This is a genomic window from Streptomyces sp. NPDC003248 (genome assembly GCF_055563235.1).
The window spans coordinates 170,414-281,818 of sequence record NZ_JBVHDT010000003.1; the positions used below are offsets into that span (position 1 = coordinate 170,414).

The window sequence follows — 111,405 nt, forward strand, 5'->3', positions numbered from 1 at the left end:
CTCGCCACCGACGCGTCCTGGGCCGCCGACGAGGCCGTACGGCGCTACGGGGACGTCCCCGTGTGCCTCGCCGGTGTCGGCATGGGCGGGCGGGCAGCGCTGCGCGCGGGCGGCCACGAGGCCGTCAACTCGGTGCTCGCGATCGCCCCTTGGCTGCCGGAGGAGGACGTCGCGGCGCCACCCGAACCGGTGAAGCACCTGGTGGGGCGGCAGGTGCTGATCGTGCACGGCACGAACGACCAGCGGACCGATCCCGAGCTGTCCTTCCGGCTCGCGGCGCGGATGAAGAAGGTGAACCGGGAGGTGTGCCGGTTCGAGGTGCACTCCGACGGGCACGGGCTGCACCAGTACCGGCAGGAAGTCCTGGCCCTGGCGGAGGACTTCGTTCGGGGCGTGCTGTTCGGGCACGGCTTCTCGCGTCCGGTGCGGGACGCCCTGGCGGCGCCTCCGCCGCTGGGGTTGAGGATGCCGTTGGCCGCGGGCTTCGGCAGTTCGCTGCGACGGTAGCCACGGGAGCGAGGGGAGCGACGGGAGAGCACGGCCGGGGGCCGGGACGGGCGGGGGCCCGCGGGGCCTACGGGAGCAGGCTCCCCCGCCGCGACAGCAGGAACCTCTTGAAGGCCGCCACGGGGGGTGTGTCCGGGTGGCCGTCCAGCCAGGCCACGCCGATCTCCCGTACCGCCCTCGGTGCCGTGACCGTCAGTTCCACCACGCCGGGCCGGGGTACGGCGGGCGGGGGCAGGAGGGCGACACCGAGGCCGGCCGCCACCAGGCCGCGGAGGGTCTCCGCCTCCTCCCCCTCGAAGGCGACCCGGGGGCGGAACCCGGCCTCCTGGCAGAGGTCGTCGGTGATGCGGCGCAGGCCGTAGCCGGGTTCCAGGGTCACGAAGGTCTCGTCGGCGGCCTCGGCGAGCCGGACGCGCTTGCGGGCGGCGAGACGGTGGTCGGCGGGGACGACCAGGCGCAGTTTCTGCTCGTCGAGGCGGCGGGCGACGAGGTCGGGGGCGTCCGGGACCGGTGAGGTCAGGCACAGGTCGAGCTCGCCGGCCCGCAGCCGCTCCAGCATGGCCTCGCCGTAGTTCTGGACGAGGCTGAAGCGGACGCGGGGGTGGTCGGCGCGGAAGGCGTGGATCAGGCCGGGTACCGTCTCGGCGCCCATGGTGTGCAGGAAGCCGAAGGCGACCTTGCCGGTGGCGGCGTCGGCGTCGGCGCGCACCGCGTCGGCGGCGCGCTCGATCTCGGCGAGGGCGCGCTCGACGGAGGTGAGGAAGGTGCGTCCGGCGGGGGTGAGGGAGACGGTCCGGCCGTGGCGGGCGAACAGGTCGACGCCCAGGTCCTGTTCGAGGCGGACCATGGCCCGGGAGAGCGTCGACTGCGGGACCTGCATCTCCTGAGCGGCCCGCGTGACGTGCTCGGTGCGGGCGACGCCCGCGAAGTACGCGAGCCGTGGCGCGAGCAGCGTGACGATGTCTTCTGTGTCACTGGACGGTGACAGGCGCGCCTGTGACCTCTGCTGATGCTCCATGGGAACGATTATGGCGATTCCATGCATTGGACGGATCAGTGGGGTCGTCCTAGGTTCGAGGTATGTCTCCCGCCAGTACCGGGGCGTCCACCGTCGTGGGCGCCGTTCCGTCCGTCCCCTCCGCCGTCTCCCCCGCCGTCCCCTCCTCCGACTCCCGTATGGCCCCCGGCGGCCCCGGCTACCGCCGGATGAGCTTCGCCCTCTTCCTGGCCGGCGTGGCGACCTTCGCCCTCCTGTACTCCACGCAGGCGCTGCTGCCGCTGATCTCCGGCGAGTTCGGCGTCGCGGCGAGCGAGGCGAGCTGGACGGTGGCGGCGGCCACCGGCGGGCTGGCCCTGTTCGTGCTGCCGATGAGCGCCCTGTCGGAGCGCTACGGCCGCCGTACGGTGATGACGGCCTCGCTGGCGGTCGCGGTGACCGTCGGGCTGCTGGTCCCCTTCGCCCCGTCGCTGGGCGCGCTGGTCGTCCTGCGCGGTCTTCAGGGCGCCGCCCTGGCCGGTCTGCCGGCCTCGGCGACCGCCTACCTGGCGGAGGAGGTGCGGCCCAAGGCGCTGATCACGGCGATCGGCCTGTTCGTGGCGGGCAACAGCGTCGGCGGAATGAGCGGCCGGGTCATCACCGGCTGGGTCGCGCAGGAGTGGGGCTGGCGGGTGGCCGTCGGCGTGATCGGCGCGGTCGCGGTGGGCTGCGCGGTGGCGTTCCGGCTGCTGCTGCCGGCGCCGCGGCACTTCGTGGCGGGCTCGCTGCGCCCCCGCGTCCTGGCCCGCACGGTCCGCGACCACCTCACCGACCCGCTGCTGCGCCGCCTGTACGCGATCGGCGCGCTGTTCATGACGGTGTTCGGCGGGGTGTACACGGTGATCGGCTACCGCCTGACGGAGGCGCCGTTCTCGCTCCCGCAGGGCATCGTCGGCTCCATCTTCCTGGTGTACCTGGTGGGCACGGTGTCGGCGTCGGCGGCGGGCCGGCTGGTCGGCCGGCTGGGCCGGCGCGGGGCGCTGTACCTGGCCGGCGGCACGACGGCGGCGGGCCTCCTGCTCTCCCTGGCGGACTCGCTGGCCCTGGTCCTGCTGGGCCTGGTCCTGATCACGTCGGGCTTCTTCGCGGGCCACGCGGTGGCGTCCTCGGCGGTCAGCAAGACGGCGACCACCGGCCGGGCGCAGGCCTCCGCCCTCTACCAGTCCGCGTACTACATCGGCTCCAGCGCGGGCAGCACCGTCGGCGCGACGGCCTTCCACGCGGGCGGCTGGTCCGGCACGGTCGGCGTGGGCGTCCTGGCGGTGCTCGGCGTCGTGACGATCACGGCGTTCGGCACGCGGGCGGCGCGGGTCGCGGCCCGTCGGGAGCCGGTGGCCGCGCACTGACCTTCCCCTCCCCCTCCCCGCCTCCTCTCCGCCCCCTCCCCGCCTCTCGCCTCCCCCTCCCCTTCCCCCTCCGTCCCCCCGCTCCGGACCGTCCGTCCGTGGTCGCCGCCGGCTCCGGCGGACCACGACCGGTCCGGGCGGGGGGCCCGTCGGGTACCGGGCCGGATGCGGCCGGTCCGGCACCCGGCGAACCCCCTTCACCTGGGCTTTCGTCGACTCGGGGGGCCGTTGTCAGTGGTCTCCGGTAGCTTCCGGAGTACTGGGCGCACAGGCGCGTGACAGACGGCCACAGGGGCGGGTGGACGACGATGACGGACGGTACGGCGACGGTGGACGACCTCGACGCCAGGCTGGAGGCGCACCGGGTCGAGCTGACGGGCTACTGCTACCGGATGCTGGGCTCGTCCTTCGAGGCCGAGGACGCGGTGCAGGACACCCTGGTGCGGGCCTGGCGCAGCTACGGCACCTTCGAGGGCCGTTCCAGCCTGCGCTCGTGGCTCTACCGCATCGCGACCAACGTGTGCCTGGACATGCTGACGGCGGGCAACAAGCGGGCCCGGCCGATGGACCTCACGGAGTCCACCCCGCTCTCCCGGGCGGCCCTCTCCCCCCGCCCGGACACCACCTGGCTGGAGCCGATGCCGGACGCGCGCGTGCTGCCCGCGGTCGAGGACCCGGCGGAGGCGGCCGTGGCCAAGGAGTCGGTGCGGCTCGCGTTCATGGCCGCGTTGCAGCGGCTGCCGCCCAAGCAGCGGGCGGTGCTGATCCTGCGCGAGGTCCTGGCGTGGCGGGCGAGCGAGGTCGCCGAGCTGCTCGGCACGACGGTCGCCTCGGTCAACAGCGCGTTGCAGCGGGCCCGCGCGACCCTCGCCGAACAGCGGGACAGGGCGGCGGACGCGGCCGTTTCGGACCCGCTGGACGAGGAGCAGCGGAAGCTGCTGGAGCGCTATGTGGCCGCCTTCGAGGGGTACGACATGACGGCGCTGACGCAGCTGCTCCACGAGGACGCGGTGATGACGATGCCGCCGTTCGACCTGTGGCTGACGGGCCACGCGGACATCACCGGCTTCATGACGACGATCGGCTCCGCCTGCACGGGCTCCCGGCTGCTGCCGGTCCAGGTCAACGGCCTGCCGGGCTTCGCCCAGTACAAGCCGGACCCCGAGGCCGGCGGGTACACCCCGTGGGCGATCCAGGTGCTGGAGATCTCAGACGGCGGCCTCACCGGTTTCCACTTCTTCCTCGACACCCGGCGCTGGTTCCCCCTCTTCGGCCTGCCCCTCCACCTCGAAGGGGAGTCCGACGAGGTCGAGCAGGGCGCGTAGCGCCGGGTCGGGGGCGCGCAGCCGGAGGTGCCCCCCGGCCCGCCGGGCCGTGAGCCGGAGCCGGGCCAGCGCGTCGACGGCCGGGAGGCCCGGTGGCCCGAGCCCGGCGACGTCGCACACCACGACCGCCGCCCCGGTCCCGTCCAGCAGCGCCCTCAGGTCGTCGCAGAGGCCCGCCACCCGGGTCCGGGTGAAGGGTCCGCACAGGCCGATCACCGGCGGTCTCGTCGCGTCCACGAGCGGTAGACCGGGCGGAACGGCGCGACTCATCGCCTTCCCTCTCCTAATATGTGCAGGACACTGGCTAAGGCCTTTAGGTAAATCCTTGGTCTGTGTCAGTGACGGCCGCGACGACACCGGAGATCTCATGGCACGCGCAGGGCTGACTGTCGAACGTCTGGCCCGGGCGGGGGCGGAACTCGCCGACGAGGTCGGCTTCGAGCAGGTCACCGTCTCTGCGCTCGCCCGGCGGTTCGACGTCAAGGTCGCGAGCCTGTACGCGCACGTGAGGAACTCGCACGACCTGAAGACGAAGATCGCCCTGCTCGCCCTGGAGGAACTGGCCGACCGCGGATCCGCCGCCCTCGCCGGCCGCGCCGGGCAGGACGCCCTCGCCGCCCTGGCGAACGTCTACCGCGACTACGCCCTCGAGCACCCCGGCCGCTACGCCGCCGCCCGGTTCCCCCTGGACCCCGAGGCCGCCGCGGCCGGCGCGGGCCCCCGGCACTCCCGGATGACCCGGGCGATCCTGCGCGGCTACGACCTCACCGAGCCGGACCAGACGCACGCGGTCCGGCTGCTGGGCAGCGTCTTCCACGGCTACGTCAGCCTCGAACTGGCCGGCGGCTTCAGCCACAGCGCCCCCGACTCCCAGGAATCGTGGGACCGCATCCTGGACGCCCTCGACGCCCTGCTGCGCACCTGGCCCCGAACGGGTGCGGCGGGCGCCGCCCACGACCTGCCCTGAGGGATGTCCCGCCGCCGCGTTTCCCCGGCCGGCGAGCGGACAACCGCCTGGGAGAGGCCCGTACACCGCCGACCGAAACCGAGGCCATGCCCGCCGCCCCGAAACTCTGGATCACCACGCCCGTCACGGCCGACCTCCTGCGGGGAGCCCTGGAGGTGGAGCGCACCGACCACGGCGTCCTGCCCCACCGCCTGCCCGCCGCCGCCCGCGCCCAGTGCGGCGACGCCCAGCTCGCCATGGTGGAGTCACAGCCCTCGGGCGTACGGCTGGCCTTCCGGACCCGGGCGACCGCCGTCGAACTCGACTCGCTGCGCACCCGGCGCGTCTACGTCGGCGCCCCGCCCGTCCCGGACGGCGTCTACGACCTGCTCGTCGACGGCCGCCTGACCGGGCAGGCGAGCGTCACCGGCGGCCGCACGGTGACCATCGACATGAGGGACGGGACCGTCGAGCACCGGACCGGCGAACCGGGCACCGTCCGCTTCACGGACCTGCCCCCGGGCCGCAAGGACATCGAGATCTGGCTGCCCCACAACGAGACGACCGAACTCCTGGCGCTGCGCACCGACGCCCCCCTCGAACCTGCGCCGGCCGACCCGAGCCGCAAGGTCTGGCTGCACCACGGCAGCTCGATCAGCCACGGCTCCGACGCCGCGAGCCCCACCGCCATCTGGCCCGCCCTGGCCGCCTCCCTCGGCGGCGTGGAACTGGTCAACCTGGGGCTGGGCGGCAGCGCCCTGCTCGACCCGTTCACCGCGCGGGCCATCCGGGACCACCCCGCCGACCTGATCAGCGTCAAGGTGGGCATCAACCTGGTCAACCTCGACGTGATGCGGCTGCGCGCGTTCGGCCCCGCCGTCCACGGCTTCCTCGACACGATCCGGGAGGGCCACCCCACCACACCGCTGCTGGTCGTCTCCCCGATCCTGTGCCCCCTGCACGAGGAGACACCCGGCCCCAGCGCGCCGGACCTCGACGGGCTCGCCGAAGGGCGGCTGGGCTTCGTCCCGCTGGGCGACCCGGCGGAGGTGGCGGCCGGCAAGCTGACGCTGCGGGTCGTCCGGGCGGAACTGGAACGGATCGTCGCGCAGCGGGCCGCCGATGATCCACACCTGCACTATCTGGACGGGCGGGAGCTGTACGGCGAGGCCGACGACGTCGAGCTGCCGCTGCCCGACGGGCTGCACCCCGGTGCCGACGCTCACCGGCTCATGGGGGAGCGGTTCGCCGCGCTGGTCTTCGGGGAGGGCGGGGCGTTCGGGTGAGGGGTTCCGCCTTTGCCGCCTTTGCCCAGCCTCCGCGGGCGGCGCCGTCTGGCCACTTGCGGCGCAGACCGCCGCCGTACTTGTGGTCCCAGGCGCGGAAGGCGCAAGCCGTGGACTCCAGTTGCTCGGTCTCCCGAGCGCCGAGCCGCCCGCAGCGGCATGGTCGTGCGGCGGAGCTGCGGGCTGGAGCCATCCCTCCAGGGGGTCAAGCAGGGCGGCCCCGCCAGACTGTGACTGTCGCCTGTCAGGCCATGAGCCGATCGGCCTTGTGCCGCAATTCTTCGGCTGCCGCCATGCCAGGGAATCGGTTCAGCCTCAGCCGCATGTCTTTGACGGCGTGGTGGACCTTCACAGAGCGGATGCCGTCGGTGCAGTCGATGAACTCGTTCCACGTGGACAGGGCACCATCCAGGTCACCTTGCCGAAGGCGCACGCCACCGAGGTCGGCGAGGACGATGGCGCGGGTACGCCGCCGGTCCAGGCCATGGATCTCGAGGGCGAGGCGCAGGTGCTCTTCAGCCGCGTCGAGGTCTCCGAGGCGGGAGAGGATCATGCCGGATTCATGGGCCCATCGGCCGGGCGAGTAGTGGGCAGCCCAGGATTCGCCGGATTCGTCGGGAGAGCGGCTGATGGCGGTCTCGGAGAACGCTAGATGGCGGATGGCGGTACGTCGGTCGTCGTCCTGGGCTGCGGCGTTGGCGAGGGTGGCCTCGTAGTAGGCGACGGCCCGCGGGTTCTCCAAGTGCCGGCCATAGTGGACGCACGCTTCGCCGAGTTGTACGGCCTCGGCCCGGTATCCCAGGTCGATGGCCTGGACAGCGAGGCCTCGCAGGGCGGTCGCGGACAGTTCGGGATCTCCTGCTTCGGCCGCGAGCCGGTAAGCATGCGCGTAGTACTGCTGGGCCCGTCCCTGGTGTTCCGTGTCGCGGCCCTCGTCCTGGGCCATCCATCCGGCCAGGTGGACAAGCTGAGACGTGGCCGCGAACAGTTCGCGGCCGGTGGATTCGGTGAATCTGCCGTTCAGCCAGGGGGCTACGTCCTGCGTCAGGTAGCGGACCGCGAGGTGCCGGGCATGGCCGCCACCGAGTTCGGCAGCGGAGTCGCCGAGCGCTTTGACCATCTGCCGGATGGCGGTCACTTCACCCTTGCCTACGCGTACGGCCCCGGCCGGAACCATACGGGTGCGGCGCACGATGCTTTCCAGATCGGGCAGTGCAAGCGCGCTGAGGGCGTAACCGCTGGATGCGGCCAGGAAGTTCCGGCGATCCACGTCATTCCTTCCAAGGACAAGGACTGACTCCACATGACCTACTACCGCGACGCGCAGAGCTGGGAGTTGGTCCATACGCCCCGGCGTAAGAACCGCACCGCCTACCGGATAGCTCGCCGGGCAGAAGCCCTGCCCGAGCAGAAGCGCCCGCCATGACTACGCCCGGCACGGCACCCCGAACCTGTTGCCAGCACCATCGCGAATTTCGTTGGCGGCGTCAGCTGATCCGACACAGGAGGCCCCGTATCTCCCGCATCTTCGGGTTGCCTCCTGGTCCTTTTTGCACTACTAGACCTGAGACACTGTCGGCACTCCCCTTGACCACAGCTCTTCGGCATGTTCGGCGAACCGGGCGAACATTCCGGTGTCACCGATCTTCCGCAGGTGCAGCAAAGGCGAGTCATGCCCGACCAGTCGGGCCAGATGAGGGGTGACCAGCGCCTCATCATCGAAACGGAAGACCGACAGCGAAACGTGATTGATCGCGTCACCCGCCGCGGAGAAGCGCGCTTCCAAGCCCTGGTGTGCACCGAGTTTTCCCAGATGCTCAAGCGTGATGCGAATGCGCGTGGAAACAGTGAGGGCCACCTCTTCGATCTGCTCGCGGTTGCGCGTCACCTCACCGTCGGGGTCACCCAGCAGGAAGCGCACACGGCACCCGGTGTCAAGTTTCTTCCGCAGGGTTGCCACGAATGCAGGCTGGTCGATCCAGAGGAAATAGTTCGTGTACCCCGCGAAGAGGATGTCCGTTGCCGATCTCTCGACAAGTTCGGCCCAAACCGTCGATGGGCAGGAGGACCGATAGGGGTAGGAGTGGATGATTTCGCGGTCCCCACCGGTCTTGATTCGGTCCTTTACCGCTTTCGGCCACAGCATTTCTTCGTCAACTCCCAACGCCTTGCAGGCGTCTTCCCGGTTTCTGGCGTGTGGAATCAGTCCGGCGTCCGCCACCCACCGTTCCACCGTCTTGCCAGAAACGCCTACCCGTACCGCTAACTGCCTGGGCGACAGCTTGGCCGACTGCATAGCCGATCTCAGTGCACTGTTCAAGACTCCCCCCGAGGACGTTTGGGCGTTCTTCCACGTTACCGCCGGAACGTCTCAAGTGTCGCGAAACGTACTCAGAAAGCTCCTTGAGGGGGCGTCAGCATGGCATGACGCAAGGACCCCGGCGACCGCGCGAACGGCCCCGGGGCGTGGCCAACGCCTGCAAGGAGCGTCGACAGTCCATGCTTATCACGCAGCTACTCGAATGGGTGAGAGTGGTCCTGTTCGGATCGCATACCCCCGGCAGGCACAGGCGCCCTGCCACGCACCCCGTGACACTCCCTGCCCCCTCGTGCCGTCTGTCGCCGGACGTCTGGGGCGCCCGGTTGGTCACCGTGCGCGGGCTCCGCGCGAGGAAGTGCCCAACGCCCCCGCAGTCGTTCTGCCATTCGGAGGCAGAGGAAGCCTGGGAGCCCACGGGCGCCCTTGTCCGGCCCTATGTCTCTCACCTGGGCGCCTCGCTCAGCACCAACCGCGCGGATGCCCAGGCAACGCCCTGGGCAGGCCCCTGGGCGCACCCTTGGGGGGATGCCCGGTGACGATGACGATCGCGGTCTATCGGGTCGATCCGCGGACCGGCGTCCGCACCCAGGTGCGGCCGTTGCGGATCGTCGAGCCTCCGGACGTACCCGAACTCTTCGGCAGGTTCCCGCCCTGCGCCTGCCCGCTGTGCCGGGCGGGGACGGACGCGAGGCTGCGCGCCCAGGTGGCGGAGGTCAATAGGCGGAGTCGGGGGGCGCTGTGACGCGCGACGAGGGCAGCAGCGGGTGAACCCCGTCCCGGTGCCCCCGTCCGGGACGGGCAGCGCCCCCGGCTGCGGAGGCAAGGGCCGCAGTCGGGGGCGCGTCGCTGCCGGCGTCAGGCGATCCGCTCCAGTACCACCGGGGACGCCTCGTGCGCCGTGCCCGTCGGGGCGATGTCGTAGGCGCCCGTGATCGCCTCCAGGGCGTACGCGAAGCGTTCGGGGGTGTCGGTGTGCAGGGTCAGCAGGGGGCTGCCCTCGGTGACCGGGTCGCCGGGCTTGGCGTGGAGTTCGATGCCGGCGGCTGCCTGGACCGGGTCCTCCTTGCGGGCGCGGCCGGCGCCCAGGCGCCAGGCGGCGATGCCGATGTCGTAGGCGTCGAGGCGGGTCAGTACGCCCGAGGCGGGGGCCGTGACGACGTGCTGTTCCCGCGAGGTGGGGAGGGGGGCGTCCGGGTCGCCGCCCTGGGCGGTGATCATGCGGCGCCAGACGTCCATCGCGGAGCCGTCGGCGAGGGCCTTCGCCGGGTCGGCGCCCGTCACACCGGCCGCGTCGAGCATCTCGCGGGCCAGGGCGATCGTCAGCTCGACGACGTCGGCGGGGCCGCCGCCCGCCAGGACCTCCACCGACTCGCGGACCTCCAGGGCGTTGCCCGCGGTCAGGCCGAGCGGGGTCGACATGTCGGTCAGCAGGGCGACCGTCCGCACACCGTGGTCGGTGCCCAGGCCCACCATCGTGGACGCCAGCTCACGGGCGTCCTCGATCGTCTTCATGAAGGCGCCGGTGCCGACCTTCACGTCCAGGACGAGCGAACCGGTGCCCTCGGCGATCTTCTTCGACATGATCGAGGAGGCGATCAGCGGGATCGCCTCGACGGTGCCGGTGACGTCCCGCAGGGCGTACAGCTTCTTGTCGGCGGGGGCCAGGCCGTCGCCCGCCGCGCAGATCACCGCGCCGGTGGTGTCGAGGACGTGCAGCATCTCCTCGTTGGAGAGCAGGGCGCGCCAGCCGGGGATCGACTCCAGCTTGTCCAGGGTGCCGCCGGTGTGGCCGAGGCCGCGGCCGGAGAGCTGCGGGACGGCCGCGCCGCAGGCGGCGACCAGCGGGGCCAGCGGCAGGGTGATCTTGTCGCCGACGCCGCCCGTGGAGTGCTTGTCGGCGGTGGGGCGGGACAGGGCGGAGAAGTCCATGCGTTCGCCGGAGGCGATCATCGCGGCCGTCCAGCGGGCGATCTCCCGGCGGTTCATCCCGTTGAGCAGGATCGCCATGGCGAGCGACGACATCTGCTCGTCGGCGACCTCGCCGCGGGTGTACGCGTCGATGACCCAGTCGATCTGCTCGTCGCTGAGTTCACCGCGGTCCCGCTTGGTGCGGATGACGGAGATGGCGTCCATGGCCATAAGTTTCCTTCCGGTGGTGCGCAAGACGTCCGGTGGGCAGGACGTCCGGTGGGGACGACGTCGCGGGAAGTGCGCGGCCCCTCCGTCCGGGTCGGGCGGTCGGAGGGGCCTCGGGGCGTTGCTTCGCGGGCGCGGTCGTTACTTGAGGTGGTCGGGGCCGAAGGCCTGCGGGAGCATCTCCGCCAGCGGCAGGATCCCGGCCGGTGTCTCCAGCAGCAGCTCCGGGCCGCCGAACTCGTACAGCAGCTGCCGGCAGCGGCCGCACGGGACGAGGATCTCGCCCCGGCCGTCCACGCAGGTGAAGTGCGTGAGCCGGCCGCCGCCGGTGCGCTGGAGCTCGGAGACCAGCCCGCACTCGGCGCACAGGCCGATGCCGTAGGAGGCGTTCTCGACGTTGCAGCCGGAGACCGTGCGGCCGTCGTCGACCAGGGCCGCGACCCCGACCGGGTAGCCCGAGTAGGGGGCGTAGGCGTGGCGCATGGCCTCCCGGGCCAGCTCCCGCAGGGCGTCCCAGTCGACCGGGGCGGCCGGGGTCATTTGCCCTGTCCCTTCCGGTACGGCAGGCCGTCCGCCTTGGGCATGCGCAGGCGTTGGGCGGAGAGCGACAGCACCAGCAGGGTGACGAGGTACGGGGCGGCGGAGACGACCTGGCGCGGGACCTCGTCCACACTGGCGTACCAGAGGAACATCACCGCCGAGACCACCACGGTGACGACGGCGGAGACGTACTTCTTCTGCCAGGCCAGGTAGGCCGCGCCGAACACCAGCAGGATCGCCAGCAGCAGGATCAGCGCGTGGACGTTGGTGGTGCCGCCGCGCAGGTTGAGGCTGTCGGTGTAGCCGAACAGGCCGGCGCCGAGGGCGAGGCCGCCCGGCATCCAGTTGCCGAAGATCATCGCGGCGAGGCCGATGTAGCCGCGGCCCGCGGTCTGGCCGTCGAGGTACACGTTGGACGCGACGATCGACAGGAAGGCGCCGCCGAGGCCGGCGAAGCCGCCGGAGACGATCACGGCGATGTACTTGTACTTGTAGACGTTGACGCCGAGGGACTCGGCCGCGACCGGGTTCTCGCCGCAGGAGCGCAGGCGCAGGCCGAAGGCGGTGCGCCACAGCACGTACCAGGTGGCCGGGACGAGGGCGACGGCGACGACGGTGAGCGGCGAGAGGTTGGTGACCAGGCCGCCGACCAGGCCCGCGAGGTCGGAGACGAGGAACCAGTGCTTCTCGTTCAGGGTCTCCAGCCAGGACGACAGGCCGGGGATGTCGAAGGTGCCGAGGGACTCGATCGGCGGGGACTGCTTGGAGGAGCCCTGCGGGACGTCCTCGAAGGTGAACTTCGACAGGTAGCGGGTGGTGCCCAGGGCCAGGATGTTCAGGGCCACACCGGAGACGATGTGGTTGACGTTGAAGGTGACGGTGGCGACGGCGTGCAGGACGGCGCCGAGCGCGCCGCCGATGATGCCGAAGGCGACACCGGTCCACGGGCCCCACTGGTAGCCGGCCCAGGCGCCGAACCAGGTGCCGAGGATCATCATGCCCTCGAGGCCGATGTTGACGACGCCCGCGCGCTCGGCCCACAGGCCGCCGAGGCCGGCCAGGCCGATCGGGACGGCCAGGCGCAGGGCGGTGGACATCTGGCCGGTCGAGGTGATGCCGTCCGCGCCGCTGATCAGGCGGACGATCGAGGTGAGGACCAGCACGCCCGCGATGACCAGCAGGAGTACCGGGAGAGACATGCGGCGGCCGCCCTTGCCGGGCTGCTTCGCCTGCGGCTTGGCGATGGTCGCGGTGGACATCAGGCCGCCACCTCCTTCTTGGCGTTGTTGTCGGCGGCCTGGGCGGCGAGTTCGGCGCCGACCCGCTTCTGCTGGCGGCGCAGCCCCCACTGGCGTACGGCCTCGTAGGAGATGACGACCGCGAAGACGATCAGGCCCTGCATGATCGTGGCGATCTCCTTCTCGTACGCGACCGGGGTGGCGTAGTCGAGGGCGGGGGACGTCTTCTCCAGGAAGGCCCACAGCAGGGCGGCCAGGGCGATGCCGCCCGGGTTGTTGCGGCCGAGCAGGGCGATGCCGATGGCGGTGAAGCCGAGGCCGGCCGGGAAGCTGAGGCTGTAGGTGTGGGCGTCGCCCAGCAGCAGCGGCAGGCCGGACAGGCCGGCGACCGCGCCGGAGATCAGCATCGCGGTGAGGACCATGCGCTTGGCGTTGACGCCGGAGGCGGCGGCCGCCGTCTCGGAGGTGCCGGTGGCGCGCAGGTCGAAGCCGAAGCGGGTGCGGTTGAGGACGATCCAGTAGCCGACGCCGAGGGCGGCGGCGAGGAAGACCAGGCCGTAGATCTCGCCGACGTCCGGGCCCAAGTCGATGCCGGGCACCCAGCCGGACTCCTTCATCTCGCCGGTGGTGACGTTGTCGCCGACCAGGACGCCGAAGTTGTCGCGGAGGGTCAGGTAGCCGATGAGGCTGGTGGCGATGGCGTTGAGCATGATCGTCGCGACGACCTCGCTGACGCCCCGGGTGACCTTCAGGACGCCCGCGATGCCCGCCCAGAACGCGCCGGTGAGCGCGCCGACCAGCAGCAGCAGCGGGATCTGGAGGAAGGACGGGAGCGCCACGTGCGCGCCGACCACCGCGGTCATCATGGCGGCGAGGCGGTACTGGCCGTCGACGCCGATGTTGAACAGGTTCATCCGGAAGCCGAGGGCGACCGCGAGGGCGGCGATGTAGTACAGCGACGCCTGGTTGACGATCAGGACCTGGATGTCGGAGTAGGGGATCTGCTCCAGCATCAGCCGGTACGGCTCGAAGGGGTTCTTGCCGGAGGCGATCAGCACGACCGAGGTCAGCAGGATCGCCGAGACCAGCGCGATGGCCGGGCCGGCCACCGCGAGGAGCAGCCGCTCCTTGTCGAACTTCTTCATCGGGCCTCGTCCTCCGGGGCGGCTTCTTCTTCGACGTGCTCGAGGTGCCCGGACGCGGCGCCGGTCATGGCCGAACCCAGTTCCTCCGGGGTGATGGTCGCGGGGTCCGCGTCGGCGACCAGCCTGCCGTCGTAGATCACGCGCAGGGTGTCCGACAGGCCGATGAGCTCGTCGAGGTCGGCGGAGATCAGCAGGACGGCCAGGCCCTCGCGGCGGGCCTCGCGGATGCGGTCCCAGATCTGCGCCTGCGCGCCGACGTCGACACCGCGGGTGGGGTGGGCGGCGATCAGGAACTTGGGGTCGTGGCTCATCTCGCGGCCGACGATCAGCTTCTGCTGGTTGCCGCCGGAGAGGGAGGCGGCGGTGACGTCGATGCCGGGGGTGCGGACGTCGTACTCCTCGACGATCCGGCGGGTGTCGGCCTGGGCGCCCTTGGGGCTCAGCCAGAAGCCCTTGGCGTTGGGGGTCTCGGTGACGTGGCCGAGGATGCGGTTCTCCCAGAGGGGGGCCTCCAGGAGCAGGCCCTGGCGGTGGCGGTCCTCGGGGACGTAGCCGACGCCGGACTCGCGGCGCTTGCGGGTGGGCCAGCCGGTGATGTCCTCGCCGAGGAAGGCGATGGTGCCGGAGTCGGCGTGCCGGGTGCCGATCAGCGCGTCGATCAGCTCGGTCTGGCCGTTGCCCTCGACGCCGGCGATGCCCATGACCTCGCCGGCGTGGATGGTGAAGCTGACGCCGTCGAGGACGCGCTTGACGTCGCCGCCGCCCGCGAACTCGGTGAGACCCTCGCCCGCGGGCTCCTCCTCCCAGCCGACGGAGGCGCCGCCGGCGGCGTGGACGGTCAGGTTCTCCACCGTGATGACGGGCCGGTCGGTGACCGTGGACTCGGCGGTCTCCGGGGTGGGCAGCTCGCTGCCCACCATCATCTCGGCGAGCTGGCGCGGGCTGGTCGCGGAGGGGACCGCGGTGCCGACGGTGGTGCCGCGGCGGATGACGGTGATGTCGTCGGCGACGGACAGCACCTCGCCCAGCTTGTGGGAGATGAAGATGACGGAGAGGCCCTCGGACTTCAGCTCGCGCAGGTTGGCGAAGAGGGCGTCGACCTCCTGCGGGACGAGGACGGCGGTCGGCTCGTCGAGGATGAGGGTGCGGGCGCCGCGGTAGAGGACCTTGAGGATCTCCACGCGCTGGCGGTCGGCGACGCCGAGGTCCTCGACCAGGGCGTCGGGGCGGACGCCCAGGCCGTAGCGGTCGGAGATCTCCTTGATCTTCCTGCGGGCGCCGCCGCCGATGCCGTACAGCTTCTCGCTGCCGAGCACCACGTTCTCCAGGACGGTCAGGTTGTCCGCGAGCATGAAGTGCTGGTGGACCATGCCGATGCCGCGCGAGATCGCGTCGGCGGGGCTGCCGAAGCTCACCTGCTCGCCGTCGACCGCGATGGTGCCCTCGTCCGGCTTCTGCATGCCGTAGAGGATCTTCATCAGGGTCGACTTGCCCGCGCCGTTCTCACCGACCAGGGCGTGCACGGTCCCCTTGCGGACGGTCAGGTGGATGTCGTGGTTGGCGACGACACCGGGGAATCGCTTGGTGATGCCCGCGAGCTGCACCGCGACGGTCGACGGGGCGGTGGGCGGAGGGCTGCTGGACGCGTCGATGGCGCACTCTCCTCGGGAAAGGGGCCTCTCTACGCGCGTAGCGCCCCTGCATTTAATAGTGCCCGGACCTGATCGGCTCGTTTCGGAGCCGATCTGTTCCGAGCATTCTGCCGCGCGAACGGGGCACCGGGAGGTCATGTTCCCAGGGCCCCGTTCCGTGGCCGTAACGCTGTCATCACAGCGCCCTTTTGGCCATGCCTTCGACAGGCCCTCGACAGGCCCGCGACACGGTCGTCAGGAGGTCTTCACCGTGATGGTGCCGGCCTTGATGGCCTCCGCGGCCTTGGTGACGGCGTCCTGGATCGTCTTGTCCGAGGCGAACGTCGGGTTGGAGGAGGCCAGGCTGACACCGCCGTTGGAGAGGCTGCCGCGGACCACGCCGGACTGCGGCTTGCCGTCCTCGACGGACTTCGCCAGGTCGTAGACCGCGCCCTCGACGTTCTTCATGGCGGAGGTCAGGATCGAGGACTTGTACGCCTTCAGCGCGTCCTGCTGGTACTGGTCGGAGTCGACGCCGATCGCCCAGATCTTGGCGGCGCTGGCGGCCTTGATGACGCCCTGGCCGGACAGGCCGGCGGCCGCGTAGACGACGTCCGCGCCGGCGTCGATCTGGCCCTCGGCGGCACTCTGGCCCTTGTCGGGGCTGGAGAAGCCGCCCTCGGCGGCGGTCTCGGTCAGGTACTGCTCCTTGACCGTGACGCCCTTCTTGGTGTCCTGGACGCCCTGCTTGAAGCCGGCCCCGAACTTGTGGATCAGCGGGACGTCGACACCGCCGACGAAGCCGACCACGTTCGACTTGGTGGCCTTGGCGGCGGCGACGCCGGCCAGGTAGGAGGCCTGCTCCTCGCTGAAGACGAGGTCGGCGACGTTGTCGGCCTTGACCTGCTCGTCGTCGACGATGCCGAAGGTGGTGTCCGGGAACTTCGCGGCGGCTTCCTTGACGGCGGGCGCGTAGGCGTAACCGACGCCGATCACCGGGTTGTAGCCCTGCTTGGCCAGGGTCTCCAGGCGCTGCACCTTGTCCGCGTCCGACTCGCCGTCCTGCGGCTCCACGGCGGTGGACGTGTAGCCGAACTCCTTGTCGGCCTTCTCCATGCCCGAAGTGGCGGCGTCGTTGAAGGACTGGTCGCCCTTGCCGCCGACGTCGTACGCGAGGGCGAGGCCCAGGTTCTTGTCGTCGCCGGAGGAGGCGGCGGACGACGTGGACGAGCTTCCGCAAGCGGAAACGGTGACGGCGAGGGCTGCGGTGGCAACACCCGCAACCGCGATACGGGACACCCGGCGCATGGAACGAGACTCCTTCGTGCAAGCGCCCAAACCAGGCGCTGGTTCCGGCGCAGCGTAACGCGCGTAGACCGGACGGAAAAACCCTTCTGTCCGGTCCGTTATCGAGATGTGGCCACAGTTACTGTCCGGACTACGGACAGCTGAGCGCCCCTTGCGGTGGGCAAGGGGCGCTCAGCTGCGAGGACACCCGTGGGGGCGTATCAGGGGTCGGACGGAGGTCCGGACCGGCGGCAGCGCTACCGGATGTCATGCGCAGTGCATCGGCCTTCAGGCCGGTGGTGAAGTGAATCCGACAGTGGCGACGCGGAGCGTCGCGGATTCAGGTCCGGCGGAGCCGGACGGCGCGGTCACCGAGGGTGAGGTGGGGAACGGAGGTTCCCGGCGACATCCGGTATGGCTCGTTCGTACGCTCTTCGCATGCAGCTTCGGTACGGCCGGGGAGCTGTCCCGGAAGCTGATCACCGAGGCGAAGCGGACGGCCGGGCGTGCCTGACTGCGTGAGGTGTCCGCGGTGGTGCTCCAGCAGTCCCTGCGGGACGCCGACACCGCGTACCGCAACTTCTTCGCCTCCCTCAAGGGCACCCGCAGGGGCCCGCGGCTGGTCCGCCGCGTTTCAAGTCCCGAAAGGATCACCGGCAGTCGGTCCGGTTCACCGCGAACGCCCGCTGGAAGATCACCGTCGCGGGCCGTTTGGACCTGCCGAAGATCGGGGCGGTGAAAGTGAAGTGGTCCCGCACGCTGCCCGCCATCCCGACCTCCGTCACCGTCGTCAGGGACGCGGCGGGCAGGTTCTTCGCGTCCTTCGTCATCGACACCGACCCCGCCGCCGACCAGGCCCGGATGGCCCAAACCCGTCAACATCCGGGAATGGACCTGCAGCGCCTGCGGCACGGTCCACGACCGGGACCACAACGCCGCGATCAACATCGAAACGGCCGCCGGACTGGCGGTATCGGCCTGCGGAGCGCCGGTAAGACCGGGAGCGATCCCGGCACAGCGCGAAGAAACAGGAAGCCACGGATTCCCGACCGGAAACCGTGCCGCGATGGGGGCACCCCCTGCTCGAACGTAGTTGAGAGCTTGGGGGAGGCACGGCAACCAGTCAGGAAGGCCGGAATCCTCGCCCTTCAGGGCGAGGAGCATGTCAATTGGTGTTGACGGTGACCTTGCCGTCGACGATGTCCTGCTTGGCCGCGTTCACGGCGGCGACGACCTCGGTCATGGCCTGGTACTTGGGGTTGGAGTCGGCGAAGCCGACGCCGTCGTTGGAGAGGCTGCCGCGGACCACGCCGGACAGGGGCTTGCCGTCGTGGACGGACTTGGCGAGGTCGTAGACCGCGCCGCCGACGTTCTTCAGGGCGGAGCCGAGGATGTAGTCCTTGTAGGCGGCGAGCGAGCTCTGGCTGTACTGGTCGGAGTCGACGCCGATGGCCCACACCTTCTTCGCGGCGGCCTCGGAGATCACGCCCTGGCCGGAGAGGCCGGCCGCGTGGTAGATGACGTCGGCGCCGGCCTCGATCTGGCCGCTCGCGCCCGCCTTGCCCTTGTCGGGGCTGGAGAAGCCGCCCTCCTGGGCGGTCTCCGTCAGGTACTGCGACTCGATCTTGATCGCCGGGTTGACGGACTTGGCGCCCTGGACGTAGCCGGCCTCGAACTTGTGGATCAGCGGGATGTCCACACCGCCGATGAAGCCGATGTGGCCCGTCTTGGAGGCCTTGGCGGCGGCGACGCCGGCCAGGTAGGAGGCCTGCTCCTCGTGGAAGACCAGGTCGGCGACGTTCTTCGCCTGGACGGTCTCGTCGTCGATGATCCCGAAGGTGGTGTCGGGGAACTTGGCGGCGACCTCCTTGACGGCCGGCGCGTAGATGTAGCCGACGCCGATCACCGGGTTGTAGCCGGCCTGGGCGAGCTGGGTGAGGCGCTGCACCTTGTCCGCGTCCGACTCGCCGTCCTGCGGCTCGACGTCGCGGCCGCCCATCTTGAATTCCTTGTCGGCCTTCTGGAAGCCGGCGTAGGCGGCGTCGTTGAACGACTGGTCGCCCTTGCCGCCGATGTCGTAGGCGAGGCCGATGCCCTTGCCGGAGTAGGTGCCGGACTCCTTGGCGTCGGCGGCCTTGGAGCCGGTGCTGGACTCGCCGCAGCCGGCGGCCGCGAGCGCGACGACCGCGACGGTCACCGCGGCCCGGGAGAACCCGGTCCTCCGAGATATGAGACGCACAGCAGCCACCCCTTCATCCCCACGGCGCCGTCACCGGCCCGCTCGTCCCCAATGTGACGCCTGCCGCGCGGCCCCCCGACGGGCCGTTCCGGCTGGCGATTCCGGCGCACAGTAACGCGCGTAGAAGGGGAGGGGAACGGGGTTCCTCGCGGCCGTTATCGATTCGTGCCGACCGTGCGTTACGGGCGGCGTCCGCCGGTTACGGCCGGGTGACACGAGCGGACGAAGGGGCGCCTTTCCGGCGCCCCTCCGGTCGGTACGACGGTCGGTACGGCGGTCGGCGCGCGCTCAGTTCACGCGGGTCGCCGCGTCGAGCAGCGCGGCGGCGGTGAACAGCTCCACGCCGACCTTGATCGAGAGCTCGTCGGCGTCGAAGTCGCCCTGGTGCAGGTCGCGGACGGTGCGCTCGCCGGGGCTGCGGACGCCGAGGCGGGCCATGGCGCCGGGCACGCGCTCCAGGTACCAGGAGAAGTCCTCGCCGCCGAGGCTCTGCTCGGTGCTCTCGACGGACGCCTCGCCGTGCCGGGCGAGCATGGCGTCGCGCAGGAGGGCGGTGACGCCGGGCTCGTTGACGACCGGGGGGACCCCGCGGACGTAGTTGATCTCGGACTTGGCGCGGTGCAGGTTGGCGACCTCGTCGATCGCGGCGACCACGAGGTCGGGGGCCTGGCGCCAGGCCTCGATGTCCAGGCAGCGCACGGTGCCGGACAGCTCGGCGTGCTGCGGGATGACGTTCGGGGCGTGGCCGCAGTCGATCCGGCCCCAGGTCACCGCGAGGCCGGCCCGGGTGTCGACCCGGCGGCCGACGAGCGCGGGGACGTCGGTGACGACCCGGGCGGCGGCGGTGACGAGGTCGGTGGTCAGGTGGGGGCGGGCGGTGTGGCCGCCGGGCCCGTCGAGGGCGATCTCCAGCCGGTCGCAGGCGGAGGTGATGGCCCCCTCGCGCAGTCCGATCAGACCGGCGTCGACACGGGGGTCGCAGTGCACGGCGATGATCCGGCCCACGCCGTCCAGCGCGCCGTCCTCGATGGCCTCGGCGGCGCCGCCGGGCAGCACCTCCTCGGCGGGCTGGAAGATCAGCCGGACCGGGCGCGGGAGCCGGCCCTGGCGGTGCAGGCCGGCGAGGACGAGGCCGGCGCCGAGGACGACGGTGGTGTGCACGTCGTGGCCGCAGGCGTGCGCGCGGTCGGGCACGGTGGAGCGGTAGGAGCACTCCGTCTTGGTGTCCGGGATGGGCAGCGCGTCGATGTCGGCGCGCATCGCCAGGACGGGGACGCCGTCCGTCCAGTCGCCGATGTCACAGATGAGCCCGGTTCCGCTGGACAGGACGCGCGGCTTCAAGCCCGCCTTCTCCAGGCGCTCCTTGATCGCTGCGGTCGTGCGGAACTCCTGGTTGCCGAGCTCCGGGTGCATGTGCATGTCGCGGCGGAAGGCGACGAGCTCGGCGCGCAGGGCTTCCGGAAGGGTGCCGGGGAGCGCGTCTTCCCCGGTGGAATCGGCCTCGGACTCTCGGGACATCAGTTGCTTCACCCTCTGAAGGGTAGGACGCCGAGGCGGTCAACTGACCCGATCAACAAAACTTCAACCCATTCGGTGAAGAAAAGTTGGCCGCGCGGCGCATGGCTGTCATTCGAGATGGGTAAACTCGGCCGACTTCGCCCGAGTGGATCACGACATCGCCACCCATCTCACTCTTTCCTCCCTCCACGGATACCACGGCACAGGGAAACCACGCCGCGACCGTCCATCTGCCGGAACCCGCGTCGCGGCCCGCGGACCGGGGCCGGTACGCGCAGGTACCGGCCCCCGGCGTCTCCGTGACCCCGGGCGGCGGCTCCTGCGGGGGGTTCGGCCGTTGGGAGGACGGCCGTTCCGCCCCCGGTGTTCACCGGCCCCCGCTACAGTCCGCCCCGTGACGGAACCGAACGGGCCGGCGGACCCCGCTCATGTGCGGGACGCCCGGGTGTCCTACGACGCGATCGCCGAGGAGTACGCGCGCCGCGTCCCGGACGGACTCGGGCACCGGCCCCTGGACCGGGCCCTGCTCACCGGGTTCGCCGAGCTGGTCAGGGAGCGGGGGACCGAGCCGGTGGCGGACGTCGGCAGCGGGCCCGGCCATGTGACGGCCCGCCTCCACGGCCTCGGCGTACCCGTCTTCGGCGTCGACGTCTCGCCCCGCATGGTGGCCCTCGCCCGCCGCACCCACCCCCGGCTGCGCTTCCACGTGGGCTCGATGGAGTCCCTCGCCCTGCCGGACGCGACCCTGGGCGGCCTGCTCTGCCTGCACTCGGTCGTCCACGTGCCGGACGAGCGGCTGCCCGTGCTGTTCGGGGAATTCCGGCGGGTCCTCGTGCCCGGCGGCCACCTGCTGCTCGGGTTCCGGACGGGCGACGGTGAGGAGGAACGGCTCACGGAGCGGTTCGGTCACCCGGTCTCGCTGCCCTGCTTCTGGCGCGACCCGGACGTCGTGACCGCTCGGCTCGCGGGGGCCGGGCTGGAAGTGCGAGCGCGGGTGACGCGGGAGCCGGAGGAGGAGGAGACGCGGGGCCGGGCCTTTCTGCTGGCGCGGAGGCCGGAGGGGGCGGAAGGCGGGGCCGCCGGGGGGTGACGGCGGGCGCGCCGGGAAGTGACGGTGGGCGCGCCGGGAAGTGACGGCGGGCGCGCCGGGAAGTGACGGCGGGCGCGCCGGGAAGTGACGGCGGGCGCGCCGGGAGGTGACGGAGGCTCTGCCTTTCGGGTACGCCGGACGCGTGACCCGCGTCACCTGCGCACCCCCTCAGGGGCGGCGGGGGCCGCCGTGCGTCGCTCGTCACGAACGCCGTGCGCTACCCCGTGCTCACCACCGTCGCCAGCCGGTCCACCCCCCGGGCCGTTCCCGTCACGCCGGAGAGGAAGCCGTGGGCGCGGGGGGAGGCGTGGGCGGTGAGCCAGGTGGGGTCGATATCGCAGACGGCGACGCGGACGCCGGTGCCGGCCAGGGCGAGGGGGAGGGTGTGGACGACAGTGGAGGGGAAGCTGAGGACGGTGCTGCCGATGGGTCCCCGGCGGGCGATCAGTTCGAGGGGGAGCTCGGGGCGGACGATCTCCAGACCGGTCTCCCCGGCCAGCCGGTGGAGCTTGTCGGCGCTCTCGCGGCGGTGGGCGAAGTAGCGGGTGGCGCCGTGCGCCCGGGCGAGGGCGCCGACGGCGTGCAGGTAGCGGTCGCCGTCCACGACGCCCGTCTCGACGAGGGAGGTGCCGACCAGGTCCGCGCCCCTCGTGACGCGGGGCGGGCCGAAGCGGGCGCGGGTCCACTCGAAGGTGTGGGGGGTGACCGTGACGTCGGCGGGGGCCTCGGTCACCGGCATGGAGGAGAAGACCTCCACCCGCCGGTCCGCGCGGGGTGTCAGGCGGCGGCGGGCGGAGGCGGAGACCGGGGCGAAGAGCAGGTCGCGGGGTCCGGGGGTGCCGCCCTTGCGGTGCCAGCGCACCAGGCGCTCGCCGCGGGCGAGCTGTCCGACGAACTCCATGGTGGCCGTGCCGTCGTCGACGACGACCAGGTCGGCGGCGCGGGTGATGGTCAGCAGGAGCTGGACGTAGCGGGAGAAGGGGTCTCCCATGACGACCCGGCGTGCCCCGCGCAGCAGGGGGGCGAGGCCGCCGATGGTGCGGAAGGGCGCCGTGGTGCCGCCGCGGGCCTCCTCCCAGCGGACCTCGTGGCCCTCCTCGCGGGCCAGCTCGGCCATGCGGCGCAACTGGCCGCGGGTCATCGGGTCGGTCGGGGACAGGACGACGAGGGTGAGCCCCGCGCCGGGTTCCTCCTGGGGGTGGAGTTCCTGGGCGTGCGCCCACTCCAGGACGTTCAGGAGCTGCACCGGGCTCTCGACGAACGCGAGGGTGTGGGGAGTGGTGCCGGTGGACCCGGCGCGAGGGCTCATCGTCTTACGACCGTCCCGTAGGGCACTGGTGGCGTTGGTCGGAGGGGGTCCGGGGTCGGGGTCCGGGTCAGACCGCGACGGGCTCGCCGGCCGCCGCGGCGATCTCCGCCTCGGCGACGACGCCGGTGACGCGGCGCAGCTTCTTCATCGGGCCGAGCTCGGAGTCGTAGACCTTCTTGACGCCGTCGCCGAGGGAGGCCTCGATGGTGCGGATGTCGCGGACGAGGCGGGTGAGGCCCTGCGGTTCGACGGAGGCGGCCTGGTCGGAGCCCCACATGGCGCGGTCGAGGGTGATGTGGCGCTCGACGAAGGTGGCGCCGAGGGCGACGGCGGCCAGGGTGGTCTGGAGGCCGGTCTCGTGGCCGGAGTAGCCGATCGGGACGTTCGGGTACTCGGCCTGGAGGGTGTTGATGACGCGGAGGTTGAGCTCCTCGGCCTTCGCCGGGTAGGTCGAGGTGGCGTGGCAGAGCAGGATGTTGTCGCTGCCGAGGACCTCGACGGCGTGGCGGATCTGCCTCGGGGTGGACATGCCGGTGGAGAGGATCACCGTGCGGCCGGTGGCGCGCAGGGCGCGCAGCAGTTCGTCGTCGGTGAGGGAGGCGGAGGCCACCTTGTGGGCGGGGACGTCGAACTTCTCCAGGAAGGCGACGGCCTCGGTGTCCCACGGGGAGGCGAACCAGTCGATCCCCTTCTCCTTGCAGTACGCGTCGATCTGCCGGTACTCGTCCTCGCCGAACTCCACGCGGTGGCGGTAGTCGATGTACGTCATCCGGCCCCAGGGGGTGTCGCGCTCGATGTCCCACTGGTCGCGCGGGGTGCAGATCTCGGGGGTGCGCTTCTGGAACTTGACGGCGTCGCAGCCGGCCTCGGCGGCCACGTCGATGAGCTTGAAGGCGTTGTCCAGCTCGCCGTTGTGGTTGATGCCGATCTCGCCGCAGATGTACACGGGCTGCCCCGGGCCGGCGGTGCGCGAGCCGAACTGGCGGAGGCGGGTGTTGGTGCTCATGTCAGGAGGTTCCTTACTGGGTGACGGGGTCGAGAGAGTCGAGAGACGGTCCGAGGATCCAGCCGGCGATCTCCCGGATCGCGCCGTCGCCACCGGGGAGGGTGGTGACCGCGCGTGCGGCGCCGCGTACGACGTCGTGGGCGCTCGCGACCGCCACGGGCCAGCCCACGAGGGCGAAGCACGGGAGGTCGTTGACGTCGTTGCCGACGTAGAGCACGCGCTCCGGCGCGATGCCCTGCTCCTCGCACCACTGCTTGAGGGCGAGGTCCTTGCGGTCGATGCCGTGCAGCACCGGCAGCTTCAGCTTCCGGGCCCGGGCGGCGACGACCGGGTTCTGTTCCGTGGACAGGATGAGCAGCTTCAGTCCGCTGCGGCGCAGCGCGGCGATGCCGAGGCCGTCCCCGCGGTGCACGGAGACGAACTCCCGTCCGTCGGAGTCGATCAGCACCCGGTCGTCGGTCTGGGTGCCGTCGAAGTCGAGGACGACCGCGTCGATGTCGTCGGCGGTCGGAAGGGCGCCGGGCAGGTCCGCGTCGAAGAGGGGGGCGAGGGCGCGGGCCCGGGCCAGGTCGTGCGGGTCGTCGATCTCCAGCACGCGGGCGGGGTCGGTGCGGACGAGGTCGGTGCGGCCGAAGAAGCGGTGGCCGTGTTCGCGGAAGCCGGCCGCGTCCATCGCGTAGGCGGCGCCGGTCTCCAGGAAGTCCTGGGGGCGGTCCTGGCGGCGGGGGCGGTAGGACTTGTCGTGGTTGACGCCGTGGCCACCGGTGCCGTGCTGCGCGGCCCCCGCGTCCCTCGACGCGCGCTCCCCGCCCCCCGACCCGCCGGCGTCGCTCGGCGTGTCCTCCGCGTCCCGCCACACGAACCCGTGGAAGGGGGCGACGGTCACCGCCGTGTCCGCTCCGTCCTCGACGACGGCCGCGGCGACCCCGTCGACGTCCTCACGGACCAGGAACGGGCTGGTGCACTGGACGAGCAGCACCACGTCGACGGCCGCGCCGTGCAGGGCCTCGTGGGCGTCCAGGGCGTGCCGGACGGCGGCCTCGGAAGTGGCGGTGTCGCCGGCGATGGCGGCGGGCCGCAGCACGACCTCGGCGCCGGCCTCGCGCGCCGCCGCCGCGATGGCCCGGTCGTCCGTGGAGACCACGACGTCCGTGACCAGGCGGGCGGCCCGGCACTCGCGCACGGCCCGCACCACCAGCGGCACACCGCCGACGGCGGCGAGGTTCTTCGCGGGGACCCCCTTGGAGCCGCCGCGCGCCGGGATCACGGCGAGCACCCGGCGTACCGCGGCCTGGGAGTGGGACATGGGCTGGTCTCCTTGACGTGGAAGCGGGACTCCCCGGCGGGAGGGGCGGTGGTTCACGACGCCGCCCGCGCTCCCCGCCCGGCGGCCCGGCGGTGCGGCGGTACGGCGGCCTCCGGGCGGCGGGCGTTCACAGCTCCCCCATGCGCCGGATGACGGGTGCCACGCGCTGGACGCCGTGCCGGTAGGCGCCGCGGGCCGCGCGGCGGACGATCTGGCGGACCGGGCCGGGGGCCCGGTCGCCGGCCGGGGCGTTGGGCAGGGGGCTGCCGTCGGCGGCGAGGTGGTGGCGGGCGAGGATGCCGGGCAGGTAGCCGGGGGCGGTGGCGGGGGTGTAGTAGGGGGTGAGCGGCGGGAGGCCGCCGGGCCGGGCGAGGAGGTCGGTGATGCGGGCGCGGGCGGTGTCGTAGGCCCGGTCGTACGATCCGTCGGCGGCGACGCCCTGCCGGGCCACCCAGTCCTCGTCGGGGGTGGGGCGGTGGCCGGCGTCGAGCTGGTCCCAGGAGGCGAGGCAGCCGGAGCCGACGAAGTGGTGGTTGCCGAGCGCCTCGCGGATCCCGAGGTCGGTGAGGATCGCGGTGGGGACGCGGCGGTGCAGGGATTCCAGGGCCGCGGTGGAGCTGACCGTCACCAGCAGGTCGGTGCGGTCGAGGACCTCGCCCATGTTGCCGTACACGAGGCGGAAGTTGGACGGTGCGTCGAGCTTCTGCGCCAGCTTCTGGTAGGGCAGTTCCTCGATGTGGGTGGTGTGTTCGCCGGGCCGGGAGCGCAGCTTGAGGAGCACGTCGCGGTCGGGGTGCAGCCGGGCGTGCCGGATGAGCCGTTCCAGCAGGTAGGTGCGGTCCCTGCGGTTCTCCGGCACGGAGGGCTGGGCGGCGAAGACCACCGTGCGGGTGTCGGGTCCGCCCGGGTGGGCGGCGCCCCCGAGGAACGGCAGGGCCACCTCGGTCACCGAGGAGGCGTCGGCGCCCACGCCCTCGTAGACCGCGCGGAAACGTTCCGCGTCCTGGCGTGAGTTGGCGAGGACGAGGTCGGCGCCGTGCCGCAGCAGCAGTCCGTCGGCGAGCTTCTCGTAGACGACACCGACGTAGCCGGTGACGACGACGGGCCGCTCACCCGTGCCCTCCGTGATCCGCTTCAGCCCGTGCAGGACCGCCTGGACGCCGCCGCCGACGAGGGCGAGGACGAGGACGTCGTACCGCTCCCGCGCCATGGCGCGCAGGAACTCGACGGCGGTGACCTCGCGCAGGGAGTCGGCGCGCACGCCCACCTCGGCCAGCTGCCGGGGGGTGGGGGTGGCGCGGCCGCGCAGGAGGAACCCGTCGAGAACGGGGGCGGCTTGCGCCGCGTCCGGGGATCCGGCTTCGATGGCCGGGCCGCCGGGCGCGATCCGGGCCGCGGTCGCCGCACCCCACTTCCAGCGGGTGTCGGAGTCCGCGAGCACGGCGATCCGCAGGGGGTTCGAAGTACGTGGTGGCACGTCGAAGACGCTAGGAAGCGAAATCCAGGTCCGGCCCAACCTCGACTCAACAGGAAGTTAACAACGCCCCACCGGTCACCGAACTGGCCCGTCGGTTCATGGGAATTACACGGGGTGCACCGTTCCGTCACACCGATTTCATCGCCCGTACCCGCGGCGGAAATACTCGCTGTCCGGCGCGCTCCTAGGCTTTCGCGGGTGCCAAAGCTCTCCGTGATCGTGCCGTTCTACAACGTGCAGCAATACGCCCCGGACACCCTCAGAAGCCTTCGGACGAACGCCCGTCCGGACTTCGAGTTCGTCCTGGTGGACGACCATTCGAAGGACGGGACCCCGGCCATTCTCGAACGGGCGGCCGAGGAGTTGTCGGCGGTCGCCCGGGTGCGCCTGATCCGCCACGAGGAGAACGGGGGACTCGCCACCGCCCGCAACACCGGCCTGGACGCCGCGCAGGGCGAGTACGTGACGTTCCTGGACGGCGACGACTGGCTCGCGCGCGGCTATCTGGGCGAGCTGGTCACCGCGATCGAGGAACTGGGCTGCGACTTCGTGCGCGTCGACCACGTGCAGGCCACCGGGCGCGCCCGCACGCTCGTCCGGCACCCGCTCGGGCGGCGCGGGGAGGTGCTGCGCCCGCGCGAGGCGATCCTGCCCGCCGACCGCACCACGTCCGTGGACTACGCCTACGCCTGGGCCGGCGCCTACCACCGCCGGCTGCTCGACAAGGGCCTGCTGCACTTCACCGACGGGCTGCGCACCGCCGAGGACCGGCCGTGGATCTGGAAGCTGCACCGGGAGGCGGAGTCGTTCGCGGTGCTGAACCTGCACGGCGTCTTCTACCGCCGCGGGGTCGCCTCCTCCCTCACCCAGATCGGTGACGTCCGGCAGCTCGACTTCATCCGCGCCTTCGACCAGGTCGTCGACGAGACCGCGCGGGACCCCGAGGCGGACCGGCTGCTGCCCAAGGCGGTGCGCACCTACTGCGCGATCATCGCCCACCACCTCGCCGAGACCGAGAAGTTCGAGCCGGCCGTGGCCCGGCAGCTGCGCACGATGAGCGCGGCGGCCATACAGCGCATGCCCCAGGAGCTGCTCACCGACGTCCTGGACCGCATGGACCTGCGCCGCTCCGCGAAGCTGCGCCGGCTGCGCCGCAAGATCACCTCCCAGAAGACCGACCCACCGAAGACCGGCACATCCAGCACCGACCCATCGAAGACCGGCACATCGAAGACCGACCCATCGAAGACCGGCACATCCGAGGCGGCCGCCTGATGACCCGTACGACCCAGATCCTGTGCGCCTCCACCCTCTACGGCGCCGCCACCCTGGCCGCCGCCCTGGACTCCGGGAGCCTGTCGCCCGCGGACCGGCGGATGCTGCTGGTGTGCAACAACGCGACGAACCCGGAGACCACCCCGGCCGTCGACGAGATGCCCGGCTTCGAGCCGCTGCGGGACCGCTTCGACGCGGTGCTGTCCTGGAACGCGGCGATCAGCCCCTTCCACCCCGGCGCCTGGTCGCCCCGCCCCGACGACGTGCCCCTCTTCGAGCGGTACCTGCGCCTGCTGTGGGGGCTGGGCGAGGACCGGGTGGAGATCGTCCTGGAGTCGATCCAGGTCGACCCGGCGCAGGCCATCGCCCAGATCTTCACGGGCGCGCCCGTCGACGTCTACGCCGACGGGCTGATGAGCTACGGCCCCACCCGCAACAAGATCGACCCGCTGATCGGCACCCGCGTGCGGCGGCTGCTCCACTTGGACCTGGTGCCGGGTCTGACGCCGCTGCTGCTCACCGAGTTCGCGGTGCCCGCGCGGACCGTGCCGGTGAGCGCGTTCCTGAAGGTCCTCGGCCAGGTCGGCGAGGCGGTGCCGACGCTGCCCGCGCTGCCCGACGGCAGCGCGCTGCTGCTGGGCCAGTACCTGTCCGCGCTGGGCATCCTCTCCCCGGACGAGGAGGAGGACCTGCACGTGCGGATGATGCGCGGGGCGGTCGCCCGCGGCCACCGCGCGATCGTGTTCAAGCCGCACCCCACCGCGCCGGCCCGCTACAGCCGCGTCCTGGAGGCGGAGGCCGCCACGCTGGGCGTGGAGCTGACCGTGCTGGAGACGCCGGTCCTCGCCGAGGTGCTGTTCGAGCGGGCGCGGCCCGCGCTCGTCGTGGGCTGCTTCTCCACGGCCCTGTTCACCGCGCGGGAGTTCTACGGCCTGCCGGTCGCCCGGATCGGCACCGGGCCGCTGCTGGAGCGGCTGTCGCCGTTCCAGAACAGCAACCGGGTCCCGGCCGTGCTGGCGGACGCCCTGCTGCCGGACCTGGAGGACCGGGAGGGCGAGCAGCCGCTCGACGCCGACTCGGTGGGCGACCTGGTCACCGCGGTCGGCTTCGTGATGCAGCCTCAGCTGCACCCCGCCCTGCGCCCGGCCGCCGAGGAGTACCTGCGCACCCGTCTCGGCCCGCGCACCCAGCGGTACTTCCGCCGCAAGCGGCTCACCGCCCTGGGACTCCCGGGCGGCATCCCGGAACGGCTGTCGTTCCTGCCCCGCAATTCCACCGCCCGCCGGGTGGTACGCCGGGCACGGGCGCTGCGGAAGGCGGTGCGGCGGGCTTGAGCCACTCCGTTGGGAGCCGCCCCGTTCCTTGATACGGTCTGCGGTCGGATGATCACCGACGGTCCGGCGGTCCGTCACGGGGGTAGAGGAGGCGTGCACGGCATGCGCGTTCGGTCAGTGGCGGGAGCGGTGGTACTGGCGGCCCTATTACTGGCCAGCTGCAGCGACCCGGGAGACGACGGCCACAAGAGCAGCAACGGCAGCATCCCAAGCCCCTCTCACCAGACGGAGTCTCTCGCCACGCTGAGTGTGCCCGCTGCCTACGACACGGGCGAGGGCTGGGACACGACGCTCGGCAGCGTTCCGAAACGGACGACGAACGTGCCCGTGGCGGCGGTTCCGGGCGCGGGTGACGTCGCCACCGTTCAGGGGGCTTCCAACGGCTACACCACCATCGTGCGGGCCGCTGACACCGGGCAGATCCGGTGGTCTTCAGCGCCGTGGGACACACCGACGCCCGAGGACAGCGACGGCGAGTCGTCGCAGACGCCAGGCGTGACGGTTGTTGATCAGGACGGCGACGAGTACATCGTCACCTATGCCCACGGCGTGCGTGGGAAGGACGCTCTGCATGACGGCACAGTGGTGGTCAGCCTGGCGGTGTACGCCGCTGACGGGCAGGGCACGTCGGTGAGGCCGCTGCGGCAGATCGATCTGCCGGTGGAGGGGGAGCCCTCGGTGAGGGTCTCCACGTACGGCGGGCGGGTGCTGGTCGGCCTGGGCGGCGTGATCGACTCGGGCATGTACCCGGCACGGTCGATTGCGGTGGATGTGGTGACGGGTCAGAGCACCCACTACGACGATCCAGATGACCTGCTGTCCTCGTGCGGGCAGGCCGACTGTGCGGGTGGCCGTGTCATCGCAGCCACCTCGGACGGCCCCTTGGTCGGTGTGGACAACGGAGGGTTCGGCCTGGCGGGCCACTGGTTCAGCGACTCCGTACGTCCGAACGGTACCGAGCAGACCGGCAACTACGCTCCCTTCAACGGACTGGCCTACGGCGTCATCGACGGCCACGTGCTCGCCGGCTGGCAGACCCCGGACGATGAGGACGGCACTGCCGCCGATCCGGTGTGGTCCGTGCACGATCTGCGCACCGGTCGTCTTCTGGCCTCCATGACCTGCGGCTACGACCTGCACAACCGCATTAATGCAGGCAACTACGGATCGAGCCGCGAGTACGGTGTGGTGGCATCACCCGACGGCCGCTACCTCGCCGCCGGGCCCGTCGCCTTCGACGTGCAGCGCAAGAAGGGCATCTGCCTGGCCAAGAGCGGTGATCGCAAAGCCATCGTGATCGCCTCGATCCGCGACGACGGGACCGCGTACGGAGCGGTCCAGCAGGACTCGACTTCCGGAGGCACTGAATCCGTCGCCGTGCAGGTCGATCTCAACGAGGGTCCGGACACCGCGAAGATCCTCGGCACCGACACCACCGTGCCGTTCGTGACTGCCGTGAAGGGCGCAGGACTCTTTCTGAGCCGAGACGACAACGCAGCCCTGCGCGTGTCCCTACGTCGCGAGCGCTGACATCACCGTCCCGGCGCACCGCACCGGGCCCGTTCCGCCAGACCCAGTCGCCCAGATCGCCGCGGAGCGCGGGCGCCGCGCAAGGCGATGCGGCAGGCGTAGGCGTGGTCCGGCATTGGAAACGGGCGTGAACGGGGCGTCGGGCACAGCCGTGGCCGGGGCGTCGCTCAGGGATCACCCCGGAACGGCCGGGCATGGACGTCCAGCGCTCGCGGAATGTTCACCGGGCGTTCCCCCTGGATTCCCCGGTTCGGGAAACCTGATCGTATTTCATGCACGAAAGAAGGTATGCCTGGTCCTCCGTCACCGAGGCCGGTACTCAAGGTGGCTACCGCGTTCTGAGCGCCTTCCCCGCCGCCCAAGATTTCGGAGTGGACTGGTACATCGATGCGCATCGCTGTGTTTGTCGAGAACCGCAACGGCGTCAACCTCGCGTCTGAGATCATGCGCGCCGAGGGTGCCGACGCCCATTCGTTCCACCTGGTCACCGCGGACCGGGACGGAAACGTCGCCGGATGGATCGCGGAGGAGGCGGCGGCCCGTTTCGACGGCCTCACGGCACGCAATCTCTTCACCGTCGACGAGGCGCTGAGCGACGCCGAGTTCCTGGAGGAACTGGGCCACCGCATAAGCGCCTTCGCCGACGAGGAGGACATCGACCGGTTGGTGTTCTTCAACGACCAGTCGCAGCGCGGACGCCGGGTGGCCGGGACGCTGGGCCGCTCCCTCCCGCTGGTCCTGGTCCAGGACGGCCACCTCGACTTTCACTTCAAGCGGACCGACGCCGGGCTGCACGACCAGAACTGGTACTACGGCTCCTCCGGCCCGGCCGCCGTCTGCGTCTGGGGCCCGGCCACCGCCCACCACCTGCTGTTCCGCTCCGCGGACGCCGACGCGCCGGTCCACATCACCGGCGCCCTCGGGCACAGCGACGACCCCGCCCTGCTGCGGGCGGCCCGCTCCACCACCCACCGGCACGCCAAGGACCCCGGTGAGCCGCTGCGCATCGTGGTCCTCGACCAGCCGCTGGGCGACCAGCGCAAGCTCTCCCGGAACCAGCACCGCGAGCAGCTCACCGACCTGTGCGCCGCGCTCACCGAGTTCGGCCAGGTGGAGATCAAGCCGCACCCGTCCACGCTCGACGGCCACCTCACCTGGCTGCGCACCCTGCCGGACGTGACGGTCCTCGACGAGAAGGCCCTGCTGGACGCCGAGGCCCTCGACGGGTACGACCTGGCCGTCACCTTCTTCTCGACGACGTACCTCCAGACGCTGCGGGCGGGCACCCCGCTGATCCTGTTCAGCCCGCCCCCGCTGAACATCGTCTTCCCCACGGTCAACCACCCGCTGCTGCGCAACGTGGGCACCGTCGGCGAGCTCGTCGACGTGGTCGCCGACCTCCAGCGCTCGGGCAAGTTCGCCGCCAACGTGCACGGCGAGCCCGTCGAGCACTTCATCGCCTTCCAGGACGACGTGGCCGAACGCGTCCTGCGCCTGGTCGAGCGGGCCGTCGTGCCCGCCGAGCGGCCCGCCCCGCGCTGGACGGCGGGCGAGGACGACGGGCACGCCGGCCTGTCGCGGGCCGAACGGGCGCTGCGCGCCGTCCAGGGGCGGATGGACCGGCCGCGTTCGCTCGCGGTGCTGGGCCTCGGCTTCTCGTACGTCACGGGCGTGGCGATCCCCGTCCTCACCTACACCCAGGCGCTGCTCGCGCAGAGCCCGGTGGACGTCCGCTACTTCGACCTCGGCGCCTACAGCCGCGCCGAGGACGTCATGGCGGACCTGGAGGGCGCCGAGGTGGTCCTGGTCAACAGCCTGGCCCCGTTCTGGCGTTCGCCGCTGGCCAACGAGCTGGTCCAGGCGCTGCGGGACGCCGGGAAGTCCGTGGTGCTGTACGCCCACGAGACCGAGTACGTCATGAACTTCGAGGGCGGGCAGCACACCCTGCGGCACCAGGAGATGCTGACCCTGCTGCCCAAGCTGAAGGTGCTGTGCGTCTCCACCGCGCAGGCCGACATGTTCCGCCAGCTGGGCGTGAGCGACCCGGTCGTGGTCTACAACACGGTCCCCCGCGACACCCACCGCGCCCGCGCGCGGCGCACGCCCGGGGAGCGGCCGCGGATCGTGATGGTCGGTTCCATGCAGGACCGCAAGGGCCTCGACCTGTTCTCGCGGGTCGCCGAACTGGCCTACGCCCAGGGCCTGCCGTGGCGCTTCGCGTGGATCGGGCACAAGACGTGGCGGATCAACGCCTCCACGCTGCTGTCGGACCGCGTCGAGTGGATGGGGTCGCTCTCCCGGGACCGGGTGCGGGAGGAACTCGCCGCCTCGGACGTCTTCTTCCTGTCCAGCGTCGACGACCCCATGCCGCTGTCGGTGGTGGAGGCGGTCCAGCAGCGGCTGCGGACCGTCACCTACCACCGGGTGGGCTCCCGGGAGGTCCTGGAGGGCGTTCCCGGCTACCGCTCCTTCGCCGAGTACACGCCCGAGGCGGCGCTCGACGCGCTGCGCCGGGTGCTGGACGAGACCGTGTCGGAGACGGAGTACCAGGACGTCGAGGAGCTGTTCGACATCCCCGCGTTCACCGCCCGGATGACGACGGCGCTGGGGCTGCCCGGACCGGGCGAGTCCCGGCGGCGCCCCGGCGCCGACGGCGGGTCCCCCGTCACCGACGGCGGGTCCCACGTCGCCGACGGCGGTTCCCCGGGGGCGTCCGGGACCGGCGCGGCGTCGACGCCGGACGGCGTGTCGGAGGGCACGGGCGGGACGGCCCACGGCTTGTCGGAGGGCGGCGACGGGACCGGCGACGGCCTGCCGGACCGCGCGGAGTCCCCGAACGCGCGGTTCGCCGCGGTGCTCGCCCGGCACGGCAAGTACCTCACCGAGGACTTCACCCGTCACTTCGAGGCGGGCAAGCACGACGACGCCCTGCGGGTGGGCACCGAGATCCTGCGCCGCCGGCAGCCGGTGGACGTCCTGATCGGCATGGCCGAGATCCGGGCCCGGCGCGGCGAGGTCAAGGAGGCCTGCCGGCTGCTCTCCGCGGCCGCGATCGCGGGCGGCGAGCGGGCCCGGGTGTGGACGGAGGTCGCGCGGGTCGCGAACCTGCTCGGCACGCGGGGCCGGTCCATCCGGCAGCTCGCGCGCCGGGAGGCGGTGCGCGTCCAGCTCGGCAACCGCTCGGCCCGGCTGCTGAAATCGGACTGAGGCACGCGCGCGGTCCGGCTGCCGGAGTCGGACCGAGGCACGCTCTCGGCCCGGCTGCCGAAACCGGACCGAGACACGCGCACGGCCCGGCCGCCGAAGCCGGGCCAAGACACGCGCACGGCCCCGGCTGCTGAAGCCCGACCGAGACACACTCTCGACCCGGCCGCCGAAGCCGGGCCGAGGCCACCGCACGGCCCGGCCCCGGGCGTCCGGGGCCGGGAGAGACGAACCCACGGCGCACTGCGAGGGATACCAGCGTGACGGAAACGGTCGTGAGCACCTCCGCATCACGGTCCGGCGCGGCACCGGCGGCCCGGGAGCCGGACGTTCCGGACCCGTCCGCGCCGGACCGGCCCGCGCCGGACCCGTCCGCGCCGGCTCCGGGGCGCCGGGAGGGCAGGCTCCGGGCCCTGGACGGGCTGCGGCTGGTCGCCGCGCTGATGGTGGCGGTGTACCACTACGCCGGGCGCGGCGGTGACGTCACCCGGGCCTGGGGCACCTCGCCGAAGCTCCAGTTCCCGTCCCTGAGCGCGTTCGCCGCCTACGGCTGTCTCGGCGTCCAGGTCTTCTTCGTGATCAGCGGGTTCGTGATCTGCATGAGCGGCTGGGGCCGTTCGCCGCGGTCGTTCTTCGCCTCCCGCGCGTCCCGGCTGCTGCCGGCCTACTGGGTGGCGGTCGTCCTGGTGACGGCGGTGTTCGCGCTGCCGGCGGTCGTGTACGAGGCCGTGTCGCCGAGCGACGCGCTGGTGAACCTGACCCTGCTCCAGCAGCCGCTGGGGGCGGACCGGGTGCTGGGCGTGTGCTGGACGCTGTGGGTGGAGATCCGCTTCTACGCGCTGTTCGCGCTGTGCGTCGTGCTGCCGGGCGCGAACCGGCGGCGGGTCGTGCTGTTCTGCGCGGTGTGGACCCTGGCGGCGGTCGTCGCGGAGGCGGCGCAGGAGCCGCTGCTCGACCTGGTGCTGATGCCGGAGTACGCGCCGTACTTCATCGGCGGCATCGGCCTCTACCTGGTCCACCGCGACCGGCGGGACGCCGTCGCCTGGGGCATCGTCGCCGTCGGCTTCCTGATCGGGCAGCACTACGCGGTGGACTCGCTGTGGAACGCCTCCGACCCGGACGCCTTCGCCCACCGCACCACGTTCGGCATCGTCCTCGTGGTCGCCTTCGGCTTCGCGGCGGTCGCGGCGATCGGGCTCGGCCTGCTGAACCGGGTGAACTGGCGCTGGCTGACGGTGGCGGGGGCGCTGACGTACCCGTTCTACCTGGTCCACGAGCACCTGGGGTGGGTGGTGATCCGCATGCTGCACCGCGGCCTGCACCTGCCGTCGGCGGCCACCTTCGCCCTGACGCTCGCCTCGATGCTGCTGCTGGCCTGGCTGCTGAACCGGTTCGTGGAGAAGCCGCTGACGCCCCGGCTGCGGGCGGCGCTGTCGCGGGTGCGGTGAGGAGGCCCCCTACGGCATCCCGTACCGCGCCGCGATCCCGTCGAGGACGATCGCCAGCCCTTCCTCGAAGTGCCGGTCGTAGTCGGTGAAGATCTCCGTGCCCGCCCGGGCCGCCAGGGGGAAGTCGGCCATCATCCGGGCGCGCTCGTCGAGGTCGATGCCCTCGCTCCGTTCGCCGGGCCGGGGGAGGACGCCCTGTTCCTCGGTGACGAAACCGAGGGTGTACAGGTAGGTCGTGGTGGTCGCGCGGACGGCCCGGTCGAAGGGGAAGCCGGCGGCGGTGAGGAGGCGCAGGCTGTCCTCCATCTGCTCGGCGTGCTCGACGCCGGTGAAGCGTGAGCCGCTGAAGACCTTCGCGCCGTCGCGGTAGCCGAGCAGCGCCGCCCGCAGTCCGCGGTTGGCCTTCAGCAGCCGCTCCCGCCAGGTGTCGCCCGGGTCGAGGGGCGTTCCGGCGACCATGCGGCGGTACATCTCCGTCGCCATCTCGTCGAGCAGCGCCTGCTTGTCCTTGAAGTGCCAGTACAGGGCGGGCGCCTTGACGTCCAGCTCACGGGCGATGGCCCGCAGGGTGAGTCCCTCCAGGCCGACCTCGTCGAGCAGCCGCAGCGCGGTGTCGGCCACCTGCTTCCGGTCCAGTGGGGCGCGTCGTTCGGGAGTCACGCTTGACAGTTTAACGCCGTTAAGGACACCCTTGCGACCGACGGCACTTAACAGCGTTAAGGAGAGTGGTCGTATGACGGCGTACGCGCACGAGACGGACGTGCTGGTCGTGGGCGCGGGCCCGAGCGGGCTGGCCCTGGGCATCGAACTGGCCCGGCGCGGGGTGGACGCGGTCCTCGTCGAGCGGGCCGACGGGCTGTTCCCCGGCTCGCGGGGCAAGGGGCTCCAGCCGCGCACGATGGAGGTCTTCGACGACCTCGGCGTCCTCGGCGCGATCCGGGCGGCCGGCGGCGGCTATCCGGTCGGGATGATCTGGCAGGACGGACGGCGGGCGGGCGAGCACCACATGTTCGACCCGGTGGAGCCGACCGAGGAATCCCCCTACGACGAGGCGTGGATGGTGCCGCAGTGGCGCACGCAGGAGATCCTGCGGGCGCGTCTGGAGGAACTCGGCGGGAAGGTCGCCTTCGGGCGCGAGGTGACGGGGATCGCGCAGGACGCGACGGGGGTGACGGCGCACTGCGCCTCCGGCGGCGACGTCCGCGCCCGGTACGTGGTCGCCGCCGACGGGGGCCGTTCGGCCGTGCGCCGGGCGCTCGGCATCGGCATGACCGGCGAGACGGTCGACCCGAGCCCGACGCTGGTGGCGGACGTGCGGGTGGCCGGCCTGGACCGCGACAACTGGCACATCTTCCCGCCGAGCGGGGAGGACGGCGGCTTCCTCGCCCTCTGCCCGCTGGCGGGCACGGACGACTTCCAGCTGGTGGCCCGGTTCGCGGAGGGGACGCCGGTGGACCTCTCCCCCGACGGCATCCGCGCGGTCGTCGCCGCCCGCACGCACCTCGCCCCGCAGGATGTGACCGAGGTCCGCTGGGCGTCGGACTTCCGTCCCCGGGCGGCGCTGGCGGACCGTTTCCGCGACGGGCGGGTCTTCCTCGTGGGGGACGCCGCGCACGTCCACTCCCCCGCGGGCGGGCAGGGCCTCAACACCAGCGTGCAGGACGCGTACAACCTGGGCTGGAAGCTGGCGGCGGTCCTGCGGGGGCAGGCCCCGGCCGCCCTGCTGGACACCTACGAGGAGGAGCGGCGCCCGGTCGCCGCCGAGGTGCTCGGCCTGTCGACGAGCATCCACCGGGGGGAGACCCGGCGCGGGGAGGCGACGCGTCAGCTCGGCCTCGGCTACCGGGAGTCGTCGCTGTCGCGGGAGACCCGTACGGCCCCGGGCCCGGTGCGGGCCGGTGACCGCGCACCCGACGGGAGGGTGGGCGGCGTACGGCTCTTCGACGCGTTCCGCGGACCGCACTGGACGCTGCTCGCGCTGGACACCACCGGTGAGGTCCCGGACCTGGGGGACGGCCTCGGGGACGGTCTGGGGGACGGCCCGGGGGACGAGGTGCGTGTCGTCCGCGGTGCCGCCCCGGAGTGGTACGGGGCCGGGTGGTTCCTGGTCCGGCCCGACGGGTACGTCGGCTGGGCCGGTGACGAGCCGGCGGACCTCGCGGCGTACGTCGCGTACGTCACGGAGCCGGGTCCGCGCCGGTAGCCGGCCCGGTCAGGAGCTCGCGAGGGACAGCTTCGCCGCGAACCCGAGGAACAGGGCCCCGGCCGCCGAGGTGGCCCCCGCCGAGAGGCGCCTGCGCCGCCGGAAGGCGTCCGCCAGCCTGGTCCCGCTGAAGATCAGCGCGCTGAGGTACAGGAAGCTGGCGAGCTGCGCGAACGCCCCCAGGACCACGAACGACAGGGCCGGGTAGGCGTATCCGGGGTCGACGAACTGCACGAAGAAGGCGACGAAGAACAGGATCGCCTTGGGGTTGAAGAGGCTGACGACGAGGGCCCGCCGGAAGGGCCGCTCGTCGGGAGCGGCGGCCTCGGGCCGCTCGGCGGCCGGCTCGCGCCGCTCCCGCCACATCCCCCACGCGGCCCGCAGCATGCCGACCGCCAGCCAGGTCAGGTATCCGGCACCCGCGTACTTCACGATCCCGAACAGCACGGCGTTGGCCTGGAGGAGGGAGGCGACACCGGCGGCGGACAGCGTCATCAGGACGGTGTCGCCGCACCACACCCCGGCCGCGGCGGTGTACCCGGCCCGCACACCGCGCCGGGCGGCGACGGAGAGCACGTACAGGGAGTTGGGCCCGGGAAGGAGGACGATCAGGACGAGGCCTGCCAGGTAGGTGGGGAGATCAATGACGCCGAACATGCGAACGAGTGTCGCACGGGCGTACGACCGTCAGTTCTCGCCGTCCAGGAGGAGGTCGACGGAGAGCTCCAGGGTGATCCCGACCGACTCGGGGAGGGGGACCGACTGGCCTCGCTCGTAGCGGAGGGGGGCGGGGTACTTGCCGTCGGCCGGGTCGGTGAACACGAGGACCTCGGCGTGCTTGCGGTCGGCCACCACATAGACGGGGACCCCGGCCTCGGCGTAGACCTCGGGCTTGCTGAGTGTGTCGTCGGCCCAGTGGGAGGAGGTGACCTCCAGCACCAGGCGGAATACGTGCGGTGCGTAGCAGTTCTTCTGGACGAGAGCGTCACCGATGCCGGCCTCGACGATCGACAGGTCCGGAATCGCGTAGTCCGCCGGCCCTGTCGGCAACCACAGGCCGATCCCGGGGCGCACCTTGAGACCGGCCTCCTTCGCTCCGGCCCGCCGGATCTGGTAGCCGACCTCGAACACCGTTCCCTGATGCGACTCGTCCAGCGGTGGTGACACGATGAGGCTCCCTCGAATGATCTCCGCCCGATGTCCGGGCAGCCAGCCGGAAACACGGTCGGCGGCCTCGGCGATCGTCATCTGGCGCTCTGTCACAGTCACGACGACCTCCTTTCGGGAGCACTCTTCAGGAGGGCGTCCGGGGACGTGCCGCCTTCCTCCGGTGATCACCCACACGGGGTAATCACCCGGTTCAGAACGCATCCGCCGGTACATGCGTCCCCCACACCCCCCGCAACGCGTGGCACACCTCCCCCACCGTCGCCCAGGCCCGCAGCGCCTCCTTCATCGGGTACAGGACGTTGTCGTCGCCCTCCGCCGCCTTCCGCAGGGCGTCCAGGGCGGAGTCGACCGCCGCCCGGTCGCGTTCCGCCCGCAGCCTCGCCAGCCGCTCCGTCTGCCGGGCCTCGATGGCCGGGTCGACGCGGAGGGGCTCGTAGGGCTCCTCCGCGTCGAGCCGGAAGCGGTTGACGCCGACCACGGTCCGTTCGCCGCTGTCGGTCTCCTGGGCGATGCGGTAGGCGGAGCGCTCGATCTCGGACTTCTGGAAGCCGCGTTCGATCGCCGCGACCGCCCCGCCGAAATCCTCGACCTTCCGCATCAGCTCCAGCGCGGCCGCCTCGACGTCGTCGGTCATGCTCTCGACGACGTACGACCCGGCGAAGGGGTCGACCGTCGCGGTCACGTCCGTCTCGTACGCCAGCACCTGCTGCGTCCGCAGCGCCAGCCGCGCGCTCTTGTCGGTCGGCAGCGCGATCGCCTCGTCGAAGGAGTTGGTGTGCAGGGACTGGGTGCCGCCGAGCACGGCCGCCAGGCCCTGCACCGCCACCCGCACCAGGTTCACCTCCGGCTGCTGCGCCGTCAGCTGGACGCCCGCCGTCTGCGTGTGGAAGCGCAGCATCATCGACTTCGGGTTCTCCGCCCCGAACTCCTCCTTCATCACCCGCGCCCAGATCCGGCGCGCGGCACGGAACTTGGCGACCTCCTCCAGGAGGGTGGTGCGCGCCACGAAGAAGAAGGACAGCCGGGGGGCGAAGTCGTCGACGTCCATGCCGGCCGAGACCGCCGTACGGACGTACTCGATGCCGTCGGCGAGGGTGAACGCGATCTCCTGCGCGGGGGAGGCGCCCGCCTCGGCCATGTGGTAGCCGGAGATCGAGATGGTGTTCCACCTCGGCATCTCGGTCCGGCAGTAGCGGAAGATGTCCGCGGTCAGGCGCAGGGAGGGCTGGGGCGGGAAGATGTACGTGCCGCGCGCGATGTACTCCTTCAGCACGTCGTTCTGGATCGTGCCGGTCAGCCGGTCGGCGGCGACGCCCTGTTCCTCGGCGACCAGTTGGTACAGGAGCAGCAGCAGGGCCGCGGGGGCGTTGATCGTCATCGACGTGGAGACCCGGTCCAGCGGGATGCCGTCGAACAGCACCCGCATGTCGTCGAGCGAGTCGATCGCCACGCCGACCTTGCCGACCTCGCCGTGCGCGATCGGCGCGTCGGAGTCGTGGCCCATCTGGGTGGGCAGGTCGAAGGCGACCGACAGGCCGGTGGTGCCGTGGGCGATGAGCTGCCGGTAGCGGGCGTTGGACTCGGTCGCCGTGCCGAACCCCGCGTACTGCCGCATCGTCCAGGGGCGGCCCGTGTACATCGACGGGTAGACGCCCCGGGTGAAGGGGTACGCCCCCGGCTCCCCCAGTTTCCGCTCCGGGTCCCAGCCGTCCAGGGCGGCCGGCCCGTAGACCGGCTCGATCGGCAGTCCGGACTCCGACTCGCGCGCCATGGTGTGATGCCTCCCGCTGAGCGATCGTGCGGATCGGTCAGTCACCACCATGCCGGGCCGGACGCGTGCCGTCATCCCGGCGCGCGCCCGGGGCCGTCGTCTCGGGGACGGGTTCTCGGGGAGGGCTTCTCGAGGAGGGGTTCTCGGCGCGGGCGGGACCGGGGGAACGTGTCCCGCCCGCGCCGGGTGCACAAGCCGCGGGTACGGGGGGAACCCCGGCTCGTGCGAGGGGCCGATGACCAGTCGGCTCACTCTGTACTGCGTCACGGCCGCGGAAAACGTCACACCCTGGGCCGAAGTTTTTTCGGCAACGGAGAAACAGCAGGTCAGAAGGGTTTGCAGAGGGTCGGGGAACGGCGGGAGAGGCGGGGTGGGATCACCGGAAGGCGCCGGACGGACCGGAGCCGGCAGACCCACCGGCACCACGGAACACACCCGACTCACCGGAGGTACGGGACGTACCCGACGCACTGGTGCCGTGGAACGCGGTGGACTCACCGTTCGCGTTGTCCGCACCGGTGTCCTTGCCGCTCTTCCCGCCGCCGCTGTCCTCGCCGTCCCCGGTGTCCTGGCCGGCTCCGCCGCCGTCGTCGTTCTGCTCGCCCGTGATGCCCTGGTCGCCGTCGTCGCCCTGCTCGTCGCCGTCGCCCGTGCGGTCCTGGCCGCTGCTCGTGCCGCTCCCGGCCGGGCTGTCCCACGTGTCGCGGTCGTCGCCGGTGCCGGAGTCCTGGCCGCCGGTCGTGTCGAGGACCTGCGCGCAGTACGAGGACACGCGGGAGGAACCGCCCGCCGCCTCCTCCAGGGCGCTGCGGCGGTCGGCGTCCAGCCGGCGGCCGTCCTGGACGTCGCGGCAGGCCGAGGTCACGCCGCTGGGCCAGCTCCGGCCGTCCCCGGTGCCGCGGGCGGCTGAGTCGTCGCCGGTGCCCTGCGCGGTCCCCTCGGCGTCCGGTGCCGGGGTGCCGCTCGCGGTGCCGTCGGAGGCGGTCGCGCCGCCCTCGCCGTCGTCCGGCGGGGGCGAGACGAGCGGGCGGTCCGGGCCGGGGGTCGCGGCGCCCGAGACGGAGGACGCGGGTCCCGGGCCGGTGCCGTCGAAGGGGGTCGGCAGGATGCCCGTACCGGCCGCGACGGCGACCCCGCCGGCCATGCCGACGGCCAGCGCGGCGGCCAGCCCGAGGCGTACGGGGTGACGGCGGCGGCGAGGGCCGTCCGGCGCGCGCCGTCCGCCGATGCGGATCAGCCCGCCGTCGTCGGCGTGGTCGCCGTGCCCGGCCGCCGAAAGTGCGGCTGGTGCCGCCGCCGCCCGGCCGGGGCGTCCGTCGCCGCCGAGGTCCGCGGCGGCCGTCGCGGGGAGGGCCGGGGAGGCCGTCGCGGGGAGGGCCGGGGAGGCCGTCGGGGAGACCGCCGGCTGGGGCACGCGCTCGGCGCGGGCCTTGCGGAAGGCGGCCAGGGCGGCGGCCTCGCCGGGGAGTTCGCCGTCGGCCGGGGCGGGGCCGGCGGCGAGCGCGGCGAGGGCGCCGACGGTACGGGCGAGCCGTTCGGCCTCGTCGCGGTGGGCGGGACCGACAGCGTTGTCGGGGGCGTCCCCGTTCAGCAGACGCTCCACCGCGGCCCGGTCCAGCCGGCGGCCGGAGCCGCGTTCCGGGCCGGGACCGCGGGCCGGGGCGGAACCGCCGGGGGGTTGCCCGTCCCCCGGGAAGACACAGCGCTCGTCGGCCATCACATGTCCTTCTGCGTCCGCGCGAGCGCAGGCGTCACACCGGCGGACGTCGCCGCGCGCGTGCGCGGTCCTCGCTGGGGCGGCGGGGTGTGGAGCACACCGGCCGTTTCCGGGTCGTCGCCGAGCAGCTCGGCGAGCTTCTTCAGTCCGCGGTGCGCGGCCGTCCGGACGGCGCCGGGCCGCTTGCCGAGCGTCTCGGCGGCGGTCTTGGCGTCCAGGCCCATCACGACCCGCAGGACGACGGCCTCGGCCTGGTCCTGCGGCAGCCGGGCGATGAGGTCGAGGGTGCGACCGGTGGCGAGCGCCTCCAGGGCCTCCCCCGCGGTGTCGGAGTCGGCGGCCCGGCCGGTCAGCTCCGTCTCGTCGCCGCCGATCGCCGGGCGGCGGCCCCGCATCCGGACGTGGTCCAGGGCGCGGTTGCGGGCGATACGGGCGGCCCAGCCGCGGAAGCGGTCGGCGTCGCCGCTGAACCGCTCCAGGTCCCGGGCTATCTGGAGCCAGGCCTCGGAGGCGACGTCCTCGGCGTCGTGGTCGCCGACGAGCGTGCGGACGTACCCGAGGAGCCGCGGGTGCACCGCGCGGTACACGGCCCGGAACGCGGTCTCGTCTCCGTGCTGTGCCGCGAGCACCGCGGCTGTCAGCTCCGCGTCGTCCCCCACGTCGTGGTCCTCGGTCGATGGTTGCGGGTGTGACCGGCCCGTAGGCGGTCGCGGCCCGCGGGTGGTCGCGGCCCGTAGTGGTCACGGTGGTCACGGTGGTCACACCGCTCCGCCGTCCGGCGCGAAAGGCACGTTACGACCTGAAACCGTCGGCCGTCCATGTCCGGACAAGGTGCGAGGGACGTGTGACGCGGTGGGCGGGCGCGGGGTGTGACAGAAAACGCACGCACGGCGCTGTAGGGAGTACGGGCCGCCGCGCGGCCCGTGCCGCGCGACGGCCGGGGCCTCTCCTGTGGGGGGTGGCGGCCCCGGCCGTTGCCTCGGTTCACCGCCGAACGCCCAGGCAGGGAAGCCGAGCCGACCTTGAGAAGACGTCACGCCGACAGCTCACACGGCGACGAGACGGACCCGTTCCCCACAGAGCTTGGTCATGTCTTCGACATCCGAGGTCAGCATGACGACAGGCCGCTGCTGCCGTAGCGCCGCCTCGGCCACGGCCGCGTCGATGGCGTACTCGTGACCGTGCAGGCCGGCTCCCATCAACAGGGTCGAGGCCGCCTTCGCCTCCTCGTCACCCACCGGGATCACGCGAAGGCCGGACAGCAGCCAGCCCAGCCGCGCCTTGTCGGTGCGGGCGTGCACGGCCTCGATGATGGTGAGCGCACAGATGACCACTTCCATGCCGCGCGAGCGCGCCTCCGCGACCAGGGCCACCACGGTCTCGTCATCAGCGAGCAGCTTGGAGAGCCCCTCACTGTCCAGGACCAGCGTCCCCTCGTGACTCAGCTTGCGGCGGGCCACTGGTCTTCCTCGGCGAACACCTCGTCGAAGACCTGCCGCGCCCGCTGTTGCGCCTGCCCGGACACCGGCCCCTTGCGGCTCTCGTAATCGGCCAGGTACTCGTCCAGCACCTGCCCCCTCAGTTCCCGCTCGACGGCCGCAGCGATGAACGCGGAGAACTCCCGCTTACCGACCCGGGCCCGGATCGCCTCCGCGGTTCCCTCGGGCAGAGACAGGCTGACCCGGGTCGCCGGCCCCTCTCCGATGCCGTACGTCGTCTCAGACATGGAAGCGATTGTGTCAAACAAGTAGGAATCCAGAAAGTCCTGCCCGACCCGACAGCGGTCAGGGGCACTCCCGAGCCCCTCCGTCGTCGGTCACAGCATCGTCGACCGTCACCTCGTCGACGCCCAATTGGCGGGCGAGCCGTTTCAGCCCCCGGTGGGCGGCCGTCCGCACCGCGCCCGGCCGCTTGCCGAGGACGCGCGCGGCGGTGGGCCCGTCCAGTCCGACCACGACCCGCAGCAGCACCGCCTCGGCCTGGTCGCGCGGCAGCCCTCGCACCAGCTCCAGGGCCCGTTCGGTGGAGAGCCTCTCCAGTGCCTGGTCGTGGGTGTCGTGCGGGCCGGGCAGTTCGAGCAGGTCCTGTTCGAGCGCGGTCGCCCGGGGCCGCGCCCGCTGTCGCCGCAGGTGGTCCAGCGCACGGTGCCGGGCGATGGTGGCGGTCCAGCCCCGGAACCCCGCGCCGTCCCCCTGGAACCGTCCCAGGTCCCGGGCGATCTCCAGCCAGGCGTCGGAGGCGACGTCCTCGGCGTCGTCGCCGACCAGGCCGCGTAAATAGCCCACCAGCCCCGGGTGCACGATCCGGTAGGCGACCGCGAACGCGGCCTCGTCCCCCTCCTGGGCCCGTGCCACGGCCGCGCCCAGTTCCCCGTCGTACGCCTGCGCACGCCGGGGTTCCCCTCCCTGGCCCAAGAACCGTCCTCGTCCGTGCGGAGTGTCCGGTGGGTGCGCGGCGCCCACCGTGTCCACGGTCGAGCCGCGTCCACACCCCCGTCGTGATCAGCGTCCCGCCGCACGGATCTGTCACAGTCCGGCCAGCTCGCACCACACGTACTTGCCGCGGTGCCCGAGCCGTGACAGCGGCTGCCAGCCCCACAGGTCCGAGCACGCCCGCACGATGGCCAGCCCCCGCCCCTCCTCCGCGTCCCCCAACTCCTCGAACCTCCCCGGCGCCCCCGGCGGCTCCGGATCCGCGTCCCACGCCCCGATCCGCAACACCCCCTCCCGCCAGCGGACCCGGAGGGCGGCCGGTCCCTTCTGGTGTCCTACGGCGTTGGCGACCAGCTCGGTGGCGAGCAACTCGGCGGTGTCGATCGGACCGGCGAGCCCGTGGAGGGTCAGCACGGCACGGAGGGTGTGGCGGCTGACGGTGACGGCGCGGGGGTCGTTGGGGACGTGGAGGGAGTACTCCCAGGAGTCGGTGTCCTTCTCGTGCATGAGTGAACTCCGTTTCGGTGATACGAGGTTGGGGGGTGGCGGTCGGCGGGCGGTGTCCTTGCCGCGGCCGTCATGGCAGGACGGGGCGGTGCGCTTCCGGGGGTCCCGGCGTTCCGCTGTGTGTGCGTCGCGTCACTGACGGTAGGGCCATAATTTGGGACCGTGCAAGTCGTTGCCATAATCTCCCCCTCGAAAGAGGTGCTGCCGTGGGGCAGTTGCGGCGCGAGGAGGCCCGTATGGCGCGCAGGAAGCAGCCCACCGCACGCCAGGAGCGTCTGGGCTCCGAGCTGCGGAAACTACGAGAGGCCGCAGGCCTCAAGGGGCGCGAGGCCGCCGCGCTGCTCGGCACGGATTCGGCTCAGATCAGCCAGATCGAGTTCGGCACGGCGGGCGTGAGCAGCGAGCGCGTACGACGGCTCGCCGCTCAATACTCCTGCACCGACGAGAAGTTGATCGAAGCGCTCGCGGCCATGGCCAGCGACCGGACTCAGGGCTGGTGGGAGAAGTACCGAGGCCTCCTGCCCACGTCGTTCCTCGACCTCTCCGAGCTGGAGCACCACTCCGCATACCGCTGGGACATGGACTTCCTGCACATCCCCGGCCTCCTCCAGACGGAGGACTACGCACGGACGCTCTTCTCCTGCCGGGTTCCGGAACTGCCGCAGGAGGACCTTGAGTTGCGCGTCCGGCATCGCATGCAGCGACGCGTCATCATCGAAGATCCGGCACCTGTCCCGTACAAAGCGGTGATCCATGAGGCGGCGCTACGCATCCGAGTCGGCGGCCGCACCACCTTGCGGGCTCAGCTCACGCGCATTCTGGAACTGTCCGAAGCCGACCACATCACCGTACGAATCGTCCCCTTCGACCTGGAGAGCTTCGCCCCTCTCGGAAGCGTCATCGTGTACGCGGGCGCCGACGTCCCGGAGTTGGACACCGTGGTGCAGGACACCCCTCATGGAACGGTGTTCGCCGACTCCGCAGCGCAGCTCAACGTCTTTAGAACGCTCTTCCGTAGAGTGGAGGCGGCATCGCTCGAACCCGTGCGTTCCCGTGACTTCATCCACAGGTTGGCGAAGGAGCTGTGAGGCCATGATGACCCCCGGCAACTGGCGGAAGTCGTCGTACTCTGGCGGCGGCGACGGCAACGCCTGCGTGGAAGTGGCCCACCACCACCCCCACATATCCATCCGCGACTCCAAAGCCCCCACCCGCGCCACCCTCACCTTCCCCACCACGGCCTTCACCCCCTTCCTCCAAGCACTGAAGCAGAACCCTCGCTAGCCGCCCGTCGCGAAGGAGCCGAGAAGCCGATGACCGTCACGCCCGACACCTGGAAGAAGTCGTCCTACTCCGGCGGCGGCGACGGCAACAACTGCGTGGAGATATCCGACCACCGCTGCACCGTCGCCGTCCGCGACTCCAAAGCCCCGACCCGTGCCCCCCTCACCTTCACCGCCATCGGCTTCACCCTCTTCATCGAGGCCCTGAAGCGGAACCCCCACTAGCCACCCGTCGCGAAGGAGCCGAGAAGCCGATGATCGCCGCCCCCGACACCTGGAAGAAGTCGTCCTACTCCGGCGGCGGTCAGGGCGACGCCTGCGTGGAAGTGGCCCACCACCACCCCCACATATCCATCCGCGACTCCAAAACCCCCACCCGCGCCACCCTCACCTTCCCCACCACCGCCTTCACTCCCTTCCTCCAGGCACTGAAGCAGAACCCCCGGTATGGCCTGTAGCGGAAGTCTCTATCGCGCGGCGGCAAAGGCGAGCGACGCCACGGCCAGGGCCAGGTAGCCGCCCGGAAACGCGATGTTGTGGAAGACGCGCGCACGGACGTGTACGCCGACCGCGCCGACGAAGAACAGGACGAGGCCCGTCGCGGCGGTGACGCCGATGGCCGTGGCGCCCGCGAGCCCGAGGAGGAGGCCGGCGGCTCCGGCGAGCTTGAGCGCGGCGAGCCATGGGATCCAGGTCCGCGGGACACCCACTTCGCTCGAGTTGGCGACGACGAACTCGGCCCGCGAGAAGTCCGCGACGGCCATTCCGGCGTTGGCCAGGACGGTGGCGACGGTGATGACGACGTAAGCGGTGAACATGTGCCTCGCCTTTCGGTCGAGCCCAGCGGGGGGCGGCGAGCCCTGCGTGCGTACTTGCCGCGACAAGCCTTTCCGAGGCTCCGGGTGACGTCCAATACCTGCGTCTATAACCTGGCGGCATGGATGTGGACACGCGTCTGCTGCGCTCCTTCGTCGCCGTGGCGGAGGAGGGGACCCTCACCCGCGCCGCCGAGCGGCTGTTCGTGTCCCAGCCGGCGCTGACCAAGCAGATCAGGCAGTTGGAGGCCCAGTTGGGAGCGCGACTGTTCACGCGGTCCCGCACCGGGATGGCGCTCACGGAACCGGGCCGGGTCCTGAGTGAGCGGGCGCCCGCCCTGCTGGCCGAGTGGGACCGGGTGCTGCGGGAGACCAGGAGCGCGGCCGGCCGCGCGGCCCGCGTGCTGCGGGTCGGCTTCCTGGCGAGCGCCGCCAACGAGGCGACTCCGCGCATCATCGCGGACTTCACCCGACACCGGCCGGGCTGGCGGGTGGACATGCGGCAGGCGGCCTGGTCGCGTCCCAACGCCGGACTGGTCGACGGGGACGTCGACGTGGCCCTGCTGCGGCTGCCCTTCCCCGGCCAGGACGCCCTGCGGACGGAGGTGCTGTTCACCGAAGCCCGCTGGGTCGCCCTCCCCGCCGGACACCCCCTCGCCGCCCGCGACGTGATCCCCTTCCGGGATCTGTGGGACGAGCCGTTCGTGGCCGCCCCGCCCGAAACGGGCTGGTGGCGCGAGCACTGGCTGGCCACCGGCGAACGCGAGGGCCACCCGGTCCGCGTCGGCGCCGTCACCGACCGGCCGGACGACTGGCTCAGCGCGATCGCCAACGGCTACGGCATGGCCCTGGCCCCCGCGTCCGCCGCCCGCTTCTACGCCCGCCCGGGCATCACCTACCGCCCCGTCGGCGGCGTCAGCCCCAGTCGGGTCGGCGTCGCGTGGTCCCGCGCCGACGACACCGACCCCGTCGTCCAGGACTTCGTCCGCTGCTGCCGGGACAACAGACCGCGGCCGGAGGAGACCACCGTCTGACCAACAGGGCCGGAACTGCCTAACCGCCCGTCGCGTCCCGGCACAGCAGCCGCAGCGAGCCGTGTCCGGCGAAGCAGCGGCGGGCCTCGTCGATCGGGTCCCACAGGCGGCCGTCGGGTGTGCGGACCCAGTGGTCGCCGCCCGTCGCCCACCACTCGCCGCCGGCCCGCCGGACGATCACCTCACCGGCGTACGCGCCGAGCCCGCGCAGCACGGACTCCACGGCGCCGTACGGCCTGTCCTCGCGGCGCAGGTCGCCGATGAGGCGGTCCACGCGCCACAGGCTCTGCGCCGAGAAGTCCAGGCGCGCCCGCGCGCCCTCGGGCAGGGTGGCCACGGCGTCCGCCGCCCACCGGGCGGGTTTCGTCGCGGCGTTCGGCCGGCCGGCCTGCTGGGGCTGGAGGAAAGGTTTCTGCTGCGTCGTCGCCTGCGTCATCGCACTGGTCATATCATGCGTCCCCGCGCTGGTCATAGAGGGCGGAGTGTCGTCCGTCCTCTCTCCATCACTCCTGGTCAGAGGCGTTCCCAGGACGCGCGCAGGTCCACCTCAGCTCCCCCGCAGCACGGACACAGGAGGGGCACCGCCGCCGCCTCAGCCCAGCCGGTCCGCCAGTGCCGTGAACTCGGTCCAGGACAGCGACGGCGTGCCCGGGTCCCACAGCTTCTGCACGGTGGCGCGCAGCGGCATGCGGATGCCCGCCGCGACCTGGTCCTGGGTCTGGGAGTTCGACAGGTCGCACCAGACCGCGAAGGAGCCGCCGAGGATCTGGGCGTCGTAGCCCGCCGGGACGGCCGTGGTGCCGCGCAGGACCCGGGGCGTCCACTGCTCGTAGATGCGCTCGCCGGTCGGGTAGACGAAGGTCTGCGGCTCGCCGAGGACGTAGTACAGGTACTCGTCGTTGTAGTTGAGGACCTTGCGGCCGGCGCTCAGGTACTCCACCGGCTTGCGCGCCCCGATCTCCTTGCCCGTCCAGTAGGCGACGACCAGGTCGTCGGCGGGCTTCACCGAGGTCCCCGCGTAGAAGCCGTCGTTCCAGGCGCGCATGGTGCGGTCGTGGGCGCGGACGGTGTCGGCGCGGTCGTTGAGCCAGCCGGTGGCGAGGTCGGCGACGCCGGCGCCGGAGCCGTAGGTGTCCCGCGCGGCGGTGGCGAGCTGCGGGTAGGAGGCGGCCGGGTCGGACACCGTCAGCGCCTGGTACTCGTCGCCGCCGAGGTGCCACTGACCGCCGGTGAACAGCCCGGCGAACTCGTCCAGCAGGTCGTCCAGGAGGGCGCCGGAGGCGTCCTTGGAGATGTCGATCGCGCCGCGGGTCGCCGTTCCCTGGGCGTTCTTGAGCTGGAGCTCGGGGTGGGCGGCGAGGACGGCGCCGAGGTGTCCGGGCGAGTCGATCTCCGGCACGACGGTGATGTGCCGGCTCGCCGCGAGGTCGACGATCTTCTTCACCTGCGCCTTGGTCAGGTGCGGCGTCGAGACGATCTCCGGGTGGGTGTCGGACTGGATCCGGAACGCCTGGTCGTCGGAGAAGTGCAGGCCGATCTCGTTGAACTTGAGGTCGCCGAGCTCGCGCACCCGGTCCTCGATCCAGTCGGCGGTGAAGTGCTTGCGCGCGATGTCCAGCATGAACCCGCGCCGCGGCTTGGCCGGCTCGTCCCGCACGACGCCCTCCGGCGCCGTGCCGCCGCCGTGCACCTCCTGCTTCAGCGTGCGCGTGCCGTAGAACACCCCCTCGTCGGACGGCCCGCTGACCGTCACCCGCCCGCCGCGCACGGTCATGGTGTACGACTCCGGGTTCGCGCCCTCGTCGTCGTTGAGCGCCAGCCGCAGGTCGCCGGCCTTCACGTCGTCCTTCTGGCCCGCGTACGACATTCCCAGCTCACCGGCGATCAGCCGGCCCTCGTCGGCGAGGTCGGCGTCGCTCACCACCACCCGCTGCCCGTCGGCCGGCCGCCACCCTGGGCCGCGGGCCGGGGTGTGGGCGCGGACGGCGGGGATGGTCCGCGGGGTCTGGGAGAGGGCGTACGTCCGGGTCGGGGTGGGAGCGGCCGCCGCCCCGGTGCCGGTCCGGTCACCGGCCGTCCGCGCCTGTGCCGATCCGGCCCGTGTCCCGCCGTCCCCGGAGGCCCACACTCCGGCGCCCGCGCCGATCACGACGACGAGGGCGCCGGCCAGCAGGGCCCGCCGGACGACCTGGGGCTGCGGGGTCCTCTCCGGCGCCCGGCGCCGATGCCTGTGCCTGTGCCTGCTCACTCCGCCAACCTACGACTCCCGGCCGATCGAAGCGCGCGGAAGGGGTCCACCGCATCCTCCGAAACTCTCTCGTTCGAGTGAAATTCGGGCAAGCGTCGGACACGTCATGAGCACTCTCGATAACGTAGCGCCACACCTTTCACCGCATCCCCTGCCACACCACTCGTGACGCGAGGATCCACGCTGCCTGCGCACCGCCTCTCCCGCTCCTCCGGCCGGATCGCCATACCGACCCTGCCGGAGCAGACCAGGACCTCTCCCCCGGCACGCCCGACGGAGGCGTTCACCACGCATCCGGCGGAGGCGTTCGACGCTCACCCGACGGAGGCGTTCGACACCCGTCCGTCCGAGCCTTTCGCCACCCATCCGCCGGAAGCGTTCGACACCCGCCCACCGGAGCCGTTCGCCGCGCATCCGCTGGAGGCGTTCAACACCGCGTCCGCCGAGGAGGCCCACCACACGCTCCTCTCCTGCCTCCACAGCCCCAGCTGGGCCCGGCGCGTCACCGCGCACCGCCCCTACCCCACCCCGGACGCCCTCCTCGCCGCGTCCGACGAGGCCGCCTACGACCTGGCCCCGGGGGACCTGGCCCGGGCCCTCGCGGCGGAGACGCTGCCGCCCCTCCCGGAGAACACCTACGAGGCGGCGCACATGGCCCTGGACGCGGCCCACGCCGCGTACGAGGCCCGCTTCGGACACGTGTTCGTCCTCTATCTCGGTGACACCCCGCCCGAGGAAACCCTCGACCACGTCCTCGAGGCCATCCGGTCACGATTGACGAACGATCCCGAGAAGGAGCGCGAGGTCGCGGCGGAGGAGCTCCGGCGCACCGCGCGAGGACGGCTGACGGCCCGCCTCGGGGGCGCGAGGCCGTAACCGGCCCACGGCCGCCGCCACATGGGCGCGACCGGCCACCAGGACACCGCATCGGCGGATACCCGGACACCCCGCCCCAGAAGCGCCGGCCGCTCGCCCATCCGCGTGCCACTTTGATCACACCGGTAGGCCCGCTGTAAGCGCCACAGGCACACGTCGCTACGATGCTGGGGGCCGGTGGACCGTACCCGGCCGGGCCCGTCCGACACCGAAGCCGGCAGGCCCCAGTCCCCGCTCCCGGAGGGTTCTTCCGTGCCGGCTGGAACGCTGTACCGCGGCCGGGAAGGAATGTGGTCCTGGGTGGCTCACCGAGTCACCGGCGTCCTCATCTTCTTCTTCCTGTTCGTTCACGTGCTGGACACCGCACTCGTGCGTGTCTCCCCCGAGGACTACGACAAGGTCGTAGCCACGTACAAGACCCCGCTCGTCGCGTGCCTGGAGTACGGCCTCGTCGCCGCCATCCTCTTCCACGCTCTCAACGGCCTGCGCGTCATCGCCGTCGACTTCTGGTCCCAGGGTCCGCGCTACCAGAAGCAGATGTTCTGGGGCGTGGCCGGCATCTGGATCGTGCTGATGCTCGGGGCGATCTACCCCGTCCTCGGCCACGCCGCTCGTGAACTGTTCGGGAGCTGAGACCGATGGCCACCACTGAAACCCCCGCCTCCGGAGTCGGCCCCGTCGAGGGCGGTTCCGTCTACAACGTCGACAACCCGGCGCCCGTGATCGAGGCCCCGCGCAAGCGCACGAAGAAGACCCCGCGGTCCACCCGGGGCAACTTCGAGATGGCCGCCTGGCTGTTCATGCGCCTCTCCGGCGTCGTGCTGGTCGTCCTGGTCATCGGCCACCTGCTGATCCAGCTCGTCCTCGACGGCGGCGTCTCCAAGATCGGCTTCGCCTTCGTGGCCGGCCGCTGGGCGTCCCCGTTCTGGCAGGTCTGGGACCTGCTGATGCTGTGGCTCGCCATGCTGCACGGCGCCAACGGCCTGCGCACGGTCATCAACGACTACGCGGAGCGCGCGAACACCCGGCTGTGGCTGAAGGGCCTGCTCTACACCGCCACGGTGTTCACCATCCTGCTGGGCACGCTGGTGATCTTCACCTTCGACCCGAACATCCGCTAGGCACGGGGCTGCGAGAATCATGAAGATCCACAAGTACGACACCGTCATCGTCGGCGCCGGTGGCGCCGGTATGCGCGCGGCCATCGAGTCGACGAAGCGCAGCCGCACCGCGGTCCTGACCAAGCTCTACCCCACCCGCTCCCACACGGGCGCCGCGCAGGGCGGCATGGCCGCCGCGCTGGCCAACGTGGAGGAGGACAACTGGGAGTGGCACACCTTCGACACGGTCAAGGGCGGTGACTACCTGGTCGACCAGGACGCCGCCGAGATCCTCGCGAAGGAGGCCATCGACTCCGTCCTCGACCTGGAGAAGATGGGCCTGCCGTTCAACCGCACCCCGAACGGCACGATCGACCAGCGCCGCTTCGGCGGTCACAGCCGCAACCACGGCGAGGCCCCGGTCCGCCGCTCGTGCTACGCGGCCGACCGCACCGGCCACATGATCCTCCAGACGCTGTACCAGAACTGCGTCAAGGAGGGCGTGGAGTTCTTCAACGAGTTCTACGTCCTCGACCAGCTGATCACCGAGGTCGACGGCGTCAAGCGCTCGGCCGGTGTGGTGGCGTACGAGCTGGCCACCGGCGAGATCCACGTCTTCCAGGCGAAGGCCGTCATCTACGCCTCCGGCGGCTGCGGCAAGTTCTTCAAGGTCACCTCCAACGCGCACACGCTGACCGGTGACGGCCAGGCCGCCGTCTACCGTCGCGGGCTGCCGCTGGAGGACATGGAGTTCTTCCAGTTCCACCCGACCGGCATCTGGCGCATGGGCATCCTGCTGACGGAGGGCGCCCGCGGTGAGGGCGGCATCCTCCGCAACAAGGACGGCGAGCGCTTCATGGAGAAGTACGCGCCGGTCATGAAGGACCTCGCCTCCCGCGACGTCGTATCCCGCTCCATCTACACGGAGATCCGCGAGGGCCGCGGCTGCGGTCCCGAGGGCGACCACGTCTACCTGGACCTCACCCACCTGCCGCCGGAGCAGCTGGACGCCAAGCTCCCGGACATCACCGAGTTCGCGCGCACCTACCTGGGCATCGAGCCGTACACCGACCCGATCCCGATCCAGCCCACCGCGCACTACGCGATGGGCGGCATCCCGACGAACGTCGAGGGTGAGGTGCTCGCCGACAACACCACGGTCGTCCCGGGCCTGTACGCGGCCGGCGAGGTCGCCTGCGTCTCCGTGCACGGCGCCAACCGCCTGGGCACCAACTCGCTGCTGGACATCAACGTGTTCGGCCGGCGCGCGGGCATCGCCGCCGCCGAGTACTCCCAGAAGGCCGACTTCGTCGAGCTGCCGGAGAACCCCGAGTCCCTCGTGGTGGAGCAGATCGAGCGGCTGCGCGGCTCGACCGGGAACGAGCGGGTGGCGGAGCTGCGCCGCGAGCTCCAGGAGACCATGGACGCCAACGTCATGGTGTTCCGCACCGAGCAGACGATCAAGACGGCCGTCGAGAAGATCGCCGAGCTGCGCGAGCGCTACCGGAACGTGTCGATCCAGGACAAGGGCAAGCGGTTCAACACCGACCTGCTGGAGGCCATCGAGCTGGGCAACCTGCTCGACCTGGCCGAGGTCATGGCCGTGTCCGCCCTCGCCCGCAAGGAGTCCCGCGGCGGTCACTACCGCGAGGACTACCCCAACCGGGACGACGTCAACTTCATGCGCCACACCATGGCGTACCGCGAGGTCGGCGACGACGGCACCGAGACCGTCCGCCTCGACTACAAGCCGGTCGTCCAGACCCGCTACCAGCCGATGGAGCGTAAGTACTGATGGCAACCCCCGTTCTGGACAAGGTCGAGGCGGAGTCCGCCGCCTCTCCCTACATCACCGTCACCTTCCGGGTCCGCCGGTTCAACCCGGAGGTCTCGGCGGAGGCGACCTGGGAAGACTTCCAGCTGGAGATCGACCCCAAGGAGCGCGTCCTCGACGGCCTCCACAAGATCAAGTGGGACGTCGACGGCACGCTGACCTTCCGCCGCTCCTGCGCGCACGGCATCTGCGGCTCCGACGCGATGCGGATCAACGGCAAGAACCGCCTCGCGTGCAAGACGCTGATCAAGGACATCAACCCCGAGAAGCCGATCACGGTCGAGCCCATCAAGGGCCTCACGGTCCTGAAGGACCTGGTCGTGGACATGGAGCCGTTCTTCCAGGCGTACCGGGACGTGATGCCCTTCCTGATCACGAAGGACACCAACGAGCCGACGCGTGAGCGGCTCCAGTCGGCCGAGGACCGCGAGCGGTTCGACGACACCACGAAGTGCATCCTGTGCGCCGCGTGCACGTCGTCGTGCCCGGTCTTCTGGAACGACGGCCAGTACTTCGGCCCGGCGGCCATCGTCAACGCGCACCGCTTCATCTTCGACTCGCGTGACGAGGCCGGCGAGCAGCGCCTGGAGATCCTCAACGACAAGGACGGCGTGTGGCGCTGCCGCACCACGTTCAACTGCACGGACGCCTGCCCGCGCGGTATCGAGGTCACGAAGGCGATCCAGGAGGTGAAGCGGGCGCTGATCACGCGCCGCTTCTGAGGTCCGGACGCCTCCGACACGCCGAGGGCCCCGCTCCAGCACGGAGCGGGGCCCTCGGCGTGTGTGCGCCGGACCGGCTCAGCCGCGCAGGACGCGGCCCTGCTTGTCGGTGCGGTCGTTGCTGGTGAGGAACAGGATGCCGTCGATCAGCGCCCAGAGGCCGAGGCCACCGCAGGTGAGGAGCTGGGCGACGCCCACGCCGACGGAGCCGACGTAGAAACGGCCGATGCCGAGGCTGCCCAGGAAGATCTGGAGGATACCGGCGACGATCTTCGACTTGTCGGAGTACGGACGACCCTTGGGGTCGACGCCGTAGGGGGCCTCAGGGGTGACGCTCATGTGAACTGCTCCTGGATGACTGCGAAACGGGGACTCCAGGAGGGATGCGACGAGATGCTGCCCGAAAACCGCTCACGTACCCCTGCCGTGCATGGACATGCAGGAACGTCCCCCCTGTGAGCCGTGAGCTTAGGGAGAGCTGTGGGGCGAAGGGGAGTGGGGGAGAACTTTCGTTCTAATTCCGTGATCTAGAGTCCAGCGATCCGGAGGGCCGTGGACCGGAGGGCCGTGGACCGGAGGGCCGTGACCCGGAAGGCCGTGACCCGGAAGGCCGTGACCCGGAAGGCCGTGACCCGGAAGGCCGTGACCCGGAAGGCCGTGACCCGGAAGGCCGTGACCGGGAAGGCCGTGACCCGGAAGGCCGTGACCCGGAGGGTCATGCCCCGGAGGCCGTGAGCTAGACGAGATTGCGGGCGACGGTCCACAGGACGGCCAGGCCGAGGATGACGGCCTGGGCGGGCCGGCCGAGCTGCGGCCGCCAGCGCCTCCCGCGCAGCCCCTCCGCCATCCACCGCCCCAGCAGCGCGAGCGCGAACGGTGCGGCGAGCAGCAGGGCGCGGTTGTCGAGCCAGGCCTGGGCGAGGTCACCGTGCATCAGGTCGTAGACCATGCGGGTGCCGCCGCAGGCGGGGCAGAGCAGGCCGGTGACGAACCGGAAGGGGCACTGCGGCAGCAGGTGCCCGGGCTCGTGGGGGTCGGTGACGTAGAGGTGGGCGGAGCCGGCCGCGCCGGCGGCGAGCACCGCGAGGGGTGCCGCCGCCGGGTGCCGCAGCACGGACGTACGGTCCCCGCCCACCGCGTCAGCCACGCAGGACCCGCCCCTGGGCGTCGGTCTTGTCGCTGCTGGTCAGCAGGATGATGCCGTCGATGAGCGCCCAGAACCCGAGCCCGCCGCAGGTGAACAGCTGGGCGAGGCCCAGGCCGACGTGGCCGATGTAGAACCGTCCGACGCCGAAGGAGCCCAGGAAGAGCTGGAGGATGCCCGCGACGATCTTCGACTTGTCGGAGTACGGGCGGCCGTACGGGTCGTAGCCGTAGGGCGCGTTGGGGTCCACGCCGTAGCCGGGGGGCGGGTAGCCGGGCTGCTGGTAACCGGGGGGCGGGTAGCCCGCCTGCTGATAGCCCTGCTGGTAGGCCTGCTGCTGGGCGTCCTGGGGGTAGCCGTAGGGACCGGCCTGGCCGCCCGCGTACGGCCCTTGACCGGCGTTCGGATACCCGTACCCCGGCTGCGGGGGCTGCTGCGGCTGCTGCGGCTGTTCGGACACGGTGGCTTCTCCCCGAGACCTGATGATCGGATGGAACACACAAGTGAGTTCAGGTCATCTTGCCCGAAGGATCGGGCCCCGGAGAAGTCAGGGGCTCCGGGCACGTCCTCGGCGGGGAAGGGGACCCGCGCACGTACCCTGACGGTATGTCAGATGACCAGTTGTCCTACGACCTGCTCGGCTTCGACAACGTCCTGCTGCCCGTGGGGGACCTCGGCGAGGCCGTGGGCTTCTACGAACGGGCCGGGTTCGCGGTCGCGTTCCGCTTCGACGAGGCCGGGATCGCGCTGCTGGACGTCGGCGGCGAGACCCCCGGGATCCTGCTGCGGGAGGAGGAGGCGCTGACGCACCGGCCGCCGCCGTGGGCCGCGCCGCGCGTCTGGCTGGAGGTGCCGGACGCGCGGGCGGCGGCCCGCCGGCTGGCGTCCGCCGGCGTTCCGCCGCTCGACGAGCCGTTCTCCGTGGCCACCGGCTGGACCGTCGAGGTCGCCGACCCGTGGGGGAACGTCCTCGGCTTCACCGACTACTCCAAGCGCCCGGAGCTGGGACGCGGTCGGGCCGCGGCGGGCGGGGTGAGGGCGTAGCCGGCGGGCCCGCCAGGTCGGCCCGCGCGGGCGGCCCGCGCGGGCGGTGACAGGCGGAGTCGTTAGGCTCACGTCGTGTCCGCGAACCACGACGGCCCCGGTGAGGCCGCTCCCCCGACCGAGAGCCACGGGGCCGCCGCACGGTCCAAGTCCGAGCAGACCCGGGCGCTGATCCTGGAGACCGCGATGCGGCTGTTCCAGGAGCGCGGGTACGACAGGACGACGATGCGGGCCATCGCCCAGGAGGCCGGGGTCTCGGTCGGGAACGCCTACTACTACTTCGCCGGCAAGGAGCACCTGATCCAGGGCTTCTACGACCGGCTCGCCGCCGAGCACCGGGAGGCGGTCCGGGAGGTGCTGGCCCGGGAGACGGGACTGGAGGCACGGCTGGCGGGCGTGCTGCGGACCTGGCTGGACCTGGCCACGCCGTACCACGAGTTCGCCGTGCAGTTCTTCAAGAACGCCGCCGACCCGGACAGCCCGCTCAGCCCCTTCTCCCCGGAGTCGGAGCACGCGCGCGTGGAGGCGATCGGCGTCCACAAGGAGGTGCTGGCGGGGGCGACACGGACCAAGGTGCCGGAGGAGCTGCGGGAGGTGCTGCCCGAGCTGATGTGGCTCTCCCACATGGGGCTCGTCCTGTACTGGATCTTCGACCGTACGGAGGGCCGTGAGCGCAGCTACCGGCTCGCGGAGCGGGGCGCCCGGCTGACCGCGCGGGGCGTGGCCCTGTCCCGCTTCCGGGTGCTGCGGCCCCTCGTCCACGAGGTGCACGAGCTGTTCACGGACTTCCTGCCCGGCATGACGAGGGCCCTGCCGGACCCGGCGCGGAAGACCGCACCGGGCCCGGCGGACGACACGGACGACGTGGAGGGCACGGAGGGCACGGAGGGCACGGACGGCGCCTAGTTCAGGCCCGGTTCACCGTGTCCACCTCGTCCGCCTCGCCCACCTCGTCCCCCGACGGCTCCGTGAGGTCCACGTCGTGGACCAGCGGCTCGTCGGTGATCACCACGTGCCGTGCGAGGGAGGCGTACGAGGGCGCCGTCGTCGCCACCAGGTACGCCCCCGGCGCCGGGACGGCGAGGATGTAGGAGCCGTCGGCGAGGGAGGTGACGCGGTCCAGCCGGCGTCCGCCCTGGGACATCAGGGTGACCGCCGCGCCCTCGACCGGCTCGCCGGCCGCGTCCCGTACGAAGCCGTGGACCACCGAGGCCGGACCGCCGGCCGGCGCGGGCCGCGGCGCCTGCTCGCCGGGCTCCACCGCCAGGTGCGGCAGCCGCTTGTCCAGCCACGCCGGCAGCCACCAGTTGGACGCGCCGAGCAGGTGCATCGCGGCCGGGACCAGGGCCGTGCGCAGGACGAAGGCGTCCAGGGCGACCGCGGCCGCCAGGCCCACGCCCGCCATCGCCGCGCCCGAGTCGCCGCTCAGCACGAACGCGAGGAACACGCAGACCATGATGAGCGCCGCCGAGTTGATCACGCGGCTGGTCTCGGCGAGGCCGACGCGCACCGCGCGCGCGTTGTCCCGCGTGTGCACCCACTCCTCGTGCATCCGGCTGACCAGGAACACCTGGTAGTCCATGGACAGCCCGAACAGCAGGGACAGCATGATGACCGGCAGGAACGCGTTGACCGGGCCCTCCTTGCCGAGCCCGAGCAGGTCCAGGCCCCAGCCCCACTGGAAGACCGCGACGAGGACGCCGAAGGAGGCCGCCGCCGCGACCAGGTTCATCACGGCGGCCGTCAGCGGCACCACCAGGGACCGGAAGGCGACCAGCAGGAGCAGGAAGCCCAGGCCGATGATGGTCGCGACGAACAGGGGCAGGCGGTCGCCGGTGACGGTCGCGAAGTCCTTGGAGACGGCCGTGACCCCGCCGACGTGCGCCTCGGCCCCCGCCCGCGGGATCACGTCGTCGCGCAGGCGGTCGATGAGGGCGTCGGTCTCCTCGGACTGGGGCGAGGTCGTGGGCACCACCTGGATGACGGTGACGCCCCGGGCGGGCGGCAGCGCGGCGACCCGGGCGACGCCCGGCGCGTCCTCGATGCCCTGGACCAGGGCCGTGCTGTCGCCGTCCGACACGACCACCTGGAGGGGGCCGTTGAAGCCCGGTCCGAAGCCCTCGGCGAGCAGGTCGTAGGCCTGCCGGGTGGTCGTGGTCGTGTCGTCGTTGCCCTGGTCGGTGGCGCCGAGGCGCAGCGAGAGCACCGGCAGGGCCAGCACGGCCATCACGGCGAGGGCGAGCACGGCGACCGTACGGGGCCGGCGCTGCACGCCCGCGGACCAGCGGGCCGCCGGACCGCTCGCCCTCTCCTCCTCGGGGCCCCGCGCGGCGAGCCGGCGCCGCTGCCGGCGGCTGAGCACGCGCGGCCCGAGGAAACCGAGCAGCGCCGGCAGCAGGGTGGTGGCCGCCAGCACGCTCAGGACGACCGTCAGGGAGGTGCCGATGACCACCCCGTCCAGGAAGCGCAGGTTCGTCACCAGCATCCCGGCGAGCGCGATGCACACCGTGCCGCCCGCGAACAGCACCGCCCGGCCCGAGGTGTCGAGGGCGGTGACCGCCGACTCCTCGGGGTCCAGGCCGCGCAGGACGCCCTTGCGGTGCCGGGTGACGATGAACAGGGCGTAGTCGATGCCGACGCCGAGGCCGATGAGGGAGGCGAGCAGCGGGGCCAGGTCGGGGACGTCGGTGACGTGGCTGAGGAGCTGGGTGCCGAACAGGCCCATGCCCACGCCGAAGACCGCCACCGCGATCGGCAGCAGCATCGAGAACAGCGAGCCGAACGCGAGGAACAGCACGATCGCGGCGGCGGCGAGGCCGACCATCTCGGCCAGTCCGGTCGGCGGCTCCTGCACCCGCTGGATCGCCTGGCCGCCCAGCTCCACCCGCAGACCGTCGCGGCCGGCGTCCCGCGCGGTGTCGACGACGTCCTCGACGAGCTCCTTCGGGACGGCGTTCGCCTGGTCGGTGAAGGTGACCTGGGCGTACGCGGTCCGCCCGTCACGGCTGATCTGCGCCGCGCCCTCGGGCCCCGCGTAGGGGCCGGTGACACCGCCGACGCCCGCCATGTCCGCTATCTCGTCGAGCGCGGGCTGGATCCGGGACCGTACGTCCTCGTCGCGCACCGAGCCCTCGTCGACCTTCCACACGACCGTGTCGGTGTCGCCCGCGCGCGCGGGGAACGCCTTCTCCATCAGGTCGTACGCCTTCTTGGAGTCCGTGTCGGGGAGGGAGAAGACGTTCGCGTAGTCCGTGCCGGCCGTCGAGGCCGAGAACCCCAGGCCGAACAGCGCCCCCACCCACAACAACAGGACCACCAGCCGGTGCCGATAGCACCAGCGTGCCAATGCCGCCACGCCCAGTCTCCTTCTTCGCCGATCGGATTCGGTCGGTCCCCCAGGTCCTGGCCGCCAGCATGGGCGGCTCCGCGCGCTCGTGGCGGCCAACGGGCGTGACTCTCAAGGAACTCCAAAGCGGGAACCGGTCCGGCCGACGGCGGACCCGCCGATACTGGGGGCATGACGACGGCCCCCGGCACCGTGCTGGTCGTGGAGGACGAGCCGAGCATCTCGGACGTCCTCGCCATCGCCCTGCGCTTCCACCGCTTCGAGGTCCTCACCGCGGGCACGGTCCGCGAGGCCCTCGCGCTGACCGAGCGCACCCCGCCCCACGCCCGGACGGGCGCGCGGGGGCGGCCCCCGATCGACGTGGCGCTGCTGGACGTGATGCTGCCGGACGGGGACGGGCGGGCGCTGGGGCGTGAGCTGCGCGCCCGACGGCCGGAGACGGCCCTGGTCTTCCTGACCGCGCGGGACGCGCCCGCCGAGATCGTCGGCGCCCTCGGCTTCGGCGACGACTACATCACCAAGCCGTTCGACATCGACGTGGTCGTCGCCCGCGTCACGGCGGTCCTGCGCCGCACCCGGCCGGCGGACGTCCTCCCGCGCAGGCCGCCGCTGCGCTACGGCGACCTGGAGCTCGACGAGACGACGTACAGCGCGCACCGGGCGGGCCGCACGGTCGAACTCACCCCCACCGAGTACGCGCTGCTGCGCTTCCTGGTGCGCAACGGCGGCCGGATCGTGCCCAAGGAGCAACTGCTGCGCCACGTCTGGCAGTACGAGCACACCCCGCCCGAGTCGACGGTCGTCGAGACCTACATCAGCTATCTGCGGCGCAAGCTGGACGCGCTGGGACCGCCGTTGATCACCACGCGGCGGGGCGTGGGGTACGGGCTGGCATGAGGCGGGCGCACCGGCACGGCGTCCACTCCCTGCGCGCCAAGCTGACCGCGGCGAACGTGGCGCTGCTCGCGCTCGGCGTCGTCGCCGCGACCGCCGTCAGCCTGGTGGGCATGCGGCACTACCTGCTGGACCAGATCGACTCCGAACTGACCAAGACCCGTTCCTCACTGGCCGGTTCGGGGCTCACCCTGCGGCAGATCGACTCGGTACGGATCCTGGGCTTCGTCCGGGACCGGCTGGTGCCCGAGCACGCCGACGAACAGCCGACACCGGACTCGGTCTTCGCCGCGGTGGACGCCCGGGGCCGGGCGGTGACCGTGTTCGGCATCGAGCCGACCGAGGCGCAGCGGGGACTGGCGGACGCCGTCGACGACCCCGGCGCCCTCGCCCGGTCCCCGGACCCGTACGACGTCACCGTGCACGGCGCCCCCTACCGGGCGACCGCGACCCGCCTCGCCGACGGCACGTACGTCCTGCTGGCCACCTCCACCGACGCCCTGCACAAGGGCCTGGTCAAGGCCCTCAAGCTCGACCTGGCCGTCGGCACGCTGCTGCTGGCGCTGCTCGCCTGTCTGACCCTGTTCAGCGTACGGCGGCGGATGCGGCCGCTGGAGGACATGGTGGAGACCTCCTCGGCCATAGCGGAGGGCGACCTCACCCGGCGCGTGCCCTCCAGCCACCACCCCACCCAGGAGGTCGAACAGCTGCGGCTCGCCCTGAACTCCATGCTGCACCAGGTGGAGACGGCGTACCGCACCCGCGAGCGCAGCGCGGCCCAGCTGCGCCGGTTCGTCGCCGACGCCTCGCACGAGCTGCGCACCCCGCTCTCCGCGATCCGCGGCTACCTCCAGCTGTACGACCAGGGCATGCTGCGCGATCCGGCGGAGCGGCGGCGGGCCTGGGACCGGATGAACGGCGAGGTGGACCGCATGGGCCGGCTCGTCGACGAGCTGCTCACGCTGGCCCGTCTCGACCAGCGGCCCGAGCTGCGGCTGCGCGACGCCGACGTGAGCCGGCTGGTGCGGGACGCGGCCGAGGACCTGCGCGCCCAGCAGCCCGGACGGCCCGTCACCGTCGACGCCGCGGGGGCGGTCCTGGTGCGGGCCGACGAGTCGGGCCTGCGGCAGGTCCTCGCCAACCTCGTCGCCAACGTCCGCACGCACACGCCCGCCGACGTGCCGGTGCGGCTCGCCGTGGAGCGCGCCGACGGCGTCGTACGGCTGCTCGTGGCGGACAAGGGCCCGGGGCTGGCCCCGGACGACGCGGGGCGCGTCTTCGACCGCTTCTTCCGGGCCGGCGGCGGCGCCGGCAGCGGCCTGGGCCTGGCGATCGTGCAGGGCGTGGTCCACGCCCACGGCGGCGAGGTGACCGTCCGGACGTCCCCGGGGGAGGGCCTGACGGTCACGGTGGAGCTGCCCGGGCGCGGGCCGGCGTGCGGGTGACGGCGGGACGGGCGGCGGGCGCGGGCGGCGGTACGGGCTCGGGCGGACGGCGGGGCGGACCGGACGGCGGGCGCGGGCGGTGGGGCGGGCTCGGGTCGTCGAGGGTGCCGGGGGCTGCGGACGGGGGCCGGGGGTCAGGGGGTGTCGGGCGGGGTCACCAGGGCCCATACCGTCTTGCCGTGCCGGCCCCGGTTCCAGACGCCCCAAGTGGCGGCGAGGGTCTCCACGAGGTGGAGGCCGCGGCCCTGTTCCTCCCACTCCGTGACGACGCGCGGGCGGGGTTCGAGCCGGCCCTCGTCGGAGACCTCGACGAGGCAGGAGCCGTCGGCCAGGGCGGTGACCGCCACCTCGACCTCGCGCTCGTGCGGGGCCCCGTGCCGTACGGCGTTGGTGGCCAGCTCGGACACGATCAGGACCACGTCCTGGAGGGCCGGGTCGTCCGGGCCGTGGCCCCAGTCGGCCAGGTGGTCACGGACCCGGCGCCGGGCGAGGCCCACGGACGCCGGATGCCGGGGCAGCCGGAAGGAGTTGCGTCTCGACACGTCTGCTCCTCACCCCGCGCACACCTCCACCCCATGGTGCCCCGTCGGGTGACTGCCCGGTGTCACGCGGGCGCATGCCCGGGCAGCCCGCGGAGCCGGCCCGGGTCCGATCGGATCCGGCTCAGATCCAGTTCAGCCGCCACAGCCGGAACACGCCGTTGCCGTCCACCAGGTACTGGCCGCCGCCGACGTCGGTGCTGGTGAGGACGTACTCCTTGCGCTGCCACAGCGGGACGACCGGCACGTCCTGGGCGATGACCTCCTGGAGTGCGCGGAAGTCGGCGGCGGCGGCGCCGCGGTCGGCGAACTGCCGGCTCTCCCGGATGTACGCGTCGACGGCCTTGCTGCTGTAGCCGGTGTTCATGCTGGAGTCCGTGCCGACGAGCGAGGCCCCGAAGGTGTCCGGGTCGGGGTAGTCGGCGACCCAGCCGACGGCGTACGCGTCGAGCCCGCCGGACGCCCAGCGCTTCTGGAAGTCGGTCCACTCGTAGCCCTTGACCGACACCTCGAACAGGCCGCTGGCCTCCAGTTGCCGCTTGAGCTCCTGGGCCTCCTGGGCGGCGGCGGCACTGCCCAGGCCGTAGCCGTAGGTGAAGCGGACCGGGATGTCGACGCCGGCCTTCTCCAGCAGCCGGCGCGCCTTGTCGGGGTTCTGGTCCGGGTAGTCGTCGAAGAACGACGTGGTGTGGCCGGTGATGCCGGCCGGGATGAGCGAGTACAGGGGCTCGACCGTGCCCTTGTACACGGAGGCCGCCAGTTGCTCGCGGTCGATCAGCCAGGCCGTCGCCTTGCGCACGTCGGCGTCGTGCATCGGGGAGCCGGAGCGGGTGTTGAAGTACAGGTTGCGGGTGTCGGAGCTCTCGGCCTCGACGATCCGCTGATCGGTGTCGCCGGAGTCGAGCGCGGCGAGCACGCCCGGCGGGAGCTGGCGCGTGGCGACGTCGACCTGCTCGGCCTTCCAGGCCTTGTCGAGCGCCTCCGGGTCGGCGTAGTAGCGCAGTTCGACGGACCCGCCGGTCTTCACCGCGCCCTCGTAGCGCTCGCTGGGCGCGAGGTCGACCCGCTTGCCCTTGCTGTACCGGGTGAGTTCGTACGGTCCGGTGCCGTCGACCTGGTCGTCGGTGCGCAGGGCGTCGGCGGGGTAGCGCTCGCGGTCCACGATCGAGCCGGCCCCCGTGGCCACCTTGAACGGGAAGGTGGCGTCCGGCGAGGCCAGGTGGAAGGTGACGGTGCGGCCGTCGGCCTCCACCGACTTCAGGGTGGAGAACAGGGACGCGGGACCGACATCGGCGTTGATCTTCTTGACCCGGTCGAAGGAGAACTTCACGTCCTGGGCGTCCGCCGTGCGGCCGCTGGGGAACGTGAGGTCGTCGCGCAGCTCGCAGACGTACGTGGTCAGCCCGCTGCCGTCGAAGGAGCAGCTCTCGGCCGCGTCCGGCACGGGTTCGGCGCCGCCCGGCTCGTAGGTGAGCAGTGACTGGTAGACGTTGCTGAACAGCGCCCAGGAGCCCGCGTCGTAGGCGCCGGCCGGGTCGAGCGAGGTGATGGTGTCCGTCGTGCCGACCTTGACGGCCTTGCCCGAGGCGCCCTGCGACGGCAGCAGTTGCCAGCCGCCCACTCCGACGGCGGCGAGAACCAGCAGCGTCGCGAGGATGCGCATGCGAACCGATCGCATGGTGGTGCCCTGCCCTCCCCAGGCCACAGGCCCGGCCTCCCAGTGCCACCCCCCTATGGCGGCGGGGCTCACCTAACCACACGTGTTTCATCCGGGGGAAGGGGAATCTGGCGAGATGGGAAAGAACTTGCCGCCCGGTTGTTTCAGCCGGGTTTCACGAGTCCTCCCCACCTTCTCCTCGTCGCGTACTCGCCGCGGGCGGACGGGTGGTGACGGGACGTCAGGCGCGGGTCGAGGCGAGTTCGACGACCGTGATGTCCGACGGCGCGCCCACCCGCGTGGGCGGGCCCCAGGCGCCGGCGCCGCGGGAGACGTACAGCTGGGTGTCGCCGTAGCGCTCCAGGCCCGCCACCGTCGGGTTCGCGGCCGCGGCGAGGAGGTTGCCGGGCCAGAGCTGGCCGCCGTGGGTGTGGCCGGAGAGCTGGAGGTCGACGCCGTGGTCGACGGCGTCGTGGATCTGGACGGGCTGGTGGGCGAGGAGCACGCACGCGCGCGTGGTGTCGCGGTCGCCGAGCGCCGCGGCGTAGTCGGGGCCCTGGCCCTCGCTCTCGCCCGCCACGTCGTTGACGCCCGCCAGGTCGAACCAGGGCAGTTCGGTGCGGGCGTTCTCCAGGGGGCGCAGACCGAGCCGGCGCACCTCCTCGACCCACTGCTCGGCGCCGGAGAAGTACTCGTGGTTGCCGGTGACGAAGAAGCTGCCGTGGCGCGCCTTCAGCCGCGCGAGCGGGGCCGCCGCCGGGCCCAGGTCCTTGACGCTGCCGTCGACCAGGTCGCCCACGACGGCGATCAGGTCGGGCTGGGTGCCGTTGATCGTGTCGACGACCCGCTGGGCGAAGCCCCGGCCGAGGACCGGGCCCAGGTGGATGTCGCTGACGACGGCGATCCGGTAGCCGTGCGCCGCCCGCGGCAGCTTGGCCAGCGGGACCGTGACCCGCTTGACCGTCGGCCCGTCGAGGACGCCGTACGTGCCGTACCCGACCGTCCCGACGGCGGCCGCCGCCGCGGCGCCGCCGATCACGCGCGAGACGAACAGACGGCGGGAGGGCGCGGCGGCGAGCAGGGGGGACGGGGTGGCGGGGGGACCGTCGGGGGTGACGGCGGGGGGACCGTCGGGGCCGTCAGGGGTGCCGGGGGACGCATCGGCCGGGGCGTCGGCCGGGCTACCGGCGGAGGCGGGGGCCGAGACGTCGGCCGGGCTGCCCGCGGAGGCACGGGCCGAGACGTCGGCCGGGCTGCCCGCAGAGGCACGGGCCGAGACGTCGGCCGGGCTGCCCGCAGAGGCACGGGCCGAGACGTCGGCCGGGCTGCCCGCAGAGGCACGGGCCGGGGCGTCGGCGGAGGCGTGGGCCGGGGCGTCGGCGGAGGGGACCGCCCGGGCCGGTGCGGGCCGGGGCTCGCGCGGCGCGCCGCCCGCCGGTGCCGGCCGCGGGTGGGACTCGGCCGCCGTGGCGGGACCGCGCCGCTCCAGGTACCGCCGCAGCAGCGGGCGGACGGCCTCTCCCACGACCACCGCCAGCAGCAGGTAGATCGACAGCGCCAGCCAGAGGAAGCCGGGCCAGGCGAGGACGCGCTGGAGCAGGAAGGGAGCACCCGTGCGCTCGGCGACCAGGGCGCCGACGGCCAGCGCCCACCCGCCCGCGATCAGCACCGCGCCGCCGCGCCGCACCCACCCGGGAGCGCGCGTGGTGTCGCGGAACAGGCGGCGCCACAGGTACCAGTTGGCCGTCACCAGGACGGCCAGGGCGAGCAGCACGAAAAGGATGGCCACGGTGTCGTAATCCCCGCTGTCGGCTTGGGCGTCCGCGAACGGCGCCCGGCGGTCCGGCCGGTGCGCCGGGCGCCGGAGCGCCGGGACGATCGGTTATCGCGTGCGGCGCAGGGCGCGCAGTCCGCGCAACCCGATGACCCCGATGACCGTCCCCAGTACGAAGGAGACGACGGCGAGTGTCAGGTGGACCCAGAAGTACGCCGTGGGATCGCCGTCGTCGAAGGCGAGCCCGCTGCTGTCCTTGATCAGGTTTTTGACGAAAGTGACCCAGATGACCCAGCTCCACACCCCGAAGGCGAGCAGGAACCAGGACACCGGGCGGCTGAGCTTCATACCTCCAGTATCGCCAACCGGTGTCCGGTTCCGTGCCGGGGGTGGGGAGGGGGATGGGACTTCCCGTCGCCCGCCAGGTACGTTCTCCGTCGTGCCCGCTCCTCTGAAGCAGACCGTCAGGCGTTCCCTGCTGGTCACCTCCGCGACCCTCGCGTCCCTCGCGCTGACCGCGCCCGTGTCCCTGGCGGCCCCGAGCCCCTCACCGTCGGCCTCCGCCTCGGCCACTCCCCCGGCGGACATGTCCACCGTCGGCGGTGAACGCCTCGGGCAGGCCGGGACGCAGGTGGACCTCGCGGGCGGCGCCCCGGTGCTGCCCAAGGACCTGACGGCCCGGTCGTGGATCGTCGCGGACGCCGAGTCCGGCGAGGTGCTCGCCGCCCACAACGCGCACTGGCGCCTGCCCCCGGCGAGCACCCTGAAGATGCTCTTCGCCGACACCGTGCTGCCGAACTTCCCGAGCAGCACGCAGCACACGGTGCAGGCGGAGGACCTGGAGGGCATCGGCTCCGGCTCCAGCCTGGTCGGCATAAAGGAGAACGAGACCTACACCGTGCACGACCTGTGGCTCGGCGTCTTCCTGCGCTCCGGCAACGACGCCGTGCACGTGCTGTCGGCGATGAACGGCGGTGTCGAGAAGACGGTCGCGGAGATGAACGCGCACGCCGAGGAGCTCCAGGCCCTCGACACCCACGCGGTCTCCCCCGACGGCTACGACGCCGCCGGCCAGGTCTCCTCGGCGTACGACCTGACGCTGATCGCCCGCTCCGGGCTCCAGAAGGAGGACTTCCGGGAGTACTGCTCGACGGTGACGGCGAAGTTCCCGGGGGCGACGACGAAGAACAAGAAGGGCAAGACGGTCCGCGAGACCTTCGAGATCCAGAACACCAACCGGCTCCTGTCCGGCGACTACGACATAAGCCAGTACGAGGGCATCGCCGGCGTCAAGAACGGCAACACCACCAACGCGGGCGCCACCTTCACCGGCGTCGCCGAGCGCGACGGCCGGGTGCTGCTGGTCACGGTGATGAACCCGGAGAAGACGGACCACAACGAGGTCTACAAGGAGACCGCCGCCCTGTTCGACTGGGGTTTCCAGGCCGCCGGCAAGGTGCAGCCGGTGGGCGAGCTGGTGGCGCCGAAGGGCGCCGCCCAGGCCGGCGCGGAGCCCGGCGCGGGCGCCTCGGGCAGCGTCTCCGGCGAGGACGGCGGCACCGGGAACGTGTCGGGCAAGCCCGTGGCGAGCGCGGTGCCCGAGGGCGGCTCGGGCGGCATGGGCGTCGCGCTGGCCGTGACCGGCGGTCTGCTGGTGCTGCTGGCGGGCGCCGCGTTCCTGGTCAACCGCCGCTGGCCGCTGCCGGATCTGGTGCGCCGTCGCCGCTGACACCGGGGTCCGGCGTGTCCGCCGCACTGCCCGTCGCCGTCCAGGCGGCGCAGAACAGGACCAGCTTCGCGGTGAAGTTGATCCACAGCATCAGGGCGATGGGCACCCCGAACGCGCCGTACATACTCTTCGCGGCCACGCCTTGGAGGTAGCCGCTGAGCAGCAGTTTCAGCAGTTCGAAGCCGACCGCGCCGGTCAGCGCCGCCACCACCAGGCGGCGCCGCCGGGGCTCGACGCCGGGCAGCAGGGTCAGGACGTAGAGGAGCAGCAGGAAGTCGGCGAGGACGGCGACGGAGAAGGCGGCGAGGCGCAGCAGCACCCCGCCCCAGCCGCCCTCGTCGATGCCGAGCTGCCGGGTGATCCAGCCGACCATCGCGGAGGCGACGGTGGAGGCGGCGAGGGTGACGAGGACGGCGCCGCCGAGGCCGACGAGGACGCCGAGGTCCTTGGCCTTGCGCAGGACCGGGTTGTCCTCGTCGTCGGGCAGTTCCCACACCGCGCGCAGGCACTCGCGCGTCGCGCCCGCCCAGCCGACGCCGGTGAACAGCAGCGCGGCACCGGCGATGAGGCCGACGGTGCCGGCGTTCTGCACCAGGGCGTCGATGTCGAGCTGGTCGGAGATGCCGGGCACCTGCTCGGCGAGCCGGTCCTCCAGGGTGTGCTGCTGGTCGCGGCCGAACGCGGCGGCGGCGATCGCGGCGGCCACGGTGAGCAGCGGGAAGAGCGCGATGAAACTGGTGAACGTCATCGCCGCGGCCAGCCGCGTCCACTTCACGCGGTCCAGCCGCTCGAACGACCGCCACGCGTGCGTGGCCGTCAGGCGCGCGACGAGCGGCCCGATCCCGGGGAGTCTTTTCAGCCAGTCCATGATCCGACCCCGCCCTCGTCAGTTCCGCCCCGTGCTCCGGCCCGCGCCGAACACCCATGTCCGTGTACCCCAGAACCGCAGGACGGTCGCCAGCGCCATGCCGACGCCGGCCCCGGAGACGGTGTCCGCGCGGTGCGAGGTGAAGCCGAGACCATAGTGGCTGACGGCGAGACAGAGGAGCTGGACGAGGGCGCCGGCGAGGTTCACCGCGAGGAACACGGCGTAGGGGCGCGGGCCCTTCACGCGCGCGTGCCGGTAGGGGCCGAGGGCGTTGCCCGCGTAGGCGACCGTGCAGCCGGCCAGGAACGAGAGGGCCTTGGCGGTGAGCGGGTCGAGGCCGGCCGGGCCGCGCAGGTGGGTGAAGAGGGCGAGGTCGGCGGCGTAGGCGAGGAGGCCGACGGCGGCGAAGCCGAGCAGCTCTCTCCGCCGCGGTGCCGCGTTCACCAATGGGCCACCGCCAGCCCGTACATGGCGGCCCAGGCGGCTCCGATCAGGGTGAGGGCGCGGTCGCCGAGGACGACCTCCTCGGGTTCGCCGGCGGTGCCGCGGTCGGCGAAGACGGCGTAGCGCAGGACGGCGAGGATGAAGGCGACCACCGACAGCTGGCGCCAGGGCAGCACGCCCGGGTACGGGACGCCGCCTTCCTCCAGGGCCCACAGGCAGTAGCCGAGGACGGCGACCCCGGCGGCCAGTTGCCAGACGAAGCGCAGGTAGCCGGTGGTGTACTCGGTGAGCAGCGCGCGGGTGGCGCCCTCCTTCCCGGCCATCTGCACGGCCTCGGAGTAGCGCTTGGCCGACACCATGAACAGCGCCCCGAACCCGGTGGTGATCAGGAACCAGCGCGACAGCGGGATGCCGAGCGCGAGCCCGCCGACCACGGCCCGCATCAGGAACCCGGTCGTGACGACGACGAGGTCGACGACCAGGACGTGCTTGAGGCTGACGCAGTACGCCAGTTGCATGGCGAGGTACGCCGCCAGGAGGGCCGCGACGGCGGGCGAGGTCAGCCAGGCCGCGGCGGCCGGCGCGAGGACCGCGAGGGCGCCTCCCACGGCGTGGGCGAGGGGCACCGGGACCTGGCCGGCGGCGACCGGGCGGTGCCGTTTGACGGGGTGGGCGCGGTCGGCGTCGGCGTCCCGGGCGTCGTTGATCAGGTAGACGGCGGCGGCGCAGGCGGTGAACAGGGCGAAGACCAGGGCCAGTTCGGTGAGGGCGGTCCAGGAGAAGAGCCGGCCGGCGGCCGCGGGGGCGGCCACGACGAGGGTGTTCTTGACCCACTGCTTGGGGCGGGCGGTGCGCAGGAGGCCGACGAGGAGGGAGCCGGTGCGGGCGGGGAGGGGGGCGGCGGGGAGGGCGGGGTCGGGGCGGGAGGGGTCGGGGAAGGCGCGGGAGGGGCCGGCGAGGGGCGTCTTGGTGAGGGGGGTCTTGGTGAGGGGCGCGGTCTCTGTCATGCCCCGCCTCCTCGCACGCCGTGGGCGCCCGCGTGCATCCAGCGTGCTCCCGCGCGCGCCGTGAGGGCCCCGAGGGCCGCGCCCGCCGCCACGTCGGAGGGGTAGTGGACGCCGACGACCAGGCGGGAGAGGCACACCGCGGCGGCGAGCGGGGCGACGGCGTACGCGCCGAGCGCGCCGTAGGCGACGGCGGCGGCCGCCGCCGAGGTGGCGTGCGAGCTGGGGAAGGAGTGCCGGCCGGCGGTGCGCACCAGGGGCTGGACGTGGGCGGGACGCGGGCGGCGGACGATCCGCTTCACGCCCGTGCTGGCGAGGTGCGCGCCCGCGGTGAGCGCGGTGGCGCGCAGCCAGGCGCCGCGCCGGGTGCCGTCCACGGCGGCGCCCACGAGTCCCCCCGCGAGCCACAGGGCGCCGTGTTCGCCCGCCCAGGACAGGGCGCGCGCGGCCCCCGCCACGCGCGGATCCGCACCCCGCGCGCGGAGCGCCGCGAGGATGCGGTGGTCGAAGTCCTCCGGGGTGTCATCCGTGTGGTGGTCCATGGGGACCCACTGTTCACGCCGACCCCGCCGGAACTCCGCCAATATTGAGCGACATACCATTAATCACCCATTTTGGGGAGGGAGTGAATGTTTCACAACTAACCGCCCACAAAGGGGCGATACGGTCGCCGACATGCCTGCCGAGACCGTTTCCGACGCCCCTGCCCGGACCGTCCCCGTCATGGGGTGGGGCCGCACCGCCCCCACCGCCGCCCGTCTGGTCCGCCCCCGGACGTACGAGGAGGCCGTGGCCGCCGTCCGGGACTGCGGGGCGCGCGGCGGCATCCCCCGGGGCCTGGGGCGGGCGTACGGGGACGCGGCGCAGAACGCGGGCGGGGCCGTGCTCGACATGACGGGCCTGGACCGGATCCACACCGTCGACGTCGCCGGGGGGACCGTCCGGTGCGACGCGGGCGTCTCCCTGCACCGCCTCATGGAGGTGCTGCTGCCGCTCGGCTGGTTCGTGCCGGTGACCCCCGGCACCCGCTACGTGACCGTGGGCGGCGCGATCGGCGCCGACATCCACGGCAAGAACCACCACGTGTCCGGCTCCTTCTGCCGTCACGTCCTGTCGCTGGAGCTGCTCACCGCCGACGGCTCGGTGCGCACGGTCGGCCACGGCACCCCCCTGTTCGACGCGACCGCCGGCGGCATGGGGCTGACCGGGGTCGTCCTCACGGCCACCCTCCGCCTCCAGCCGGTCGAGACGACGTTCATGAGGGTCGACACCGAGCGGGCGAGCGACCTCGACGACCTGATGGCCCGGCTGACGGCCACCGACCACGGCTACCGCTACTCCGTCGCCTGGATCGACCTCCTCGCGCGCGGAGCGGCCACCGGACGCGCCGTCCTGACCCGCGGCGACCACGCCCCCCTCGCGGCGCTGCCCGCCCGCGCGCGCCGGGCCCCGCTGTCCTTCCGCCCCTCCCGCCTCCCGCCCGTCCCCGCCTTCCCGGAGGGGCTGCCGGAGGGGCTGCTCACCCGCCGCACCGTGGGACTGTTCAACGAGTTCTGGTACCGCAGGGCGCCCCACGCGCGGACCGGCGAACTCCAGCGGCTCTCCGCCTTCTTCCACCCCCTCGACGGCGTCCCCCACTGGAACCGCGTCTACGGCCGCGGCGGCTTCGTGCAGTACCAGTTCGTCGTCGGGCACGGCGAGGAGGACACCCTGCGCAAGATCGTGCGCCGCCTCTCGCGCCGCGGCTGCCCGTCGTTCCTGGCCGTCCTCAAGCGCTTCGGCGAGGCCGACCCCGGCTGGCTGTCCTTCCCCCGGCCCGGCTGGACCCTCGCCCTGGACATCCCGGCCGGGCTGCCCCGCCTCGCCGCCCTCCTCGACCAGCTGGACGAGCAGGTCGCCGCGGCCGGCGGACGGGTCTACCTCGCCAAGGACTCCCGGCTGCGGCCGGACGTCCTCGACGCCATGTACCCGCGGCTGGACGACTTCCGCGCGCTGCGCGCGGAGCTGGACCCGCGCGGGGTGTTCGTCTCCGACCTCGCCCGCCGTCTCTCCCTCTGAAACCTCCAGGAGCTGTCGTGAAGGACGCCTTCGGCCTCCCCCAGTCCCTCCTCGTCCTCGGCGGCTCGTCCGAGATCGCGCTGGCCACCGCGCGCCGTCTGATCGCCCGCCGCACCACCACGGTCTGGCTGGCCGGACGCCCCTCGACCGCCCTGGAGCAGTCGGCGGCCGAACTGCGCGACCTCTGCGCCGAGGTGCGCACCGTCCCCTTCGACGCGCTCGATCCCGAGTCCCACGAGACCGTGCTCGGCAAGGTGTTCGCCGAGGGCGACGTCGACATGGTCCTGCTCGCCTTCGGCGTCCTCGGAGAGCAGGCCCGCGACGAGCGCGACCCGGTGGCCGCCGCGCGCGTCGCGCAGACCAACTACACGGGCGCCGTCTCGTCCTGCCTGGTCGCCGCCCGCGCCCTCCAGGCCCAGGGCCACGGCTCCCTGGTCGTGCTCTCCTCCGTCGCCGGCGAACGCGCCCGCCGCAGCAACTTCATCTACGGCTCCAGCAAGGCCGGCCTGGACGCCTTCGCCCAGGGCCTCGGCGACGCGCTGCACGGCACGGGCGTCCACGTCATGGTCGTCCGCCCCGGGTTCGTCCGGTCCCGGATGACCGCGGGACTGGACGAGACCCCGCTGGCGACCACCCCCGAGGCGGTCGCCACGGCCGTCGAACTGGGTCTGCGGCGCCGCTCGGAGACGGTGTGGGTGCCGGGGGTGCTCCGGGTGGTGATGTCGGTGCTGCGGCACGTGCCGCGCGGGGTGTTCCGCCGGCTGCCCCTGTAGGCCCCGTCAGCTCCGGCCGGGCCCGGCCGGGGTCTGCCGGCGGTCTACCGGGCGGGCAGGGAGTCGCGGTCCGCGCAGGCCGCCTGCGGGGGCACCACCGGCCCGCCGAAGGCGTACTCGCGCAGCTTGCGCCACACCCCGTCGGCGCCCTGCTCGTACAGGGCGAAGCCGGTGCAGGACCAGTCCGCCTCGTAGGCGGCGAGCTCCTCGAACGCGCGGTCCATCGCCGCCTCGTCGATGCCGTGCGCCACCGTGACGTGCGGGTGGTAGGGGAACTGGAGCTCGCGGGGGACGGGCCCCTCGGGGTCCCGGACCTGCTGCTGGAGCCGGGCGCAGGCCTCGGCGCCCTCGACGACCCGGACGTACACCACCGGCGACAGCGGCCGGAAGGTGCCCGTGCCGGACAGCCGCATCGGGAACGGGCGGCCCGCCCCGGCGACCGAGGTGAGGTGCGCCTCCACGGCCGGCAGCGCGGTGGCCTCGACCTCCGTCGGCGGCAGCAGCGTGACGTGCGTGGGGATGCCGTGAGCCGCGGCGTCGCCGAAGCCCGCGCGCCGCTCCTGGAGCAGGCGGCCGTGGGGCTCCGGGACCGCGATCGACACACCGATCGTTACGGTCCCCACGTCGTCTCCTGTCGTCGTGCCGGATGTGCTGCCGGGTTCATGGCCCGCCGTCGACGGCCGTGGCCGGTCGTACGGCTATCGACTGTACGGCCACGGCTGTGCTGTGGGCAGGCGCAGCGGAAGTGATGTGCAGCGCTCTGCCCGGCGCGCCCTGCGTGCGGTGGTGCGCCCTCAGTGCTTGGCGGGCAGGAAGCCGATCCGCCCGTACGCCTGGGAGAGGGTCTCCGCGGCCACGGCCCGCGCCTTCTCGGCCCCTTTGGCCAGGATCGAGTCCAGCGTCTCGGGGTCGTCGAGGTACTGCTGGGTGCGGTCCCGGAACGGGGTCACGAAGTCGACGACGACGTCGGCGAGGTCCGTCTTGAGCGCGCCGTAGAGCTTGCCCTCGTACCGCTGCTCCAGCTCGGGGATGCTCACGCCGGTCAGCGTGGAGTAGATGGTGAGCAGGTTGCTCACGCCCGGCTTGTTCTCGGTGTCGTAGCGGACGACCGTGTCGGTGTCGGTGACCGCGCTCCTGACCTTCTTCGCGGTGGCCTTCGGCTCGTCGAGGAGGTTGATGAGGCCCTTCGGCGTGGACGCCGACTTGCTCATCTTGACCGACGGCTCCTGGAGGTCGTAGATCTTCGCCGTCTCCTTGAGGATGTACGGCTTCGGGATCGTGAAGGTCTCGCCGAAGCGGCCGTTGAAGCGCTCGGCGAGGTCGCGGGTCAGCTCGATGTGCTGGCGCTGGTCCTCGCCGACCGGGACCTCGTTCGCCTGGTAGAGCAGGATGTCCGCGACCTGGAGGACCGGGTAGGTGAACAGGCCGACGCTCGCGCGGTCGGCGCCCTGCTTGGCGGACTTGTCCTTGAACTGGGTCATGCGGGACGCCTCGCCGAAGCCGGTCAGGCAGTTCATGACCCAGGCGAGCTGCGCGTGCTCGGGGACGTGGCTCTGGACGAAGAGCGTGCAGCGCTCCGGGTCGAGGCCGGCCGCGAGGAGCTGCGCGGCCGCCAGCCGGGTGTTGGCCGTCAGCTCCTTCGGGTCCTGCGGGACCGTGATCGCGTGCAGGTCGACGACCATGTAGAAGGCGTCGTGCGACTCCTGGAGGGCCACCCACTGGCGGACGGCGCCGAGGTAGTTGCCGAGGTGGAACGAGCCCGCGGTGGGCTGGATTCCGGAGAGCACACGAGGTCGGTCATTCGCCATGCTCACCATTCTCTCAGAGAGACGGGGGCTTCCGTGCGGGGGGAACCGCGGATCGCGGTGAGGCGACCGCGCGGTTCCCCGCGCCCCCTGCGGGGGCATCAGCCCAGGTCGATCTCCGGGTACAGCGGGAAGCCCGCGACCAGGTCCGTCGCCCGCTGGGAGATCTCCTCCGCCACCTTGGCGTCCAGGACGTGGGCGGCCTTGCTCGGGGCGCCCGACTTGGTGGTGCCCGGCTCGGTGGTGGTGAGGACGCGGTCGATCAGGCCCGCCACCTCGTCCATCTCCGCCGTGCCCAGGCCACGGGTGGTGAGCGCCGGGGTGCCGACGCGGATGCCGGAGGTGTACCAGGCGCCGTTGGGGTCGGCGGGGATGGCGTTGCGGTTGGTGACGATGCCGGAGTCCAGCAGCGCCGCCTCGGCCTGGCGGCCGGTGAGGCCGTAGGAGGTGGCGACGTCGATCAGGTTGAGGTGGTTGTCCGTGCCGCCGGTCACCAGCGTGGCGCCGCGGCGCGTCAGGCCCTCCGCGAGGGCGCGGGAGTTGTCGACGATGCGCTGGGCGTAGTCCTGGAAGGCGGGCTGCCGGGCCTCGGCCAGGGCGACGGCCTTGGCGGCCATGACGTGCGGGAGCGGGCCGCCGAGGACCATCGGGCAGCCGCGGTCCACCTGGTCCTTGAGGGAGTCGTCGCACAGGACCATGCCGCCGCGCGGGCCGCGCAGGGACTTGTGGGTGGTGGTCGTCACGATCTGGGCGTGCGGGACCGGGTCGAAGTCGCCGGTGAGGACCTTGCCCGCGACCAGGCCGGCGAAGTGGGCCATGTCGACCATGAGGGTGGCGCCGACCTCGTCGGCGATCTCCCGCATGACGCGGAAGTTCACCAGGCGGGGGTAGGCGGAGTAGCCGGCGACGATGATCAGCGGCTTGAACTCGCGGGCGGACGCGCGCAGGGCCTCGTAGTCGATCAGGCCGGTCGCCGGGTCGGTGCCGTAGGAGCGCTGGTCGAACATCTTGCCGGAGATGTTCGGGCGGAAGCCGTGGGTGAGGTGGCCGCCGGCGTCCAGGGACATGCCCAGCATGCGCTGGTTGCCGAAGGCCTGCCGCAGCTCGGCCCAGTCGGCCTCGGTGAGGTCGTTGACCTGGCGGGCGCCGGTCTTCTCCAGGAAGGGGGCCTCGACGCGGTCGGCGAGGACGGCCCAGAAGGCGACGAGGTTGGCGTCGATGCCGGAGTGCGGCTGGACGTAGGCGTGGCGGGCGCCGAACAGCTCCTTGGCGTGCTCGGCGGCGAGGGACTCGACGGTGTCGACGTTGCGGCAGCCGGCGTAGAAGCGGCGGCCGACGGTGCCCTCGGCGTACTTGTCGCTGAACCAGTTGCCCATCGCCAGCAGGGTGGCCGGGGAGGCGTAGTTCTCGGAGGCGATCAGCTTGAGCATCTCGCGCTGGTCGGCGACCTCCTGGCCGATGGCGTCGGCGACCCGCGGCTCGACCGCCCGGATCACGTCCAGGGCGGCGCGGAAGGCGGTGGACTGGGTGGAGAGGGGCTGCTGCTCGGGCATGTCGTCGGCCTCCGGTGGCGTGGCGTGCGAGCGGTCACGGTTCTCGGTCTGGCCCAGGCGCACGGCACTGTCACGTCAGGCCGCTCCCCGATGGTCCGTCCCATCCCAGCGCGCCAGTCACGGCCTGCTCGAAAGCCTACCGGGCGGGCCGCCGGGAACCGGCGTCACGTCCGCCAGACGAGACCTCCCGGGTCTGGTCTAGAGGATCACGTGGGGCAGGAAGCGGGCGTACTCGTCCGTGATCAGACCGGAGGACTCGCGGATGCCGAGGCCGGCGGACTCGTCCCCGACGACCCAGGCGCCGAGGACGACGTGGTTGCCGTCGAAGGCGGGCAGCGGGGCCAGCTCCTGGTAGCAGCAGGGCTCCGCGCGGACGACGGGGTCGGCGCCGGGCGGGTGGACGGTGATGCCCGCGCCCTCGCGGCCGAGGAGGGGCTTGGCGACGTAGCCGGTGGTGGCGGCGAGGTCGCGGGGGCCGTCCAGGTGGGCGGGGAGCAGGTTGGGGTGGCCGGGGTACAGCTCCCACAGGATCGCCAGCAGGGCCTTGTTGCTGAGCAGCATCTTCCACGCGGGCTCGATCCACAGGGTGGTGCCCGTGCCGCCGCCGTTGTCGACGGTGTCGAGGACGTGGCCGGCGAAGCGGTCGGTGGTGAGCCACTCCCAGGGGTAGAGCTTGAAGCAGCTGCGGATGAACCGGAGCCGGTGGTCGACGAAGCGGCCGGAGAGGCGGTCGAAGCCGATGTCCTCCACCGGGATCCAGGCGGTGTCCAGGCCGGCCTGTTCCGCGGTCTCCTTCAGGTAGGCGACCGTCATCAGGTCCTCGCCGAGTTCGTCGGCCGCGGAGTGCGCGAAGTACAGGGGGGAGCCGGGCGGGAGGAGGCGGGCCTGCTCGCGCCAGGCGTCGACGAGGCGTTCGTGGAGGGAGTTCCACTGGTCGGCGCCCGGGAACCGTTCCTCCATCCAGAACCACTGGGGGCTCGCGGCCTCGACCAGGGAGGTGGGGGTGTCGGCGTTGTACTCCAGCAGCCTGGCCGGGCCGGTGCCGTCGTAGCGGAGGTCGAAGCGGCCGTACACGGAGGGCAGTTCGGCGCGGCGGTGCCAGGCCTCGGTGACCATGGCGGCGACCCGCGGGTCGGTGATGCCGAGGTCGGCGAGCCGGTCGGTGTCCACCAGGTGGGCGGCCGCGGCGAGGCACATGCGGTGCAGTTCCTCGACGGTCTCCTCCAGTGCCTCGACCTCGTCGAGGGTGAGGACGTAGTAGGCGCTCTCGTCCCAGTAGGGGCGCAGGGTGCCGTCGGGGTGGCGGGTGAGGGGGTAGACGAGGCCCTGTTCCTCGACGGTCCGCTGCCAGCCGGGGCGGGGTTCGATGGTGCGGCGTTCCATGGCGTGCGTGCGCGTGCCTTCCGGGGCCCGCTCAGCCGCCGCTGCTGCTGCCGGAGCCCGAGCAGCCGAAGCCGCCCCGGTCGACGGCCTCGCTGCGGCTGAAGGTGCCGTAGTCGGCGTAGCCGGAGCTGACGTCGGCGTCGTAGTACCAGGCGGCGTCCATCTGCTTGCCGGTGCCGGTGGTGGTCTTCTTGCGGGCGCTGCCGGACGAGCCGGACGAACCCGAGGCGGACGACGAGCAGTTCTTGTCGGCGACGACCTTGTAGCCGTAGACGTAGTCGTAGCTGTCGCGGTCCACGCACCGGCGGTCGGGGTCGGAGCCGCAGGAGGTGAGGGCCGCCGCGACGACGCCCATCCCGCCGAGCACGACCGTGCTGGAACGCAGCCGCCTGCGTGTGTCCGCCATGTCCTGTCTCCCCCTCGCGGCGGCCCGGAGATCCTTCCGGGCCTGTCTCCCCGTGGCAGCGGCCCGGCGATCCCTCCGGGCCTCTCCGGGCCTCTTTCCGCCGTTCAGCCTAGAGATCGTCGGGAGGGCGCGTGAAGGGGCCCCGGGCCCGGCCGCCCGCCCGCGGGCCGTTCGCGCGGTGTGCGGGGATGTGCGCTCTTGATGTGCGCCGCCGTGCCCCGCTACGGCAGCACCCGGCACAGCGCGGCCAGCGCGCCCGCCCAGGCGTGGTCCGGTGGTGTCGCGTACCCGACGACCAGGGCGTCCAGCGGGTCCGCCACGGCCGCCTCGTGGCGGAAGTACGACAGGCCGTACAGGGCCAGTCCCTGCCAGGCGGCCGCCCGGACCACCGACCGCTCGGTGCCGGGCGGCAGGCTCACCACGGCGTGCAGTCCGGCCGCGATGCCGGTCACCCGGGCGCCGGGGGAGGCGGCGGCGAGGGCCGTGACCAGGGCGTCCCTGCGGCGGCGGTAGCGCAGACGGGCGGAGCGCACCTGGCGGTCGTAGGCGCCGGAGGCGATGAACTCGGCGAGGGTCAACTGGTCCAGGACGCCGCAGGTGTCGATGTGGCCCTTGGCCGCCGCGGCCTCCTCGGCGAGGCCGGGCGGCAGCACCGCCCAGGCGAGCCGCAGACCGGGGGCGAGGGACTTGCTGGTGGTGCCCAGGTGGACCACGTGGTCGGGGTCGAGGCCCTGGAGGGCGCCGACGGGCTGGCGGTCGTAGCGGAACTCGCCGTCGTAGTCGTCCTCCAGGACCAGCCCGCCGGTGCGCCGCGCCCAGTCCACGACGGCCGCCCGCCGGTCGCGGTGCAGCGGCACGCCCATCGGGAACTGGTGGGCGGGGGTGAGCAGGACGGCGCCCGCGTCGGCCGGCGGCACGGGATCGGTGCCGAGACCGTCGAAGGGGAGCGGCCGGGTGCGCAGGCCGGCCGCCGTCAGGAGCCTCTCGTGCTGGTCGAGGCGGTACGACTCGACGGCGACCGTGCGGACCCCGCGCGCCCGCAGGACCGCGCCGAGCACCTTGAGCGCGTGCACGAACCCGCCGACGACGAGGACGCGTCCGGGGTCGGTGCGCACACCGCGGGCGCGGGCGAGGTAGCCGGCGAGCGCGGTGCGCAGTTCGACGCGGCCGCGGGGATCGCCGTAGCCGAAGGCGTCGTGGGGCGCGGCGGTGACGGCGCGGCGGGCGGCCTTGAGCCACTCCGCGCGCGGGAAGGCGGCGAGGTCGGGCATGCCGGGGCGCAGGTCGTACGCCGGGCGCCGGCGCTCGCGGGGCGGGGCGGCCGCGCCGGGGGACGGCACGGCCGCGCTCCCCCGCTGCCCGGCGGGAACGGCGGGGACGGCGGGGACCCCCTCCGCGACCCGGGTGCCCGAGCCCTGCCGGGCGGTGAGCCAGCCCTCGGCGACCAGGTCGGCGTAGGCGTCGGCGACCGTGTTGCGGGCGATGCCGAGGTCGGCGGCGAGCGTGCGGGAGGACGGCAGCCGGGTGCCGGGGGCCAGCCGGCCGCTGCGGACCGCCTCGCGCAGGGCGTCGGTCAGGCCCCGGCGCAGGCCGGGACCGGTCGGTTCGAGATGCAGGTCGACGCCCAGAGTGGCCCATGATTCCGCCATGGAAATGGACCATACCCGTGGGCTGCCTCGCTCCTAGGGTCGACCGTATGACGACGAACGACACCACGACGACGGCCGTGGAGTACGCCCCCGAGCACACCCCCCGCCTGGCCTGGGCCGAGCTGGCCCCCGACGTCTTCAAGGCGATGATCCGGCTCGACGCCGCCGCCCGTGAGGGCGTCGACCCGAGGCTGCTCGAGCTGGTGAAGATCCGCGCCTCGCAGCTCAACCGCTGTGCGCTCTGCCTCGACATGCACAGCAAGGACGCGCTCGCGGCGGGCGAGAGCGTCGAGCGGATCGTCCAGCTCGGCGCGTGGGAGGAGTCGGAGCACTTCTACACGGAGAAGGAACTGGCCGCGCTGGCGCTGACGGAGGCGGTGACGGTCCTGACGGACGGTTTCGTGCCGGACGAGGTGTACGCGAGGGCGGCGAAGCACTTCGAGGACGCCGAGCTGGCGCAGCTGATCGCCGCGATCACGGTGATCAACGCGTGGAACCGGTTCGGCGTGACCTGCCGGCTGGTGCCGGGTCACTACGAGCCGGGTCAGTACAAGTGACCGGGGCGGCACGGGGAGTACGGGTGACGGGGGCGGCGCGGGTGACGGGAGCGGACAGGTGACGGGGGCGGCACAGGTGACGGAAGCGGGACAGACGACCGGAGCGCGTACCGCGCCGCTGGACCGGGCCGTCGGGCAGGCGCTGTCCGCGCTCAGCGCCGCCGCGAAGAGGGGGCTCGGCGACCCGGCGCTCGCCGAACTCGTGGTGATCCGTGCCTCGCAGGTCAACCACTGCGCGTTCTGCCTCGACATGCACCTCGCCATCGCCCGGGAGCACGGCGTCCCCGAGAAGAAGCTCGACCTGCTGAGCGCCTGGGAGGAGGCCGGGGACGCCTACGACGAGCGGGAGCGGGCCGCGCTCGCGCTGACGGAGGCGGTGACCGTCCTGACGGACCGGTTCGTGCCGGACGAGGTGTACGCGCGGGCGGCCAGGCACTTCGAGGACGCCGAGCTGGCGCATCTCATCGCCCTGATCACCGCCATCAACAACTGGAACCGGGTGATGGTCACCCGCCGGATCCCGCCAGGAGGTTACCGGCCGTGAACAAGGTCGAGACGTTCCGCGCCCTGCACCACCGCCCCGCCCCCGAGGACCCTCCCCCACTGCCTTGAGGGCGTGGGGGCACCCCCAGTCCTGCCGGGCCCGTGGGACGCGGCCAGTGCCCGGGTCCTCGCCGACGCCGGTTTCCCGGCGCTGGCCAGCCCGAGCGCCGGGGTGGCCGCCGCCCTCGGGTACGAGGACGGCCGGACGCCCGCGGAGGAGATGTTCGCGGCGGTCGCGCGGATCACCCGGGCCGTGGACGTGCCGGTGTCGGCGGACGTCGAGGACGGCTACGGCCTGCCGCCGAAGGAGCTGGTCGAGCGGCTGCTGGAGGCGGGCGCCGTGGGCTGCAACCTGGAGGACTCGCACCGGGGTGTCCTCAAGGACCCGCGGGCCCACGCCGACTGGCTCGCCGAGGTGTGGTCGGCGGCGGCCGGCCAGCTGTTCGTGAACGCCCGCGTCGACACCTTCGTCCTGGGTGTCGCCGACCCCGACCGGGCCGTCGAACGGGCCGCGCTGTACGTCGCCGCCGGCGCCGACTGCGTGTACCCGATCGGCGCGCCGACCGCCGTGCTGCCGCTGCTGCGGGCCGGCATCGAGGGGCCGGTCAACGTGTTCGCCAAGGTCGGCGAGGGCCCCTCACCGGCCGAACTCGGCGGACTCGGGGCCACCCGCGTCACGTTCGGCCCCGGATTGCAGCGCCGGGCGGCCGCCGCCCTCGGGGAGATCGCCGGGGGGCTGCGGTAGCGGGGGCGCCCGGGCCGTGTGCAGGACGCGGCCGGGGACCGGGAGTCCCTGCGCGGGCCGCGGCGGCCGGTGCGTGGCCGGTGGATGGCCGGTGGATGGCCGGTCCTCGGCCGGTGCGTCGCCGGTGGCCGGCCGCTCCATGGCCGGTGCGTGGCCGGACCAGGGCCGGTCCTCGGCCAGTGCGCGGCCGGTCCTCGGCCAGTGCATCGCCGGTCCTCGGCCGGTAACGGCCGGTGCGTGGCCGGTGCGTGGCCCGCACTCGGCCCGTTCGGCCAATACTCGGCCGCTCCATGGCCGATATCCGACCGGTACGTTTTGGTGCAAAGGCCTGGTACGTGCCCGCTCTGTCGATCAGAATGCTGTCGTGTCCACCTCGATCAACACAGCGTTAGACGACGGCACTCCCGTCAGATTCCTCCTCGGGCCCGCCGCGGGTGGTCCCGCGGGTGTCCCCGCGGTGCGGGACGACGACGACCGTCCCGCGGGAATGGGCCGGGCGGTGCCCGTGGGGGCGGCCGGCGCGGCCGTGGCCGACCTCGCCGCCGGGGCGCTGCGCGGGGCGCTGCGACCGCTCGGGCCGCTGATCCAGGAGGTGCACGACTCCGTGCGGGGCGTGCCGGACCCGCCGGACGAACTGAGCGTCACCTTCGGGGTGCAGGTCGGGCAGGACCTCAAGCTCGGCATCGTCGGCGGGAGCGGGCAGGCGCACCTCACGGTCACCGCCACGTGGAAACCGGCGACCGGCGCGGAGTGATCCGTGGGCTGGTTCAAGTCCGTCGGCCGTGCCGACGGCGCCGAGTCGGGTCCGTGCGTCGCGTCCGTACGGCGCTCCGCCGACGGCGGGACGGCGGGCGGGGCGGTCGTCCTCACCGTCGACACCCTGCTGACCTGCGCGCACGTCGTGAACGTTGCGCTGGGCAGGCGCATGTTCGAGTCCCGGGTGCCCCGGCTCGACGACGTGCTGGTCGACCTCCGGGGGCCGTGGCGCGACGAACGGTTCCCCGCGCGCGTGGTGCACTGGATCCCGCCCCGCGCGCCGGACGGCGGGCCGGTGCGCGACGGCGACGACGAGTGGCTCGGCGACCTGGCGGTGCTGCGCGTGGACGCCCCGCCGGGCGGGGTGCCCGCCCCGCACCGCCGTACCGCCATGGCGGCGGGGCAGACGGTACGCGCCTGGCACGGCAGCGGGCGCGGCGCGACCTTCGCCGATCTGCGGGTCGCCGCGCTGGACGGGCCGGTCGGCTACCTCGACGGCAAAAGCACCGGCATGGCGGTCGGCCCCGGCTACAGCGGCGGACCGCTGTGGTCGGAGGAGGAGGGCGCCGTCGTGGGGCTGGTCGCGGCGCACTTCATGCCGGAGTGCGGCCCCGGCGGGGAGCCCGTCCCGCACAGCCCGCAGCACCTGATCCGGCGGAGCTGGGGCATCCCCTGGCAGCGGGTGGAGGCCGAGCTGCGGCCGCTGGGCGTGCTGGACGCGGACGACGCCGCCGGGCCGGAGGAGTCCGACGACCCCGCCCACGGCATGCTCGTGGCGGCGATCCGCAACGCGCTGCCGTCGCCGTACACCCTCGGTGACACCGCCCGGCAGCTCGCGCACGCCTGCGGGGTCGTGCCGGGCAGCCCGGTGACGCCTCCGACGGTGGAGGAGTTCGCCGCCTTCCTCCTCCTCCAGCCCCGCGCCCTGGCCGCCTTCGCGGAGATCCTGCGGCCCCGCGACCCCCGGGCCGCCGACCGCGCCCTGGTCGCCGGACGGCTGTCCGCCACCCCGCTGCTGCTGTCGCCGCGCGAGCACCGGCGGCTGCACCAACTGCTGCGCCGGGTCGAACGGCCGGTGCTCACCCGGGTCCCGGAAGCGGTCCGCGAGGCCACCAAGCGGGTCGCCGCACCCTACGACGGGGAGACCCTGGACGTGCTGCTCGACCGGCTGGAGACCCTGCCCGGCGACGGCCACTCCGACGACGGCGGTCCCCGGGTGCCCGTGCTGCTCCGGGTCGTCGAGTACGTCGCCGCGCTGTGCCCCGCGCCCCGGCAGGCGGACCTGCGGCTGTGGTCGGACGGTGTGGCCGGGCGGCTCGGCATCCCGCTGGCGGCCCTGCGCGAGCGCCGCTCCGACGCCCAGGAGTGGACCCGGACCCTGCGGGCCGGGGACCGACGGGTGCGGGTGCTCGCCCGGGTGACGCGCGCCGGGCGGGGCCGCCACCGGCTGCGGGTGTGGTGCGACGAGGGCACCGGGCCCCGGCAGGTCTCCACCGACAGCTCCGCCACCTACTCGGCGTCCCAGGCGGCGCGCGAACTGCTGCGCGTCCTGGAGACCCTCGCGCCCGAGGCGACGGAGGCCGGCCGGCCGCTCGTGGAGGTGCTGGTCGACCGGGCGGACCTCAACCTGCCGGTCGACGAGTGGGCCGCGCAGGCGCCCGGCGAGGTCGTACCCGGCGTCCTCGGCGTCGAGTTCCCCCTGGTCGTGCACTGCCCGGAGCTCCTCCACCGGCACGAGCGCTTCCTCCCCGACTGGCGTGAACGGTGGAGGCAGCTCGACTCGGGCGAGACGCTGGTCGTGTCCGACCCCGCCCAGGACCCGCACCAGGTCTACTACGAGCTGATGGGCCGGCTGGACACGGTCCGCGTCTCCGTCGACGTCCCCCCGGGCCCGCGCGACGCCATCGTTCAGATCTGTCTCGCGGTGGGCATACCGGTCGTGGTGTGGGACCGCGGGGGCGACAAGTCGCCGTCCCCGGTGTCATCCTCGGCGGCCTCCCCGGCGTCTTCCCCCACGACGTCCTCGTCGTCGCACGTCGTCCGGCACATGGCGCAGGTCGCCACCCGTGAACTGCCCGACGGAGTCCGCGTCTACCGGGCCAACGCCCGCGGGACGCGCGCTCCGGAGTTCCCCGGCCGCCCGGTCCTCGCCTGGGCGGACGCCGACCGCACGGTGCCCCGGCTGCACCTGACCGAGCCCCAGGAGGGCGCATGACCTCCGTACCCGAGGCCGACTGGCGCCTCTTCCGCGGCGACGGCGTCCCGCGCGCCGTCGACCTGCCCTCGGCACCGCCGTGGCGCCGGTTCAGCCCCGCCCCGGCCGTCCGGCCCGAACTGCCCTACCTGATCGAGCCGCAGCACGCCGACGTCGTCAACGCGGCCCTCCATCTGCGCCGCCCCCTGCTGGTCACCGGTCCGGCCGGCACCGGCAAGTCCTCCCTCGCCCGCGCCGTCGCCCACGAACTGCGCCTCGGCGCGCTGCTGCGCTGGTCGATCAACAGCCGCTCCACGGTCAAGGAGGCGCTCTACCAGTACGACGCGATCGGACGGCTGCGCGAGACGACGCTCAGCCGCGACCGGGGCGAGGGCGAGCCGTCCATCGGCACGTTCATCCGGCTCGGCCCGCTCGGCACCGCCCTGGTGCCGTCCGTCACGCCCCGCGCCCTGCTCGTCGACGAGATGGACAAGGGCGACGTCGACCTGCCCAACGACCTGCTGACCGTCTTCGAGGAGGGCTACTTCGACATCCCCGAACTGACCCGGCTGCCCGAGGAGATGGCCGACGTCGACGTGCGGACCGCCGACCACCGCGGGACCGTGACGGTGCACCAGGGGCGCGTGCAGTGCGCCGAGTTCCCGGTCGTCGTCATCACCAGCAACGGCGAGCGCGACTTCCCGCCCGCCTTCCTCCGGCGCTGCGTCCGCCTCGACCTGCCGGTGCCGGACGAGACACGGCTGCGGGCCATCGTCACCGCCCACCTCGGCGAGGAGGCGCTGCGCGACGCCGACGACCTGATCGACGCGTTCCTGCGCCGCCGCGCCCCCGGCGAACTCGCCACCGACCAGCTCCTCAACGCCGTCTTCCTGCGCACCGGCGGCGTCGACCTGGACGCCGAGGGCCTGCTGGACGCCGTACTGCACCAGCTCACCGGGGCCATGTGACGCCATGAACGGGGGGACGGGGCACGGGGAGACGGGGCGCGGGGGGCCGGCGCGCGGGCGGCCGGCGGGCGGCGGGGCGCGGCTCGCGGAGGCGCTGCGGGTGCTGCGGGCCTGCGGACACGACCTGGACGCCGACCAGGTGCTCGACGTGCTGTGGCTGGCCGGGCGGCTGCCCTCGGGAACCGCCGCCCCGCTCCACCGCACCGGGCCCGTCGACCACCCGCCGGCCCCGCCGCGGCCCGAGCCCGAGCCGGACGACACCGGCCCGGCACCCCCCGCGCCCCGGCCCGACGATCCCGACCTGCCCGACCTCACCGGCCGCTCCCTGTACGCGGCGGCCCGGCAGGCACCGGCTCCCCCGATGCCCGACATCCGGCTGCGGCACGCCCCCGACCCGGGCCGCGCGATGCCGGTACGGGTCCCCGAGGACAAGGCCCTCACGGGCGAACTCGCCGTGGGCCGGGCGCTGCGGCCGCTGCGCCGCCGCCGGGCCAGCCCGCACCGCCGGGAGATCGACGAGGAACGCACCGCCGCGGAACTCGCCGAGACCCGGCTGCCCGACGTGGTGCAACGGCCCGTGCAGGAACGCTGGCTGCACCTGGTGCTGCTCGTCGACGACGGCCTGTCCATGCTGCTGTGGCACCGCCTCGGCGCCGAACTGCGCACCCTGCTGGAGCGGCTGGGCGCCTTCGCGACCAGCCGGGTCCTCGGCCTGGACACCCGGGACGCGCCCGAACCGCGGCTGCACGCCCGCCCCTTCCGCCCGGACAGCACGCCCGTACCGCTGAGCGCGGTCAGCGACCCGTCCGGGAACACGCTCGTCCTGGTCGTCAGCGACGGCATGGGAGCGGCCTGGCGCAGCGGCGCCCTGCACCGGCTGCTGTCCCAGTGGGCCTCCCGCGGTCCCACCGCCGTCCTGCACACCCTGCCGCCCGACCTGTGGGAGGGCTCCGGCGTCCACGCCGAACGCTGGCAGGTCACGACCCGGCGCATCGGGGGCGCCAACACGTCCTGGGAGATCACCGACCCGGTCCTGCCGCCGGACCTCGCCGCCTTCGACGGCGTACCGGTGCCGGTGCTGGAACCGACGGCCGCCTCCCTGCGCCCCTGGGCCCACCTCCTGGCCTCCCCCGGCGCCACGGTCTCCCTGCCCCTGGCGGCCCCGCCCGGCCGCCACGGCCCCGGCGGCCCGGCCGGCGACCCGGGCGACCCCCAGCACTTCCGGGACGCGGCCACCCCGGAGGCGTACCGTCTCGCCGCCCATCTGGCCGCCGTGTCCCCGCTCACCGTGCCGGTCATGCGGCTGGTGCAGACGGCGGTCCCGTGGCGGGCGCGCACCTCCCATCTCGCGGAGGTCTTCCTCGGCGGCCTGATGCGCCCGCACCCGGCGCCGGTGCCCGGCCCGCTCCCCGCCAAGCACCAGGTCTTCGACTTCTCCGACGCGTCGCGCCTGGTGCTGCTCGACGCGGTCCCGCAGGCCGAACTGCTGCGCACCAGCCGGCGCATCGGCCGGCGCCTGGAGCAACTCGCGGGCCACTCGCCCGACTTCCCGGCCTGGCTCGCCCACCCGGACGGCCCGGCCCAGCTGTTCGGCACGCGCCGGCCGTTCACCAGCGTCGAGCGCAGGCTCCTCACCCGCTTCGGGGTCTCCTTCGACCGGGAGACGCAGGGCCTGGGGGCCGGCCACGGCCACGGCCCCGCCCCCTCGGACGGCTGGGGCCCGCTCACCGACACCGACCCCCGGCGGCTGGGCCCCTACCGGCTGCGCCGCCGCCGGCGCCTGCGCCGTCTGACGGAGTACGACGGCGTCGACGACCGGGGCTCCACCGCCCTGGTGCGGACCCCGCGCGCCGACCTGCCCGCCGGCCACCCCCGGATGATCGAGGTCGAGGCGGAGGCGCTGCGCCGGCTGGGCGGGCAGTACGCGCCCGCCCTGCTCGCCACCGGGATCGAGGACGACCCGCCGTGGCTGGCGGCGGCGCCGGTCGACGACGGCTCCCGGCAGGTCGCCGCCCCCCGCCTCGCGGAGATCTTCAACGCCGCCCACGCGGAGGGCACCGCCCCCTTCGACAAGATCACCGCACTGGTCGTCGGCTGGCACCTCGCCGGCGCCCTCGCCCTGTGCCATCTGCACGGGCTCGTGCCCGCCGACCTCAACGCCGAGAACATCTTCGTGCTGCGCCGCTCGGTGGTCCTCGGCGACCTGTCCGACTGCGCCGTGGACGGCGTGTACGCCGGGACGGGCCCGCTGCCGACGCCCGAGGACAACGTGCGCGCGCTGGGCGAGCTGCTCCAGCTCGTCAGCAGCAAGGCGGGCTGGGAACTGCCGGGCCGCCCCGAGGGCATGCACCTGTGGCAGGGCGACACCTGGCGGCGGCTGCGGCGCCTCGTCCTGCGCTGCCTCGACCCGGACCCGGCCGCCCGTCCCGGCGCGGGCGACGTGGCCGACGTCCTGGCCCGCTACATCGCCCAGTCCCGCGTCGAACGCACCGTCCCGCCCGCGTCCTCGGTCACCGCCCGCCCCACGGAACGCGTCCCGCTCGCCCTTCCGGCATCCGCCGCGCCGCCCGACGACCGCGTCCTGCCGCTGCCCCGGTTCGGCGGCGCCCGCCGCGAGGCGGAGGCCCGCCTGGCCCGGCTGCGTGCGCCCCTCGGCCACGGCAGGCGGGTCACCCTGGTCGGCGCCTACCACTACAGCGGCCGGGCCACGACGACGATGGTCCTCGGCACGCTCCTCGCCTCCGTGCGCGGCGAACCCGTTCTCGCCCTCGACGGAGCGGCCCACGAAGGCGGCCTCAACCGCTTCCTCACCCGCCGCAACCCGGCCACCGTCCGCGATCTCGCCGGCCTCCCGGCCGACCCCTCCTACGCGGAGGTCCGTGCCCTCACCACCCGTCTGCCCTCCGGCCTGGAGGTCGCCGCCCACCCGCCCGGCCACTCCAACCCGAACCTGGTCCACACCCAGGCCTACGAGCACGTGCTGGCCCGCGCCGAGCCCTACTACTCGTTCGTCCTCACCGACTGGGCGCCGCAGCGGCTCGACGCGTCCGCCGACACCGTCCTGGACCTGACCGACCGGCTGATCCTGTGCTGCGGCACCGCCGACTGGTTCCTCGTGGCCGCCCGGCGCGTGCTCCAGCGGCTGCGGGAGGAGCGGCGCTGGCGCCTCGCCGACGAGGCGATCGTCGTCGTCAGCGAGGTCGAGGGTCCCTCGGCCCGCCGCGACCCGCTCGCCCTCGCCGGCCACCTCGGCGTCAGCGCCAACCAGGTCGTCCCCGTCCCCTTCGACAAGGCGCTCACCGCCCCGCGCTTCAGGGACGTGAGCCGGCTGCGGGGGGCGACGGTGAAGGCGTTCGTCGACCTGGCGGAGAAGGTGGTGCAGGGGCCGTAGGGCGGGCGGGGCGCGCTTCGGGGCGGAGCACGGGAGCCGGGCGGGGCGGGCGGGGCGCCGTCGCGGCCCGGAGCACGGGGACCGGGCCGGGCATCGGGGGCCGGAGCAGGGGCCGGACGCACCGGTCCCCGGGTGGCTCGATGCCAGCCGGGGACCAGGTCGGTTCGGTGGGCGCGAACCGGTCCGGTTCGCGCGGGCGGATCAGATGAGGCCGAGCGAGCGGACCGCCTCGCGCTCCTCCGCCAGCTCCTGCACGGAGGCGTCGATCCGGGCGCGGGAGAACTCGTTGACGTCCAGGCCCTGGACGATCTCGTACGTGCCGTTCTTGGTGGTGACCGGGAAGGAGGAGATCAGGCCCTCCGGGACGCCGTAGGAGCCGTCGGACGGGATGCCCATGGAGGTCCAGTCGCCCTCGGCGGTGCCGTTGACCCAGGTGTGCACGTGGTCGATGGCGGCGTTGGCGGCGGAGGCGGCGGAGGACGCGCCACGGGCCTCGATGATCGCGGCACCGCGCTTGGCGACGGTCGGGATGAAGTCCTCGGCCAGCCACTTCTCGTCGTTGACGACCTCGGCGGCGTTCTTGCCGGCGACGGTGGCGTGGAAGATGTCGGGGTACTGGGTGGCGGAGTGGTTGCCCCAGATGGTCAGGCGCTTGATGTCGGCGACCGACGAGCCCGTCTTCTTCGCGAGCTGGGTCAGCGCGCGGTTGTGGTCGAGGCGGGTCATCGCGGTGAAGCGCTCGGCCGGTACGTCCGGCGCGGCGGCCTGGGCGATGAGGGCGTTGGTGTTGGCCGGGTTGCCGACGACGAGGACCTTGATGTCGTCCGCGGCGTGGTCGTTGATGGCCTTGCCCTGCGGCTTGAAGATGCCGCCGTTGGCCTCCAGGAGGTCACCGCGCTCCATGCCCTTGGTGCGGGGGCGGGCGCCCACGAGGAGGGCGACGTTGGCGCCGTCGAAGGCGACGTTCGGGTCGTCGCTGATGTCGATGCCCTGGAGCAGCGGGAACGCGCAGTCGTCCAGCTCCATGGCCGTGCCCTCGGCGGCCTTCAGCGCCGGGGTGATCTCCAGCAGGCGCAGCTTGACCGGCACGTCCGCGCCGAGCAGCTGGCCGGAGGCGATGCGGAAGAGCAGGGCGTAACCGATCTGGCCGGCCGCGCCGGTGACGGTGACGTTCACGGGAGTGCGGGTCATGGCGTTCTCCGTATGACAGCTGGCGGTGGGGCGTCCCTGCCCCGGACGTTTGATCGATCTCTTGGCGTCAAGAGATCCATCCAGCGGTCAGGCTATCGCGCATCCGGGATTCCGGACGTCCGGGGTGGAGTGTGGTCCGTCCCACAACCGCTCCGGCACACCCCCCGCCACCGGCCCTGACGCCGCGCGCGGCCTGCCGACGGCACGCAACGGGGGGAGCGGGGTACGGACCGGGGGTGCGGAGCGGCGGCCGCCGGTCCGGGAGAGGAGGACGGGCGACCGCCGGGTGGGGGTGCCGGATGTGCCGGACTCCCGTGGGGGTACGTTCCGCGTGCCCGAAGCGGACTCGGGTAATCCTCCGAGCGCCGGTTTTCTCGCCCGCCGGCCCCTTCCCACCCGATCGGCCCAACGCCCGGTCCGGCGACGGTCGTCCGGCGTCTCCGTCGGGGGGACGCGTCGCCGGACCGGCGTCTCCGTCGGGAGGACGCGTCGCCGGACCGGCGTCTCCGTCGACCGGGAGCCGGGACAGGCACCCGCCCGCCCGGCTACGGCGTGCACCCCTCCAGCCCCGACGCCAGCACCGCGCAGACCCGTGCCTGTCCCGGCTCCCGCACCGCCACCATCGGCGTGTACGCGATGGTGGCGCCGGCGGTGGTGATGCCGCCGGTCTGCCGGGACGACCCGGCCGTCACCCGCACCCGGTCCCCGAGCCCGGCCCGGACGATCCGCCCCCAGGCGGACCCGCACGTCCGGCTGTAGCGGACCTCGACGAGGGTCGTGCCGACGGTCACGCTCGTCGCCGTGGTCGCGAGGGCGTCACTGCACCCCATCAGCTCCGCGTCCTTCCCGGTGCAGCCGGCGCCGCCGCACAGGACGCCGGGCGGCAGGGAGGGGCTGGGGGACGCGGAGGGGGTGGGCGGGGCGGTCGGTCCGGCGGCGGTCCGCTCCTCGCGGGGAGTGCCCCCGTCGGTGAGGAAGAAGGCGCCCACCACGACGATCACCACCCCGGCGACACCGGCGAGGAACAGCGCCGGCCGCCGCGTGTGACGGCCCGGCGGCGGACCCGCGTCCTCCGCGGAAGCCCCGCCTCCGCGTTCCGGCACTGCCGGCGGTTTCCGCGCCGCCCCCGCCGGCCCGGCGACCCCGGGCACCGGCGCCGTCACCGTCCGGGCACGGGAGAGGCGTACGGCCTGTGCCCCCAGGTCCTGGCGGAGTTCCGCGCGGCTCCAGGCGCGTTCGGCCAGTTCCCACAGGGTGACCAGCGGGGCGGGGTCGGTGCCGGTGATCTCGGCGAGGGCGACGACCGCGCCCTTGGGGGCGAGCAGCCGGCCACTGAGGTACCGCTCCCAGGAGTCCGTGCCGTAGTGCGTGCGGTCGGCGAGCCGGGCGAGGGTCAGGCCGTCACGGTCCACGATCTGCCGCAGGCGCCCGACGAACTCCCCGACCTGCGGGTCGAGTGCGTCCGGCAGGTCCTTCCAGCGAGGCATCGATCCCCCTTCCTGCGCCGTGTCCCCTGTCCGGTCACGTTAGCGCCCGGCCGGACGCCCCGGCTGCCCCGAACACACCGGCTTCCCGGTCCCTCCGCGTGCCCGGGGGCGGGTGACGACGACGTACGACGACGTCGGGCGGGTGGCCGGTTCCCGGGGCGGCCGGAACTGTGGCGGGGCGCGGACACGGTGGCGGAACGGTCACCGCTGTGCCACAGCGGGCCGCCGGCCGTTGTACGGGCCGCGGGCGGTACGGGAGCGTGGAACACGTCGGCGGCCCGTCCTGACTCGGGGGAGGGGACGGGCCGCCGTACCGGCGTGCGGTCAGCTGTCGACCGTGAAGTGCAGGGTGTCCTTGAGGAACGGGATCTGCAGCCACGGGTTCGGCTGGGCCATCATCGCCAGCAGGACGATCGCCGCGCCCAGCACGCCGTAGGTCGCTATGTCGGTGAACCGCGAGCGGACGGCGAGCATGCCGACGCCGGGCAGCAGCCAGCGCAGCGCCGCACCGGCGAGCAGGGCGACGCCGATCAGGATCGTGCCGATCCGGAACAGGTCCAGCGCGGTCAGCAGCAGGCCGAGCGCGACCAGGCCCAGGACGGTGAGGATCGGCCACTGCCGGGCGGGCGCCGGGGCGTCGCCCGGCGCGGCCCGGCCGCCGCCCTCGGGGCGCGCGGTGTCCCGGGTGAACAGCGGGAAGCGGCGCGTGGCCCGGCGCGGCACGCCGTCGACGTCGGGCGCGCTGACGGGGTCGCAGACCTCGATGTTCCCGATGTCCTCGGTGTTCCCGGTGTTCCCGATGTTCCCGGTGTCCTCGACGGTCTGGACGGCCTCGACGTCCTTCGCGTCCTTCGCGTCCTGGTCGCCCTGCCCGGTGTCGGTGCGCCGGGCGCCGTCGGTGGTGGGGGTGGTGGCGGTGGCGGTGGCGTTCCCGGTGTCCTGGACGTCCTCGGGTGCGCCGGAGGTGTCCCGGGGCTCAGCCGACACTGCGCTCCGCCGCCTCGACCACGTTGACGAGCAGTTGCGCGCGGGTCATCGGGCCGACGCCGCCCGGGTTCGGGGAGATCCAGCCGGCGACCTCGCGGACGCCCGGGTGGACGTCGCCCACGATCTTGCCCTCGGCGTTGCGGGAGACGCCGACGTCGAGGACGGCCGCGCCCGGCTTGATGTCCTCGGCCCGGACCAGGTGGGCCGAACCGGCGGCGGCGATGACGATGTCGGCGCGCCTCAGGTGGGCGGGGAGGTCGCGGGTGCCGGTGTGGCACTGGGTCACCGTGGCGTTCTCGCTGCGCCGGGTCAGCAGCAGCGGCATCGAACGCCCGATGGTCACCCCACGGCCGACGACGACGACCTCGGCGCCCTTGATCTCGACGCCGTGGCGGCGCAGCAGCGTCAGCACGCCGTTGGGCGTGCAGGGCAGCGGCGCGGGCTCGTTGAGCACGAGCCGGCCGAGGTTCATCGGGTGGAGGCCGTCGGCGTCCTTGGCCGGGTCCATCAGCTCCAGCACGCGGTTCTCGTCGATGCCCTTCGGCAGCGGCAGCTGGACGATGTAACCGGTGCAGGCGGGGTCCTCGTTGAGTTCCCGTACGACCGCCTCGATCTCCTCCTGCGTGGCCGTGGCGGGCAGTTCGCGCTGGATGGAGGCGATGCCCACCTGGGCGCAGTCGCGATGCTTGCCGGCGACGTACTTCTGGCTGCCGGGGTCGTCCCCGACGAGGATCGTGCCGAGGCCGGGCGTCACGCCCTTCTCCCTCAGCGCCGCCACGCGGGCGGTCAGATCCGACTTGATCTCGGCTGCGGTGGCCTTGCCATCGAGAATCTGGGCGGTCATGCCCCCATCCTCCCGGATGACGGCCCCCCGGTTCCAATCCGGGGCACCCCGGCCCGAAGGGGGCCCGAAGGATGTCCGGCGGGGCCCGGAGGGGGCCGCCCCGCACCCGGTCCGATGATCGTTCCGTTGGGGGGCTGCCAGGTTGCACTTGCACAAAGCCTGGACAATGCGACTGGACAGGAGCTCGTCTCTCTTAGAACGATGTGTCCCGCAGTATGCGGTCAGTGTTGGGGGGAGTACCGCTCGTTCATCGATGTTCCTCCGCGCGCCCCGCCTCGTCCCCCAGTCGTGCAACGGAGGAAAACCGTCATGAGCTTCGGCCCGCCCGACCCCTACGGCCAGCCACAGGACCCCCAGCAGGGACAGCCCGGCTACGGCCAGCCCGGCTACGGTCAGCAGGCGCCGCAGGGCGTCCCCCAGCAGGGTTACGGCCAGCCCCAGCCCGGCTACCCCCCGCAGCAGCCCGGGTACCCGCAGCAGCCCGGCTATCCCCAGCAGCCGGGATACCCGCAGCAGCCCGGATACCCCCAGGACCTCGGCTACCCGCAGCAGGCCGGCTACGGCGTGCAGCCGCCGTACGCGAACTGGGGCCAGCGCTTCCTGGGCACCCTGGTCGACGCGCTGGTCTTCGCGGTCCCCTACGCCCTCATCATCTTCGGCCAGGACACCCCGGCGCTCGCGGTGATAGGCGCCGTCGTCTTCATCGCCGTCGCCATCTGGCAGCTGATCCAGGAGGGCCGCACCGGTCAGACGGTCGGCAAGAAGGCGCTGGGCATCCGTCTGGTGCGGGAGATCGACGGACAGCCGCTCGGCGTCGGCATGGCGTTCGTCCGCCGGCTGGCCCACTTCCTGGACAGCCTGCCCTGCTACCTGGGCTGGCTGTGGCCGGCGTGGGACGCCAAGCGGCAGACGTTCGCCGACAAGGTGTGCAGCTCGATCGTGATCCGCTCCCACTGAGCGGTACGGAACGCGCGCCGCGGCCCCGGTCCTCCGCGCGGAGGACCGGGGCCGCGGGTTCATCGGGCCTCAGTGGAAGAAGTGCCGCGTCCCGGTGAAGTACATCGTGACGCCCGCCTTCCGCGCGGCCTCGACGACCAGCTCGTCACGGATCGAACCGCCCGGCTGGACCACGGCCTTGACGCCGGCCTCGGCCAGGATCTCCAGCCCGTCCGGGAAGGGGAAGTACGCGTCCGAGGCGGCGTACGAGCCCTGCGCGCGCTCGGCACCGGCCCGCTCGACGGCCAGCTTCGCGGAGTCGACCCGGTTGACCTGGCCCATGCCGACGCCGACCGAGGCGCCGTCCTTGGCGAGCAGGATCGCGTTGGACTTCACGGCCCGGCACGCCTTCCAGGCGAAGGCCAGCTCCCGCAGCTCGTCGGCGGAGAGCGCCTCCCCCGTGGCCAGGGTCCAGTTCGCCGGGTCGTCGCCGTCGGCCTGGAGCCGGTCCGTCACCTGGAGCAGCGCACCGCCGTCGACGGCCTTGACCTCGACGGGGTTCGCGGGAGCGCCCGGAGCCTTCAGCACCCGGATGTTCTTCTTCTTGGCGAGGGCCTCCAGCGCGCCGTCCTCGTAGTCGGGCGCCACGATGACCTCGGTGAAGATCTCCGCGACCTGCTCGGCCATCGCCTTGCTGACCGGCCGGTTCACGGCGATCACGCCGCCGAACGCGGACAGCGGGTCGCAGGCGTGCGCCTTGCGGTGCGCCTCGGCGACGTCCGCGCCGGTCGCGATGCCGCAGGGGTTGGCGTGCTTGATGATCGCGACGGCCGGCTCGTCGTGGTCGTACGCGGCACGGCGCGCGGCGTCCGTGTCCGTGTAGTTGTTGTACGACATCTCCTTGCCGTGCAGCTGCTCGGCCTCGGCGAGACCGCCGCCCGTGCCGTCGACGTAGAGGGCGGCGGGCTGGTGCGGGTTCTCGCCGTAGCGGAGGGTGTTCTTGCGCTCCCAGGTGGCGCCGAGGAAGTCGGGGAACCGGGACTCGTCGACGGGCGCGTAGGAGGAGGCGAACCAGGAGGCGACCGCCACGTCGTAGGCGGCCGTGTGCTGGAAGGCCTCGGCGGCCAGCCGCTTGCGCGTGGTGAGGTCGAAGCCGCCGGCCTTCACCGCGGCAAGGACGTCGTCGTAGCGCTCGGGGCTGGTCACGACGGCGACGGAGGGGTGGTTCTTGGCGGCCGCGCGCACCATGGACGGCCCGCCGATGTCGATCTGCTCGACGCACTCGTCGGGCGAGGCCCCGGAGGCGACGGTCTCGCGGAACGGGTACAGGTTGACGACGACGAGGTCGAACGGCTCCACGCCCAGCTCGGCGAGCTGCCGCCGGTGGTCCTCGAGCCGCAGGTCGGCGAGGATGCCGGCGTGGACCTTGGGGTGCAGGGTCTTGACGCGGCCGTCCAGGCACTCGGGGAAGCCGGTGAGCTCCTCGACCTTGGTGACGGGGACGCCGGCCGCGGCGATCCGGGCGGCGGTGGAGCCGGTGGAGACGAGCTCGACGCCGGCCTCGTGCAGCCCGCGCGCGAGCTCCTCCAGCCCGGTCTTGTCGTAGACGCTGACGAGCGCGCGACGGATGGCCCGCTGGGTGTTCTCGGCCGTGACAGTGCTGTCGGCGGTCACTGGATAACTACCTTTCGTCCCTCAATGCGATAGCCGTTGCGGGCGAGCCGCCCCACGACCTCGACGAGCAGCCTTCGCTCGACTTCCTTGATGCGCTCGTGCAGCGCGCTCTCGTCGTCCTCGTCCCGGATCTCGACCACGCCCTGGGCGATGATCGGGCCGGTGTCGACGCCGTCGTCGACGAAGTGGACGGTGCAGCCGGTGACCCGGGCGCCGTACGCGAGGGCGTCACGGACGCCGTGGGCACCGGGAAAACTGGGGAGGAGGGCGGGGTGGGTGTTGACGAACCGCCCGCCGAACCGCGCCAGGAACTCCTTGCCCACGATCTTCATGAACCCGGCGGACACGACGAGGTCGGGCTCGTGGGCGGCGACCGCCTCGGCGAGCGCCGCGTCCCACTCCGCGCGGGTGCCGTAGTCCTTGACCTTCCGCACGAAGGTCGGGATCCCGGCCCGCTCGGCCCGCGCGAGCCCCTCGATGCCCTCGCGGTCGGCGCCCACGGCGACGATCTCGGCGCCGTACGCCTCGGCACCGGTGGCAGCGATCTCGTCGAGCAGCGCCTGGAGGTTCGTACCGGATCCGGAGACGAGCACGACAAGGCGCTTGGCCGGCTCGGCCACGGGCTTGGCGGCCACGGCGGGGCCCTTTCTCGGGGGTGCGTTTGTACGGTCGTACAAGTGCTTCGCGCCCCGGGATACGGGGAAGTCTACGAAGCGGCCGACCGTCAGCAACGATACCGGCACACCGGACGGCCCCCACGGGACGGGGGCGTGGCCGGAAGGTAGCGTCTGAGGCGGGCGGACTCGGGAACGCGGGCGTTGTGCGGAGCGTTCCCGGAGTGACCGCCAGCACCAGACAGCCGTAATCACCGATGTGATCACCTAGGGGAAGACGCTCACTTGATGCCGGACCGCAGTCTGCGACTCCTCACGCTCCCCCCGCAGTCGCCGCAGGGAGGGGAGCGCGGCGCCGTGCTGCTGCGGGAGCGCCCAGCGTCCCCGCCCGACGCGCCCTCGGGCCGCGAGAACGGCGACGAGCAGGGCGGCACCCCCCAGTCCCCGTCCCAGTCCCCGTCCCCGTCCCCGCCTCAGTCCGAGGACGACAACCCCTTCGCGCCGCCGCCGGAGGGCACCCCGGACCGGCCGTGGCAGCCCCGGCACCCCGTTCCGGGGCCCCCGACCGGCGCCGGCGGCGGCCAGGACACCGGCGGCGGGGGCGGCGGCCACTGGGGCAGCCAGTGGAGCGACCGCCAGCCCGGCCGCTCCCCCGGCGGCTTCGGCCAGCGCCCCGGCGGCCCCGAGGGCGATCCCGGTGGCCAGAACCCGACCCCGCGGTGGGACCCGACCGACCCCGCCCAGCGCCGCGCGCGGTACGCGCTGCTGTCCGGTATGTGGGGTTTCTTCTTCGCCCTCTTCGGCTGGCCCTACGTGGCCCTGCTCCTCGGCGGCCTGGCCCTGTACTGGGGCATCGGCGCCCTCCGCACCAAGCCCCGCACCCCCGACCCGACCGCCCCGGCCGCGCCGCACACCCCCGCGCCCACCGGCCGCCCCCAGACCACCGCCGCGGTCACCGGCCTGGTCACGGCCTCGCTGGCCCTGGCCCTGGTCGCGGCGGCCTTCACGACCCAGCTCGTGTACCGGGACTACTACACGTGCACCAAGGACGCGCTGACGAACGAGGCGAAGCAGTCGTGCAGTGAGCTGCTGCCGCGGGAGCTGCGGGGGGTTCTCGGGGTGGGCGAGTAGGACGACGGGGGCGGGGCGGTTTCGGTCGGGCGGGCGGGGGGTCCGCGGGCCGCCTTTCAGTCCGGCGTCCCGTACGGTGCATCGTCCGGCGTCTCGCGCGGTGCCGTCGCGGCCGACGTCTGGGATCGCGTCGCCTTGTCCGGCGTCCTGCCACCCGGTTCGCCCGCCTGTTCGTCCGGCGGTTCGCCCGCCTGTTCGTCCGGCGGTTCGCCCGCCTGTTCGTCCGGCGGTTCGTCCGGCGGTTCGTCCGGCGGTTCGTCCGGCGGTTCGTCCGGCGGTTCGTCCGGCGGCTGCGGTCGGCTCTCCGGAAGCGGGCGGCCTTCCGGTTGCGAGGGTGACTCCGGCTTCGGCTTCGGCTCCTGCTCCGGCTCCGGCTCCGGCTCCGGCTCCGATCGGGGCTCGGGTGTCGGGGCGGTCCGGTCCTGGGGGTTGTCCTCCCGGTGCGGCTTCGAGGTCGGTCTCGGGGCCGAGGCCGGGTGGCGTGGGCCCTGGTCAGAGCGGTCCGGGGCCGAGCGGTCCGGGGCCGATGTCGGGATCCGAGCCGGGGCCGAGGCCGGGACCGGTACCGGGGGCGCCTCCCCAGTTCCCGCCTCCCGCAGGGCCGCCCACCGCGACTCCCTCGCCTCGTCGCCGTACCAGCCGGCCCCGGCGCTCTCCGCGTCGTACGGCTCGCGTCCGAAGTCGTCCTCCTCCCGCCCTGCGTCGTACGCCACGTCCCACTCCCCGGGGACGGGAACGGCCCCCGTCGTCACGGGCCCACGCGCGGGCGCCGGGACCGTCACGGACACCGGCGCCGGCACCTTCCCGCCCTCCTGATCCGCTCCGGGGCTCCGGCGCAGCCAGGTCCGTGTCACCAGCACCACCGGCATCCCGACCGCCACGATCCACCCGGCCACCGCGGCCCCCACCTGCCACCCCACCGGCCCGAACCGGGCCAGCCCCGCCACGCCCAGCGGTCCGCCCGCCATCCCCGCGAGCACCCCTGCCATCGTCCCGCCCGCCGGCGCCGCCACCAGGACCACCCGTACGGCCCACCGCCATGACCGTTCGGCGGCCGCCCGCCCGACGAAGACGCCCACCGTGCCGCCGGCCAGGACCGGAACCACCCCGGCCGCCCAGTTCCACGGCCCTCCGGCGCCCGCCTCCGGCACCGCCGCGAGCAGCGGGAACGGCGGCAGCAGGGGCGCCGGATCCGACATCAGCGGCCCCACCACATGCCCGGTGCCGAGAACGAATCCGGGTCCCACCGCGTACGCCGCCCCCCACATCGCCGCGTTGGGCACCAGCGCCAGGCACAGCAGCAGCACCGCGAACCGCCCCGACCACCCCTCCGTCAGCTGCACGAACGCCCCGCGCGCCGCCCCGAGGTGCCACACCGAGGAGACCGCCACCAGGAAGGCGCCGCCGCCCCCGAGCACCACCACCCCCGCCCCGGCCGCCCGCAGCGCCACCCCCGCCCACTCCCGTCCCTGTGCCGCGAGCACCAGACGCCCCACCCACCGGGGCATCACCAGCAGCGCACCGCCGGCCGGCCCCCGCGGACGCCCGTACGCCGTCCACACCCCGACCCCGGCCGCGACCACCACGACGACCGGCGGACACACCGCCGTCCACCCCCACGCCGGCCGCAGCGCACCCCCGGCCGCGTACACCGCCGCGCCCGCCCCCACCGCGAGGTATCCGGCCACCACCCCGAGCCATGCGGTCCGCACGCCCACCAGCGGCGCGTCCTCCCCCTCGCCCCCGTACACCGCGTCCCGCGCGGCCCGGTGCACCAGCCACACCGGCAGGGCGAGCAGCAGCAACGGCGTGACACCGACGGGCGCCGGGCCCCCGGACAGCGTGTCGGCGCGCACCAGTTCCGCCCCGTGGGCCAGCAGCCAGAGCGCGGCGGCGACATGCAGCGCACCGCCCGGACCGCTGTCGGGATAGGGCGAACTGATCCACAGCACCATGACGAGGACGGCGGACGAGCCGAGCCCCAGCCCGGCCGCCAGCACTCCGCCCAGGAGGCTGGTGCCCAGTCCGGGCGAGCGGTCGCGCACCCGGGTGAGCAACGGCGGCGACGACGAGCGGCGAGCGGTCATCTGGATCACGTCGTCATGCTCCCAACGACACGCGCCTTTCCGTCGCAACAGGCAAAGTTCCGATGTGTCGCTCAATATACGTTTATGTACTTTTTCGTACGAAGGGGCGACCGGTGACACACGACTCCGACACCCCGCTTCCCCCACCCGAGGAACGCCGACGCCTGCGTGCGGAGCACGCGCTGACACAGGCTCAGGTCGCCGCACGGCTGGGCGTCAGCCGTGATCTGGTGCGCAGGTGGGAGACCGGCCGCTCGACTCCGCGGGGGCGGGCGCGGGAAGCGTACGCGCAGTTGCTGTCCGAGCCGGTACACCCGTCGGCCGACGCGGAAGTGACGGCCCGTCCGAAGGAGCAGACGCCGAAGGAGCAGACGCCGGAGGAGAAGACGCCGGAGGAGAAGATGCCGACGGACACGACCGCCGCAACGGCGGAGGGCGCGGAGCCCACCGCCGTGAGAGACGGGGAGCCCGTCTCGGCGGAAGGTGCGGAGCCCGGTGCGGCGGGACACGCGGAGCTCGCGGTTGCGAGGGGCAGCGCGGCAGCCGGGCGCTCAGCGCCGAGCCGTCACCCCTCCGCGTTCCTGACGCCCGCTCAGGCGTTCGACGCCCTCTACGCTTTCTGCGCCCCGGCCCTGGTGCGCCAGGCCTACCTCCTCACCGGCCGCCGCGAACTCGCGCGCGAGTCGGTCGAGCGGGCCTTCCAGCTCGCCTGGCAGCGCTGGCCCGAGGTGGCCGTCGACCCCGACCCGGCGAGCTGGGTGCGGGCGGCGGCGTACGAGTACGCGCTCTCCCCCTGGCACCAGTTCCGCCCCCGGTTCCGCCACCCCGAACCCCCGCCGGCCGCCGCCTCCGACCGCGCGCTGATGGACGTGCTCCTGACCCTCCCGCCACCCCACCGCCGCACCCTGCTGCTGTACGACGGCGTCGGCCTGGACCTGCCGGAGACGGCCGCCGAGACGGAGGCGAGCACGCCCGCGGCGGCCAACCGACTGCTGCACGCCCGCGCGGTGATCTCCTCCCGCCTCCCCTCCCTGGCGGACCCCGGCGCACTGCACCGGCGCCTGGCGGAGACGGCCGCCGCGGAGCGCCTCCGCGCGGCCAAGCCGACCGCCGTACGCAGGAGCAGCGAGCACCGCGCCCGCCAGTGGACCCGCGCGGCCATCGCCTTCACGGTCGCCCTCATCGGCGCGACCTGCCTGACCCTCTACACGGCTCCCACCCGGTACGAGCCACCGGTCCCCCCGGGCGAAACGGTCCAGGGCGTCCCGCCGAAGACGGCTCCCGGCCCTCTGTCGGGCGCGCGGCTCTCCCTGCGGGCGAAGCTGCGCTCGGAGTCGGCCCACGGCCCGGAACGGCTCGTCCCCGAGACCAGGTGAGCGCCCCGCCCCGCGGGCGGGGAAACGCCGGTGGGCCCGTCCCCAGGACGGGGACGGGCCCACCGGCGTCAGCCAGGAAGCTCGGTCGGCCAAGAACTCGGCCGGCCAGGAGACTCAGCCGGCCAGGAGACTCAGCCGGCCAGGAGACTCAGCCGGCCAGGATCTCGCGGGCCAGCTTCGCCGTCTCGGTGGGCGTCTTGCCGACCTTGACGCCCGCGGCCTCGAGGGCCTCCTTCTTCGCCTGGGCGGTACCGGACGAACCGGACACGATGGCACCGGCGTGGCCCATCGTCTTGCCCTCGGGGGCGGTGAAGCCCGCGACGTAGCCGACGACCGGCTTGGTCACGTTCTTCGCGATGAAGTCCGCGGCCCGCTCCTCGGCGTCGCCACCGATCTCGCCGATCATGACGATCAGGTCGGTGTCGGGGTCGGCCTCGAACGCGGCGAGCGCGTCGATGTGCGTGGTGCCGATGATCGGGTCGCCACCGATGCCGACGGCCGTCGAGAAGCCGATGTCACGGAGCTCGTACATCATCTGGTACGTCAGCGTGCCGGACTTCGACACCAGGCCGATACGGCCCGGCTTGGTGATGTCGCCGGGGATGATGCCGACGTTCGAGCCGCCCGGGGTGATGATGCCGGGGCAGTTCGGGCCGATGATCCGGGTCTTGTTGCCCTTCTTGCCGGCGTACGCCCAGAAGGCGGCCGTGTCGTGCACGGCGATGCCCTCGGTGATCACGACGGCCAGCGGGATCTCGGCGTCGATGGCCTCGACGACCGCGTCCTTGGTGAACTTCTCCGGCACGAAGATGACGGTGACGTTGGCGCCGGTCTTCTCGATGGCCTCCTTGACGGTGCCGAAAACCGGTACCTCGGTGCCGTCGAAGTCCACGGACTGACCCGCCTTGCGCGGGTTCACGCCGCCCACGACGTTGGTGCCGTCGCCGAGCATGAGCTTGGTGTGCTTCTGCCCGGTGGCGCCGGTCATGCCCTGGACGATGACCTTGCTGTCCTTGTTGAGCCAGATAGCCATGGTGTGTTGGTGTCCTCGTCCTGAGTGCTTACTTGGCGGCGTGGGCCAGCTCGGCGGCCTTGTCGGCCGCGCCGTCCATGGTGTCGACGCGCTGGACCAGCGGGTGGTTGGCGTCGGTGAGGATCTGCCGGCCGAGTTCGGCGTTGTTGCCGTCGAGGCGGACGACGAGCGGCTTGGTGACCTCCTCGCCGCGGTCCTCCAGGAGCTTCAGGGCCTGGACGATGCCGTTGGCGACCTCGTCACAGGCGGTGATGCCGCCGAAGACGTTGACGAAGACGGACTTGACGTCCGGGTCGCCGAGGATGATCTCCAGGCCGTTGGCCATCACCTGGGCGGAGGCGCCGCCACCGATGTCCAGGAAGTTGGCGGGCTTGACGTTGCCGTGCTGCTCACCGGCGTACGCGACGACGTCCAGGGTCGACATGACCAGGCCGGCGCCGTTGCCGATGATGCCGACCTCGCCCTCCAGCTTGACGTAGTTGAGGCCCTTCTCCTTGGCGGCGGCCTCGAGCGGGTTGGCCGCGGCCTTGTCGTGGAGCTCCTCGAACTCGGGGTGACGGAACTCGGCGTTGTCGTCGAGCGACACCTTGCCGTCGAGGGCGATGACGTCACCGGAGGCGACCTTCGCGAGCGGGTTCACCTCGACGAGGAGGGCGTCCGACTTGATGAAGGTGTCCCACAGCTTGACGAGGACGTTCGCGACCTTGTCGGCGACCTCGGCCGGGAACTTGGCGGCCTCGACGATCTCGCGGGCCTTGGCCTCGTCCACGCCGTCGATGGCGTCGATCGGGGTCTTGGCGACGGCCTCGGGGCGGGTGGCCGCCACCTCCTCGATCTCCATGCCGCCCTCGACGGAGGCGATGGAGAGGAAGGTGCGGTTGGCACGGTCGAGGAGGAAGGAGACGTAGTACTCCTCGACGATCTCCGGAGCGGTCTCGGCGATCATCACCTTGTGGACCGTGTGGCCCTTGATGTCCATGCCGAGGATGTCCGTCGCGCGGGCGACGGCCTCGTCCGGGGTGGCAGCCAGCTTGACGCCGCCGGCCTTGCCGCGACCACCGACCTTCACCTGCGCCTTGACGACGGACTTGCCGCCCAGCCGCTCGGTGATCTCGCGCGCCGCCTCAGGCGTGTCGATGACTTCACCGGCCAGCACCGGTACATCGTGCTTGGCGAAGAGGTCCCTCGCCTGGTACTCGAACAGGTCCACGCGCTTCCGTCCCTATCAGTGATCTCGCGGTTCGTTGGATGCGTGGGCGTGCCGCGAAGGGCAACGTGACGACCGCATGTGTCACAAGGGAAGCGCACACGGTGTCCGAGCGCGCGGCATGTCCGTCTCGCAGGTTATCGCTGCTTCCGGGGGCCCTCTAAATCGCACGTCACACCTGAGCGGTGATACCTGTCACATGATGCCTGGTTCACTGGCACGCCGTGCCGCAGGTGAGGGGCCTCACCGGGCTGGGGTTCGCCCGGTGAGGCCCCGAGTACAGCCCCGGAGGGGCTGGGGCGGGTCGTTCTCACCCCAATGAGGACGATCCGCCCGGTCCGCCGGGCCCACGGCCGGACACGGCCGACGGCTTTCGGCCGTCCGGGTCCTTGTGCCCCGCGGAAGCGGATTTCGCGCATTCGTTGGTTGCGCGGGGTGAGCGGTGGGGGGTGGGGAGAGGTGGGGAGCGGTACGGGGGGAAGTGGGGGGATGCGGGGAGTGGTGTGGGGGATGGTGAGGGTGGGGGGTGGGGTGGGGTGGGGTGGGGTGGGGTGGGGGTGGGGGTGGCCGGTCAGGTACCGGGGCGGCTCAGACGCTGTGCGCGGCTCAGGCGCTGTGGGCGGCGGAGGGCTCGCAGGCTTCCGCCGCCCACGGGTAGGCCGTGAACACGACGGCCTCGGCCCATCCGTGGGAGAACCCACCCCTCCCGGTGAGGTCGCCCGCGGACGCGGCGACGGACCGGAACGCCTTCGCCTTGGCCGCGGCGAGGGCGGCCCGCGCCGCCCTGGCGCCGAGGACGGCCTGCGCTCCCCGGATGCCGGAGGTCCGCACCGTGCCGGCGACCTCGGCGGACCGGGTCGTCGCACCCGTGCCGCCGGTGCTTCCGGCGCTGCCGACGTTGTCGCTGCTGGTGGAGCTGATGGAGTCGGTGGAGCTGGTGGAGCCGGTGGAGCAGGTGGAGCCGGTGGAGCTGCCGGTGGTCGTGGCGGCGGCGGAACGACGAATGTTCTTGTTCATGCGTACGTCAGATCCTTAGATCCTCGGGTTCCGAGACTTCGGAAGGCTGGGGACATCCCGGCACCGGAGCGGGCGGCGGAAGCGCTCAAGGGCTCCGGGCGGGCGGGCAGACCTGTCTTCGCCCCCGCGCGGCAGGTCTACGGAGGGGGAGGTCCGCCCTAGCCGGGGAAGACGGGGATGTCCCGGTACCTGTCCCGGGTCTCGGTCGCGCCGGCACGCACGGCGCCGCCGGGCACCAGCCGCAGCGGCAGCCGGTCACCGGGGGTCACGGCGTGCTCGTCACCGTGACGCGCCGAGCCGCTGTCGACGACCGGCACGTTGCCCAGCGCACCGTCGGGGTGACCGGCGGGTCCCCGGTGCGCCGGAAGGAGGCCGGCGCGCGCCGACACCGCACCGGCGTGCGCATCACGGTGCACACACGCGCGGGCCACCGCACCCGCCCCGGACCCGCTCACGGCACTCGCCGGACCGTACGGCGACGAGGTGACGTCCGAACCGGCGTCCGGCGTCGACGCCACGGGCGCCGCCGACGTGCCGCCCGGCTGCTCCACCAGGTCCGACGGCGTCGACGGCAGCACCGGCGACGCCGGAGCGTCCGGCACGGTCGGGAGCGACGGCTGGGAGGGCTCGGACGGCTGAGAGGGCTGCGAGGGGAGCGAGGGCAGCGACGGCGCCGAGGGCAGCGTCGGAAGACCCGGCAGGTCCGGAAGCGCGGGAAGGGCCGGAAGGTGCGGCAGGGCCGGCAGACTCGGCAGGAGGGGCGAAGACGACAAGGGCGGCACGTCCACCCGGACCTCGGCCAGCTCCTCCGTCACCGCCCCGACCGCCGACGCCACCGGCACCGGCACCGGCACCGGCACCGATGCGGATGCGGTGATGGACACCGGCACCGTTACCGACACCGACGCATGCACAGATCCGGACACGGGCCCGTACACCGTCGCCGTCGTCGACAAGGACGACGCCGTCGATACGGACGCCCCCTCAGCCGCCTGCGCCTGCCCTCCGAAGAGGACCCCGAGCACGAACAACCCGCCCACCAGCAGCGCGCCTCGCAGGACGACCCGCAGCGCACGCCGACCGGCCACCGTGCGCGGAACGCGCAGAGCGGCAGCGGAGAACGCGGCAGGCCGGGCCAAGAAAAGGATCCTCCCGTGCGACGAACGAGGTGGGGGAGGCGACGATCCTTGCACGGGGGTGCCGAGGTTACGCAAGCCCCCCGTTACCGATGGGCAGTCATGTCCCTTTTCTCACCCGCGCGTTCCTTCCCGCGCCGCTACTCCCCGTCCGGTACGGGCAGCGGGCGTCTCTCGATCGCCGCGGCCATCACCTCCGGGAAGAGGTCGGGCGTGCAGGCGAACGCCGGTGTGCCGAGCGCCGCGAGCGCGGCCGCGTGCTCCCGGTCGTAGGCGGGCGCCCCTTCGTCCGACAGCGCGAGCAGCGCGACGAACTGCACGCCCGACGCCTTCATCGCCGCGACCCGCTTCAGCATCTCGTTCCGTATGCCTCCCTCGTAGAGATCGCTGATCAGCACGACCACCGTCTCCGCGGGCCGGGTGATCTGCGACTGGCAGTACGCCAGCGCCCGGTTGATGTCGGTGCCGCCGCCGAGCTGGGTGCCGAACAGGACGTCCACCGGGTCGTCGAGCTGGTCCGTGAGGTCGACGACCGCCGTGTCGAAGACGACGAGCCGGGTGCTGATCGACCGCATGGAGGCCAGCACCGCCCCGAACACCGAGGCGTGGACGACCGAAGCGGCCATCGACCCCGACTGGTCGATGCAGAGGATCACCTCCTTCTTCACGGACCGGGAGACCCGCCCGTGTCCGACGAGCCGCTCGGGCACGACCGTCCGGTGCTCGGGGAGGTAGTGCTTGAGGTTGGCGGCGATGGTGCGGTTCCAGTCGATGTCGTGGTGGCGGGGGCGGCTGACGCGCGCGCTGCGGTCTAGGGCGCCGGTGAGCGTGGCCCTGGTCCGCGTGGCGAGCCGCTTCTCCAGGTCGTCCACGACCTTGCGCACGACGGCCCGCGCCGTCTCCTTCGTCGTCTCCGGCATCGCCTTGTTCAGGGAGAGCAGCGTGCCGACGAGGTGCACGTCGGCCTCGACCGCCTCCAGCATCTCCGGTTCCAGCAGCAGCGTGGCCAGCCCGAGCCGGTCGATGGCGTCCCGCTGCATGACCTGGACGACGGAGGAGGGGAAGTACGTACGGATGTCCCCGAGCCAGCGGGCCACGGACGGCGCCGACGCCCCGAGCCCCGCCGACCGGTCCCGGCCCTTCGGCGCGCCGTCCCGTCTCCCGTAGAGCGCGGCGAGCGTCCCGTCCATGGCGGCGTCCCGCCCGGACAGCGCGCACCCGGTGCCGTCCGCCTCCTCGCCCCCGAGCACGAGCCGCCATCGCCGCAGCCGCTCCTGCCGGGACTCCGTCTCTCCCGGATCGGTCCACTCGGTCGTCATCCGCCCGCCCTCACCCCGTCGTTGTCGTCCAGCGGCCGTCCCTGCGCGTCCAGTCCCAGCAGCAGCCGCACCACGGGCAGCACGGCGTCCGCGCGCCCCTCGTCGAGTCCCGCCGCGAAACCGGGTCTCCCGTCACCCGCGCCCACGCCGCTCCCCCGCCGGCCGGGACCGCGCCGCACCAGCTCCCCGAGCGTTCTGCGCACCCCCGTCTCGTACGCCGAGAACGTCCTCCGCAGCAGCGGCAGCACATCCGTGAACGCCTCCGCCGGCACCCCCGTCAGCCAGCCGTCGACCAGGCTCAGCAGCCGCTCGTCGTGCACGAGGAGCAGCCCGCCGCCGGAGCCGCCGCCGACGAAGCCCTCGATCCAGGCGGCCGCCTCCCCCGGTGGCGTCCCCGATGACAGCGCCAGCCCCATGAGCCGCGCCGCCTCGTCCCCGTCCACCTCCCCCTCGTCCAGCAGCAGCCGCACGGCCCGTCCACGGACGACGCCCGCCACCGCGTGCCGCCCGGACAGCACCCGCAGCACGGTCCGCCAGCGGCCCCGCAGGCCATCGGGGCAGGAGCCGGGGCCGCGGCGCGCCGGGGTGCCGTCGGGTCGCTCCCCTCCCGGGCCGAGCGCCTCCTCCAGCAGCCGCACCGCCCCGTGCACCGCGTCCACGTGTCCCCGCATCTCCTCGGCCGCCTCGGCGTCCAGCGCGGCGCAGGCCGGGGGCAGACCGACGAAGACCCGCTCGGCGAGGCCCGCGGCGACGTCGGCGAGCGCGCCGGTGTCGGTGCCGCGCACATCGCCGTAGCGCAGGGAGCGGACGAGGGCGGGCAGCGCCCGGGCGAGGTGGCCGACGTCGGTGTCGAGCGCCGCCCGGTCGGCGAGGACGCGCATCACCGTGGGCAGCGCCTCCGGCAGACCCGCCAGGAGGCAGCGCTCGGCGAGCGCGGTCACCTCGGCGAGGGTGCGCGCGCCCACGGCGTCCGCCTCCGCCCTGGCCGTCGCGGCGGCGAGCACGGTCGTCCCCCACACCCCGGCCTCGGCCACCCGCACGGACAGCTCCGGCTCCCAGCGCAGCCGCCACGTCTCCCGGAAGGTGCCCGTGCTGCCCCGCGAGGCCACCGGCTCGCCCCAGGGGACGCGCAGCAGCCGCAGCCGGTGCAGGAGCGCGCTGCGCTCGGCGTCGTTCTCCTTGCGCAGGTCGAACTCCGCCTCCCGCTCCGCCGCCTCCGGTCTGAGCCGGAGCCTGCGCTGTATCCGGTCGAGGTCGCGCTGCAACGGCACCGCGGGCGCGGAGCGCGGCACCTCGCCCAGGACGTCCCCGACGACGAGCCGGTCGTGCACGAGCGCCAGCGGCACCTCCGACCCCTCGCTCAGCACCGCCCGCACCGCGTCCGTCGTCTCGCTCAGGCCGGGCAGCGGCCTGCCGCGCAGCACGGCGAGCGCCTCGGCCAGCCGTACCGCCTCGATGACGTGCGCCGAGGACACGATCCGGTCCTCCTCGCGCAGCAGGCCCGCCACCTTGGTCAGCCATCGCTCGACCGGCCGGTCCGGCGCGGCGAACAGGTGCCCGTACCAGCCCGGCGACTCGATACCGGCGCCGTATCCCCCGGCCCGCGCCAGTCTGCGGTTCGTCCACGGCACCCACGTCAGGTCGGTCTTGACCCTGGGCAGGCCCTTGAGCAGCGCCCGGTCGGCGCCGACGCCGGTCCTGCGCCGCAGCGCGGGCACGTGCCAGGCCCCGCAGACCACGGCCACGTCCCCGTCGCCGTACTCCCGCTGTGCCGCCCGCACCCGGAGCCGCATGTGCGCCTCCCGTACGGCGTCCCGGCCGTTCCCCGCGTCGCCGTACGTCTCCCGCAGGGCCCCCATCGCCTCCTCCAGCACGGCGAACGGCGCGAACGGGTCCCGCTCCCCGGCGCCCCGGTGCTCGACGACGTCCTCCCACCAGCGCTCGGGGTCGTCGTAGCCGGCGGCGTCGGCCAGCACGGCGAGGGGATCGCCACGGAGCCCGTCCGCCCCCGAGGGGCTCCTCCCGCCCGCGCGGGCCCCCTCGCCCTCCTTCCCGCCGTGCGCGTTCCCCGCGCCCCCCTCGTCCCCGGCGCCTCCCTCGTCCCCGGCGCCTCCTTCTTCTCCTCCCTCTCCTTCGTCTCCGTCAGCTCCGTCGTCCCAGGCCAGCGTGTGTGTGGCCGGCAGATCGATGAAGCGGGCCGGGGCCCCCTGTTCCAGGGCCCACCGGATCGCGACCCATTCCGGCGAGAACTCGGCCATCGGCCAGAACGCCGACCTCCCGGGCTCGTCCACGGCGTGGGCGAGGAGCGCCACCGGTGGCCGCATGTCCTCGTCGGCCGCCAGCGGGAGCAGCGCGTCGGCCTCCGGTGGCCCCTCGATCAGGACGATGCGGGGCCGCGCCGCCTCCAACGCCGCCCGGACGGCACGGGCCGACCCCGGTCCGTGATGCCGCACCCCGAGCAACAGGGCCTCCCCCGCACCGGCCCGCCCGCCGCCCGCCCGCCCCTCGCCGGCTCCCCGGACGGCCGGCGCCCCCGGGACGGCGTCCCCCGCCACCGGCCGGCCGGCGCCCGCGTCCACGGCCGTCTGCCGGCCCGTCATCCCGTCCCCCTCCGCCTGCGGGTCCACGTCGTGTCGTCGTCCCCCGGCAGCGCCGGCCGCGCGCCCCCGTGGACCACCGCACCCCTCACGTCCCGCCCCCGGTCGCCCTCGATGCCGCTCACGCGCTCACCTCCCGGCAGGCCCGGTAGAAGTCCGTCCAGCCGTCCCGCTCCCGGACCACCGCCTCCAGGTACTCCTGCCACACGACCCGGTCGGCGGCCGGGTCACGGACGACCGCGCCGAGGATGCCCGCGGCGACGTCGCCCGGCCGCAGCACGCCGTCGCCGAAGTGCGCGGCCAGGGAGAGTCCGTTGGTGACGACGGAGATCGCCTCCGCCGTCGACAGGGTGCCGCTCGGAGACTTCACCTTCGTACGCCCGTCGGAGGTGATCCCGTCGCGCAGCTCGCGGAAGACGGTCACCACCCGGCGGATCTCGTCGAGGCCGTCGGGTCCGGCCGGCAGCTCCAGGGAGCGGCCCATCTGCTCGACGCGCCGCGCGACGATGTCGACCTCGGCCTCGACGCTCGCCGGCAGCGGCAGCACCACCGTGTTGAACCGGCGGCGCAGGGCGCTGGAGAGCTCGTTGACCCCGCGGTCGCGGTCGTTGGCCGTGGCGATCAGGTTGAATCCGCGGACGGCCTGCACCTCCTGCCCCAGCTCCGGTATCGGCAGCGTCTTCTCCGACAGGACGGTGATGAGGGTGTCCTGCACGTCGGCCGGGATGCGGGTCAGCTCCTCGACCCGCGCCGTCATCCCCTCCGCCATGGCCCGCATGACCGGGCTGGGCACGAGGGCGTCGCGGCTCGGGCCGTGCGCCAGCAGCCGGGCGTAGTTCCAGCCGTAGCGGATCGCCTCCTCGGGGGTGCCCGCGGTGCCCTGGACCAGCAGGGTGGAGTCCCCGCTGA

General features: G+C 73.0%; 101 protein-coding genes, 3 pseudogenes and 1 riboswitch (2 of these 105 only partly in view). Of the genes and pseudogenes, 43 read left to right on the forward strand and 61 right to left on the reverse strand.

Translation table 11 applies throughout. The features are described from left to right. Nucleotides 1-507, forward strand: partial view of an alpha/beta hydrolase gene (locus ACZ3KJ_RS09550; RefSeq protein ID WP_467525999.1) — the 3' portion only. 255 nt of this gene lie to the left of the window's left edge; the window shows 507 of its 762 coding nt (coding positions 256-762); its start codon lies beyond the left edge, outside the window; it ends in the stop codon at nt 505-507. Between the two features lie 67 nt (nt 508-574). Here ACZ3KJ_RS09550 and ACZ3KJ_RS09555 read toward each other — a convergent pair whose 3' ends face one another. Then, on the reverse strand, nt 575-1,525 hold the full coding sequence (locus tag ACZ3KJ_RS09555; protein ID WP_389513595.1) for a LysR family transcriptional regulator: 951 nt from the start codon (nt 1,523-1,525) through the stop codon (nt 575-577). A gap of 62 nt (nt 1,526-1,587) precedes the next feature. Between ACZ3KJ_RS09555 and ACZ3KJ_RS09560 the strand changes: the two genes are divergently transcribed. Both ACZ3KJ_RS09560 and ACZ3KJ_RS09565 read left to right on the forward strand, forming a co-directional pair. Then, complete coding sequence (locus tag ACZ3KJ_RS09560) at nt 1,588-2,889, forward strand: MFS transporter (RefSeq protein ID WP_467526002.1); 1,302 nt, start codon at nt 1,588-1,590, stop codon at nt 2,887-2,889. A gap of 308 nt (nt 2,890-3,197) precedes the next feature. Continuing rightward, nucleotides 3,198-4,214, forward strand: a complete 1,017-nt coding sequence (locus tag ACZ3KJ_RS09565) for a sigma-70 family RNA polymerase sigma factor (protein WP_467526003.1) — start codon at nt 3,198-3,200, stop codon at nt 4,212-4,214. Here the strand turns inward: ACZ3KJ_RS09565 and ACZ3KJ_RS09570 are convergent. Next, entirely contained in the window at nt 4,098-4,484 is a 387-nt protein-coding gene (locus ACZ3KJ_RS09570) for an STAS domain-containing protein (protein ID WP_467526004.1), read from the reverse strand. The genes ACZ3KJ_RS09565 and ACZ3KJ_RS09570 overlap by 117 nt on opposite strands. Nucleotides 4,485-4,581: 97 nt before the next feature. Here ACZ3KJ_RS09570 and ACZ3KJ_RS09575 point away from each other — a divergent pair, with 97 nt between their 5' ends. Together ACZ3KJ_RS09575 and ACZ3KJ_RS09580 are read left to right on the forward strand one after the other, a co-directional pair. Then, entirely contained in the window at nt 4,582-5,181 is a 600-nt protein-coding gene (locus ACZ3KJ_RS09575; protein WP_467526005.1) for a TetR/AcrR family transcriptional regulator, read from the forward strand. 86 nt (nt 5,182-5,267) lie between these two features. Then, the gene (locus ACZ3KJ_RS09580; RefSeq protein WP_467526006.1) at nt 5,268-6,446 is read left to right on the forward strand and encodes a GDSL-type esterase/lipase family protein; all 1,179 of its coding nucleotides are present in this window, start codon (nt 5,268-5,270) and stop codon (nt 6,444-6,446) included. Nucleotides 6,447-6,690: 244 nt separating this feature from the next. Here ACZ3KJ_RS09580 and ACZ3KJ_RS09585 read toward each other — a convergent pair whose 3' ends face one another. After that, nucleotides 6,691-7,716: a tetratricopeptide repeat protein gene (locus ACZ3KJ_RS09585; protein ID WP_467526007.1), complete on the reverse strand. Its 1,026-nt coding sequence runs from the start codon at nt 7,714-7,716 to the stop codon at nt 6,691-6,693. 33 nt (nt 7,717-7,749) lie between these two features. On the opposite strand from ACZ3KJ_RS09585, the gene ACZ3KJ_RS09590 reads away from it, so the two are divergent. After that, on the forward strand, nt 7,750-7,872 hold the full coding sequence (locus ACZ3KJ_RS09590; protein WP_467526008.1) for a hypothetical protein: 123 nt from the start codon (nt 7,750-7,752) through the stop codon (nt 7,870-7,872). A 132-nt stretch (nt 7,873-8,004) separates the two neighbouring features. Here the strand turns inward: ACZ3KJ_RS09590 and ACZ3KJ_RS09595 are convergent, their stop codons facing one another. After that, nucleotides 8,005-8,742 (reverse strand): XRE family transcriptional regulator, encoded by a 738-nt coding sequence (locus ACZ3KJ_RS09595; RefSeq protein ID WP_467526009.1) that lies wholly within the window; start codon nt 8,740-8,742, stop codon nt 8,005-8,007. Between the two features lie 556 nt (nt 8,743-9,298). Here ACZ3KJ_RS09595 and ACZ3KJ_RS09600 point away from each other — a divergent pair. Further along, nucleotides 9,299-9,508: a hypothetical protein gene (locus ACZ3KJ_RS09600; protein WP_467526010.1), complete on the forward strand. Its 210-nt coding sequence runs from the start codon at nt 9,299-9,301 to the stop codon at nt 9,506-9,508. Between the two features lie 113 nt (nt 9,509-9,621). Here ACZ3KJ_RS09600 and ACZ3KJ_RS09605 read toward each other — a convergent pair whose 3' ends face one another. The 6 genes from ACZ3KJ_RS09605 to ACZ3KJ_RS09630 form a co-directional block, all read right to left on the reverse strand. After that, entirely contained in the window at nt 9,622-10,905 is a 1,284-nt protein-coding gene (locus ACZ3KJ_RS09605; protein WP_467526011.1) for a thymidine phosphorylase, read from the reverse strand. 138 nt (nt 10,906-11,043) lie between these two features. Then, nucleotides 11,044-11,442: a cytidine deaminase gene (locus ACZ3KJ_RS09610; protein ID WP_389513574.1), complete on the reverse strand. Its 399-nt coding sequence runs from the start codon at nt 11,440-11,442 to the stop codon at nt 11,044-11,046. After that, entirely contained in the window at nt 11,439-12,701 is a 1,263-nt protein-coding gene (locus ACZ3KJ_RS09615) for an ABC transporter permease (RefSeq protein ID WP_389513573.1), read from the reverse strand. The genes ACZ3KJ_RS09610 and ACZ3KJ_RS09615 overlap by 4 nt, the downstream gene beginning before the upstream one ends. Then, nucleotides 12,701-13,825: an ABC transporter permease gene (locus ACZ3KJ_RS09620; RefSeq protein ID WP_467526012.1), complete on the reverse strand. Its 1,125-nt coding sequence runs from the start codon at nt 13,823-13,825 to the stop codon at nt 12,701-12,703. The genes ACZ3KJ_RS09615 and ACZ3KJ_RS09620 overlap by 1 nt, the downstream gene beginning before the upstream one ends. Then, a complete protein-coding gene (locus ACZ3KJ_RS09625; RefSeq protein WP_467526350.1) occupies nt 13,822-15,477 on the reverse strand; it encodes an ABC transporter ATP-binding protein in 1,656 nt (551 codons plus the stop codon). Before ACZ3KJ_RS09625 ends, ACZ3KJ_RS09620 begins: the two co-directional genes overlap by 4 nt. Before the next feature lie 234 nt (nt 15,478-15,711). Then, nucleotides 15,712-16,764: a BMP family lipoprotein gene (locus ACZ3KJ_RS09630; protein ID WP_467526013.1), complete on the reverse strand. Its 1,053-nt coding sequence runs from the start codon at nt 16,762-16,764 to the stop codon at nt 15,712-15,714. Nucleotides 16,765-17,188: 424 nt separating this feature from the next. Here ACZ3KJ_RS09630 and ACZ3KJ_RS09635 point away from each other — a divergent pair. Continuing rightward, nucleotides 17,189-17,836: pseudogene (locus ACZ3KJ_RS09635) on the forward strand (transposase); the annotation flags it as partial. Between the two features lie 72 nt (nt 17,837-17,908). Here the strand turns inward: ACZ3KJ_RS09635 and ACZ3KJ_RS09640 are convergent. Continuing rightward, nucleotides 17,909-18,973: a BMP family lipoprotein gene (locus ACZ3KJ_RS09640; protein WP_467526351.1), complete on the reverse strand. Its 1,065-nt coding sequence runs from the start codon at nt 18,971-18,973 to the stop codon at nt 17,909-17,911. A gap of 297 nt (nt 18,974-19,270) precedes the next feature. After that, complete coding sequence (locus tag ACZ3KJ_RS09645; protein ID WP_467526014.1) at nt 19,271-20,500, reverse strand: amidohydrolase; 1,230 nt, start codon at nt 20,498-20,500, stop codon at nt 19,271-19,273. 394 nt (nt 20,501-20,894) lie between these two features. Between ACZ3KJ_RS09645 and ACZ3KJ_RS09650 the strand changes: the two genes are divergently transcribed. Next, a complete protein-coding gene (locus ACZ3KJ_RS09650; RefSeq protein WP_467526015.1) occupies nt 20,895-21,590 on the forward strand; it encodes a class I SAM-dependent DNA methyltransferase in 696 nt (231 codons plus the stop codon). 217 nt (nt 21,591-21,807) lie between these two features. Here ACZ3KJ_RS09650 and ACZ3KJ_RS09655 read toward each other — a convergent pair whose 3' ends face one another. From ACZ3KJ_RS09655 to ACZ3KJ_RS09670, 4 genes are all read right to left on the reverse strand, one after another. Then, nucleotides 21,808-22,899, reverse strand: coding sequence for a hypothetical protein (locus tag ACZ3KJ_RS09655; RefSeq protein ID WP_467526016.1), 1,092 nt, complete (start codon nt 22,897-22,899; stop codon nt 21,808-21,810). A 67-nt stretch (nt 22,900-22,966) separates the two neighbouring features. Next, nucleotides 22,967-23,905, reverse strand: a complete 939-nt coding sequence (locus ACZ3KJ_RS09660) for an N-acetylneuraminate synthase family protein (RefSeq protein ID WP_467526017.1) — start codon at nt 23,903-23,905, stop codon at nt 22,967-22,969. A 13-nt stretch (nt 23,906-23,918) separates the two neighbouring features. Then, nucleotides 23,919-25,211, reverse strand: coding sequence for a cytidylyltransferase domain-containing protein (locus ACZ3KJ_RS09665; protein ID WP_467526018.1), 1,293 nt, complete (start codon nt 25,209-25,211; stop codon nt 23,919-23,921). A gap of 127 nt (nt 25,212-25,338) precedes the next feature. Then, the gene (locus tag ACZ3KJ_RS09670) at nt 25,339-26,688 is read right to left on the reverse strand and encodes a DUF6716 putative glycosyltransferase (protein WP_467526019.1); all 1,350 of its coding nucleotides are present in this window, start codon (nt 26,686-26,688) and stop codon (nt 25,339-25,341) included. A gap of 198 nt (nt 26,689-26,886) precedes the next feature. On the opposite strand from ACZ3KJ_RS09670, the gene ACZ3KJ_RS09675 reads away from it, so the two are divergent. The 5 genes from ACZ3KJ_RS09675 to ACZ3KJ_RS09695 all read left to right on the forward strand — a co-directional run bounded on the left by ACZ3KJ_RS09675 (nt 26,887) and on the right by ACZ3KJ_RS09695 (nt 35,479). Further along, the gene (locus ACZ3KJ_RS09675; RefSeq protein WP_467526020.1) at nt 26,887-27,963 is read left to right on the forward strand and encodes a glycosyltransferase family 2 protein; all 1,077 of its coding nucleotides are present in this window, start codon (nt 26,887-26,889) and stop codon (nt 27,961-27,963) included. Continuing rightward, nucleotides 27,963-29,297 carry an alpha-2,8-polysialyltransferase family protein gene (locus tag ACZ3KJ_RS09680; RefSeq protein WP_467526021.1) on the forward strand — a complete coding sequence of 445 codons (1,335 nt, stop codon included), beginning with the start codon at nt 27,963-27,965 and terminating at the stop codon, nt 29,295-29,297. The genes ACZ3KJ_RS09675 and ACZ3KJ_RS09680 overlap by 1 nt, the downstream gene beginning before the upstream one ends. A 93-nt stretch (nt 29,298-29,390) precedes the next feature. Then, nucleotides 29,391-30,827 (forward strand): hypothetical protein, encoded by a 1,437-nt coding sequence (locus ACZ3KJ_RS09685; protein ID WP_467526022.1) that lies wholly within the window; start codon nt 29,391-29,393, stop codon nt 30,825-30,827. A 387-nt stretch (nt 30,828-31,214) separates the two neighbouring features. Continuing rightward, the gene (locus tag ACZ3KJ_RS09690; protein ID WP_467526023.1) at nt 31,215-34,034 is read left to right on the forward strand and encodes a glycosyltransferase family 4 protein; all 2,820 of its coding nucleotides are present in this window, start codon (nt 31,215-31,217) and stop codon (nt 34,032-34,034) included. A 272-nt stretch (nt 34,035-34,306) separates the two neighbouring features. After that, nucleotides 34,307-35,479, forward strand: coding sequence for an acyltransferase family protein (locus tag ACZ3KJ_RS09695; RefSeq protein WP_467526024.1), 1,173 nt, complete (start codon nt 34,307-34,309; stop codon nt 35,477-35,479). Between the two features lie 9 nt (nt 35,480-35,488). Here the strand turns inward: ACZ3KJ_RS09695 and ACZ3KJ_RS09700 are convergent, their stop codons facing one another. After that, nucleotides 35,489-36,139 carry a TetR/AcrR family transcriptional regulator gene (locus ACZ3KJ_RS09700; RefSeq protein ID WP_467526025.1) on the reverse strand — a complete coding sequence of 217 codons (651 nt, stop codon included), beginning with the start codon at nt 36,137-36,139 and terminating at the stop codon, nt 35,489-35,491. A 73-nt stretch (nt 36,140-36,212) separates the two neighbouring features. Between ACZ3KJ_RS09700 and ACZ3KJ_RS09705 the strand changes: the two genes are divergently transcribed. Further along, nucleotides 36,213-37,682: an FAD-dependent oxidoreductase gene (locus ACZ3KJ_RS09705; RefSeq protein ID WP_467526026.1), complete on the forward strand. Its 1,470-nt coding sequence runs from the start codon at nt 36,213-36,215 to the stop codon at nt 37,680-37,682. A 9-nt stretch (nt 37,683-37,691) separates the two neighbouring features. Here ACZ3KJ_RS09705 and leuE read toward each other — a convergent pair whose 3' ends face one another. The 9 genes from leuE to ACZ3KJ_RS09750 form a co-directional block, all read right to left on the reverse strand. Continuing rightward, nucleotides 37,692-38,339, reverse strand: a complete 648-nt coding sequence (gene leuE / locus ACZ3KJ_RS09710; RefSeq protein WP_467526027.1) for a leucine efflux protein LeuE — start codon at nt 38,337-38,339, stop codon at nt 37,692-37,694. Nucleotides 38,340-38,369: 30 nt separating this feature from the next. Then, nucleotides 38,370-38,951: a Uma2 family endonuclease gene (locus ACZ3KJ_RS09715; RefSeq protein WP_467526028.1), complete on the reverse strand. Its 582-nt coding sequence runs from the start codon at nt 38,949-38,951 to the stop codon at nt 38,370-38,372. 91 nt (nt 38,952-39,042) lie between these two features. Continuing rightward, a complete protein-coding gene (locus ACZ3KJ_RS09720; RefSeq protein WP_467526029.1) occupies nt 39,043-40,623 on the reverse strand; it encodes an acyl-CoA mutase large subunit family protein in 1,581 nt (526 codons plus the stop codon). A 376-nt stretch (nt 40,624-40,999) separates the two neighbouring features. Further along, the gene (locus ACZ3KJ_RS09725) at nt 41,000-42,340 is read right to left on the reverse strand and encodes a hypothetical protein (RefSeq protein ID WP_467526030.1); all 1,341 of its coding nucleotides are present in this window, start codon (nt 42,338-42,340) and stop codon (nt 41,000-41,002) included. Next, nucleotides 42,340-42,999, reverse strand: coding sequence for an RNA polymerase sigma factor (locus ACZ3KJ_RS09730; protein WP_467526031.1), 660 nt, complete (start codon nt 42,997-42,999; stop codon nt 42,340-42,342). The genes ACZ3KJ_RS09725 and ACZ3KJ_RS09730 overlap by 1 nt, the downstream gene beginning before the upstream one ends. A gap of 387 nt (nt 43,000-43,386) precedes the next feature. After that, nucleotides 43,387-43,800 carry a DNA-binding protein gene (locus ACZ3KJ_RS09735; RefSeq protein WP_467526032.1) on the reverse strand — a complete coding sequence of 138 codons (414 nt, stop codon included), beginning with the start codon at nt 43,798-43,800 and terminating at the stop codon, nt 43,387-43,389. Further along, a complete protein-coding gene (locus tag ACZ3KJ_RS09740) occupies nt 43,782-44,066 on the reverse strand; it encodes a hypothetical protein (RefSeq protein ID WP_467526033.1) in 285 nt (94 codons plus the stop codon). The genes ACZ3KJ_RS09735 and ACZ3KJ_RS09740 overlap by 19 nt, the downstream gene beginning before the upstream one ends. A 58-nt stretch (nt 44,067-44,124) precedes the next feature. Beyond that, a complete protein-coding gene (locus ACZ3KJ_RS09745) occupies nt 44,125-44,754 on the reverse strand; it encodes an RNA polymerase sigma factor (RefSeq protein ID WP_467526034.1) in 630 nt (209 codons plus the stop codon). Nucleotides 44,755-44,865: 111 nt separating this feature from the next. Continuing rightward, nucleotides 44,866-45,279 (reverse strand): ATP-binding protein, encoded by a 414-nt coding sequence (locus tag ACZ3KJ_RS09750; RefSeq protein ID WP_467526035.1) that lies wholly within the window; start codon nt 45,277-45,279, stop codon nt 44,866-44,868. 236 nt (nt 45,280-45,515) lie between these two features. Here ACZ3KJ_RS09750 and ACZ3KJ_RS09755 point away from each other — a divergent pair, with 236 nt between their 5' ends. From ACZ3KJ_RS09755 to ACZ3KJ_RS09770, 4 genes are read left to right on the forward strand one after another with little or no spacing between them, the layout of a single operon-like run. Beyond that, the gene (locus ACZ3KJ_RS09755; RefSeq protein ID WP_467526036.1) at nt 45,516-46,367 is read left to right on the forward strand and encodes a helix-turn-helix domain-containing protein; all 852 of its coding nucleotides are present in this window, start codon (nt 45,516-45,518) and stop codon (nt 46,365-46,367) included. Nucleotides 46,368-46,371: 4 nt separating this feature from the next. Beyond that, nucleotides 46,372-46,563: a DUF397 domain-containing protein gene (locus ACZ3KJ_RS09760; RefSeq protein ID WP_467526037.1), complete on the forward strand. Its 192-nt coding sequence runs from the start codon at nt 46,372-46,374 to the stop codon at nt 46,561-46,563. A 29-nt stretch (nt 46,564-46,592) separates the two neighbouring features. Then, nucleotides 46,593-46,787 carry a DUF397 domain-containing protein gene (locus tag ACZ3KJ_RS09765; RefSeq protein ID WP_467526038.1) on the forward strand — a complete coding sequence of 65 codons (195 nt, stop codon included), beginning with the start codon at nt 46,593-46,595 and terminating at the stop codon, nt 46,785-46,787. Between the two features lie 29 nt (nt 46,788-46,816). Beyond that, nucleotides 46,817-47,020, forward strand: a complete 204-nt coding sequence (locus ACZ3KJ_RS09770; RefSeq protein ID WP_467526039.1) for a DUF397 domain-containing protein — start codon at nt 46,817-46,819, stop codon at nt 47,018-47,020. 9 nt (nt 47,021-47,029) lie between these two features. On the opposite strand, the gene ACZ3KJ_RS09775 is transcribed toward ACZ3KJ_RS09770, so the two are convergent. After that, nucleotides 47,030-47,380, reverse strand: coding sequence for a DoxX family protein (locus ACZ3KJ_RS09775; RefSeq protein ID WP_467526040.1), 351 nt, complete (start codon nt 47,378-47,380; stop codon nt 47,030-47,032). 119 nt (nt 47,381-47,499) lie between these two features. On the opposite strand from ACZ3KJ_RS09775, the gene ACZ3KJ_RS09780 reads away from it, so the two are divergent. After that, on the forward strand, nt 47,500-48,411 hold the full coding sequence (locus ACZ3KJ_RS09780) for a LysR family transcriptional regulator (RefSeq protein WP_467526041.1): 912 nt from the start codon (nt 47,500-47,502) through the stop codon (nt 48,409-48,411). A gap of 19 nt (nt 48,412-48,430) precedes the next feature. Here the strand turns inward: ACZ3KJ_RS09780 and ACZ3KJ_RS09785 are convergent, their stop codons facing one another. Next, a complete protein-coding gene (locus ACZ3KJ_RS09785; RefSeq protein WP_467526352.1) occupies nt 48,431-48,847 on the reverse strand; it encodes a hypothetical protein in 417 nt (138 codons plus the stop codon). A 156-nt stretch (nt 48,848-49,003) separates the two neighbouring features. Continuing rightward, the gene (locus ACZ3KJ_RS09790) at nt 49,004-50,581 is read right to left on the reverse strand and encodes a beta-N-acetylhexosaminidase (RefSeq protein WP_467526353.1); all 1,578 of its coding nucleotides are present in this window, start codon (nt 50,579-50,581) and stop codon (nt 49,004-49,006) included. A gap of 495 nt (nt 50,582-51,076) precedes the next feature. Between ACZ3KJ_RS09790 and ACZ3KJ_RS09795 the strand changes: the two genes are divergently transcribed. The 5 genes from ACZ3KJ_RS09795 to ACZ3KJ_RS09815 all read left to right on the forward strand — a co-directional run bounded on the left by ACZ3KJ_RS09795 (nt 51,077) and on the right by ACZ3KJ_RS09815 (nt 55,191). After that, complete coding sequence (locus ACZ3KJ_RS09795; RefSeq protein WP_467526354.1) at nt 51,077-51,535, forward strand: 2-oxo-4-hydroxy-4-carboxy-5-ureidoimidazoline decarboxylase; 459 nt, start codon at nt 51,077-51,079, stop codon at nt 51,533-51,535. A 252-nt stretch (nt 51,536-51,787) separates the two neighbouring features. Then, entirely contained in the window at nt 51,788-52,168 is a 381-nt protein-coding gene (sdhC, locus tag ACZ3KJ_RS09800) for a succinate dehydrogenase, cytochrome b556 subunit (protein ID WP_385064019.1), read from the forward strand. A 5-nt stretch (nt 52,169-52,173) separates the two neighbouring features. Further along, the gene (locus ACZ3KJ_RS09805) at nt 52,174-52,656 is read left to right on the forward strand and encodes a succinate dehydrogenase hydrophobic membrane anchor subunit (RefSeq protein ID WP_389513515.1); all 483 of its coding nucleotides are present in this window, start codon (nt 52,174-52,176) and stop codon (nt 52,654-52,656) included. Between the two features lie 19 nt (nt 52,657-52,675). Beyond that, entirely contained in the window at nt 52,676-54,430 is a 1,755-nt protein-coding gene (gene sdhA, locus ACZ3KJ_RS09810; RefSeq protein ID WP_467526042.1) for a succinate dehydrogenase flavoprotein subunit, read from the forward strand. Beyond that, complete coding sequence (locus ACZ3KJ_RS09815; RefSeq protein ID WP_467526043.1) at nt 54,430-55,191, forward strand: succinate dehydrogenase iron-sulfur subunit; 762 nt, start codon at nt 54,430-54,432, stop codon at nt 55,189-55,191. The genes sdhA and ACZ3KJ_RS09815 overlap by 1 nt, the downstream gene beginning before the upstream one ends. 78 nt (nt 55,192-55,269) lie before the next feature. Here ACZ3KJ_RS09815 and ACZ3KJ_RS09820 read toward each other — a convergent pair whose 3' ends face one another. From ACZ3KJ_RS09820 to ACZ3KJ_RS09830, 3 genes are all read right to left on the reverse strand, one after another. After that, the gene (locus tag ACZ3KJ_RS09820; RefSeq protein ID WP_467526044.1) at nt 55,270-55,530 is read right to left on the reverse strand and encodes a TM2 domain-containing protein; all 261 of its coding nucleotides are present in this window, start codon (nt 55,528-55,530) and stop codon (nt 55,270-55,272) included. Between the two features lie 397 nt (nt 55,531-55,927). Then, nucleotides 55,928-56,338, reverse strand: coding sequence for a DUF2752 domain-containing protein (locus ACZ3KJ_RS09825; protein ID WP_467526045.1), 411 nt, complete (start codon nt 56,336-56,338; stop codon nt 55,928-55,930). Further along, nucleotides 56,331-56,795, reverse strand: coding sequence for a TM2 domain-containing protein (locus ACZ3KJ_RS09830; RefSeq protein WP_467526046.1), 465 nt, complete (start codon nt 56,793-56,795; stop codon nt 56,331-56,333). Before ACZ3KJ_RS09830 ends, ACZ3KJ_RS09825 begins: the two co-directional genes overlap by 8 nt. Nucleotides 56,796-56,941: 146 nt before the next feature. On the opposite strand from ACZ3KJ_RS09830, the gene ACZ3KJ_RS09835 reads away from it, so the two are divergent. Continuing rightward, the gene (locus tag ACZ3KJ_RS09835; RefSeq protein WP_467526047.1) at nt 56,942-57,379 is read left to right on the forward strand and encodes a VOC family protein; all 438 of its coding nucleotides are present in this window, start codon (nt 56,942-56,944) and stop codon (nt 57,377-57,379) included. Between the two features lie 75 nt (nt 57,380-57,454). After that, entirely contained in the window at nt 57,455-58,285 is an 831-nt protein-coding gene (locus tag ACZ3KJ_RS09840; protein WP_467526048.1) for a TetR/AcrR family transcriptional regulator, read from the forward strand. A 1-nt stretch (nt 58,286) separates the two neighbouring features. Here the strand turns inward: ACZ3KJ_RS09840 and ACZ3KJ_RS09845 are convergent, their stop codons facing one another. Continuing rightward, the gene (locus ACZ3KJ_RS09845) at nt 58,287-60,725 is read right to left on the reverse strand and encodes an MMPL family transporter (RefSeq protein WP_467526355.1); all 2,439 of its coding nucleotides are present in this window, start codon (nt 60,723-60,725) and stop codon (nt 58,287-58,289) included. A 171-nt stretch (nt 60,726-60,896) separates the two neighbouring features. Here ACZ3KJ_RS09845 and ACZ3KJ_RS09850 point away from each other — a divergent pair, with 171 nt between their 5' ends. Then, on the forward strand, nt 60,897-61,622 hold the full coding sequence (locus tag ACZ3KJ_RS09850; RefSeq protein ID WP_467526049.1) for a response regulator transcription factor: 726 nt from the start codon (nt 60,897-60,899) through the stop codon (nt 61,620-61,622). Then, nucleotides 61,619-63,064 carry a sensor histidine kinase gene (locus tag ACZ3KJ_RS09855; RefSeq protein ID WP_467526050.1) on the forward strand — a complete coding sequence of 482 codons (1,446 nt, stop codon included), beginning with the start codon at nt 61,619-61,621 and terminating at the stop codon, nt 63,062-63,064. Before ACZ3KJ_RS09850 ends, ACZ3KJ_RS09855 begins: the two co-directional genes overlap by 4 nt. A gap of 134 nt (nt 63,065-63,198) precedes the next feature. Here ACZ3KJ_RS09855 and ACZ3KJ_RS09860 read toward each other — a convergent pair whose 3' ends face one another. The 4 genes from ACZ3KJ_RS09860 to ACZ3KJ_RS09875 form a co-directional block, all read right to left on the reverse strand. Further along, nucleotides 63,199-63,606: an ATP-binding protein gene (locus ACZ3KJ_RS09860; RefSeq protein ID WP_467526051.1), complete on the reverse strand. Its 408-nt coding sequence runs from the start codon at nt 63,604-63,606 to the stop codon at nt 63,199-63,201. 121 nt (nt 63,607-63,727) lie between these two features. Beyond that, the gene (locus tag ACZ3KJ_RS09865; RefSeq protein WP_467526052.1) at nt 63,728-65,266 is read right to left on the reverse strand and encodes an ABC transporter substrate-binding protein; all 1,539 of its coding nucleotides are present in this window, start codon (nt 65,264-65,266) and stop codon (nt 63,728-63,730) included. Nucleotides 65,267-65,501: 235 nt separating this feature from the next. Further along, a complete protein-coding gene (locus tag ACZ3KJ_RS09870) occupies nt 65,502-67,049 on the reverse strand; it encodes a metallophosphoesterase (protein WP_467526053.1) in 1,548 nt (515 codons plus the stop codon). Nucleotides 67,050-67,142: 93 nt separating this feature from the next. Then, nucleotides 67,143-67,382, reverse strand: coding sequence for an SCO4848 family membrane protein (locus tag ACZ3KJ_RS09875; protein WP_385063974.1), 240 nt, complete (start codon nt 67,380-67,382; stop codon nt 67,143-67,145). Between the two features lie 91 nt (nt 67,383-67,473). Between ACZ3KJ_RS09875 and ACZ3KJ_RS09880 the strand changes: the two genes are divergently transcribed. Then, a complete protein-coding gene (locus tag ACZ3KJ_RS09880) occupies nt 67,474-68,763 on the forward strand; it encodes a D-alanyl-D-alanine carboxypeptidase family protein (RefSeq protein ID WP_467526054.1) in 1,290 nt (429 codons plus the stop codon). Here ACZ3KJ_RS09880 and ACZ3KJ_RS09885 read toward each other — a convergent pair. From ACZ3KJ_RS09885 to ACZ3KJ_RS09900, 4 genes and pseudogenes are all read right to left on the reverse strand, one after another. Next, on the reverse strand, nt 68,717-69,631 hold the full coding sequence (locus ACZ3KJ_RS09885) for a YihY/virulence factor BrkB family protein (protein WP_467526055.1): 915 nt from the start codon (nt 69,629-69,631) through the stop codon (nt 68,717-68,719). The two genes, ACZ3KJ_RS09880 and ACZ3KJ_RS09885, sit on opposite strands and share 47 nt — an antisense overlap. Next, a pseudogene (locus ACZ3KJ_RS09890) lies at nt 69,619-70,111 on the reverse strand (GtrA family protein). The gene ACZ3KJ_RS09885 and the pseudogene ACZ3KJ_RS09890 overlap by 13 nt, the downstream one beginning before the upstream one ends. After that, entirely contained in the window at nt 70,072-71,082 is a 1,011-nt protein-coding gene (locus ACZ3KJ_RS09895; protein WP_467526056.1) for a decaprenyl-phosphate phosphoribosyltransferase, read from the reverse strand. The pseudogene ACZ3KJ_RS09890 and the gene ACZ3KJ_RS09895 overlap by 40 nt, the downstream one beginning before the upstream one ends. Next, on the reverse strand, nt 71,079-71,621 hold the full coding sequence (locus ACZ3KJ_RS09900; protein ID WP_467526057.1) for a phosphatase PAP2 family protein: 543 nt from the start codon (nt 71,619-71,621) through the stop codon (nt 71,079-71,081). Before ACZ3KJ_RS09900 ends, ACZ3KJ_RS09895 begins: the two co-directional genes overlap by 4 nt. 133 nt (nt 71,622-71,754) lie before the next feature. Here ACZ3KJ_RS09900 and ACZ3KJ_RS09905 point away from each other — a divergent pair, with 133 nt between their 5' ends. Both ACZ3KJ_RS09905 and ACZ3KJ_RS09910 read left to right on the forward strand, forming a co-directional pair. Beyond that, complete coding sequence (locus ACZ3KJ_RS09905) at nt 71,755-73,137, forward strand: FAD-binding protein (RefSeq protein WP_467526058.1); 1,383 nt, start codon at nt 71,755-71,757, stop codon at nt 73,135-73,137. A 17-nt stretch (nt 73,138-73,154) separates the two neighbouring features. Then, complete coding sequence (locus ACZ3KJ_RS09910) at nt 73,155-73,910, forward strand: decaprenylphospho-beta-D-erythro-pentofuranosid-2-ulose 2-reductase (RefSeq protein WP_467526059.1); 756 nt, start codon at nt 73,155-73,157, stop codon at nt 73,908-73,910. Between the two features lie 44 nt (nt 73,911-73,954). Here the strand turns inward: ACZ3KJ_RS09910 and ACZ3KJ_RS09915 are convergent, their stop codons facing one another. The 6 genes from ACZ3KJ_RS09915 to pdxR form a co-directional block, all read right to left on the reverse strand. Beyond that, nucleotides 73,955-74,533 carry a 2'-5' RNA ligase family protein gene (locus ACZ3KJ_RS09915; protein WP_467526060.1) on the reverse strand — a complete coding sequence of 193 codons (579 nt, stop codon included), beginning with the start codon at nt 74,531-74,533 and terminating at the stop codon, nt 73,955-73,957. Between the two features lie 171 nt (nt 74,534-74,704). Then, nucleotides 74,705-75,718: a tryptophan--tRNA ligase gene (gene trpS / locus ACZ3KJ_RS09920; RefSeq protein ID WP_467526061.1), complete on the reverse strand. Its 1,014-nt coding sequence runs from the start codon at nt 75,716-75,718 to the stop codon at nt 74,705-74,707. A 98-nt stretch (nt 75,719-75,816) separates the two neighbouring features. After that, the gene (locus ACZ3KJ_RS09925; RefSeq protein ID WP_467526356.1) at nt 75,817-77,268 is read right to left on the reverse strand and encodes a glycine hydroxymethyltransferase; all 1,452 of its coding nucleotides are present in this window, start codon (nt 77,266-77,268) and stop codon (nt 75,817-75,819) included. A gap of 44 nt (nt 77,269-77,312) precedes the next feature. After that, a riboswitch (ZMP/ZTP riboswitch) is annotated at nt 77,313-77,399 on the reverse strand. Between the two features lie 67 nt (nt 77,400-77,466). Then, complete coding sequence (locus ACZ3KJ_RS09930) at nt 77,467-78,651, reverse strand: glutathionylspermidine synthase family protein (RefSeq protein WP_467526062.1); 1,185 nt, start codon at nt 78,649-78,651, stop codon at nt 77,467-77,469. A gap of 31 nt (nt 78,652-78,682) precedes the next feature. Further along, the gene (locus tag ACZ3KJ_RS09935) at nt 78,683-79,057 is read right to left on the reverse strand and encodes a hypothetical protein (protein ID WP_467526063.1); all 375 of its coding nucleotides are present in this window, start codon (nt 79,055-79,057) and stop codon (nt 78,683-78,685) included. Nucleotides 79,058-79,278: 221 nt separating this feature from the next. Next, complete coding sequence (gene pdxR / locus ACZ3KJ_RS09940) at nt 79,279-80,706, reverse strand: MocR-like pyridoxine biosynthesis transcription factor PdxR (RefSeq protein WP_467526064.1); 1,428 nt, start codon at nt 80,704-80,706, stop codon at nt 79,279-79,281. 47 nt (nt 80,707-80,753) lie between these two features. On the opposite strand from pdxR, the gene ACZ3KJ_RS09945 reads away from it, so the two are divergent. The 7 genes and pseudogenes from ACZ3KJ_RS09945 (at nt 80,754) to ACZ3KJ_RS09975 (ending at nt 89,860) form a co-directional block, all read left to right on the forward strand. Then, nucleotides 80,754-81,263 carry a carboxymuconolactone decarboxylase family protein gene (locus tag ACZ3KJ_RS09945; RefSeq protein WP_467526065.1) on the forward strand — a complete coding sequence of 170 codons (510 nt, stop codon included), beginning with the start codon at nt 80,754-80,756 and terminating at the stop codon, nt 81,261-81,263. Between the two features lie 58 nt (nt 81,264-81,321). Then, nucleotides 81,322-81,807, forward strand: a complete 486-nt coding sequence (locus ACZ3KJ_RS09950; RefSeq protein ID WP_467526066.1) for a carboxymuconolactone decarboxylase family protein — start codon at nt 81,322-81,324, stop codon at nt 81,805-81,807. Further along, nucleotides 81,804-82,551 (forward strand): annotated as a pseudogene (locus ACZ3KJ_RS09955) (isocitrate lyase/PEP mutase family protein). The gene ACZ3KJ_RS09950 and the pseudogene ACZ3KJ_RS09955 overlap by 4 nt, the downstream one beginning before the upstream one ends. 364 nt (nt 82,552-82,915) lie before the next feature. Further along, nucleotides 82,916-83,305 carry a CU044_2847 family protein gene (locus tag ACZ3KJ_RS09960; RefSeq protein ID WP_467526067.1) on the forward strand — a complete coding sequence of 130 codons (390 nt, stop codon included), beginning with the start codon at nt 82,916-82,918 and terminating at the stop codon, nt 83,303-83,305. Nucleotides 83,306-83,308: 3 nt separating this feature from the next. Then, complete coding sequence (locus tag ACZ3KJ_RS09965; RefSeq protein ID WP_467526068.1) at nt 83,309-85,522, forward strand: VMAP-C domain-containing protein; 2,214 nt, start codon at nt 83,309-83,311, stop codon at nt 85,520-85,522. Beyond that, complete coding sequence (locus tag ACZ3KJ_RS09970; protein WP_467526069.1) at nt 85,519-86,469, forward strand: AAA family ATPase; 951 nt, start codon at nt 85,519-85,521, stop codon at nt 86,467-86,469. Before ACZ3KJ_RS09965 ends, ACZ3KJ_RS09970 begins: the two co-directional genes overlap by 4 nt. Nucleotides 86,470-86,473: 4 nt before the next feature. Further along, nucleotides 86,474-89,860 (forward strand): SAV_2336 N-terminal domain-related protein, encoded by a 3,387-nt coding sequence (locus tag ACZ3KJ_RS09975; RefSeq protein ID WP_467526070.1) that lies wholly within the window; start codon nt 86,474-86,476, stop codon nt 89,858-89,860. A gap of 201 nt (nt 89,861-90,061) precedes the next feature. On the opposite strand, the gene ACZ3KJ_RS09980 is transcribed toward ACZ3KJ_RS09975, so the two are convergent. The 4 genes from ACZ3KJ_RS09980 to ACZ3KJ_RS09995 all read right to left on the reverse strand — a co-directional run bounded on the left by ACZ3KJ_RS09980 (nt 90,062) and on the right by ACZ3KJ_RS09995 (nt 94,369). Next, nucleotides 90,062-91,051: a malate dehydrogenase gene (locus ACZ3KJ_RS09980; RefSeq protein WP_467526071.1), complete on the reverse strand. Its 990-nt coding sequence runs from the start codon at nt 91,049-91,051 to the stop codon at nt 90,062-90,064. A gap of 545 nt (nt 91,052-91,596) precedes the next feature. Beyond that, on the reverse strand, nt 91,597-92,538 hold the full coding sequence (locus ACZ3KJ_RS09985) for a helix-turn-helix domain-containing protein (protein ID WP_467526072.1): 942 nt from the start codon (nt 92,536-92,538) through the stop codon (nt 91,597-91,599). 324 nt (nt 92,539-92,862) lie between these two features. Continuing rightward, complete coding sequence (locus ACZ3KJ_RS09990) at nt 92,863-93,339, reverse strand: DUF3017 domain-containing protein (RefSeq protein ID WP_467526357.1); 477 nt, start codon at nt 93,337-93,339, stop codon at nt 92,863-92,865. Nucleotides 93,340-93,514: 175 nt separating this feature from the next. Further along, a complete protein-coding gene (locus ACZ3KJ_RS09995) occupies nt 93,515-94,369 on the reverse strand; it encodes a bifunctional methylenetetrahydrofolate dehydrogenase/methenyltetrahydrofolate cyclohydrolase (RefSeq protein ID WP_389513457.1) in 855 nt (284 codons plus the stop codon). A 309-nt stretch (nt 94,370-94,678) separates the two neighbouring features. Here ACZ3KJ_RS09995 and ACZ3KJ_RS10000 point away from each other — a divergent pair, with 309 nt between their 5' ends. Beyond that, nucleotides 94,679-95,326 carry an RDD family protein gene (locus tag ACZ3KJ_RS10000; protein ID WP_467526073.1) on the forward strand — a complete coding sequence of 216 codons (648 nt, stop codon included), beginning with the start codon at nt 94,679-94,681 and terminating at the stop codon, nt 95,324-95,326. Between the two features lie 69 nt (nt 95,327-95,395). Here ACZ3KJ_RS10000 and purH read toward each other — a convergent pair whose 3' ends face one another. Together purH and purN are read right to left on the reverse strand one after the other, a co-directional pair. Continuing rightward, nucleotides 95,396-96,979: a bifunctional phosphoribosylaminoimidazolecarboxamide formyltransferase/IMP cyclohydrolase gene (purH, locus tag ACZ3KJ_RS10005; RefSeq protein ID WP_467526074.1), complete on the reverse strand. Its 1,584-nt coding sequence runs from the start codon at nt 96,977-96,979 to the stop codon at nt 95,396-95,398. Then, nucleotides 96,976-97,614, reverse strand: coding sequence for a phosphoribosylglycinamide formyltransferase (gene purN / locus ACZ3KJ_RS10010; protein WP_389513453.1), 639 nt, complete (start codon nt 97,612-97,614; stop codon nt 96,976-96,978). The genes purH and purN overlap by 4 nt, the downstream gene beginning before the upstream one ends. Before the next feature lie 267 nt (nt 97,615-97,881). Here purN and ACZ3KJ_RS10015 point away from each other — a divergent pair, with 267 nt between their 5' ends. After that, the gene (locus tag ACZ3KJ_RS10015) at nt 97,882-98,724 is read left to right on the forward strand and encodes a hypothetical protein (RefSeq protein ID WP_467526075.1); all 843 of its coding nucleotides are present in this window, start codon (nt 97,882-97,884) and stop codon (nt 98,722-98,724) included. 56 nt (nt 98,725-98,780) lie between these two features. On the opposite strand, the gene ACZ3KJ_RS10020 is transcribed toward ACZ3KJ_RS10015, so the two are convergent. Further along, nucleotides 98,781-100,811 carry a cell division protein PerM gene (locus ACZ3KJ_RS10020; protein ID WP_467526358.1) on the reverse strand — a complete coding sequence of 677 codons (2,031 nt, stop codon included), beginning with the start codon at nt 100,809-100,811 and terminating at the stop codon, nt 98,781-98,783. Nucleotides 100,812-100,924: 113 nt separating this feature from the next. Between ACZ3KJ_RS10020 and ACZ3KJ_RS10025 the strand changes: the two genes are divergently transcribed. Next, the gene (locus tag ACZ3KJ_RS10025) at nt 100,925-102,187 is read left to right on the forward strand and encodes a helix-turn-helix domain-containing protein (protein ID WP_467526076.1); all 1,263 of its coding nucleotides are present in this window, start codon (nt 100,925-100,927) and stop codon (nt 102,185-102,187) included. Nucleotides 102,188-102,335: 148 nt separating this feature from the next. Here the strand turns inward: ACZ3KJ_RS10025 and sucD are convergent, their stop codons facing one another. The 4 genes from sucD to ACZ3KJ_RS10045 form a co-directional block, all read right to left on the reverse strand. Further along, a complete protein-coding gene (sucD, locus tag ACZ3KJ_RS10030) occupies nt 102,336-103,220 on the reverse strand; it encodes a succinate--CoA ligase subunit alpha (RefSeq protein ID WP_467526077.1) in 885 nt (294 codons plus the stop codon). A gap of 28 nt (nt 103,221-103,248) precedes the next feature. Continuing rightward, the gene (gene sucC, locus ACZ3KJ_RS10035) at nt 103,249-104,430 is read right to left on the reverse strand and encodes an ADP-forming succinate--CoA ligase subunit beta (RefSeq protein ID WP_467526078.1); all 1,182 of its coding nucleotides are present in this window, start codon (nt 104,428-104,430) and stop codon (nt 103,249-103,251) included. A 603-nt stretch (nt 104,431-105,033) separates the two neighbouring features. Continuing rightward, nucleotides 105,034-105,444, reverse strand: coding sequence for a hypothetical protein (locus ACZ3KJ_RS10040; RefSeq protein ID WP_467526079.1), 411 nt, complete (start codon nt 105,442-105,444; stop codon nt 105,034-105,036). Between the two features lie 158 nt (nt 105,445-105,602). Then, nucleotides 105,603-105,761, reverse strand: coding sequence for a hypothetical protein (locus ACZ3KJ_RS10045; protein ID WP_467526080.1), 159 nt, complete (start codon nt 105,759-105,761; stop codon nt 105,603-105,605). Between the two features lie 166 nt (nt 105,762-105,927). Between ACZ3KJ_RS10045 and ACZ3KJ_RS10050 the strand changes: the two genes are divergently transcribed. Next, nucleotides 105,928-106,083, forward strand: a complete 156-nt coding sequence (locus ACZ3KJ_RS10050; protein ID WP_467526081.1) for a hypothetical protein — start codon at nt 105,928-105,930, stop codon at nt 106,081-106,083. A gap of 637 nt (nt 106,084-106,720) precedes the next feature. Here the strand turns inward: ACZ3KJ_RS10050 and ACZ3KJ_RS10055 are convergent. The 3 genes from ACZ3KJ_RS10055 to ACZ3KJ_RS10065 form a co-directional block, all read right to left on the reverse strand. Next, nucleotides 106,721-107,899, reverse strand: a complete 1,179-nt coding sequence (locus ACZ3KJ_RS10055) for a vWA domain-containing protein (RefSeq protein WP_467526082.1) — start codon at nt 107,897-107,899, stop codon at nt 106,721-106,723. Then, complete coding sequence (locus tag ACZ3KJ_RS10060; RefSeq protein WP_467526083.1) at nt 107,896-110,499, reverse strand: DUF5682 family protein; 2,604 nt, start codon at nt 110,497-110,499, stop codon at nt 107,896-107,898. Before ACZ3KJ_RS10060 ends, ACZ3KJ_RS10055 begins: the two co-directional genes overlap by 4 nt. Before the next feature lie 118 nt (nt 110,500-110,617). After that, on the reverse strand, nt 110,618-111,405 hold the 3' portion of the coding sequence (locus ACZ3KJ_RS10065) for an ATP-binding protein (RefSeq protein ID WP_467526084.1). The gene runs 394 nt beyond the window's last position; the window shows 788 of its 1,182 coding nt (coding positions 395-1,182); its start codon lies beyond the right edge, outside the window — the gene reads right to left on this strand; the stop codon is at nt 110,618-110,620.

Excerpts from the sequence above, each read along its gene's own strand:
- ACZ3KJ_RS09555 (WP_389513595.1), bottom strand. The coding sequence starts at position 1,525 with ATGGAGCATCAGCAGAGGTCACAGGCGCGCCTGTCACCGTCCAGTGAC.
- ACZ3KJ_RS09560 (WP_467526002.1), top strand. The coding sequence starts at position 1,588 with ATGTCTCCCGCCAGTACCGGGGCGTCCACCGTCGTGGGCGCCGTTCCG.
- ACZ3KJ_RS09565 (WP_467526003.1), top strand. The coding sequence starts at position 3,198 with ATGACGGACGGTACGGCGACGGTGGACGACCTCGACGCCAGGCTGGAG.
- ACZ3KJ_RS09570 (WP_467526004.1), bottom strand. The coding sequence starts at position 4,484 with ATGAGTCGCGCCGTTCCGCCCGGTCTACCGCTCGTGGACGCGACGAGA.
- ACZ3KJ_RS09575 (WP_467526005.1), top strand. The coding sequence starts at position 4,582 with ATGGCACGCGCAGGGCTGACTGTCGAACGTCTGGCCCGGGCGGGGGCG.
- ACZ3KJ_RS09580 (WP_467526006.1), top strand. The coding sequence starts at position 5,268 with ATGCCCGCCGCCCCGAAACTCTGGATCACCACGCCCGTCACGGCCGAC.
- ACZ3KJ_RS09590 (WP_467526008.1), top strand. The coding sequence starts at position 7,750 with ATGACCTACTACCGCGACGCGCAGAGCTGGGAGTTGGTCCATACGCCC.
- ACZ3KJ_RS09595 (WP_467526009.1), bottom strand. The coding sequence starts at position 8,742 with ATGCAGTCGGCCAAGCTGTCGCCCAGGCAGTTAGCGGTACGGGTAGGC.
- ACZ3KJ_RS09605 (WP_467526011.1), bottom strand. The coding sequence starts at position 10,905 with ATGGCCATGGACGCCATCTCCGTCATCCGCACCAAGCGGGACCGCGGT.
- ACZ3KJ_RS09610 (WP_389513574.1), bottom strand. The coding sequence starts at position 11,442 with ATGACCCCGGCCGCCCCGGTCGACTGGGACGCCCTGCGGGAGCTGGCC.
- ACZ3KJ_RS09615 (WP_389513573.1), bottom strand. The coding sequence starts at position 12,701 with ATGTCCACCGCGACCATCGCCAAGCCGCAGGCGAAGCAGCCCGGCAAG.
- ACZ3KJ_RS09620 (WP_467526012.1), bottom strand. The coding sequence starts at position 13,825 with ATGAAGAAGTTCGACAAGGAGCGGCTGCTCCTCGCGGTGGCCGGCCCG.
- ACZ3KJ_RS09630 (WP_467526013.1), bottom strand. The coding sequence starts at position 16,764 with ATGCGCCGGGTGTCCCGTATCGCGGTTGCGGGTGTTGCCACCGCAGCC.
- ACZ3KJ_RS09645 (WP_467526014.1), bottom strand. The coding sequence starts at position 20,500 with ATGTCCCGAGAGTCCGAGGCCGATTCCACCGGGGAAGACGCGCTCCCC.
- ACZ3KJ_RS09655 (WP_467526016.1), bottom strand. The coding sequence starts at position 22,899 with ATGAGCCCTCGCGCCGGGTCCACCGGCACCACTCCCCACACCCTCGCG.
- ACZ3KJ_RS09660 (WP_467526017.1), bottom strand. The coding sequence starts at position 23,905 with ATGAGCACCAACACCCGCCTCCGCCAGTTCGGCTCGCGCACCGCCGGC.
- ACZ3KJ_RS09665 (WP_467526018.1), bottom strand. The coding sequence starts at position 25,211 with ATGTCCCACTCCCAGGCCGCGGTACGCCGGGTGCTCGCCGTGATCCCG.
- ACZ3KJ_RS09680 (WP_467526021.1), top strand. The coding sequence starts at position 27,963 with ATGACCCGTACGACCCAGATCCTGTGCGCCTCCACCCTCTACGGCGCC.
- ACZ3KJ_RS09690 (WP_467526023.1), top strand. The coding sequence starts at position 31,215 with ATGCGCATCGCTGTGTTTGTCGAGAACCGCAACGGCGTCAACCTCGCG.
- ACZ3KJ_RS09705 (WP_467526026.1), top strand. The coding sequence starts at position 36,213 with ATGACGGCGTACGCGCACGAGACGGACGTGCTGGTCGTGGGCGCGGGC.
- leuE (WP_467526027.1), bottom strand. The coding sequence starts at position 38,339 with ATGTTCGGCGTCATTGATCTCCCCACCTACCTGGCAGGCCTCGTCCTG.
- ACZ3KJ_RS09720 (WP_467526029.1), bottom strand. The coding sequence starts at position 40,623 with ATGGCGCGCGAGTCGGAGTCCGGACTGCCGATCGAGCCGGTCTACGGG.
- ACZ3KJ_RS09725 (WP_467526030.1), bottom strand. The coding sequence starts at position 42,340 with ATGGCCGACGAGCGCTGTGTCTTCCCGGGGGACGGGCAACCCCCCGGC.
- ACZ3KJ_RS09740 (WP_467526033.1), bottom strand. The coding sequence starts at position 44,066 with ATGTCTGAGACGACGTACGGCATCGGAGAGGGGCCGGCGACCCGGGTC.
- ACZ3KJ_RS09750 (WP_467526035.1), bottom strand. The coding sequence starts at position 45,279 with ATGCACGAGAAGGACACCGACTCCTGGGAGTACTCCCTCCACGTCCCC.
- ACZ3KJ_RS09755 (WP_467526036.1), top strand. The coding sequence starts at position 45,516 with ATGGCGCGCAGGAAGCAGCCCACCGCACGCCAGGAGCGTCTGGGCTCC.
- ACZ3KJ_RS09760 (WP_467526037.1), top strand. The coding sequence starts at position 46,372 with ATGATGACCCCCGGCAACTGGCGGAAGTCGTCGTACTCTGGCGGCGGC.
- ACZ3KJ_RS09765 (WP_467526038.1), top strand. The coding sequence starts at position 46,593 with ATGACCGTCACGCCCGACACCTGGAAGAAGTCGTCCTACTCCGGCGGC.
- ACZ3KJ_RS09770 (WP_467526039.1), top strand. The coding sequence starts at position 46,817 with ATGATCGCCGCCCCCGACACCTGGAAGAAGTCGTCCTACTCCGGCGGC.
- ACZ3KJ_RS09775 (WP_467526040.1), bottom strand. The coding sequence starts at position 47,380 with ATGTTCACCGCTTACGTCGTCATCACCGTCGCCACCGTCCTGGCCAAC.
- ACZ3KJ_RS09780 (WP_467526041.1), top strand. The coding sequence starts at position 47,500 with ATGGATGTGGACACGCGTCTGCTGCGCTCCTTCGTCGCCGTGGCGGAG.
- ACZ3KJ_RS09785 (WP_467526352.1), bottom strand. The coding sequence starts at position 48,847 with ATGACGCAGGCGACGACGCAGCAGAAACCTTTCCTCCAGCCCCAGCAG.
- ACZ3KJ_RS09805 (WP_389513515.1), top strand. The coding sequence starts at position 52,174 with ATGGCCACCACTGAAACCCCCGCCTCCGGAGTCGGCCCCGTCGAGGGC.
- sdhA (WP_467526042.1), top strand. The coding sequence starts at position 52,676 with ATGAAGATCCACAAGTACGACACCGTCATCGTCGGCGCCGGTGGCGCC.
- ACZ3KJ_RS09815 (WP_467526043.1), top strand. The coding sequence starts at position 54,430 with ATGGCAACCCCCGTTCTGGACAAGGTCGAGGCGGAGTCCGCCGCCTCT.
- ACZ3KJ_RS09820 (WP_467526044.1), bottom strand. The coding sequence starts at position 55,530 with ATGAGCGTCACCCCTGAGGCCCCCTACGGCGTCGACCCCAAGGGTCGT.
- ACZ3KJ_RS09835 (WP_467526047.1), top strand. The coding sequence starts at position 56,942 with ATGTCAGATGACCAGTTGTCCTACGACCTGCTCGGCTTCGACAACGTC.
- ACZ3KJ_RS09850 (WP_467526049.1), top strand. The coding sequence starts at position 60,897 with ATGACGACGGCCCCCGGCACCGTGCTGGTCGTGGAGGACGAGCCGAGC.
- ACZ3KJ_RS09855 (WP_467526050.1), top strand. The coding sequence starts at position 61,619 with ATGAGGCGGGCGCACCGGCACGGCGTCCACTCCCTGCGCGCCAAGCTG.
- ACZ3KJ_RS09865 (WP_467526052.1), bottom strand. The coding sequence starts at position 65,266 with ATGCGCATCCTCGCGACGCTGCTGGTTCTCGCCGCCGTCGGAGTGGGC.
- ACZ3KJ_RS09875 (WP_385063974.1), bottom strand. The coding sequence starts at position 67,382 with ATGAAGCTCAGCCGCCCGGTGTCCTGGTTCCTGCTCGCCTTCGGGGTG.
- ACZ3KJ_RS09885 (WP_467526055.1), bottom strand. The coding sequence starts at position 69,631 with ATGGACTGGCTGAAAAGACTCCCCGGGATCGGGCCGCTCGTCGCGCGC.
- ACZ3KJ_RS09895 (WP_467526056.1), bottom strand. The coding sequence starts at position 71,082 with ATGACAGAGACCGCGCCCCTCACCAAGACCCCCCTCACCAAGACGCCC.
- ACZ3KJ_RS09900 (WP_467526057.1), bottom strand. The coding sequence starts at position 71,621 with ATGGACCACCACACGGATGACACCCCGGAGGACTTCGACCACCGCATC.
- ACZ3KJ_RS09905 (WP_467526058.1), top strand. The coding sequence starts at position 71,755 with ATGCCTGCCGAGACCGTTTCCGACGCCCCTGCCCGGACCGTCCCCGTC.
- trpS (WP_467526061.1), bottom strand. The coding sequence starts at position 75,718 with ATGGCGAATGACCGACCTCGTGTGCTCTCCGGAATCCAGCCCACCGCG.
- ACZ3KJ_RS09925 (WP_467526356.1), bottom strand. The coding sequence starts at position 77,268 with ATGCCCGAGCAGCAGCCCCTCTCCACCCAGTCCACCGCCTTCCGCGCC.
- ACZ3KJ_RS09930 (WP_467526062.1), bottom strand. The coding sequence starts at position 78,651 with ATGGAACGCCGCACCATCGAACCCCGCCCCGGCTGGCAGCGGACCGTC.
- ACZ3KJ_RS09935 (WP_467526063.1), bottom strand. The coding sequence starts at position 79,057 with ATGGCGGACACACGCAGGCGGCTGCGTTCCAGCACGGTCGTGCTCGGC.
- pdxR (WP_467526064.1), bottom strand. The coding sequence starts at position 80,706 with ATGGCGGAATCATGGGCCACTCTGGGCGTCGACCTGCATCTCGAACCG.
- ACZ3KJ_RS09945 (WP_467526065.1), top strand. The coding sequence starts at position 80,754 with ATGACGACGAACGACACCACGACGACGGCCGTGGAGTACGCCCCCGAG.
- ACZ3KJ_RS09970 (WP_467526069.1), top strand. The coding sequence starts at position 85,519 with ATGACCTCCGTACCCGAGGCCGACTGGCGCCTCTTCCGCGGCGACGGC.
- ACZ3KJ_RS09975 (WP_467526070.1), top strand. The coding sequence starts at position 86,474 with ATGAACGGGGGGACGGGGCACGGGGAGACGGGGCGCGGGGGGCCGGCG.
- ACZ3KJ_RS09980 (WP_467526071.1), bottom strand. The coding sequence starts at position 91,051 with ATGACCCGCACTCCCGTGAACGTCACCGTCACCGGCGCGGCCGGCCAG.
- ACZ3KJ_RS09985 (WP_467526072.1), bottom strand. The coding sequence starts at position 92,538 with ATGCCTCGCTGGAAGGACCTGCCGGACGCACTCGACCCGCAGGTCGGG.
- ACZ3KJ_RS09995 (WP_389513457.1), bottom strand. The coding sequence starts at position 94,369 with ATGACCGCCCAGATTCTCGATGGCAAGGCCACCGCAGCCGAGATCAAG.
- ACZ3KJ_RS10000 (WP_467526073.1), top strand. The coding sequence starts at position 94,679 with ATGAGCTTCGGCCCGCCCGACCCCTACGGCCAGCCACAGGACCCCCAG.
- ACZ3KJ_RS10015 (WP_467526075.1), top strand. The coding sequence starts at position 97,882 with ATGCCGGACCGCAGTCTGCGACTCCTCACGCTCCCCCCGCAGTCGCCG.
- ACZ3KJ_RS10020 (WP_467526358.1), bottom strand. The coding sequence starts at position 100,811 with ATGACCGCTCGCCGCTCGTCGTCGCCGCCGTTGCTCACCCGGGTGCGC.
- sucD (WP_467526077.1), bottom strand. The coding sequence starts at position 103,220 with ATGGCTATCTGGCTCAACAAGGACAGCAAGGTCATCGTCCAGGGCATG.
- ACZ3KJ_RS10040 (WP_467526079.1), bottom strand. The coding sequence starts at position 105,444 with ATGAACAAGAACATTCGTCGTTCCGCCGCCGCCACGACCACCGGCAGC.
- ACZ3KJ_RS10055 (WP_467526082.1), bottom strand. The coding sequence starts at position 107,899 with ATGACGACCGAGTGGACCGATCCGGGAGAGACGGAGTCCCGGCAGGAG.
- ACZ3KJ_RS10060 (WP_467526083.1), bottom strand. The coding sequence starts at position 110,499 with ATGACGGGCCGGCAGACGGCCGTGGACGCGGGCGCCGGCCGGCCGGTG.